83 protein-coding genes, 1 tRNA gene, 1 pseudogene and 1 riboswitch (2 of these 86 only partly in view) are annotated in these 115,343 nt (G+C 53.5%); of the genes and pseudogenes, 54 read left to right on the plus strand and 31 right to left on the minus strand.

All coding sequences use genetic code 11. The annotated features are described in order from the left end of the window. Positions 1–944, minus strand: partial view of a DUF294 nucleotidyltransferase-like domain-containing protein gene (locus FY034_RS05950; protein ID WP_265554441.1) — the 5' portion only. The gene continues 514 nt to the left of window position 1, outside the view; the window shows 944 of its 1,458 coding nt (coding positions 1–944); the start codon lies at positions 942–944; its stop codon lies beyond the left edge, outside the window. A 323-nt stretch (positions 945–1,267) separates the two neighbouring features. On the opposite strand from FY034_RS05950, the gene FY034_RS05955 reads away from it, so the two are divergent. From FY034_RS05955 to FY034_RS06020, 14 genes are all read left to right on the plus strand, one after another. Next, complete coding sequence (locus FY034_RS05955) at positions 1,268–2,044, plus strand: IclR family transcriptional regulator (RefSeq protein ID WP_265554442.1); 777 nt, start codon at positions 1,268–1,270, stop codon at positions 2,042–2,044. 102 nt (positions 2,045–2,146) lie between these two features. After that, positions 2,147–2,455, plus strand: coding sequence for a DUF485 domain-containing protein (locus FY034_RS05960; RefSeq protein ID WP_265554443.1), 309 nt, complete (start codon positions 2,147–2,149; stop codon positions 2,453–2,455). Positions 2,456–2,466: 11 nt separating this feature from the next. Next, positions 2,467–4,482, plus strand: coding sequence for a cation acetate symporter (locus tag FY034_RS05965; protein WP_265554444.1), 2,016 nt, complete (start codon positions 2,467–2,469; stop codon positions 4,480–4,482). Positions 4,483–4,967: 485 nt separating this feature from the next. Further along, positions 4,968–5,276 carry a DUF485 domain-containing protein gene (locus FY034_RS05970; protein ID WP_265554445.1) on the plus strand — a complete coding sequence of 103 codons (309 nt, stop codon included), beginning with the start codon at positions 4,968–4,970 and terminating at the stop codon, positions 5,274–5,276. An 11-nt stretch (positions 5,277–5,287) separates the two neighbouring features. After that, positions 5,288–7,285 carry a cation acetate symporter gene (locus tag FY034_RS05975; protein ID WP_265554447.1) on the plus strand — a complete coding sequence of 666 codons (1,998 nt, stop codon included), beginning with the start codon at positions 5,288–5,290 and terminating at the stop codon, positions 7,283–7,285. An 80-nt stretch (positions 7,286–7,365) separates the two neighbouring features. Beyond that, positions 7,366–8,580 carry a putative nucleotidyltransferase substrate binding domain-containing protein gene (locus FY034_RS05980; RefSeq protein WP_265554449.1) on the plus strand — a complete coding sequence of 405 codons (1,215 nt, stop codon included), beginning with the start codon at positions 7,366–7,368 and terminating at the stop codon, positions 8,578–8,580. Between the two features lie 46 nt (positions 8,581–8,626). Beyond that, positions 8,627–8,701: transfer RNA gene (locus FY034_RS05985), tRNA-Val, on the plus strand. Between the two features lie 157 nt (positions 8,702–8,858). Then, complete coding sequence (locus FY034_RS05990) at positions 8,859–9,383, plus strand: type II secretion system protein (protein WP_265554450.1); 525 nt, start codon at positions 8,859–8,861, stop codon at positions 9,381–9,383. 38 nt (positions 9,384–9,421) lie between these two features. Further along, positions 9,422–12,523 carry an InlB B-repeat-containing protein gene (locus tag FY034_RS05995; protein WP_265554451.1) on the plus strand — a complete coding sequence of 1,034 codons (3,102 nt, stop codon included), beginning with the start codon at positions 9,422–9,424 and terminating at the stop codon, positions 12,521–12,523. 2 nt (positions 12,524–12,525) lie between these two features. Further along, positions 12,526–13,743, plus strand: coding sequence for a type II secretion system F family protein (locus tag FY034_RS06000; protein ID WP_265554452.1), 1,218 nt, complete (start codon positions 12,526–12,528; stop codon positions 13,741–13,743). 172 nt (positions 13,744–13,915) lie between these two features. Further along, positions 13,916–14,983 carry a hypothetical protein gene (locus FY034_RS06005; protein ID WP_265554453.1) on the plus strand — a complete coding sequence of 356 codons (1,068 nt, stop codon included), beginning with the start codon at positions 13,916–13,918 and terminating at the stop codon, positions 14,981–14,983. Between the two features lie 16 nt (positions 14,984–14,999). Continuing rightward, positions 15,000–16,724, plus strand: a complete 1,725-nt coding sequence (locus FY034_RS06010) for a GspE/PulE family protein (protein ID WP_265554454.1) — start codon at positions 15,000–15,002, stop codon at positions 16,722–16,724. A gap of 132 nt (positions 16,725–16,856) precedes the next feature. Then, entirely contained in the window at positions 16,857–21,260 is a 4,404-nt protein-coding gene (locus FY034_RS06015; RefSeq protein ID WP_265554455.1) for an RHS repeat-associated core domain-containing protein, read from the plus strand. A gap of 20 nt (positions 21,261–21,280) precedes the next feature. Beyond that, on the plus strand, positions 21,281–22,276 hold the full coding sequence (locus FY034_RS06020) for an InlB B-repeat-containing protein (RefSeq protein ID WP_265554456.1): 996 nt from the start codon (positions 21,281–21,283) through the stop codon (positions 22,274–22,276). Positions 22,277–22,366: 90 nt separating this feature from the next. On the opposite strand, the gene FY034_RS06025 is transcribed toward FY034_RS06020, so the two are convergent. The 27 genes from FY034_RS06025 to FY034_RS06155 all read right to left on the minus strand — a co-directional run bounded on the left by FY034_RS06025 (position 22,367) and on the right by FY034_RS06155 (position 64,316). Continuing rightward, positions 22,367–25,570 (minus strand): IPT/TIG domain-containing protein, encoded by a 3,204-nt coding sequence (locus FY034_RS06025; protein ID WP_265554457.1) that lies wholly within the window; start codon positions 25,568–25,570, stop codon positions 22,367–22,369. A 170-nt stretch (positions 25,571–25,740) separates the two neighbouring features. Further along, complete coding sequence (locus FY034_RS06030) at positions 25,741–30,156, minus strand: carboxypeptidase-like regulatory domain-containing protein (protein ID WP_265554458.1); 4,416 nt, start codon at positions 30,154–30,156, stop codon at positions 25,741–25,743. Positions 30,157–30,261: 105 nt separating this feature from the next. Then, complete coding sequence (locus tag FY034_RS19030; protein WP_416222780.1) at positions 30,262–32,403, minus strand: IPT/TIG domain-containing protein; 2,142 nt, start codon at positions 32,401–32,403, stop codon at positions 30,262–30,264. Positions 32,404–33,880: 1,477 nt separating this feature from the next. Then, entirely contained in the window at positions 33,881–36,280 is a 2,400-nt protein-coding gene (locus FY034_RS06040) for an InlB B-repeat-containing protein (RefSeq protein WP_265554460.1), read from the minus strand. A gap of 51 nt (positions 36,281–36,331) precedes the next feature. After that, positions 36,332–39,169: an InlB B-repeat-containing protein gene (locus FY034_RS06045; RefSeq protein ID WP_265554461.1), complete on the minus strand. Its 2,838-nt coding sequence runs from the start codon at positions 39,167–39,169 to the stop codon at positions 36,332–36,334. Positions 39,170–39,427: 258 nt separating this feature from the next. Continuing rightward, positions 39,428–40,078, minus strand: coding sequence for an InlB B-repeat-containing protein (locus FY034_RS06050; RefSeq protein ID WP_265554462.1), 651 nt, complete (start codon positions 40,076–40,078; stop codon positions 39,428–39,430). A 39-nt stretch (positions 40,079–40,117) separates the two neighbouring features. Next, positions 40,118–42,496 (minus strand): M6 family metalloprotease domain-containing protein, encoded by a 2,379-nt coding sequence (locus tag FY034_RS06055; RefSeq protein WP_265554463.1) that lies wholly within the window; start codon positions 42,494–42,496, stop codon positions 40,118–40,120. A 49-nt stretch (positions 42,497–42,545) separates the two neighbouring features. After that, a complete protein-coding gene (locus FY034_RS06060) occupies positions 42,546–43,445 on the minus strand; it encodes an IPT/TIG domain-containing protein (RefSeq protein WP_265554464.1) in 900 nt (299 codons plus the stop codon). Between the two features lie 97 nt (positions 43,446–43,542). Beyond that, the gene (locus FY034_RS06065) at positions 43,543–43,995 is read right to left on the minus strand and encodes a type IV pilin protein (RefSeq protein WP_322573237.1); all 453 of its coding nucleotides are present in this window, start codon (positions 43,993–43,995) and stop codon (positions 43,543–43,545) included. Between the two features lie 61 nt (positions 43,996–44,056). Beyond that, positions 44,057–44,545: a type II secretion system protein gene (locus FY034_RS06070; protein ID WP_265554465.1), complete on the minus strand. Its 489-nt coding sequence runs from the start codon at positions 44,543–44,545 to the stop codon at positions 44,057–44,059. Then, on the minus strand, positions 44,542–46,794 hold the full coding sequence (locus FY034_RS06075) for a secretin N-terminal domain-containing protein (RefSeq protein WP_265554466.1): 2,253 nt from the start codon (positions 46,792–46,794) through the stop codon (positions 44,542–44,544). Before FY034_RS06075 ends, FY034_RS06070 begins: the two co-directional genes overlap by 4 nt. A 73-nt stretch (positions 46,795–46,867) precedes the next feature. Next, entirely contained in the window at positions 46,868–47,464 is a 597-nt protein-coding gene (locus tag FY034_RS06080; protein ID WP_265554467.1) for a hypothetical protein, read from the minus strand. Further along, positions 47,461–48,009, minus strand: a complete 549-nt coding sequence (locus tag FY034_RS06085; RefSeq protein WP_265554468.1) for a hypothetical protein — start codon at positions 48,007–48,009, stop codon at positions 47,461–47,463. Before FY034_RS06085 ends, FY034_RS06080 begins: the two co-directional genes overlap by 4 nt. Beyond that, entirely contained in the window at positions 48,006–48,554 is a 549-nt protein-coding gene (locus FY034_RS06090) for a PilN domain-containing protein (protein WP_265554469.1), read from the minus strand. Before FY034_RS06090 ends, FY034_RS06085 begins: the two co-directional genes overlap by 4 nt. Continuing rightward, positions 48,554–49,474, minus strand: a complete 921-nt coding sequence (gene pilM / locus FY034_RS06095; protein ID WP_265554470.1) for a type IV pilus biogenesis protein PilM — start codon at positions 49,472–49,474, stop codon at positions 48,554–48,556. Before pilM ends, FY034_RS06090 begins: the two co-directional genes overlap by 1 nt. Before the next feature lie 154 nt (positions 49,475–49,628). Further along, on the minus strand, positions 49,629–51,758 hold the full coding sequence (locus FY034_RS06100; RefSeq protein ID WP_265554471.1) for a chitobiase/beta-hexosaminidase C-terminal domain-containing protein: 2,130 nt from the start codon (positions 51,756–51,758) through the stop codon (positions 49,629–49,631). Between the two features lie 211 nt (positions 51,759–51,969). After that, positions 51,970–54,096, minus strand: a complete 2,127-nt coding sequence (locus FY034_RS06105) for a chitobiase/beta-hexosaminidase C-terminal domain-containing protein (RefSeq protein WP_265554472.1) — start codon at positions 54,094–54,096, stop codon at positions 51,970–51,972. 222 nt (positions 54,097–54,318) lie between these two features. Next, positions 54,319–54,395: riboswitch (cyclic di-GMP riboswitch) on the minus strand. Positions 54,396–54,508: 113 nt separating this feature from the next. After that, positions 54,509–56,881, minus strand: a complete 2,373-nt coding sequence (locus FY034_RS06110) for a secretin N-terminal domain-containing protein (protein WP_265554473.1) — start codon at positions 56,879–56,881, stop codon at positions 54,509–54,511. 60 nt (positions 56,882–56,941) lie between these two features. Then, a complete protein-coding gene (locus tag FY034_RS06115) occupies positions 56,942–57,940 on the minus strand; it encodes a hypothetical protein (RefSeq protein WP_265554474.1) in 999 nt (332 codons plus the stop codon). After that, positions 57,937–58,665: an ABC transporter ATP-binding protein gene (locus FY034_RS06120; RefSeq protein ID WP_265554475.1), complete on the minus strand. Its 729-nt coding sequence runs from the start codon at positions 58,663–58,665 to the stop codon at positions 57,937–57,939. The genes FY034_RS06115 and FY034_RS06120 overlap by 4 nt, the downstream gene beginning before the upstream one ends. Before the next feature lie 2 nt (positions 58,666–58,667). Beyond that, positions 58,668–59,804 (minus strand): ABC transporter permease, encoded by a 1,137-nt coding sequence (locus FY034_RS06125; RefSeq protein WP_265554476.1) that lies wholly within the window; start codon positions 59,802–59,804, stop codon positions 58,668–58,670. Beyond that, complete coding sequence (locus FY034_RS06130) at positions 59,788–60,096, minus strand: hypothetical protein (RefSeq protein WP_265554477.1); 309 nt, start codon at positions 60,094–60,096, stop codon at positions 59,788–59,790. The genes FY034_RS06125 and FY034_RS06130 overlap by 17 nt, the downstream gene beginning before the upstream one ends. A gap of 11 nt (positions 60,097–60,107) precedes the next feature. Next, positions 60,108–60,587 carry a nitrous oxide reductase accessory protein NosL gene (locus FY034_RS06135; RefSeq protein WP_265554478.1) on the minus strand — a complete coding sequence of 160 codons (480 nt, stop codon included), beginning with the start codon at positions 60,585–60,587 and terminating at the stop codon, positions 60,108–60,110. Further along, entirely contained in the window at positions 60,584–61,048 is a 465-nt protein-coding gene (locus FY034_RS06140; protein WP_265554479.1) for an endonuclease domain-containing protein, read from the minus strand. Before FY034_RS06140 ends, FY034_RS06135 begins: the two co-directional genes overlap by 4 nt. Positions 61,049–61,096: 48 nt before the next feature. Beyond that, entirely contained in the window at positions 61,097–61,609 is a 513-nt protein-coding gene (locus tag FY034_RS06145; protein ID WP_265554480.1) for a nitrous oxide reductase accessory protein NosL, read from the minus strand. Positions 61,610–61,671: 62 nt separating this feature from the next. Then, positions 61,672–63,678, minus strand: coding sequence for a TonB-dependent receptor domain-containing protein (locus FY034_RS06150; RefSeq protein WP_265554481.1), 2,007 nt, complete (start codon positions 63,676–63,678; stop codon positions 61,672–61,674). A 68-nt stretch (positions 63,679–63,746) separates the two neighbouring features. Further along, the gene (locus tag FY034_RS06155; RefSeq protein ID WP_265554482.1) at positions 63,747–64,316 is read right to left on the minus strand and encodes a hypothetical protein; all 570 of its coding nucleotides are present in this window, start codon (positions 64,314–64,316) and stop codon (positions 63,747–63,749) included. A gap of 182 nt (positions 64,317–64,498) precedes the next feature. Between FY034_RS06155 and FY034_RS06160 the strand changes: the two genes are divergently transcribed. From FY034_RS06160 to FY034_RS06320, 32 genes and pseudogenes are all read left to right on the plus strand, one after another. Next, the gene (locus FY034_RS06160; RefSeq protein WP_265554483.1) at positions 64,499–66,082 is read left to right on the plus strand and encodes a PAS domain-containing sensor histidine kinase; all 1,584 of its coding nucleotides are present in this window, start codon (positions 64,499–64,501) and stop codon (positions 66,080–66,082) included. Continuing rightward, complete coding sequence (locus FY034_RS06165) at positions 66,079–67,413, plus strand: sigma-54-dependent transcriptional regulator (protein WP_265554484.1); 1,335 nt, start codon at positions 66,079–66,081, stop codon at positions 67,411–67,413. The genes FY034_RS06160 and FY034_RS06165 overlap by 4 nt, the downstream gene beginning before the upstream one ends. 154 nt (positions 67,414–67,567) lie before the next feature. Next, positions 67,568–68,011, plus strand: coding sequence for a response regulator (locus FY034_RS06170; RefSeq protein WP_265554485.1), 444 nt, complete (start codon positions 67,568–67,570; stop codon positions 68,009–68,011). A gap of 46 nt (positions 68,012–68,057) precedes the next feature. Beyond that, the gene (locus FY034_RS06175; RefSeq protein ID WP_265554486.1) at positions 68,058–68,723 is read left to right on the plus strand and encodes an FKBP-type peptidyl-prolyl cis-trans isomerase; all 666 of its coding nucleotides are present in this window, start codon (positions 68,058–68,060) and stop codon (positions 68,721–68,723) included. A gap of 19 nt (positions 68,724–68,742) precedes the next feature. Continuing rightward, positions 68,743–69,318, plus strand: a complete 576-nt coding sequence (locus FY034_RS06180; RefSeq protein WP_265554487.1) for an SCO family protein — start codon at positions 68,743–68,745, stop codon at positions 69,316–69,318. After that, positions 69,315–71,018, plus strand: coding sequence for an ABC transporter substrate-binding protein (locus tag FY034_RS06185; protein WP_265554488.1), 1,704 nt, complete (start codon positions 69,315–69,317; stop codon positions 71,016–71,018). The genes FY034_RS06180 and FY034_RS06185 overlap by 4 nt, the downstream gene beginning before the upstream one ends. A gap of 350 nt (positions 71,019–71,368) precedes the next feature. Further along, positions 71,369–71,632, plus strand: coding sequence for a hypothetical protein (locus FY034_RS06190; protein WP_265554490.1), 264 nt, complete (start codon positions 71,369–71,371; stop codon positions 71,630–71,632). Positions 71,633–71,670: 38 nt separating this feature from the next. Next, positions 71,671–76,311, plus strand: coding sequence for an InlB B-repeat-containing protein (locus tag FY034_RS06195; RefSeq protein ID WP_265554493.1), 4,641 nt, complete (start codon positions 71,671–71,673; stop codon positions 76,309–76,311). 308 nt (positions 76,312–76,619) lie between these two features. Further along, positions 76,620–77,321, plus strand: a complete 702-nt coding sequence (locus FY034_RS06200; protein ID WP_265554496.1) for a hypothetical protein — start codon at positions 76,620–76,622, stop codon at positions 77,319–77,321. Positions 77,322–77,561: 240 nt separating this feature from the next. Further along, entirely contained in the window at positions 77,562–78,725 is a 1,164-nt protein-coding gene (gene wecB, locus FY034_RS06205; RefSeq protein WP_265554497.1) for a non-hydrolyzing UDP-N-acetylglucosamine 2-epimerase, read from the plus strand. 112 nt (positions 78,726–78,837) lie between these two features. Beyond that, on the plus strand, positions 78,838–80,064 hold the full coding sequence (wecC, locus tag FY034_RS06210; RefSeq protein ID WP_265554498.1) for a UDP-N-acetyl-D-mannosamine dehydrogenase: 1,227 nt from the start codon (positions 78,838–78,840) through the stop codon (positions 80,062–80,064). Positions 80,065–80,083: 19 nt separating this feature from the next. Beyond that, positions 80,084–81,385, plus strand: a complete 1,302-nt coding sequence (locus FY034_RS06215) for an oligosaccharide flippase family protein (RefSeq protein WP_265554499.1) — start codon at positions 80,084–80,086, stop codon at positions 81,383–81,385. Continuing rightward, the gene (locus FY034_RS06220; protein WP_265554501.1) at positions 81,373–82,356 is read left to right on the plus strand and encodes a nitroreductase family protein; all 984 of its coding nucleotides are present in this window, start codon (positions 81,373–81,375) and stop codon (positions 82,354–82,356) included. The genes FY034_RS06215 and FY034_RS06220 overlap by 13 nt, the downstream gene beginning before the upstream one ends. Then, entirely contained in the window at positions 82,353–83,462 is a 1,110-nt protein-coding gene (locus FY034_RS06225; protein WP_265554503.1) for a polysaccharide pyruvyl transferase family protein, read from the plus strand. The genes FY034_RS06220 and FY034_RS06225 overlap by 4 nt, the downstream gene beginning before the upstream one ends. 14 nt (positions 83,463–83,476) lie before the next feature. After that, entirely contained in the window at positions 83,477–84,769 is a 1,293-nt protein-coding gene (locus FY034_RS06230; protein WP_265554505.1) for a GH39 family glycosyl hydrolase, read from the plus strand. Continuing rightward, positions 84,766–86,085, plus strand: a complete 1,320-nt coding sequence (locus tag FY034_RS06235) for an O-antigen ligase family protein (RefSeq protein ID WP_265554506.1) — start codon at positions 84,766–84,768, stop codon at positions 86,083–86,085. Before FY034_RS06230 ends, FY034_RS06235 begins: the two co-directional genes overlap by 4 nt. Next, complete coding sequence (locus tag FY034_RS06240; protein ID WP_265554508.1) at positions 86,082–87,179, plus strand: glycosyltransferase family 4 protein; 1,098 nt, start codon at positions 86,082–86,084, stop codon at positions 87,177–87,179. Before FY034_RS06235 ends, FY034_RS06240 begins: the two co-directional genes overlap by 4 nt. A gap of 156 nt (positions 87,180–87,335) precedes the next feature. Continuing rightward, positions 87,336–88,229, plus strand: coding sequence for a class I SAM-dependent methyltransferase (locus FY034_RS06245; RefSeq protein ID WP_265554510.1), 894 nt, complete (start codon positions 87,336–87,338; stop codon positions 88,227–88,229). A gap of 22 nt (positions 88,230–88,251) precedes the next feature. After that, positions 88,252–89,418 carry a hypothetical protein gene (locus tag FY034_RS06250; protein ID WP_265554512.1) on the plus strand — a complete coding sequence of 389 codons (1,167 nt, stop codon included), beginning with the start codon at positions 88,252–88,254 and terminating at the stop codon, positions 89,416–89,418. A 343-nt stretch (positions 89,419–89,761) separates the two neighbouring features. Further along, positions 89,762–89,917, plus strand: a pseudogene (locus FY034_RS06260) (DapH/DapD/GlmU-related protein); the annotation flags it as partial. Between the two features lie 70 nt (positions 89,918–89,987). Beyond that, positions 89,988–91,835 carry an asparagine synthase (glutamine-hydrolyzing) gene (asnB, locus tag FY034_RS06265; RefSeq protein WP_265554514.1) on the plus strand — a complete coding sequence of 616 codons (1,848 nt, stop codon included), beginning with the start codon at positions 89,988–89,990 and terminating at the stop codon, positions 91,833–91,835. Further along, on the plus strand, positions 91,832–92,608 hold the full coding sequence (locus FY034_RS06270; RefSeq protein ID WP_322573238.1) for a WecB/TagA/CpsF family glycosyltransferase: 777 nt from the start codon (positions 91,832–91,834) through the stop codon (positions 92,606–92,608). Before asnB ends, FY034_RS06270 begins: the two co-directional genes overlap by 4 nt. Before the next feature lie 167 nt (positions 92,609–92,775). Continuing rightward, positions 92,776–94,188 carry a sugar transferase gene (locus FY034_RS06275; protein ID WP_265554516.1) on the plus strand — a complete coding sequence of 471 codons (1,413 nt, stop codon included), beginning with the start codon at positions 92,776–92,778 and terminating at the stop codon, positions 94,186–94,188. A gap of 265 nt (positions 94,189–94,453) precedes the next feature. Then, positions 94,454–94,945, plus strand: a complete 492-nt coding sequence (locus FY034_RS06280) for a helix-turn-helix domain-containing protein (RefSeq protein WP_265554517.1) — start codon at positions 94,454–94,456, stop codon at positions 94,943–94,945. Continuing rightward, positions 94,938–95,642, plus strand: coding sequence for a nucleotidyl transferase AbiEii/AbiGii toxin family protein (locus FY034_RS06285; protein ID WP_265554519.1), 705 nt, complete (start codon positions 94,938–94,940; stop codon positions 95,640–95,642). The genes FY034_RS06280 and FY034_RS06285 overlap by 8 nt, the downstream gene beginning before the upstream one ends. Before the next feature lie 267 nt (positions 95,643–95,909). Further along, entirely contained in the window at positions 95,910–96,278 is a 369-nt protein-coding gene (locus tag FY034_RS06290; RefSeq protein WP_265554521.1) for a four helix bundle protein, read from the plus strand. A 70-nt stretch (positions 96,279–96,348) separates the two neighbouring features. After that, positions 96,349–97,941 (plus strand): capsule assembly Wzi family protein, encoded by a 1,593-nt coding sequence (locus tag FY034_RS06295; protein WP_265554523.1) that lies wholly within the window; start codon positions 96,349–96,351, stop codon positions 97,939–97,941. 454 nt (positions 97,942–98,395) lie between these two features. Further along, entirely contained in the window at positions 98,396–100,591 is a 2,196-nt protein-coding gene (locus FY034_RS06300; protein WP_265554525.1) for an SLBB domain-containing protein, read from the plus strand. Between the two features lie 8 nt (positions 100,592–100,599). Next, a complete protein-coding gene (locus FY034_RS06305) occupies positions 100,600–101,850 on the plus strand; it encodes a GumC family protein (protein ID WP_265554528.1) in 1,251 nt (416 codons plus the stop codon). A 29-nt stretch (positions 101,851–101,879) separates the two neighbouring features. Then, on the plus strand, positions 101,880–102,245 hold the full coding sequence (locus FY034_RS06310; RefSeq protein WP_265554530.1) for a hypothetical protein: 366 nt from the start codon (positions 101,880–101,882) through the stop codon (positions 102,243–102,245). Positions 102,246–102,441: 196 nt separating this feature from the next. Next, positions 102,442–103,173, plus strand: a complete 732-nt coding sequence (locus FY034_RS06315; protein ID WP_265554532.1) for a phosphatase PAP2 family protein — start codon at positions 102,442–102,444, stop codon at positions 103,171–103,173. 1 nt (position 103,174) lies between these two features. After that, a complete protein-coding gene (locus FY034_RS06320; RefSeq protein WP_265554533.1) occupies positions 103,175–103,513 on the plus strand; it encodes a diacylglycerol kinase in 339 nt (112 codons plus the stop codon). 17 nt (positions 103,514–103,530) lie between these two features. Here FY034_RS06320 and glgC read toward each other — a convergent pair whose 3' ends face one another. The 3 genes from glgC to FY034_RS06335 form a co-directional block, all read right to left on the minus strand. After that, the gene (glgC, locus tag FY034_RS06325; RefSeq protein WP_265554535.1) at positions 103,531–104,772 is read right to left on the minus strand and encodes a glucose-1-phosphate adenylyltransferase; all 1,242 of its coding nucleotides are present in this window, start codon (positions 104,770–104,772) and stop codon (positions 103,531–103,533) included. A 147-nt stretch (positions 104,773–104,919) separates the two neighbouring features. Further along, positions 104,920–105,348, minus strand: a complete 429-nt coding sequence (locus FY034_RS06330) for a Spy/CpxP family protein refolding chaperone (RefSeq protein ID WP_265554537.1) — start codon at positions 105,346–105,348, stop codon at positions 104,920–104,922. A 125-nt stretch (positions 105,349–105,473) separates the two neighbouring features. Then, the gene (locus FY034_RS06335; RefSeq protein WP_265554538.1) at positions 105,474–106,361 is read right to left on the minus strand and encodes an EF-hand domain-containing protein; all 888 of its coding nucleotides are present in this window, start codon (positions 106,359–106,361) and stop codon (positions 105,474–105,476) included. A 279-nt stretch (positions 106,362–106,640) separates the two neighbouring features. On the opposite strand from FY034_RS06335, the gene FY034_RS06340 reads away from it, so the two are divergent. The 8 genes from FY034_RS06340 to FY034_RS06375 form a co-directional block, all read left to right on the plus strand. Then, a complete protein-coding gene (locus tag FY034_RS06340) occupies positions 106,641–107,747 on the plus strand; it encodes an HD domain-containing phosphohydrolase (protein ID WP_265554540.1) in 1,107 nt (368 codons plus the stop codon). A gap of 15 nt (positions 107,748–107,762) precedes the next feature. Then, entirely contained in the window at positions 107,763–108,560 is a 798-nt protein-coding gene (locus FY034_RS06345) for a substrate-binding domain-containing protein (protein ID WP_265554542.1), read from the plus strand. A 6-nt stretch (positions 108,561–108,566) separates the two neighbouring features. Next, positions 108,567–111,413 carry a hybrid sensor histidine kinase/response regulator gene (locus FY034_RS06350; RefSeq protein ID WP_265554544.1) on the plus strand — a complete coding sequence of 949 codons (2,847 nt, stop codon included), beginning with the start codon at positions 108,567–108,569 and terminating at the stop codon, positions 111,411–111,413. A 330-nt stretch (positions 111,414–111,743) separates the two neighbouring features. Then, positions 111,744–112,268 (plus strand): hypothetical protein, encoded by a 525-nt coding sequence (locus FY034_RS06355; RefSeq protein WP_265554546.1) that lies wholly within the window; start codon positions 111,744–111,746, stop codon positions 112,266–112,268. Continuing rightward, on the plus strand, positions 112,265–113,215 hold the full coding sequence (locus tag FY034_RS06360; RefSeq protein WP_265554548.1) for a methyl viologen-reducing hydrogenase: 951 nt from the start codon (positions 112,265–112,267) through the stop codon (positions 113,213–113,215). The genes FY034_RS06355 and FY034_RS06360 overlap by 4 nt, the downstream gene beginning before the upstream one ends. A gap of 11 nt (positions 113,216–113,226) precedes the next feature. Then, on the plus strand, positions 113,227–114,666 hold the full coding sequence (locus tag FY034_RS06365; RefSeq protein ID WP_265554549.1) for a Ni/Fe hydrogenase subunit alpha: 1,440 nt from the start codon (positions 113,227–113,229) through the stop codon (positions 114,664–114,666). Between the two features lie 2 nt (positions 114,667–114,668). Then, positions 114,669–114,935, plus strand: a complete 267-nt coding sequence (locus FY034_RS06370) for a 4Fe-4S dicluster domain-containing protein (RefSeq protein WP_265554551.1) — start codon at positions 114,669–114,671, stop codon at positions 114,933–114,935. Next, positions 114,932–115,343 carry the 5' portion of a hypothetical protein gene (locus FY034_RS06375; protein WP_265554552.1) on the plus strand. 50 nt of this gene lie beyond the right edge of the window, so only the first 412 of its 462 coding nucleotides appear in the window; it begins with the start codon at positions 114,932–114,934; its stop codon lies beyond the right edge, outside the window. The genes FY034_RS06370 and FY034_RS06375 overlap by 4 nt, the downstream gene beginning before the upstream one ends.

Here is a 115,343-nt window from a genome sequence, read left to right on the forward strand (position 1 = left end):
TTGCCGTGGATGACCCGCAGGTCCTGGAACATGCCGAATTTAACCATGTTCTTCAGGCTTGGCGTACTGATCCAGCGTGTAACTATCCGTTGCCAGGTGGAGAGGCTGTGGCACCATTGGCGATTGCTGGCCATGATCCCCCCCGGGCAACGGGGAACGCCGATAAATTCCAGACGGTCCACAATCCGGCTGGCAAACTGTTTGATCTGTTTCAGCTCTTCTGCTGTGGTTGCGTCGCTGTAGACAATGGCGTTATCCTGGTCAGTCCGCAGGGTCTGTTCTTCCCGTCCCTCACTTCCCATTACCAGAAAGGCTGCTGAACGGGGCAGTCTGACCGCCTCAAGCCGCTCCAGTAATGTGATTACCTGTAGTGTCATCAGATCGTTAAAATGCGATATCAGTGAAATCAGACTTTGGGTGTCGGCCCCGGACTTGACCACAAACTGTAGCAGTTCAATGAGCCGTGTGCTGATCGCCCGCAGTTGTTCGAAGTTTTCAGCCGCCTCGATTTCCTGCGAAAGATACAGGGGGCAACGGCTTTGGATCCTCAGCAGATCGCTGTTGGTGATGACACCCGCCAGGCTGCCATCGTCATTTACAACCACCAGACGGTGGATGTTGAAACGGGCCATCTTGAAGATTGCCTTGAAAAGGTAATCATGGCGTCTGATGGTGATCAGGTTGGTTTGCATCAGGTCCTGCACGGTGAGTGATGCCAGGGCATGGTGATTTGTTGCAACGCAATTTCGCAGGTCCCGCAGAGATACGATTCCCACCGGTTTGTCATCTTCAACCACTACCACCCCGGATATGTTGTGCTGTTGCATCAGGCCGGCCATCTCGATCAGTCCGGTCTGTGGCAGGCAGGTGATCGGCGTACGGTTGCAGAGCAGATCTACCTCAATGAAATAGAACGAATCCTGGCTGATCAGATTGTCAGACATATGATCTCCCGTTGCCTAAACACTGGTTTGTCGTTCGAGGAGCTTGTACGGCGTTGTCCTTGAAAACAAGAGTGTAACGTTTGTTTATCACAAAATTTAAACGGCATTATATTTTTTTTGTATCAAACGGCCAAATGGCGATACACGGGGACATTTTTGATGTCTGTTTGTTTTTTTAACATAACGTAATTATTTGATAAAATAAGATTAAGATATTTTGAAAAAAATACTATTGACAATTTTAGAACATAATATTAAATGGCTGTATATGCTGTTTGTAGAACGAATTAGAACAAAATTTGATTAATCCGTTTGGAGACAGTATGGATCGGGATAAGGGAGCATATTCAGCACAGGTGGTTGTCAAGGCAATAGACTTGCTGGAGGCCCTTGCATCCAATGAGCGGGCAACGACAGTACCCCAGCTGGCAAAGGTCTTGAAAATGCATCGCAAGAAGGTGCTGTCCCTGTTGGATACCCTGGAGGAAAAGGGGTTGGTGGACCGGGATGAGCAGTTGGGGACCTATAGTCTGGGGTTGCACTCATTCAGCATGGCCCAGCGTATCCTGAAAAATGCAAACATGATCAGGATCGTGCATCCGGTAATGGAATCGCTGGCCCGCAAGCATGAGGCTGCCGTCTGCTTTACCGTGCTTGATCGTGATGAGGTGTTTTTTCTGGATGTGGTTGATTCGTTTCAGCAGGTCAAGGCGACTGAGATGGTGGGGCGCCGCTTTCCTTTTTTTACCAATGCTGCCGGCAAGGTGATCAAGTCGCTCAGTTCTCTTGATCTGTTGGAGCGGATTAACGGGCGGCGCCGAAAAAACCCGGTGGTGCCCAACCCGGAGCTGTTGCAGCAGGAGCTGGATGAGATCCGCAAAAAAGGTGTTGCCATTGATGTGGGTGGTTTTGGTGAAGGGGTCTGCGCCGTGGCAGTAGCTATTCGTGATTATGGCGGCAAGGTGGTCGGCGCCTTGACCATGCTGGTGCCTGCCATCCGGATGGTACATGAACGACTTGAGCAGGAGGTGATCCCTTCAATGCTGGAGGGGGCTGAATTGCTTTCCATGAAATTCGGGTATGTCAAGATGCCCGCCTGATGTTGCACTACTATAACTGGATTCGAAAGGGGGAATGCGGAAACGGTCGTTTGGTAGGTTATCTGTATATCTAAGAAATATTTAGAGAAAGGAGTAACACTCATGGCGGAACAAACGTACAACTGGTCAGCGATAGCTAAAAATCCCAAGTTTATCGAACTGCACCACAAGAAAACAGCCTTCCTTTTCGGCTGGTGGATCTTCTCAACGATCTACTACTTCCTGCTTCCTATCGGAGCGGCCTATGCCCCGGGTCTGTTCAAGATCCAGATCCTGGGCAGGATCAACTTTGGTTATCTGTTCGCTTTGTCGCAGTTTTTTGTGTCCTGGGGCCTGGCAATGTACTATGCCCATGTTGCCAACAAGGACTTCGACCGTCTGACCAAAGAACTGGTCAGTGAACTTCAATAGGAGGTGATTCCATGAAGAGACTGTTAGTTGCTATCGGTTGCGTCCTCTCCCTGAGCTTCGCCGCCTATGCCGAGCCTGCCAAGGCACCGGCTGCCCCTGATGCCAAGCCTGCGGTTGCTGCTCCGGCTGCCGCACCTGTTGCTGCGCCGGCTGCAGTTGCCCCCGCTGGCCCTGCAGATGCTGCCAAGCCTGCGGCTGCTGCTCCCGCGCCGGCTCCTGCAAAGGATGCCAAGGCCGGTCTGAAGGCCAACCCCAAGGTTACCATTCCGATCTTCCTGATGATCATCGCTGCCACCATGGCGGTTGTGGTCTGGTCAGCCAAGCAGACCAAGTCGGCTGCCGACTTCTATACTGCCGGTGGTGGTATTACCGGTACCCAGAACGGTTGGGCGATTGCCGGTGACTACATGTCGGCTGCCTCATTCCTGGGTATTTCCGGTATGATCTCCCTCTACGGCTATGACGGCTTCATGTACTCGGTGGGCTGGCTGGTGGCCTACATCACCGTGCTGCTGATCGTTGCCGAGCCTTGCCGGAACGCCGGTAAGTACACCCTGGGGGATATCCTTTCCTTCCGTACCTCACCCAAGCCGGTCCGCGCTGTTGCTGCCATCTCCACGGTATCGGTTTCCACCTTCTACCTGACTGCTCAGATGGTTGGTGCCGGTAAGCTGATGCAGCTGTTGCTGGGGGTGCCGTACAAGACTGCCATCATCGGGGTTGGTATCCTGATGGTTGGTTATGTGGTGTTCGGTGGTATGACCGCCACCACCTGGGTTCAGATCATCAAGGCCGGCCTGCTGATGACCGGCGCTGCCATTCTGTCGGTCATGGTTTCAATCAAGTCCGGCTTTAACCCGTTCCAGTTTTTCAGTGATATCGCCACCAGCCAGAACATCATCGACCATGTCAAGCTGCTGCCGATCTACCTGAAAGAGGTGAAAGCCGGTACGGCCACGGTAGATGCCGGTCAACGCTTCCTTGAGCCGGGCCTGTTCCTGACCAACCCGCTGGATCAGATCTCCCTGGGTATGGCGCTGGTGCTGGGTACTGCCGGTATGCCGCACATCCTGATGCGTTTCTTCACCGTTCCCACCGCACAGGCTGCCCGTAAATCGGTTATCGTGGCCATGTTCATCATCGGTTCCTTCTACATCCTGACCACCCTGCTGGGCTTTGGCGCTGCCATCCATGTTACTCCGCAAGGTATCAAGTCTGTTGACGCAGGCGGCAACATGGCTGCCATGATGCTGGCAAAACAGCTGGGTTCAGAGTTCTCTCCATTCATTGGCGACCTGTTGCTGGCCTTCCTCTGTGCCGTTGCCTTTGCCACCATCCTGGCGGTGGTTTCCGGTCTGGTTCTGGCGGCCTCCGCTGCGATCGCTCACGACATCTATGTTAACGTGATCAAGGACGGCCATGCCGACCAGAAGGAGCAGGTCTTTGCTGCACGTGTTACTTCCTTTGTGGTTGGTGCGGTTGGTATCGTGATCGGTATTGCTGCAGAGAAGCAGAACGTTGCCCACCTGGTGGCCCTGGCCTTTGCCGTGGCCTCCTCCGGTAACCTGCCGGTTGTGGTGATGTCGCTGTTCTGGAAGAAGTTCAACACCGCCGGTGTTATTGCCGGTCTGGTGGTGGGTACCGTTGCTTCAATCGGTCTGGTGATGATCTCCCCCAACATGACCTATCCCGAGGTTGTTGCCAACAACGCTAAATTGGCCTACAGCAAGCTTGAGAAAGAGATTGCAGACGGCAAGGTCAAGCCTGAGGCAATGGAGAAGACCCTCAAGACCATCGAGACCAAGAAGGCTGAAGAGGCCAAAAACCGTGGTGGCAAGTCCATGCTGGGACTGGAGAAGCCGCTCTTTACCCTCAAGAACCCCGGCATCGTATCCATCCCGCTGGGCTTCATCGCCGCCATCCTGGCAACCCTGGCATTCCCGAGCAAGAAGGCCGAGGAGATGTGGGACGAGATCTATGTCCGCCAGAACACCGGCCTGGGTATGGCCAAGGCGATCGACCACTAATCGTTGTTCATCAGGTATCGTGATGTTATGCAATCAGGGAGGCTTCGGCCTCCCTTTTTTTTGTCTGGATTGCATGCGAATGGCGGATGGCTGGCGTGCTGACGGTGGAAGGGCGTAGAATGATTACAGCTTTTTAAAACATGGGTATACAAAATTGTTTTTGTGAAAATAAAAAAATAATTTAAAATGAAAATCGATGGGCAAAGTATTAAGATTACATGATAAATTTATATCTGTATTGTTTTGAATAAAATAATATTGACTATTTTAAAACGTCGTACTAATTATATGAAAACAAACGATGATTCTGCTGTTTCATTTTTGTTTTCACTGTCCTTGGATCGAATGTAATTTGTTGTTATTTTTATGTTATGTCGGATATTTCGATTTTATTACTACCACTTGCGACGTGAAAGGAGGCGGTCTGCAGTACCTTGGCAGTTTGTAGTTTCCAATTCCCACACTTTTGGAAAGGAGTAACACTCATGGCGGAACAAACGTACAACTGGTCAGCGATAGCTAAAAATCCCAAGTTTATCGAACTGCACCACAAGAAAACAGCCTTCCTTTTCGGCTGGTGGATCTTTTCAACGATCTACTACTTCCTGCTTCCTATCGGAGCGGCCTATGCACCGGGTCTGTTCAAGATCCAGATCCTGGGCAGGATCAACTTTGGTTATCTGTTTGCTTTGTCGCAGTTTTTTGTGTCCTGGGGCCTGGCAATGTACTATGCCCATGTTGCCAACAAGGACTTCGACCGTCTGACCAGAGAACTGGTCAACGAACTTCAATAGGAGGTGAACCCATGAAGAGATTATTAGTTGCTATCGGTTGCGTCCTCTCCCTGAGCTTCGCCGCCTATGCCGAGCCTGCCAAGGCACCGGCCGCCCCTGATGCCAAACCTGCGGTTGCTGCTCCGGCTACAGCCCCTGCTGCCACTGTTGCTCCGGCTACAGATGCTGCCAAGGTTGCTGCGCCTGCTCCGGCCAAGCCTGCTGAAGAGAAAAAGGCAACCCTGAAGGCCAACCCCAAGGTCACCATTCCGATCTTCCTGGCTATCATCGGCGCCACCATGGCGGTTGTGGTCTGGTCAGCCAAGCAGACCAAGTCGGCTGCCGACTTCTATACTGCCGGTGGTGGTATCACCGGTACCCAGAACGGTTGGGCGATTGCCGGTGACTACATGTCGGCTGCTTCATTCCTGGGTATTTCCGGTATGATCTCCCTCTACGGGTATGACGGTTTCATGTACTCGGTGGGCTGGCTGGTGGCCTACATCACCGTGCTGCTGATCGTTGCCGAGCCTTGCCGGAACGCCGGTAAGTACACCCTGGGGGATATCCTCTCCTTCCGTACCTCACCCAAGCCGGTCCGCGCTGTTGCTGCCATCTCCACCGTAGCGGTTTCCACCTTCTACCTGACCGCTCAGATGGTTGGTGCCGGTAAACTGATGCAACTGTTGCTGGGGGTGCCGTACAAGACTGCCATCATCGGGGTTGGTATCCTGATGGTTGGTTACGTGGTGTTCGGTGGCATGACCGCCACCACCTGGGTTCAGATCATCAAGGCCGGCCTGCTGATGACCGGAGCTTTTCTTCTGTCCGTGCTGGTTTCAATCAAGTCCGGTTTCAGCCCGCTGCAGTTCTTTACTGATATCGCTACCAACCAGAACATCATTGACCATGTCAAGCTGCTGCCGATCTACCTGAAGGAATCCGCTGCCGGTACGGCCACGGCCGATGCCGGTCAACGCTTCCTTGAGCCCGGTCTGTTCCTGACCAACCCGCTGGATCAGATCTCCCTGGGTATGGCGCTGGTGCTGGGTACTGCCGGTATGCCGCACATCCTGATGCGTTTCTTCACCGTCCCCACCGCGCAGGCTGCCCGTAAATCGGTTATCGTGGCCATGTTCATCATCGGTTCCTTCTACATCCTGACCACCCTGCTGGGTTTTGGTGCTGCTATTCACCTCTCCCCGCAAGGCATCAAGCAGGTTGACGCAGGCGGCAACATGGCTGCCATGATGCTGGCAAAGCAGATGGGTGGCGAGTTCTCTCCGTTCCTGGGTGACCTGCTGCTGGCCTTCCTCTGCGCCGTTGCCTTTGCCACCATCCTGGCGGTGGTTTCCGGTCTGGTTCTGGCTGCCTCCGCTGCGATTGCCCACGACATCTATGTTAACGTGATCAAGGATGGCCATGCCGACCAGAAGGAGCAGGTTTTTGCTGCTCGCGCCACTTCTTTCATCGTTGGCGCTTGCGGTATCCTCATCGGTATTGCTGCAGAGAAGCAGAACGTTGCCCACCTGGTGGCCCTGGCCTTTGCCGTGGCCTCCTCCGGTAACCTGCCGGTTGTGGTTATGTCCCTGTTCTGGAAGAAGTTCAACACCGCCGGTGTTATTGCCGGTCTGGTGGTGGGTACCATTGCATCGGTTGGTCTGGTTATGGTTTCCCCCAACATGACCTACCCGGACAAGGTTGCCGATAACGCCAAGATGGCTTATACCAAGCTTGAGAAGGAAATTGCAGAGGGCAAGGTCAAGCCTGAGGCAATGGAGAAGACCCTCAAGACTATCGAAGCCAAGAAGGCTGAAGAAGTCAAGAATCGTGGTGGCAAGTCCATGCTGGGTCTGTCCAAGCCGCTCTTTACCCTGAAAAACCCCGGTATCCTCTCGATCCCGCTGGGCTTCATCGCTGCCATCCTGGCAACCTTGATGTTCCCCTGCAAAAAGGCCGAGGAGATGTGGGACGAGATCTATGTCCGCCAGAACACCGGCCTGGGCATGGCCAAGGCGATCGACCACTAAGTCATCATCTTTGCATTCCTTTGAATTGTGGTATAGTTGGGGAGGCTTCGGCCTCCCCATTTTTTTAATCAGAGGGTTCCGTGGAAACTGTTCTGCATGATGACATGAGCAATCTGCTTGATCTGCTGCCGCCGCTTACGCAGTTAACCCGCTATTGTACGGTTGGTGAAATTGCTGAAGTGCTGCAGCAGCTCAAGGCGGATCTCGCTACTGTCAGGCGCAAGTTTGAGGTTTGGGATGCCCAGTCTGCCCTGCAACAGGGGTTGATAGGGACTACTGACGCAATGGCGCTGAAGCAGCTGCATGATGAGTTAAACCGGATCGAACTTGAACGCTTTATTGCCGCCGGGTCAGTCAGTAATCTGCATCGTTCCTGTACTCATTACCGTGATCTGCTTGCTGAACGGGCGCTGCAGATTGTCACTGAAGAGATGGCAGCTGCGGGGCACGGTGCGCCGCCTGTTTCCTACGCCCTGATCAGCATGGGGAGTGACGGCCGGGAAGAACAGACCCTGATTACGGATCAGGATTATCTGATCGTCTATGATGACGGGGGAGCAGAGGCGGCAGACAGCTGGTTCGTGGAGTTTGGCAACCGGCTGGTTGACTGCCTTGAAAATGCCGGGTTCAAGCGCTGTACCGGCGACATCATGACCAGCAACCCCACCTGGCGAGGATCGTATAAGCAGTGGCGCAAGCGTCTGTTTGCCATTGTGCGCTACGAAGTGGAAGATTTTGCCAAGAACATGATGGATCTGATTGTCCTTTCGGATGCCCGTTTTGTCGGCGGTGACCGTGTGCTGGGAGAAAAACTGATCGAGCTGATCCGTGATATGGAAAAAGAGCATTTTCAGGTGCTCTGGAGCATGGCCCGGGCAGCCACTGAAATGAAGCTTGCCCTGGGGTTCATGCGCCGGCTCTGGACCGAGCCCAGTGGTGAACACCGGGGAGAACTGAACATCAAGCTGCTGGCTTGGGCCCCCTTGGTCATGAACGTCCGTATTCTGGCCATCAGCCAGGGGATGTCAGCCACCAACACTGTCCAGCGGATCAACTTCCTTGAACAGGAAGGCAGCTTTTCTGAAGAAATGGCCCGTGGTCTGCGGGACTCCTACAACATCCTGACCCGCCACCGGATACTGCTGCAGATCAAGCAGATCAAGGGGATACAGAAAGATTCCTACTACCTTGATCCGCTGCTGCTGGACAGCGAGGAACGTGAACAGCTTCGTCATGCCGTGATCAGGGTTGAAGAGCTGCAGAAGATGATTCACACCAACTTCAACATTGTCTAAAACCTTGACAGGTGCAGGTCGCTTCGTCTATAAAACCACCTCTCATGCGCGCTTAGCTCAGCGGGAGAGCACTGCCTTCACACGGCAGGGGTCACTGGTTCAATCCCAGTAGCGCGCACCAAATACACCGCAGATGGGCCGACTGATCTTGTTTCAGTCGGCCTTTTTTGTGTCTCTGCCGGTTGAAAACTGGACGAAGAACGTTATAACAGGTATAAATTTAGAACTTATCTGGAATGTTGCCGGAAATCCAAACGGTTGAGTTGTGAGTGCATGCCATGTCTGCCAGAGCAGCATCCTTTCATAATCAGCAGGGATTTACCTACTTGATTGCGCTGCTCGCCGTGATGCTGATCGGCATCCTGCTGGGGGCTGTCGGTACCAGCTGGAAAAACGTCATGCAACGCGAACGGGAGGAAGAACTGTTGTTTCGCGGGATGCAAATTCAGGATGCCATCAGCCGCTGGCACCAGCCTAAGGGTACTATCCAGCAACATGTGGCCACGCCGTTGAACGATCTGAAAGACCTTTTAAGGGATCCTCGTACCCCTGCAACGGTCCGGTATCTGAGAAAACTGTATCGCGATCCCATGACCAACCAGGACTGGGTCCTGATTCGTGAGACCAGCCGTGGTATCATCGGTGTCAGCAGCAGCAGTACTGAACGGGTCATCAAGAAGGATAACTTTCCTGATCAGCTACAGGATCTGGTCAACAAAGAACGTTATGATCAGTGGCAGTTTGTCTATAAGTCGGGCCAGAAGACGGTGCCGACGGTACAGACGGTTCAGACGCCTAAGTAAGGTTTGCGGGGGGCGTTAAGGAAGGGAAGGGTAGAATTATGACTATTCAATCTATAACATCGCGGTTGACCATGGTTCTGACGTTATTGCTGTTTCTTTGCTTGACAGCAGCTCATGCCTCTGCAGCAACAACATTGGACGCCAGCTTTAAGCCGGTACTGTCAAGAGCTGGCCAGATTACCGGCATTGTCCCGCTGGCAAACAGTAAAGTGTTGGTGATCGGGAGTTTTACGTCCATCAGCGGTACTGCATGCAAGAATATTGCACGACTTAATGCCGACGGTTCCGTGGATACGTCGTTTCAGCTGGATGCAAGAATACCTGCTGACATGATTTTTGCCATAGCCGTTCAGGCAGACGGCAAGATTCTGATCGGTGGTCAAATATCGGTTATAGGTGCAACTGAATCGCATAACTATCTGTTCCGCGTGAGCGACACAGGTGTTTGGGACGAAACGTTTCAACCGGGGCGGTATGTCTACACGCCAGGCATTAGCTACGGTCTTGATGGTGCTGTCAGGGCTATTGCCGTGGATGGCAGCGGTGCAATTCTGGTGGGCGGGGATTTTACCGCACCAAAGAACCATATTGTTCGGCTTAACCCCCTGGATGGCTCGGAAGATACCACGTTTAATCCAGGGACTGGGGCAGATGGGACTGTTACCCATATTGCCCGGCAATCAAGCGGTCATATTATTATTGGTGGTTCATTTGCTACGGTAAACGGTACTGCCAAGGCGGGAATAGCGCGTCTTACCGCAGCCGGTGCTCTGGACAGCGCCTTTGGTAGCGGGCTTTACGGGGGGACTCTGCAGGCCCTGGCAGTGCAGGCGGATGACAAGGTGTTGTTGGGCGGTGATTTTTTTGGACTGAATGGCACCTACGATCTTCCCAAGCTGCTGCGGACCTCTGCCGAGGGCGTGCGGGATGAAACCTTTACGCAGTTAACTCCGAACTCGAGTGGCGGCTATAGTCCAGCCGCCGATTATTTCCAGGCAATTACCAGTCTTTTGGTTTTGCCGGATAAGATAGTGGTGGGTGGATGGTACAGCTCCATCATCATGAGCGGAAATCCGCTTTACCATGATGCCAGGATGTTTATCCTTGAAGCGGGCAATGGAGCCTATGCGAGTTCAGTGACTTTTAAAAGCGGGCCGAAAAATACCGATGGTTCTACCCGCTCGGATGTCTTTGCCCTGGGAAAACGCAGTGACGGCCAACCGTTGGCTGGTGGCAGCTTTACTCAGGAGGATTACACTGATACCTATTATTACGGCCTTTGTTTGATCTCCAGTACCACCTGGCAGCCTGTCACTACCTTTAAGCCCGTTGTTGGTGGCCAGGCTGATGTCAAATCACTGGCGCTTCAAACTGATGGCAAACTGCTGGCGGCTGGTGACTTTTATCTGGTCAACAACACCGCTGAAAATGGTGTGGCCCGTTTTGCTACCGCTGGCACCCTTGATACAACCTTCAGCTCTCCCGTTGTACAGGGGGGGAGCGTCAATGCCGTGATAGTTCGTTCAGATGACAAGCCCGTTATTGGCGGCTATTTTTATGAGGCCGTTGTCGGGGCCTCCTATCAAACCATGGATGTGATCCGCCTCAGCTCAAGCGGCACCGTTGAGGTCGGTACTTCAGCCGGTATGGTGAATGGGCTGGCGTTAGCATCGGAGAATAAAGTGCTGACCGCCCTGTACCATGCCCCAGGTGTCCGGCGCCTGAATAGCGACCTCACCCTGGAAAGTACAGCCACATTCAACCCCGGCAGCGGTATTTCCAATCAGCAGGTCCTGCCTTTTTATGATTTTGACCGGGTAAATGCCGTGGCGGTCCAACCGGATGGCAAGGTTCTGGTGGGTGGTTCCTTCTTTTCATTCAGTGGCATCTCGGTCCAGAATATTCTGCGCCTGAACAGTGATGGCAGCATTGATGATAGCTTTGTGTCGCCAAGTTTTACCGTTTTCAACGGTCGTAGTGAAGTCTTTGCCCTTGCAGTGCAGCCCGACGGCAAAATTTTGCTGGGTGGCCGTTTCTCAACTGTGGGGGGCATTACAAGCCCTTCGCTGGTACGCCTTAATGCCAATGGCAGTGTGGATGCAAGCTTTCTTGTCCCCTTTGGAGACCAGGGGTCAACAGCCTATGCACTGGCGTTGCAGTCTGACGGAAGAATAGTTGTTGGCGGCAACATGCAGATCATTGAGGGGGATTCTGTCTATAACAGTCTGGTTCGTCTGCATCCCAATGGCAGCCGCGACAGCACCTTCAGCAGCTCGGTAACCGGGACCGTAAAGTCTATCCTTGTTAGTGGCACGCAGTTGGTGGTTGGCGGTACGATTGAGGCGGTGGATGGGGCGGCCCGTCAGGCCCTGGCCCGGTTCCAGATGACCCCGGAGTACCTGTTGACCGTGACAAAATCAACGGCAGCAGGTGGAAGCGTCTCTTCCAATAGCGGTACCCTGGGATGGAGCGGTGCCGTCGGTATGGCGGCATATAACAGCGGTACCAGTGTTGTCCTGACTGCTGAGGCCGCTTCCGGTTATGTTTTCAGTGGCTGGTCCGGAGAAGGCTGCAGCGGTACCGGTACCTGTACGGTTGCCATGTCTGCAGCACGTACTGTTACCGCCACCTTTACTGCGGTACCGCAGGTCACCTTGACGGTTTCTTTTAGTGGTACAGGCGGCGGTTCTGTAATCAGCACCCCCAGCGGCATCGACTGTCCTGCTGCCAGCTGTTCCAGCCAGTTTGCTACAGGCAGTACGGTCACGCTCACCGCAGTCCCCAACGCCAGCTCAGCCCTTTCCGGCTGGATTGGTTGTCAAACAACGAATGGTACGGTCTGTGGCGCTATCATGAATGTTGCTAGAGAGGTAATAGCCGTTTTTGACTCGGCAAAAGCTCAAGTCGGGGGTGTTAACTATACCACCCTGGCAGAGGCGTTTGCTACCAACTTTGGTGCGACACCGATACTCCTGCTTGACGGTAACCTTGGTGAGTCGTTGGTTGTCAGCAAGTCTGTAACCCTGAAAGGTGGCTATAACGCTACGTTTACGGCATTAACCGGACTTTTCAGCAACCTGACAGCTCCCCTGACCATCACGAGCGGCAGCCTGACTGCCTCAATGCTGGTAATCAAGTAGCCATGCCGCTCTTTACCTGCAAACTGGGCAGTCCCGATGGTGCCATTCTGCAACGTGAGTTGGAGGCCGTCGACGAAGCCCAGCTGCGGGCAGGACTGGAGGCGCAGGGCTATCACGTCTTCACGCTGAAGCGGTCCGGCCTGAAACTGTCGTTCAACCTTTTAAAACCAGGTGGCGGACGGATTGATAACCGGGAGCTGCTGGCCTTTAACCAGGAACTGGTGGTGCTGCTTAAATCCGGTATGCCGATTGTGCCGGTACTGGATGCAATCCTTGAACATCGCCTGAAAACCGGTGGCACCTTTGCCCAGGTGCTGGGACAGGTGCGGGAGGATGTCAAAGGAGGGGCTGCGCTCTCCACTGCCCTGGAGCGGCACGGTAAGCTGTTCCCGCCGCTGTACCTTGCCTCTATCCGGGCCGGAGAGCGGACCGGAGAGGTGCCCCAGACCATCCGTCGCTATATCCTGTTCCTGAAAAGGTCTGAGGAGCTGCGTAAAAAGCTGATTTCGGCACTGATCTATCCAAGTATTCTCGTGGTGGTGGCGGTGCTGGCAATCATGTTGCTGCTGATCTATGTGGTTCCCACCTTCAGCCATGTCTACGCTGAGTCTGGATCGCAACTGCCCCTGCTGACCCGTCTGCTGATCAGCTTTACCAATACCTTGCAGTCTACCATTGTGGTCTGGCTGCCGGGACTGGTTGCAGCTGTTGTGGCCCTGCGCAGCTGGAGCCGCTCTGACGGGGGACGTCAGCGGATAGATCGCTGGAAACTGGCACTGCCGGTATTGGGTGAGCTGTTCTTCGGGTATTCCATTTCGGTCTTTTCCCGCACCCTGGCCACGCTGCTGGGCAGCGGCATACCGATTGTCGAATCATTACGGATGTCCCTGGGCACCTTGAATAACCGTCTGCTGGAGCAGGGCATGGTCACAGCCATTCATCAGGTAGAAGAGGGCGGACGGCTCTCGGTAGCCCTTGAACAACAGCATTTGATGCCGCCGCTGGCACTGCGGATGCTGGGGGTAGGGGAGGCCACCGGGGCGATGGAGGAGATGTTGTCCGATGTTGCCGAACACCTTGAGGCACAGGTTGAAGAGCGATTACAGCTCTTGGCCACTGCCATAGAACCGGCAGTCATGCTGGTTATGGGGCTGGTGATCGGTATCATCATCGTGGCCATGTATCTACCGATCTTTAAACTCGCCGGAACAGTGGGATAGTTAACCCTGCGGCGCTGATGCTCTTAAAAGTCTTGAAACAGCCTGTGACTGCGGTGATTACTCCTGGGGAAAACATTCGTAACTCCGCGAGAGTGACTGCCGTTTTAAGGATAATTTCGTGTATATCTGAAACATTCAGAATGGCCAGAATCACATTCCAATGAGGAGTAGTATGATGTTTACATGGTTAAAGATGTTCTTACTCTGCTTGTTTGTCGTCGCGATGTCCGCTGTCAGCTATGCCGTTGATGGTCCGTTTACGATCAAAAACGACCGGCTTGAATTTCCTGATGGCTCAAGCGTTGCAACCGCACCACGGGATGGTAAGAGCATTTTAAACGGTAGCGGTGCTCCCGGGATCTTAACCGCTCAACCGGGAGATTTCTATCTTGATACCCAGAATAGCAGGCTGTATGGTCCGTACAGCGGCTCGTGGGGGGCAGGTGTGTCTCTGGTTGGTCCACAAGGGCCGCAGGGATCACAGGGGGATATCGGCCCGCAGGGGCCGGCAGGTAGCTGTACGGGTGTTGTCTGTAGTGGAACTGTGCCGTCAATAATGAACAATATGACATACTCTGCTTCAAGCGTTATACCGACTGAGGTAACAACAGACCTGAATCGGATTTTGACATATTATCCCTATACCGAAGATGGTTCCGGGAATATAAAAGGCTTTGGCAACGATATCGGGATGCAGTTCGAGTCAAGTGGTCTTGCTATTTTCTATGTCCTTAAATACCTTTCTACAGGGTATATCGATACTACATTTAAACCGGTGAAAGTCGGTGCGGGCAGGTGGTCAATGACCACTATAAATGGAGCTTCTGCATTATTTGTAGATACCTCTGCAGTACGATATGCGTTGCCAGATATGTATTTTACTGCTCTTAATGGTAACTTGACTCGTGGTGAAATTGTTTCAGGACCTGTCAACAGTCTCGGGCAAACCGCATTGTTTACCAACGCAATGGTTTCTGGCAAGACGATCAAAGTACGGTTGCCACTGGGCCTTTATACGATGGTTTTTGCAGCAGATGGATCGGTAACAATAACTAAGCCCGGTAGTAGTACTAAAATATTTACCTGGTCAATAACAACTGATGGGAGGTTATCTGTCGCGAACACCATTACCTTTAAAATTGTAGGGGGGGCAGCAAATTTGTGGTCGGTGAGTTGGACAGATGCAAGCTATACCGCTCCTGCGACAGAGCTTGGTCCAACAACGCTTACGATTTATTGACACGGTCAGGAACAGAATGAACAGTACACAACACAAGAAGCTCAGCCAGATCATGACGGAACTGGATGCCCTGACCTCTGAGGAGATAGATTTGGTCCTGGCACATCAGGCTGCACAGGGGGGCCGTTTTGGAGAGGCTGCCCGGGAGCTTGGCCTGGTGGATGAGACAATGATTGCCAAGGCACTTGCCGCCCAGTTTAGCCTGCCATTTGTTGATCTTGGCAGTTTCAAGGTTGACCAGGCGCTATTCGATACCCTCCCGCCGGATCTGATCTACCGCTATCACTTTGTGCCTCTTGCCCTGGATGACGGTGTGTTGAACATCGCCATTGCCGATCCGACCGATGTCCTGATGCTGGATGAGCTTGAGCTGGTCCTTGACCGTCCGGTCAGTTTTTCTGTTGCCGCCACGCCGGCCATCAATAAACTGCTTAAAGGGGGAGAGGGGACCCGCCGGGTCTTGCGGGATGTCTCTGAGGATTTTTTACTGCAGCTAGTGAAAGAGACCGATAGCGGCGAAGAGGTCCTTTCTCTGGAGAGCCTGTCGTCAGATACCGCCTCCAGCCCGATCGTCAAGTTGATCAATACCACCCTGCTGGATGCCCTGGGCCGCCGTGCCAGCGATATTCATATAGAAACCGGTCATGACGGGGTCACCATCAAATACCGGATTGACGGGGTGCTCTATCAGGCCAATGACCCGATTGACCTCCACTTCCAAAGCCCGATCATCTCCCGTCTCAAGATCATGAGCGAGCTTGATATTTCTGAAAAGCGTATCCCCCAGGATGGCCGTTTCAAGATCCGTTTGGGGGATAAGTCGATTGACTTCCGGGTTTCGATCATGCCCAGCGCCCATGGCGAGGACGCGGTTATCAGGATTCTGGACAAAGAGAGCATTGCCGCAGAGATGAAAGGCCTCAGTCTTGAACATCTCGGCATCCATCCCCGCGAACTGACCCGCATCAGACGCAAGATTCGCGAACCGTACGGCATGGTGCTGGTGACCGGCCCCACCGGTTCAGGTAAGACCACCACCCTGTATGCAGCCTTAACCGAGATCCACACCGGCCTGGACAAGATCATTACCATTGAAGACCCGGTTGAATATCTGCTGAAAGGGGTGCTGCAGATCCCGGTCAATGAGAAAAAGGGACTGACCTTTGCCCGCGGTCTGCGCTCCATCCTGCGTCATGACCCTGACAAGATCATGGTGGGGGAGATCCGCGATCCTGAAACGGCCCAGATTGCGGTACAGTCTGCTCTGACCGGGCACCTGGTCTTTACCACGGTCCATGCCAACAACGTGCTGGATGTAATCGGCCGTTTTACCCACATGGGGCTCGATCCCTACAACTTTGTCTCTTCGCTGAACTGTGTCATTGCGCAACGGCTGGTCCGCAAGGTCTGTAAAGAGTGCCGCCGTCCCGTTGATCTGACGGATCAACAACTACGTGAGGCGGCCATTGATCCTGCCTGGCGTGCCACTGCCACCTTCTATGAGGCAGTCGGCTGTGATGCCTGCAACGGTACCGGCTACCGAGGGCGTTCAGCCATTATTGAGATGCTGGAGATGAACGATGAATTGCGGGATATGATCGTATCCAAGACACCGGCGGTGCGGCTGAAACAGGTTGCCCGCGAGCAGGGTACGGTCTTTCTGCGGGAGGCCGCAGTGGAAAAACTGTGTGCCGGAGATACCACCCTGCAGGAAATCAACCGCGTGACATTTGTGGAATAGGTGGTACACTTTTTTTACCGAATAAGCTTTTTATCTGCAGGATACATGTGACATCTGCCTGACTGCTGGCCGGTAACACCTTCCTCCACCCCTCCTGGCCAGCCTGGGCCGCTGTTAATCAGGAGGTGGTTTATGAACCTTCAGTCCGGCCTGATACCGTTTGCTTCCGGAGTACGTGCCTGCCTCTCAAACTTCCGTTTTTTGTTCCTGCCTCATGTTTTTGTTCTTACCCTGCTGTTTGCCGCTGTCTTGCCGGCATCATCACTTGCCGATGATACCTGCGGCTGGGCCACGGTCCAGAAGTGGAAGGTCAGGATGCATTTGACCCAGATCCTGGATCGCACCGGTCCCTTTGAACAAGGTTCAACGTGCAATTATGATTACACCCTGGGGTTGAACCACATCTCCGATGTTACGGGAGAGTTCATCAACACTGGATCAGGGGGAGCCTATCTGGGCTCCCTGGCAAGCCAGGAAACGGTAAATAACCATCTGGATTTACCGGCATATGGTGACCCGAACTGTCCAATTGGAAGTGTTTATTTTATTCAGACATGTAGTGGTGCCGGTTCTGAGCAGGATGTAAACTTTACCGTTGACCCGGGGATGGGAAAGTACACCATTGCCTTCCCCCATACAGGCATTGACTGCGTTACCCAGTATGTAACAAGTCAAGGCACCTATCCAATAGCTTTTCAGGCTGAAATCAATAGCGTTTTTCTCCCCGCCTGGCCAGGGATGCAGGGCAGGATCCTGGCCGAAATCCCGTCCGATCCGGTTACCACCCTTGAATTTCCGCTGGCCAGCAGTTCGCCGGCGACGATCATCGGTGAGACCAGCTTTCCCCACCAACAGTACCCTGAAATCCCGGTTACCTGGTCCTGGGAACTGACGCCCGACACTGGTGGGGCAGAAAAGGAACTGGGGGCACCCGACGGCATGGGGAAGGGGAGCGGTGGCGATATGGCTCCGGGTACGGGGTACGGTTCTCCAACCTGGACCGTCAATATGGCAAACCTCAATATCTTTGTCACCGACACCCCGCTTTGGTACAAAAGCCCGGTCGGCCCGGCGGTGGAGGTTTCTTTCAGTTATAACTCCAGGGCGGTGACAAACCGGTTTGAACCGGCCGGTCGTAACTGGCAGCTGAACTACGAGAGCTACCTCTCCGCTGATCCGGTGAGCGGCGATGTGACCATCTACATGCCGGACGGACGCCGCGATGTCTATACCTACGATGCAGCCACCGCGAAGTTCACCCCGCCCTACCGGGTGTTCAACGAGTTGAGCATCCTGGCAGGCGACTACCTGCTTACCTTTCCCGACGGCACGGTCTACCTCTACAAGATCCCGTCCGGCCAGTTTATCTGGGCCTTTCTGACCGAGATCCGCGATCCTCACTACCCGACCGACAGCAGAAACAAGCTTACGCTCTATTGGGATCCGCTTCCAAACTCGCCGTGGGGGGGGAAGCTTAACCGGATCACCGATGCCCTGGGACGCTCGACCACCTTCTTCCAGAATGCCGACAACCGGATCTACTCGATACTCGACCCGTTCGGCCGCACTGTTTCACTTACCTACGACAGCTCCGGCAATCTGACCCGCATAACCGACATGGGAGGGTATTCAACGACCTTTACCTACGACGGGTGCGGCACCATCCAGACCCTGACCACCGGGAATAACAAGGTCACGTTTACCTCCGGCTTTAACAGCTTGACCGTCAGTGACTACATGGGTATCGAGACCTTTACGCTCAATCCGGTGACCGGAGCCGCAACGTACCAGGGGGCCAACGCATCCGTCGGTTCCACCTATGGCTACACCAAGACCGCTACACCGGACGGTAACAGTGATATCACCGGCTTCCAGACACCGGAAGGGGTCGGGTTTAACTACAGCTACGACGCCAAGGGGAACCTGCTTACCCAGACCCTGCAGGGGGCCAGTGGTGCCGAGACCTCCACCTTTACCTATAATGCCAAGGGGAAGGTCCTGTCGGTTGTTCCTCCCATCGGTGCCCGTACTGATCTCACCTATGCCGCCAACGGTATTGATCTGTTGACCGTGACCCAGGCCGGGCTCGGTAGCATCACTGCCACCTACAACAGCACCCATGACATCCTGTCGCTCACCGACCGGATGGGGCTCGCGAAGACCTTCACCTTCAATACCTCCGGCCAGGTGACCAGCTCACTCGGAGCCGGTATCCTGACCAGCTTCAGCTACGATGGCAATAACCAGCTGAGTGGCGTTACACGGGCCGGGACAGCAGTTGGCAGCTACGGTTACGACACCATCGGTAGGCTCACCACATATACCGACCAGAACGGCTTTACCCTGCAGCGCAGCTACAACAACCTTGACGACCTGGTCAGCATCAGCTATCCCGACAGTTCATCAGCGGCCTTCATCCGCTCAACAACGGTACCGCACCTGCTCGACAGCATGACTGACCAGGCCGGGCGTACCACCTCCTATTTCTACAACCCCCACAGCCAGCTGCGGGAAATACTCGACCCGATTGGAGGGCGTACCCGCTTCACCTACGATGGGGCTGGCCATGCCAGCCAGCTGACCGACCCCAACGACAACGTTACCTATTTCAGCTACAACAAGGACAACCGGCTCACCCGCAAGCAGTACGCCGATGGCAGCAGCGTGCAGTTTGCCTATCCCTATGGCCGGATGACCTGGTCGAAAAATGCCCGTGGGGCTGAGGCCACCTATACCTACGACCGGAACGGAAACCTGTTGACGGTGTCGTACTCCGACGGTACACCGGGAGTCAGCACTGTCTATGACAGTTACAACCGGCCCGTCACGGTTACCGATGCCCTGGGAAGCCGCACCATCAGCTACGACGCCTCCTCTAGGGTGACCGCCATTGACGGCCCTTGGGCCAATGACACCCTGAGCTTCGGCTATGACAGCCTGGGGCGTAAGACCTCGATAGCACTCCAGCAAGGGCTGACCGCAAGCTACAGCTATGACTCCCTTGACCGGCTGACAGCGGTAACCGGTAACGGCACGACCTACACCTACAGCTATCAGGGGGGAGGAACGCTGCTGCAGCGGCTGGCCCGTTCCGATACCAGCAAGACCGACTACAGCTACGATCCGGTCATGAAACGGCTGCAACAGCTGATTAACTATCTCCCGGCCGGCACCATTCTGAACGGCTACAGCTACAGCTTTGACTCCCTCGGACAGCCAACCGGGGAGACCGTCACCAACGGACCGGCCCTGCAGTTTACGGCCGCAGGAACGGTGGATGCCAGCTATAACAATCTGAATCAGGTTGTGACCTGGGGCGGATCAGCGACAGCAATCAGCTATGATGCCGACGGAAACATGACCAAAGGGCTCACCCCCGATGGCCGGGCGTTCACCGCCACCTACGATGCCGAAAACAGGATGAGCTCGATCCAGTACACCGACGCCGGTGGTGTGGTCAGGCGGCAGGAGCTCACCTACGGCTCCGACGGCTACCTGGGGATTCAGAAGAGTTATGCCAATGGTGCACTGACCGCTGAGCGGCGTTTTGTCTGGGATGCCGGAAAGCTGCTGCAGGAACGTGACGGCAGCAACGCAGTGCTGCGCGACTATCTCTGGGGGATCAATCAGCCGGGTGGTGTGGGGGCACTGCTCTCACTCAAGCAGGGCGGGGCGGCGTATCAGGTGTTTTCCAACCCCCGGGGGGACATCACCACCATCCTGAACAGTTCCGGATCGGTTGTCGCCTCATATGCCTACGATCCGTTTGGTGGAACGCTTGCAACGAGCGGTACCCTCAGCCAGCCGATCCGCTATTCGACCAAGCTGTATGATGAAGGGACCGGGCTCTACTACTACGGTCACCGTTTCTACTCGCCGCAGATGGGGCGTTGGCTCTCTCGCGACCCGCTGGCTGAAATGGCCTCCATCAACCTGTACCGTTTTGCAGCCAACAACCCGCTCACCCACTTTGATCCCTTCGGCGCCGCCGACAACGGCGGTTTCTGGGATCGACCTGAGATTCAGGCTCAACTTCAGGCACAGCGCGAGGCGCAGCAGGCAAAACGTGCGTCTGAAGTTACCACCTTTGAGAAGGTCAAAAGCAGTATTGGATCAGCCTTCAAGTGGATTGGCGACAAGTTCAAAGAACAGCCTGAGATGGCCAGGTCGATCGAGGAGAAGGTGGCCAATACCGCCCTTGAAGCCAACAAATACACCAAGGCAGGCAAGGAGTGGAACGAGCGGATCAACACCGGAATTCAGATGGCTGAGGATTATGGCACCGTAAAGGCCGCCCTCAAGGATGACGATCCCGCCTCAGGCCTGACCCTGATCAAGGTGGGAACGAAATACACCGTTGGCCGTATACCGGGTGTTGGATCGGCATATTCGGAGGTCATAACCAAGGCGGTGGAGACGGTTGAGAACGCGCCGGGCGGGGTTGAGGCAGCCCGCAGGATGCGGGCGACCGGCGGCACCAACAACAGCAACGAAGCAGTCCAGTTGGGGCAGGTTGGTAACGGAGGCGGGCAATGAGTCCGGGAAAGGAGCGCCCTATGAAAAGACTACAACCCACGGCGTTCGTTCTGGTTCTTGCCGGACTGCTTGCGGTGCCGGCTGCCACTCATGCCGTTAACGCCAGCTACCGGTATGACCGCCTGAACCGCCTGACCAGCGTGACCTATGACAACGGCATGTCGATCGCCTACAGCTATGACAAGGCCGGTAACCTGACCAAAATTGCCCGGGGTGTAAGCGGCGCGGATGTCATACCTCCCACGATTACAGCCTTTAGCCTGCCTGCTGAAAACAGCAGCCTTGTCGTGCCGGTCAGCAACTTCAGCGCAACCGATAATGTGGCAGTAACCGGGTACTGCGTCATGGCGACTGATAGCGCTGCCGGATGTTCCTGGAGCTCCAGTCCGCCCGCCAGTTACACCTTTGCCCCTGGAACGGCAAACGGCAGTTATTCCCTCTATGCCTTTGCCAGGGATGCAGCAGGCAACAGCTCTACGTCAATTGCTGTAACAACGCAATTAACCGTGCTCCAACAGCAGTTGTCAGTGACCATTCTGGGGCTGTACGGTGGTGGAGGTTCAGTGACCAGTAGTCCCGCCGGTATCGCCTGCACCAGCGGTACCTGTACCGCAGAGTACGCCAACGGAACTGCCGTTACGCTGATACCTGCAGCGGATACGAGTTCTGCCTTTACTGCCTGGTCAGGTAACTGCACCGGCAGCAGCAACTGTACGGTCAGCATGACTGTGGACCGTAGTGCAACAGCCAGTTTCAGTCTGATTCCGCGGGCCAGGGTGGCAGGTATACCCTACGGCAGTCTTACCAGCGCCTATGCAGCTGTTCCTGCCAGCGGAGTGCTGGAGGCCCAAGCACTGATTTTTGTGGAAGACCTTAGCCTGAACCGTGGCATTCTGTTCTCTCTTACGGGTGGATTTTCCAGTGACTACAGCACGCGCAACGGCTATACCACCCTGCAGGGCAGGCTGACGATCAGTACAGGGACTGCCACTGTCGACCGGTTGATCATTAAGTAGCAGCCGGCACTACAGCCGCTGCTGATACACCAAGCCCCCTTCCGGACTAACCGGAAGGGGGCTTGGTGCTGCTGTGCAAGTAGTAACGTTTTACTTGATGATGATCTGATCCAGGACCAGGGTGCCGTTTTTGATGGTCAGTGGATAGGTGACTGAGGTGAAGTCTGTTGGTAAACGGGTGCTGAAGCCGCTGTCGGTGTAGCCGCCACGCAGTGTCACGGTGGTAGTGGTGCTATCAAAGGTAGCGTCGTTAGTCAGGTCGGGCAGCAGCATCATCCGGGCCAGGATAACGTCGCCGGAGACCGCACTTGTCAGTGCCGATTTAAGGGTGCCGTAGTAGGTATAGCTCGGGTCAGTCCCTTTCCTCAGGTTTTGCTGCAGGGTAAATGCTGCGCTAACGGAACTGTTTCCGGTAATAGTAAGCTTGCAGTAGGATGCGTCGGTCTGAGGAGTACATCCGGTCCAGCTTGCAAAGTTAGAACCGAGGTTTGGCTGTTCGTGCAAGGTAACTTCAGTGTTGTAGGCAACATCTACCGATGGGCAGCTCAATCCACTGTTGCAACTGAGGGTTGTCCCCGCAGTTGCATTGACGGCGCCACTGCCGGTGCCAGTCAGGCTGAGGGTCAGCGGATACAGGGGGGTGAATGGTGATGAGTAGCAAATAGGTCCTCCACCGGCAGCAGTGACACATACGTTACCGGTGGTGGCTCCTGGCGGGACGGTGACATACAGCGTCGTGCTGTTTCCGCCGGTAATGGTGGCAGGATTTCCGTTAAAGGTCACGGTGTTCGTGGCATAACTGTCGTTAAAGTAGGCGCCTGAGATCGTAACTGTGGAACCGATTGCCGCACTCAGCGGGGAAATGTTGGTTACTTGGGGTGCAGGTGGTGGTGTCCCGAAGAGGGCCATTTCCACTACGGAACTGCTGGGTACCTGAACACTTTGCGAGTAGAAGGTCCAGCCTGTTTTGGTGGGCTGGAGGGTAATCAGGGTGCTTTGCTCAACATTGGGAACGGCAATCAGGCCACTGGCGTCGGTGGCTGTGCCGGTAAAGGTCTGGAGTCCGGAGTCATAATACAGCACTGAACCGCCGGGCAGCGCGGTTGCGGTCGCTCCAGAGACCGGTGTAAGGTCGTTCATATTTCTGATGGTGGCCAGAATGATGCCATAGGTGGGTAGTAGCCCCGGCAAATCGGCAGTACTGAACAGGGTGTAAGGGAAGCCGCTCAGATCCATACTGGAACTTAGGCTGAGCGGTGCGTAGACCGGCAGATAGCCGGCCTTGGAGATCTTCAAGCGGAACGGGATGTTACTGCCGGGCAGGCCGGTCAGGGTGAAGCTGCCGTTGGCAGCGGTCGATACGGCAACCGCCGGGTTGCCTTCCAATTCCACTAAGGCACTGCTTACTGCTGTTCCTTGCGCATTAGTGACCATTCCGGTGACGGCAATGGCCTGGACAAGGTTAAATGACATGCTGCTGAGATCAGAGGTGCCGGCCGCGTTGCTTACAGTGATCGAGCCGTTCATGACCCCGGAAGAGGGGACGGTAATGGTCAGCGAGGTCGAACTGCTGGCCACGGCACTGGTCGAGACACCACCGCTAAAGGTGACCGTGTTGACACCGCTGGTGCTGAAGTTAACCCCTTTTAGTGTGATCTGCTGTCCGCCAAGGGCACTGGCGGGGGTAAAGCCGGTTATGGCTGGTTTGTTAGTGGGGATGAATGTAGCCTGGTACTGGGCTGAGTTGCCGTAACGATCCATGACGGAGAGACCCCAATAGTAGGTGGTGTTTGCAGTTAGCGATGTTGCTGACGCATTACCGTCCGCGTTGAACAGGACCGATGTCTGGGTGGACGGGAAGTCGTCAGGGTTCCAGTTTAGCCCATCAGTATTGCCGTTTAGCCAGAGGTTGTAGCTGTACGGGCTGGGGGGCGAACTTGGGGCGGTCCAGCTGAAGGTGGGGGCTGGCGTATAGGCAATATAGCCTTCCGGGGTTACCGGTGTGGGAAAGCTGTTCAGGATGGTGCTGATCGAGGCGGTCAGGCCGGTGTCGCTGCTGCCATCAGCGTAATAGATCGCAAAGGTGTAGGTATTCCCTATTGCTGGCAGGCTGGTCAGGGACCAAGGCCATAACTTAAATTCTCCCCATTGAGTCAGGCCGACATCAGTGTTGTCCGCTATGCCGGGGCCGGATACCTTGACGTTGACCGGACGCTTGAGTTGCCCCTCAACCTTGAACCCGACCCCCAGACTTTCGCCATAGCTGTTCTTGTTGTGACTGGTGTTGACCAATCGAAAGGCGTTCTGGCTGGTGATGGTGATGCCTGTGGGGCCGGACACGGTACCGCTGGCCGGTACGGTGACGGTTGGTGTGGAATACTCGTCGGGTTGATAACTGAGGTCGCCTGCCGAGAAGGTGCCGTCGTTGTTCATGTCGATAAACGTAAAGAAGTTGTAGGTACCGGCAGGGATGTTGCTGAAGGAGTAGCTGTTGGATGCCGTGGGGGAGGGCACCACGGCTACATAAAACTGAGGAATCGCTCCAGCGTAACTGACTAACACAACAGCCAAAGGGCCGGTTGGTGTCACTCCGGAGAGGGCTACGCTACCGCTGACGGTTGCGCCGCCTGTGCGTGGGGTGGGCTGAATCCAGACGGTACTGGGAGCAGGGGTCGTTCCCACATAGGCGGTTACCTTGTAGTAGGTGCTGGCTGTACCGCCGGCATGAAAGAACATGGCACGGTCGCCGGCCTTGACGGTGTGTAGGGTGGCGCCGCTATCGGAGGCGCTGGAGTTGGTCGAGATAACGTAGTAATCGGCAATCGTCAGGCTGGTTGCGTTGTCTTGAGCCCCGTTCCAGAGCAGCATGTTGCCGTTGCTGCCCGGGTAGGCAATGACTTCCATGTTACTGGGAGATACTGGTGGGACGTAGGTAGGGTTTGTGAGGGTAAAGTCTGCGGTCCCGGTGGTTTCGTAGGTTACAGTGGTGACGCTAGCACGCGGGTCGTTGGCATGGGGGTAGCCCATGTCCTGAGTATCCATGAAGGCATGCACGGTGTAGCTCGAGTAGGCTGCCACGCCGTTAATGGTGTAGGTAAGGGTCTGTGCAGGATCAATACTGACCCCGTAGCCGTTATCACTACCGCCATTGTTGGAAAACGCAGTGATAAAGATGCGTTTTGTTTTGCCAGTGGAGTTGGTAATGGTGCCGGTGATGGTTGCTGCCTGGCAGACCACAGTGATACTCAGCAGTACCGTTAGCACGGTTGTTAACAACAGGCTGAACTTTTTCATGACAGGCTCCCTTTTGTCTACTGTATACAATGATACAATAAATACTGAATCGCAGTCAGCCTGTCAACTGCGGGAGCGTGTGATTGTCCTGCATTAGGCTTCTTTTGATAAATAACACCTCTCTCTCTCCCGGAATGCCCCGGAAGAGGGAGAGGCTACAGCTGGGGAGACTACTTTACGATGATCTGATCCAGGATCAGGGTGCCGGCTTGAATAGTCAGTGGCGACGTTATATCAGTGTAGGTCGTGCTTGGTAAGTTGCGTGACGTAAACGCATTATCGTACCCTCCGGCAATTTTAACGGTAACATTGGCCCGATTGTAAGAAAGGCTGGGGGCCTGCAGGCTGTCGTGAGCGCGAACCTCGTTGCCGCTGTTGGCGTCAGTCAATGCCTCAAGAAGGGTGTCGTAATAGCGCGTTAAGGAGTAGTTTAAAAGCGGCTTCAGCGTGAAGGTAGCTATGGCGGTGAGGTTGTCCGTCATGCTGAAGGTGCAGGGTACACTAGTGCAGGCACCGCTCCAGCCGCCGAATGATGACGTTGCACTGGGGGTTGCCAGGAGTGTCACAGAAGCACCATAAGCCACATCTGCAGTGCAGGAAACGCCGGGGCAGTTGAGCGCAGGGCTGATGCCTGCGGTTGACGTTACGGTGCCGCTGCCAACCCCTGAAAGGCTGACGGTCAGGGTTCTGGTTGGCGGCACCACGGTGAAGGTTGGTTGGTTGGTCGCGGTGCCTGCCGCAGTCGTAACCGTGACCGGTCCGGTGCTGGCACCGCCAGGCACGGTCACGCGGATTTCAGCGCTGCTGACAAAGGTGATGCTGGTACTGATGGTGCCGTTAAAGGAGACCGTGGTGGCACCGTTGACAAAGTAGGCGCCAGTGATCGTTACCTCGCTGCCAACTGAACCGCTGGATGTGCTGAGTGAGCTGACAGTCGGTGCATTCGATGGTAGGCTTGCAGGCGTAATAAACCGGCCATAGGTGCCCTCCACCGAGGTAATGCCGCCATTTACCATCGAGACACCATTGTTGATCAGGGCCAGGAATTTTCCGTTGGCAAAGCCTACTCCGCCTACTTGGTTCGTAGAGGCCGTGCTGATGGCAAACTTGCTGCCAGAAAGCGCGCCGCTGGTGGTAATGTACTGACCAAACAGGTTCCAATCTATCGGGTTGGACATATCCACCCAGGTAGCTAGGTAGTTAACGCCGTCAAAGGCCACACTTGTCGGCATCTGCGGGTTAGCCTCGTTAGTGATGGTGATCACCCCGCCAACCTTGTTACCTGATTTGTCTATGCGTTGGCCGAATACGTCCCAGGTATATGTCCCAGCACCACTTACCTCATCATTCCAGACCACCAGGTAGTTGGTGCCATCAAAGGCCACCGTTTTGGGGTTGTCGCTAGGGGCTGTGCTGGCATTTACCGATATCTCTGTCCCCGGTACCCCGCTGGTGCTGACGAATTTCCCTCGAATTTCGGTATCAGCTGAATCTTCGGTCCAAACCACAAAGAAATTGGTACCATCAAAGGCCACGTCACTGGCGTCGCCGTTGCCGGTGCTGATCCTGAATTCTGATCCTACAGTACCGTCCGGGGCGACCAGCCGTCCGGCGATATAGCGATTGTTTGGGTCTCCGCCCACCAGCCGGGTGTAGGTAACCAGGTAGTTGCCGCCACCGAAGGCCATGGTCTTCATGCCGTCAAACCAGACACTCGAACCGCTGATGTCAAAGGGAACGCCGACCTTCGTCCCGGCCTTGCTGATAAACTGGCCGTAGATGCTGAAACGCGCGTCAGAGCTTCCGCCGGGGTCGTCTTCCCAGATCAGCAGGTGGTTGGTGCCATCAAAGGCGCTGTTGGTGGCGATGCCGTTACGACCGGTGGTTATCAAACCGCCTACCTTCTCGCCAGTGGGTGAGATCAGCTGTGCTGCAATGCTGGTGGGTGTGGTGGCATGGTTTTCGACACCCACTAGGTAGTTGCTGCCGTCGTAGGAAAAGAGCATAGCAGCACCGGCCACGGCAATCGGGAACTGATCCGTCATGCGCACAGAGGTTTGCCCCATCTCGTTAGCAAAACCGGCATACATCCGAGATTTTGTGAGGCTGTAGGCCGCCTTGCTGGCGGTGATCATGACATGATCACCTGGCTCGACGTCTTTGACGCAGAACATGCCGGTATCATCAGTGGTCGAACCCGTTGAACAGGTGAGACCGTAGCTGACGGTCAGCGGTGTCTTGTAGAGATAGCTATAGGCGCTGACCACGGCACCGGTTACGTAAGCGCCGGTGGACTCGTTGATCACCCGTGAGCGGATCAGGCCTTTACCAGAAGTGTTCCCATAGAGGCTCTGGATCTGCCCCGTGGTTGGCAACGAGAAGCGATTGAGGTTGCTGGCAGCAATCGAGTCGGCGTAGTTCAGATAAAAGGCCGAGTCCACGGTATCATAACCGCTTGCGGTAATGCGCAGGGCATAGGGAATACCGGTAGGGATGCCGGCCAGATCAAAGTAGCCGCTGGCATTAGTCGTGGTCGCTGGAATCTCAGGTCTGCCGATCACGGATACGCTGGCCCCTGACAGGTAGACCGGTGTAGTGCTCATGTCGCTTACATAAAATTTGTAATCAACTGTAGGAACGAATTCAGTCGTAGAGGCTGCCGAATTGCCACCTGCCACCACCTTAAGTGGACCTGGGTTAGGCATGTTCGTTGAGCATTCCGGTAAATCTACAATTAATTGATCGCTGTTTTGATACGTTGCTGCAACTGCTGATCCATTATTAAAGTAAATCATGTTACTTGATTCGCCATCAATGAACCCGGAGCCATTGATAGTTATGGTACGGCTTACAGCACTACACGCAATGCTGCTGGGACTGACGCTACTGATACTCAGACTACCGGCACTATTGGGGGTGAACTGGCTCCAGCGTGAGGCACGGTTGCCAAAGGCATCAACCATGTAGAGCCCCCACAGATAGGTGGTCCCGTTGGAAAGTGCGCTACCGGTGTAGGCTACCGAGAGGCGGTCAGCCGATTGGCCGGTTTCCCAGAGAGGATCGCCATAGGGACTGCTGGCCAGCTTCAGCTGGAGGTAATAACCGTAGGGTCCGGCCGGCATGCTGCTCAGGTCCGGATTCCAGGCAAAACGGGGGCTGGTGCTGTTGGCCCCGGAGGTGGCACCCACCGGGTAGTTTTGGCTGGGTGGGGTTGGCACTACGCCGCTGACCGCAAGACTGATCGGATCGCTGGTGGTGTTGTCAGTGTAGGTGACCGTGGCCATGTAGCTGTTGCCTACCTGTGGCTGGGTGGCGACAGACTGTGTCAGGTTGAAGTTGCCCCAGGTGGTGAGTCCCATGTCGATGGTTTCAGCAATGCCGGGGCCCGGCTCGATCACGATATGGGCCGGACGCTTGATCTGCTGGTCGGCCCTGAACTGCAGAAAGTAGTTGGTGTTTGGCTCAATCCGCTGGACCTCGGTGGTTACATCGCCCCGCAGGTCGCTACTGGGCTTGATCAGCACCGTCGGAGCTGTCACGTTGGCGCCGTTTACCGTCACCATGGTGGTATGGAAGTCACCGTCATCGGCGTTGACGTCCCCCAGGCTGAAGCGCTTGTCGTTGTTGAGGTCAAGCAAGGCAAACAAGCGGTAGGTGCCGTTTTGCACGTGATTGATCTGCAGTTCTATGCTTCGTTGGGTGGTGTCGGTAATGGCGTACAGGTAGCCATAACCGCCGGTGTCGCTCATCAGGCCCACCAGCATCCCTGCTGCAGGCGGGTTAGAAGGGAAGACAACCCTGGCGGTGACGGTGTAGCCACCGGCCGGAGCGGCAATGGTGGTAAGGGCGCTTACCTGGTTGGCGGTGGTCGCCCCGAGCGTGGCAATCACGTTAAAGTAATAGCTGGTGCCTTGCACCAGACCAGACACTACCTGATGGCCGTCATCCACCGAAGGAATGAGAGGGGTACAGGCGCCGCCGGTATGGGTGGTTGGTGTCGGTACGCTGTTGGTGCCCCAGCAGAGCGTATAACTCTCGGCAATCTCGGTATAGGTGGAGGGATCGCCGCCGACCACATTGAACTTGGGGAGATCCCAGAACACCATGGCAGCCTGATAGATCGTTGGGCTACCAGCGGTAATCGGCACCGCGTTGACGTTTTTGCCGGTCCACCAATCGCCGGCAGCAGGGACCGTGGTTGGTGTAGCAACAGAGAAGAGTGGGACGGTGTAGTTTGAGGTGGTGATTACAAAGGAGTTGCTGCTGCCGAACGGGCTAGCGCCGTAGGGGTGGCCAGCAGCAGCCGTATTGTCACGGGGATCAAGGAAAGCCCGTACCTTGTAGGTCCCGGGAGTTACCCCTCTGATGGAGTAGGGGATGTTGGCCTGGCTGGCGGTAATCCCAGCTATGCTGGTACCAAAGCCGGTCGAGTTGCCGTCGCTGTTTACCAGCATCACGTAGAGGCGGCCGGTTTGGCTGGTGCCGTTGGTGATGGTGCCGGATACCGTGTAGGCTTGGGCAATGCTGGTTAGGCCGAAAAGTAATAGGACCACAAAAGGTAAGACAATTCGTGTCAAGCTGTTCATGGTAATCCCCCCCTTGCAGCTATTGTGCATATAGGTATTAGCCTAGCACTAACAGGGGGCGTGTCAAGCTTCTCACCCTGCGTGCCAGGTGTAGAATCCCTCCTCCTACTTAATCACAATCCGGTCCAGCACCAGGCTGCCAGAAACGATGGTGAACGGCCCCGTAAGGTAGGTGTAGCCGTTTGGGGTTGCCTCTCTGAAGTCAGTATAGCCTCCCAGTAGTTTTACCGACTGGCCGGTATTAAAGGCAATCCCGTTATCCGGCAGCGGGATCGTCCCCAGGGTGACGGCTCGTAGCGTGGGCTGGCTGTTGGTGGCGAAGAAGAGCGCCCGCCAGACCGGGTTGGCTTCGTCATTCAGGTACACGGCTTCGCTTTCCATGTTCTTGAGCAGTCCCAGCAGCCCCAGGTTGGCATCTACTGTTTTAGCGCCGTCCATCAGCACGGCAAAGCCGGTTGGGTTGGTGCTGGTGGTAGCGCCCAGCGTCCATTGCACAAAGCTGGAGTAGGCGTCCGGCGTGGCAGATAGGGTGACGGTGCTGTTGTAGGGGGCGGTAGCATCGCACTTTGCGTCAAAGGAGGCGGCGCAGCTGAAGCTGGCACCACCGCTGCCGGTGATGGTGCCGCGCCCCTGTCCCGGCAGATTGATTGACAAGCCTAGCAGCAGGATGAAGTTGGTTGGACTAGTGGCTGTGCCACCGGCAGTGGTGACCGTAATCGGTCCGCTGGTGACGCCTGTGGGCACCAAGGTGGTTATGCTGGTGTTGTTAACCACCCGTGTGTTTTGGAGAATCCCGTTAAAGTAAACCTTGGTGGTGTTATCCGGGTTGAAGTTGGTGCCATAGATGCTAACAACCGCTCCCACCTCCGCGCTGGCGGGTGTAAATGAGGTAATGGTGGGAGGCAAAACCCAGCCGTAGATCTCGCCATAGCTCAAAGATTCGGCTGCACCTACGGCTATCATGGTTGTATATGCCCAGCTTGGCTTGGTGGCGGTGATGGTCAGCCGGTCGCCGTGGTTGACATTGGGAATCAGGACCATCCCATTGCCATCGGTGGTGGTCCCGCTGGTGCCGGTGTAGTTGTTGGGTGCAACGGCATAGCGAGGTGTGTAGACTGTGCCGCTACTGCTGGTGACATTGATAATGGCGTCAGCTAGTGGAATTTCACTCGCATTTTTTACTTTTAGTAGCACCGCCGCCTTGCCGGGGAGCATACCACTGGCCAGGCTGTTGAGCTGGGTGTAGGTCAGCAGCGGATAGGGTGATGGGGCGGTAAAGTTATCGGTCAGAGTGAGCTGCGCGGTATAGGTGGGTTGGTAGCCGGTCTTGCTGATTCTCAGGCTGAATGGTGTGTTGTTTGGCAGTAGACTTATTGTGAAGGAACCAAGATCCTTTGATGCGTCTCTTGTGGCGCTGTTTATTGGCGGATTGCCTACCATGGCAACCAGTGCTTCAGCAAGTTTGGTGCCTGCTGCATCCTGTACATAACCTTCGACTTTTACGGCAGCTCCATTACCCAGTGGGGCACCATAGTAAAGGCCCCAGTTAAATGAGCCGTTGTCTGTAGTGACGACGGGGTAGAGGTAGCTATTAGTTTCGTTAAACGGGGTTGGCACCGTGGCGGTAATCTGGGTGGCACTGGAAACAGTCACTGTCAGATCAGTGCTGCCAATTCTGACGTTGGTGGGACTGGCCAGGTTGAAGCCGTTGATATTCAGGGTTGTGCCAGCCACCACCGAGGCCGGCCATATCCCGGTGATCACCGGTGCGCTGGGGTGGGCAGCAAAGATGGCCTGGTAGCTGATGGTATCGCCGGAGCTGTTCTGGGCCTCGGCGTTCCAGAGGTAATAGGTGCTGGCACTGGTGAGTGACCAGCCGTCAGTATGCAGCGGGTCACTGTAAAAGCTTACGCTTAAGCCCTGCACCTCCAACAATGGGCTATGGGTGAAGTAGGGGTAAGCCTGCAGATTGTATGACCAGCTGGCTCCGCTCGGGGACTTGGGGACTGCCCAGGTGAAGGTGGGTTCTCCAGAGGCTGGATAGGTTACACCAAACAGCGGTGCAGAGGGGGAGGGCGGACTCTGCAGCGGGGAGCTGGTGCCCGTAAGCGTAATGTCGTCATAACCGGAGGCATAGTAGACTCGCACAGTATAGCTGTCACTGGTAGCCAGCGTCAGTAGATTGCCGATGTCCAGCTGGTAGGCACCGTTTTCGTACCACAGCCCCATATCGGCCGGTACGTCCATACGGGAACCGGCAAGAACCTGGGCGTTAATCGGCGCCAGCAGGTTGGGGGAGATACTCAGGAGGTAGCCGTAGTTTTCACCGGAACCGGTTGAGCCGGGTTCTCCATACAGGCCATGGGTGGTCGCCACACTGAAGGCGGCGTTGCCGGTGCGCAAGGGCTGGGTGCCGGCGTCAGGCGAGTTGTTGTTGACGGTTACGGTCACTACACTTTCGTTGGCCATTCGCAGGTCGCCGGCATCATCTATACCATTGGGGGCGCTGACATAGTTATCACCGGACAGGATCTTGTTGATATCCATGAAGGCATAGATGCGGTAGCTGGAGTAGTCGGCCACATCACGGATAGTAAAAGCCTGTGAGTTGGCGGCCGGGTTGGTGATAGCCACAAAGTGGGGAGATAGATTGGGGTCGACCGGCATGGCCATCACGTAGAGTGTGCCAAGCGGTTCCTGGCTGGTGTCATCGCCATAGCCGCTATAGCTGATGGTACCGGTTATGCTGCGTGTGTTGCTTAGGCTTTGAGCCTGCACCCAGTCAGAGGGTGGTGCCGTGCTGCCGCTTAGTTGGGCGGTGATGCGGTACCAGAACGTGCTGGTAGTGGCGTGCAGCCAGCGGCCGGCATCGCTGGCCGGGATGGTCGTGCTGCCCGCGATAGCTCCATTATTGTCCGCGCTCCACTCAATCAGGTAGCTGGTGGGTACGATCAGACCAGCCAGCGATGTCTGGATGTTCCACCTAAGCAGGGTGACATTGTTGTCGGTGGCGCCACGCAGTGCCGGATTAAGCGTTATAAAGCTGGGGGGCGCAAGACCGGCCAGGACCGGGTCGCTAATGGTGAGGGTCGTGCCGCCGGGGTAGCTGGCCGTGCCGTCAGAGGAGATATCTACCCGTAGCCCGCCGGTGCTGCTGGTGTAGTTGGCCGAGACCGGGTCGTTGGCATGGCGGATGCCGGTGCTGCTAACATCGCGGAAGGCCCGCAGGTAGTAGGCGCCAGGCTGCAGTCCCCGCAGCGTGAAGCTGCCCGGCGCAGCGATACTGACCCCCAGGTTTTGCAGGTTGGGTCGGTTGCTACTACTACCGCCCTGGGCCTGGATGTAGATGCGGCCAGTCTGACTGCCGCTGTAGCTGATGGTGCCGGTAGCGGCATAGGGGGTTGGTGGAGTGATCGATGCCTGTGCATAGGTACCAGTCAGTAGCAGGCCGAATGAGACTAGCATCACCGTGATAATCGTCACGTTTGTGAAATAGCGAGACATGGCCGCCTCCTCTTGCCAAGAAGTGGCACCGGTAGGCTAAGGTGTTGATGCTGTATTAATGTTTTTTAATTTTATCGTTAGTATAACGCTGGTAAGTGGTTTGTCAAGCGGCACCGGCTAGTTTTTGGCTGACATCTAACATGTTGGAAGAAGAAAGGTTTTGAGGCGTTGGTGACATTTGGGCACCAACGCCTCAGGTTGTCCAGGCAGGAACGGTGGATTATTTTATGATCAGATTTTCCACGGTCAGGCTACCGGTTGTTCCGCCAATGGTGAGGATACCGCTTAGCGTGCTGTAAATACCGGAATTACTGCTGAACCCGGCATTGTAGCCACCCTTTAAGGTCACCGGTTTGGTTACGGTCAGGTCTTCTACAAACGGTTCAACAGCCAGGGTGGTTGCATTATGGAGTTCACGGGCCAGAATGATGGCATTGTCACCAGCGTTGGCGTGGGCAAGGGTTAAGGTGTCATAACCGCTGCCACCGCTGATTTTGGCCTTATAGGCACCGGCAAAGCTGCCGGTTACCGTGGTGTCGGCGGTGATGCTGAAGCTGCAACCGCCAGCTGTGGTACAACCGGCTGGTCCACTGAATGTGGTGAAGGTTGAGTTTGCATCAGCCGCTGCAGCCAGGGTCACCGTGCTGCCTGAGCTGAATGAAGCGGAGCAGGTTCCGGTCTTGGTGCCGCCATTGACGGAGCTGCAGGAGATGCCGGAGCCGCTGATGCTGCCGCCTCCATTGACAACGCCGGCTGCGGTGGAGACAAGGTTAATCGTGAGGGTTGGCTGGATAGCAGGTACTCCTAAAACACTGATATCGTCAATATGAATATTGTTACCATAGCCGCTGATACCTTTGAAAATAAGATAATTGGTTGTGCCGGCAAAAGTGCCGGGAATGGCAAAAGAGTAATTATACCAGCCGGCAGTGGCAACAGTGGGTGACAGTGTTGTTAAACGATTAACGGTTCCCAGTAATGTTGCACCGGTCAGATTGTTAGCTGTGTTGATGTAGACTTCTACGCGATCATCATTTGTTACTCCTGCATCTGAATATTCCGTAGGATCCCGATACATCCAGAAAGAAGCGGTATTGTTGGATGTTCCTGATAGAGAAAAGACAGGTGATGATAGAGCCGCAGAATACCCTGAATATACATCAAATGAATTGAAGAATACCAGATTGGCGCCGCTGTGGGCAGCTATACCGGTGGGATGAACGGTCCCTGCATTGGTTGCCCATGTTCCGTCTAGTGTTACGATGCTGGAGGTCCATCCAGCTGGCAAGGTTGGCGCTGAAACAGCATCGAAAGTCTGGTTGAAAAGAGTCGTAGCTGTGGCAAAGCTTGCCGTCACGGTCGTGTCGTTGGCCAGGCTGACTACGCAGGTTCCCGTTCCGCTGCAGCCGCCGCCAGACCATCCGCTAAAGACCGAGCCGGTGTCGCCAACAGCAGTCAGGGTCACGGAGGTACCCTGGGTAAAGCTGTTACTGCAGGTGCTGCCACAGGAAATCCCGGCTGGCGCTGAGGTGACGCTACCACTGCCGGTGCCGTTTTTGGTAACAGCCAGGGTGTACGTGGGAGTTGCAACGGTTGTCCAGCCAAGATCCTCCAACAGGCCAATCGTAACAACACCAGGATCATGAATAGCCCGGCCGTAGGACACGGCATAGACCATCATGGCGTTGGAGGTGTTGACGAACGTCGTATAGTCCAGGTGGGAATAACTGCTGCCGGAAGCCCAGGTGGTCGGTGCATACAGTTTGACATCGGTATTGTTGTTGGCAATGTTGGCTTTGGTGCCGCTGAACCAGACATTGTTGCTGGTAAGCACTGTTCCGAGCGCTGTTGAAGGGTTCGGGAAGATGGTGGTGTTCAGGAGTGCCTGGCTGCTGCCATTGTAGGCAAAACGGTCATAGGCGTATATTGTCGAATAGCTGCCCGTACCGCTTGATACCGTCATCCCGCCGGCAAACCCCAGCCCGTGTGCAACCTCATGAGCAACAACCGTGATAAAATCAATTTTGTCGGCAGGAGTGTTGCCATCCGCACTATAGTACCAGTTAAACGTACTGCTGTAGGCGATATACATATCACTCTGACCAACATTAAGTTTTGATCCTGCCAGTGCATTTGCCAGCGCAACCTTATAAAAGGTGTTGGGAAGCGGGGCGTTGGTAAAGTTTTGATATGCAGACAGTGAGGCTGCGTGCCCCAAGACACCGGTTGCAAGGTTGGTTGCCCAGCAGGCGTCAATGGTAATCGGTACAGAGGAAATGACTCGTGTTGACCAGACGCTTACCGCTGTTTCAAAGGAGGTCTTTGCCTCATCGGGCCATGTCGTGCAGGTGTCGCCTACACCGTAGGGGTCAGAGCCTGCAGGCAGGTAATTGATGACAAAAGTACTGGCCATCACGGCGGCCTTACTCAGCTCTGAAACCGGTTTTGCTGGGAGCACGTGGTTGTAGTTTGGAACCGGGTCAACCACCAAGGGCACGACGAGCCTGTTGGTACTGACAGAATCTTTGTCAAGGGCCAGCACCGGAGACAGAAGGAACAAGCACAGCAGCAATGAGCTGGTCACCGTTACCAATAAGCGAGTAATTCTTTTAGGCTGCATGTCTGTCTCCTTGCTGTTCATCTGTATACCTTAAAAGATGATGGTCTCAGGTCACTTAATGACAAGATTTTCTACGGTCAGGCTGCCGCTGCCAATTGTGAGCTGTCCCTGCAACGAGGTATACGCGCCGACAAGCGGTGAGAAGTTTGCATCCATGCCGCCCTTCAGGGTGACGGCAATGCTGCGGTTAAGGTTGAGGTTTTCAGCAAAGGTGATATCCCGCGCCTTAATGACCGGGTCGCTGGTCACTCCGGCATAGGCCAGCGTGAGGGTTTCAAAGCCAAGGATGCCGACTTTAGTTTTCGGGGCGGCGCTGAAGCTGGCAGTAACTGATTTGTCGGAGGTTCCCATGGAAACGCTGCACCCTGCTGTGCCGCTGCATACACCGCCCCAGCCGGCAAAGGATGAGTCACTGGCGGGGGCGGCTGCCAGCGTGACGGTTGTATTCTGATCGAACTGGGCAGCGCAGGTGCCGGGGCAGCTGATACCGCTTGGCGAACTGGTGACACTGCCGCTGCCACTGCCGGACAGGGCAACGGTCAGGGTTGGTTGAATCGCCGTAAAGGTTGCCGTTACCGATGCATTGGAGTTGGCCTGTACCGTGCAACTGCCGGTGCCGCTGCAGGTACCGGACCAGCCGGTGAACAGGGAACCATCCACAGGAGTGGCCTGCAGGGTGATCCAGGCGGCTGCAGGGTAACTGCCGCTGCAACTGCCTGAGCTGCAGGTCATGCCGGTGGGGGTGGAGGCGATACTGCCGCTGCCGGTACCGGCCAGGGTGACAGAGACGGTGACGGAGGGCAGGTAGTGCAGCAGTACCTGATTCTCTCCGGCGGCAACGACCGTCACGGTCTCGGCATTGGCACTGTCAGCGGCATTGGGATACCAGACCGGCGTGCTTTCGCCAAACGGTGGCGTATATTTTAGCTTGTAAGAGGCGGGTGAGATTCCCCCCAGGGTGATCAGGTTACTGTCAAGGGTCGGGTCGCCTTGTCCGTATTTACTAAAAAGCTTGGTACCGGAGCTGTCGCAGAAATCCAGATCAATCCAGGGCTCACTGCCAAAACCGCCGGGATCGAGGGATCTGGCCGCTACCTTGACCAGGCCGTAGCTTGGATCGTTAACTACAATAAGTGGTAATTCTTGGAATGCTAAAGTAGAAAAACCCAGATCAAAACTACCGACTAACAGGTCCGCATTGACTCCAATTGTGCCAGGGGTGGGCGGCTGTCCATCAAGTTCATTCTTAACCTGGAACGTGCCAGTAAAATTATAGACTCCATCTGCTGAGGCACATGTAGAATTAAGTCCTAGTTCAAACTCAAACATGCCCAAAACACCGTACCCACATCCATAAGACATATTTTCAGGGGGGGCAGATGCAGGCGGAATAAGTGTTGCTGTTACAGTAACTGTTTTAGGTAAGTTTTTGTTGGTGATACTGGAGGGGGAAAGAACCATATTTGTGACCTTGGGACTGCCTGCCAGTAAAATAGGAACGGTCAGGGTTGCGCTGGTGCCATCCATGGTGCTGGCAACAATATTTGCACTGCCGTTGTCCAGTGCAAATACGCTGGGGCCATAAAAGTAGATCTGGTATACCCCCAGAATGGCGGAGTTGGATGAGCTGTAGCTGATTTGGGTATCCAGTACCTGTCCGGTACTGTCCTGGGCTTCAGCTCTGAACCCGCTGACGGCCCCCTGTGTGGTGACGGTAGGCAGGCTGGTAATTTCCTCTGCAGCGTTATTGTAGAACTTGATAGCAGCAACGCCGATGGTGGTCAGGCTAAAGGGGGCAGCGACCGTGCCTGAGGGGGTGGTCGTGCGTACCTCGGCACTGTAGGTCTGCCCTTTGGTCAGTCCGGAGGTGTTGATGCGGATTGAAAAGCCGCCGCTGTTTTTTAGTGAGGCCGGGGTAAGCTGGACCGTGCCGTTAGGGAAGGGTGAGGCGCTGCCGTCGGGGCCGGTCACGCTGAAGGCTAATCCGGTTGAGGTAAAGCCGTTCAGAAAGTCGCCGCGTACCACGAACTCGGCAATCTCGCCGCTGACTACCGTCTGCTGCGGTTTCATCACCATCAGGGCCAGGTGGGGTGAGGTCACCAGGAAAGGGAAGATTCCGTCGCTTTCGACATAGCCGCTGGTTGCCCGGATCAGTCCGCTGCGGCCGCTGGATTGTACGGTGGCGTTGATGGTGGTGCTGTTCCAGCTGGTAGCCGCCAGTCCTGAGCTTGAGCCGGCCAGGGTCAGGCTTCCGGAACTGCCCAGATCCGTGCCGCTGATGGTCAGGGCTGTTCCGAACGGTCCTGTGGAGGCGGACAGTCCGGTGATAACCGGCACTGCCCCGACAATAACATCAACGGGGGCTGTTACAGCAATAGTGGCAATCTGGAAGTCACCGCTGCCTTCCTTGTGTATCGACAGTCGGACAACCTTCTGGGCACCGGCCGGTACGACCACACTTCCCGTTACGGTGGTGCTGTCTGAGATCGTGCTGTTATCAGGATTGGCCAGCTTCAGTTGCTGGCGGTTGTTGGATGCATCAATGTATTCAAGGTACACGGCAACGGTTTTGCCGTCAGGGGCGGATAGCTTGGTTAGTGCACAGGAGAATACAAAGGTTTTATTGGCCACATTGGTGACGTTCAGGTTCTGATACAAGACCTGTCCCAGGTAGCCGTAGCTGGGGTGCAGGTCAACCTTGCCGCTGCTGAGCGGATTCCAGCCGTAGGGGATGGCTGGGTCCAGGTTCCAGGAGGTTAAGCCGGAGCTGAAATTGCCGTTGCGGGTGACCGTTACTGCTGAAACAGCATAGCTTGCTGAAGCACAGGTCAGAGAAATGGCTGTAAACACAAGCAGGATATTGAAAAATCTTGAGAGGGTTCTGAGCATGGCAGCCTCCTTGAAGAACCTTTAACATTTCTTAACACAGTACCATACTTTAGGCCGCGGTCAAGCCATGCCGTCGGTTTCCGGACAGAGATGGTGACATTTTGACCAGACGTGTTCGCCAGCTTTTTGATGCAGAAAACGGCTGTAAAAGCTGTGCGACACTGAAACTCACGCAGCTTTTGCAACCGTTTCCCAGGAGCAGCAGGTCAGGAGTTCAATCCTGACCGCTGCTTTCCAGTCCGGTGCCTATGCTGGGTCTTACTGTATGATCAGATTTTCCACTGTCAGTGACCCGCTGGTGCCCCCTATGGTGAGGATGCCGCTTAGTGTGCTGTAGATCCCTGTATTACTGCTGAACCCGGCATTGTAGCCACCTTTAAGGGTGATTGCCTTGGTTATGGTCAGGTCTTCTACAAACGGCTCAACAGCCAGGGTGGTTGCATTATGGAGCTCGCGGGCCAGGATGGTCGCACCGGAACCCGCGTTGGCATGGGCAAGGGTTAAGGTGTCATAACCGCTACTACCGCTGATTTTGGCCTTGTAGGCACCGGCAAAGGTGCCGGTTACCGTGGTGTCGGCGGTGATGCTGAAGCTGCAACCACCGGTGCTGCAGCCGCCGCCGGACCAACCGCTAAAGGTAGAGTTTGCATCAGCAGCTGCAGCAAGGGTCACCGTGCTGCCTGAGCTGAATGAAGCGGAGCAGGTTCCGGTCTTGGTGGCGCCATTGACGGAGCTGCAGGAGATGCCCGAGCCGCTGATGCTGCCGCCGCCTTTGATAACCCCGGCAGCGGTGTAGGCGTGGTTGACGGTAAGGGTGGGCTGGGAAACAGGAATAATCCCTGTCACCACCACATCATCAATATCCCAATCATTATCGTAATTGGCATTATAGTATCTGAAACGCACCATGACATTCGATCTGCCTGCTGCAAGCGATGAAATATCGATCTATTCTGACCCGATATAATCAGCAAGGCTCTTGCTCCAGACAGTGGTCCAGGGGCCTGCAGCCCCATTACTGCTGATGTCAACATTCGCAATTTCTGACGAATAACGATCGAAAAACGTTTTGAACTTCAAGAATACGATGCTATATGCGGCCAGATTCAAGACTGGTGTCCGTAGCTCCGTATCCATATTGACGGTACCGGCATAGTCGCTGTCAGCAATGGCAAAATTACCGGTGCCGCCGGTGTCGTTAGGATAGCCCTGCGGGTTGTCGAAACGCCAGACCGCTCCCGTACCGGCATTGTCTGTAATGCTCCAGCCTGTTGGTGTGGTGCTGGCATCAAAGCTCTCTGACAGTACGGTGGTTGTGGTGGCCGGGACAAAGGATGCGCTTACCGTGGTGTCTGTGGCCAGGTTGACCACGCAGGTGCCAGTGCCGGAGCAGCCGCCGCCGGACCAGCCGCTGAACATGGCATTGCTGTCAGCGGTTGCCGTCAGGATTACTGAAGAGTTCTGGACAAAACTGCCACTGCAACTGCTGCCGCACGAAATACCGGCCGGTGATGAGCTGATGGTGCCGCTGCCGCTGCCGGTTTTGGCAACGGTCAGGGTTTTGGTGACGGCCGGTGCAACGCTGAATGTCATGGTTGCTGACGATGTGCTGAAGCTGTTGAAGGTCAGTGCAGATCCGGTCCCATCCCACCAAGTGGCACTGGGGAGGCTTGAGGCATGGAAGGCGTTGGAGTAAGCCGTTGCCGTGTTAGCCGGATAGTAGAGGTCATTGACATCGCCGCTGTTCTGGTTGTTTTCAAAATGCCACAGGTTGTCCGCCTGGACAAGGGTCAGCTCATAGTTGGCATGGCTTGTATTGGGAGCCAGACTCTGGTTGTCCCGGTCACCCAGTTCATCAACATGCCAGATGGCGATGCCTGCAGCAGGCAGGCCGCTGTCTCTGCCGGTTTTTTGCCGGTTTTCAAAGAGATAATATTCTGTGGAAACGCCGGGTTTCTGGTAGCGGTAGAAGGTGTTGTAGCCGCTGGTTGGCGCTGCGGTCAGGGTGGCGGTGCTGTTTGATATGCTGGTCAGATCGATGGTGGTGGCCCAGCCCGCCGCCCGCTTGAGGTAGGCATCAACCTGGCTCGGGTTTGTTCCGCCGCCGCCATAGCCCATCAGGCTGAATACTCCGGCACCGCCTTTTGAATCATAATCATAATCGTACAGGTCCGGGAAGTCACAGAGCATATGGCCGTTTTCATGGCAGAAGGTTCCCAGCTCCAGCGCTGTCCCGACATTGGTGATTTGGTAATAGTACAGGTATTTCCCATTGCCTAATGCCACCGGGCTTGCCAGAACCCAGGAGTGGGGCCAGAGGCCGTTTGACCAGACGCCGCTGTTATCACCGGCAAAATAGACGTTAAAAGCGGCAACATTGTTGCTGGCATCGGTCGTGAGCGTGCTTAGGGTTGGCAGGATGGTGCTGGTGTAATCAGGTCTGGCCTTCAGGATCGTTAGGGCATCGTTGATCAGCAGTCGCCCCTGGGTGCCGCAGTTGTCAGCGACGGATGTGTCGTTGTAGTAACTTTTGGGCTGCGCCATCCGTACATAGGCAATGACCACGTTGGTGTAGGTCAGCTGGCCATTGGAGACATCGCTGAAATACTTTTTGACCGAACCGTTGTTGCTGTAGCCGGAATAGGAGTCGCTATTAAGAAATGAATCGATCTCGCTGCTGGCAATGGTGGCCGGGGCATCTGAAAAGTCGATCAGCAGAGTCAGGCCCTGCTTCACACCAAGCGTTGTTGAGGATGGTGGGGCAAATACAATAGAACTTCCATTGCCGGTTGCGGATGCTTCCGGAGCAGCTGCAAGCGTGGGGCTGGCTGATTTCCTGAGGTCCCCCAGTTTTTTGGCCTTCAACTGTTTCCAGCGTTCTGACAGTCCGACCTCTTGATCCCACTTCACCCTTTTGGCACGGGCAGCAGCTGCAGCAGCTGCGGCATCAATGCGGATATGCTGATTCAGCCCCCGGGGGGGCTTGTCGTGCGCAAGCACACCGGTGGAAACGAGACTCTTTCCGTCAGCCGCACGTGTGGCGTAATAGTACGCCTTTGTTTTTGGATCAAAGAGCACTGTATATCCGGCTTTGGTTTCAAAAACAGCACGGAATTCGTCACCATGCCCCTGCAGAGTGACCCTGGAGTTGTCCGGTTGGGTAAACTGAAAATCCTTTGCAAACGGCGCTGCCCACACCAGTGCGGATGAAGCCAGTACCAGCAGTAATGCAGACAGGATGTAGACAGAAAGGATCTTGGAGAAAGAGGAGGGGACCACCGCTGCTGCTGTTTTGTCTCGCCTGATCATACCTGAAATGCTGAACACGGTTGTTTCCTCCAGTCTGTCCGGGAGTCTGCCCTATTTATCCAAGGGGTTAGGGTGCGGTTACCAGCACGGTCCGGCTGGTGGCGCCACCCGGGTTTACCACTTGTATGCGCAATTCTTTGGGGGATGACGAGTAGGGGTGCCGCTCGTAGATCATCCTGGTGCAGTCCTGGTAGATCAGGCGGTCCCGTTGCTGATTGTTGTTGCCTTCCACCCTGACTCCGTCAACCAGAACGGAGCTGGTCTGTAGGAAATTGTCACCCTCAATGATCAGTTCATAACTGTTGACGTGGTCGTTGCCGGTGGTGATCGAGGTTATATCTGGGGCGGTGACAATGGAAAGCCCGAGTGGCGTGCTGCTGATATCGCCGTTTTTGACCGCGACCTGATGCAGGCCATCGCGAACATTGGGGGCTGTGAATTTAATGGTGTCGGGTGCGCTGACCCGGCTGCGGATAATGGCGCCGTCAAACAGTAGTTGTGACGAGGCGTTGAAGTTGCGCCCCTGTATGGTTACGTCGCGGGCTGAACCGCTGGTGCAGGAGGTGACACGGTCAGGATCTATGCTGATTGCCACCGGTTTGAGCGGTAGCACCGTAAAGGCGTAGGAGCGGGAAGCACCATCCGGGGCGGTCACGGTCAGTGAATACTGTCCCGGTGCGGCATCACGGGGGATATCAAAGGCGATCCGGCGGTCATTCAGCACCCGCCAGGCAAGCTCATCGCCTCCCAGTGCCAGCCTTAAGCCGTCACTGAGGCCGCTTATGGCCAGCAGCACCTGAGTGCCCGGTTCCGCTTGTGCCGGCACGATGCTGAATACCACCAGCGATCCTGATTGTTTTGCGGAACGGGGGACGGTAGCCTGTCCGGGAGGAGGCGCTGCGTGCGCTGTCGCAAGCAGCAGGACAGTAGTCAGTATCAGCAAGAAGTGTAAGGTGTAGCGCCGCATACAGTCACCTCGGGTTTACCTGTCAATGTTGCATGGTACATTCTGAATGTTGGATGATGCCCATTCAGCATCCAACATTCAAAATTGCCTTTCCAACTTACCATTCTTTGTACGGAACGCCGTTTCTCCCCACTAGTTCCGAGCCGCTCTGCACATCATAGACATTACCCTTGGGCAGCGGGATAGTCCCCACCGGCTGGGGATTGCTGCCGCTGTCTTCCGGCGGTTTTTCTGCAGGTGGAGGGATCGTGATCCAGGTGTCATTCTTTCTGGTAAAGGGATCGGTGGGAATGCCGTGCAGGTATTTACGCTCGGTAAGGTCTTCAAGCTTGTCCGGATACTTGCCCTGGTCAGCATAGTACTGGTCAATGGCCGAGCGGATACCGTAGAGGTTCTCCTGCAGGACCGCCTCGCGGGCCCGGATCAGGGCCCACTGGTAATTAGGCACGGCAATGGCTGTCAGAATGCCGATGATGGTCATGACGATCATCAGCTCAATCAGGGTGAAGCCGTTTCTGCCCTTAATGGAGTTATTCCGATTCCAGTTCAAGGATGATGGCAAGGAGCCAATGACGAGCCAACGAAGCTTGCGCCTTGAAATGGAATCGGAATTACCAGTCTTTATAGTTGCTGCCGTCAATGGCAACTCCTTCACTGAGTGAATAGACGTCAAACACATCTTCCTTGCCCCAATTGGTTGCATCCGGTTGATCCGTGTAGGAGCGCATGCCCCACTGCGGCGGCTGGCCCGGTTTGGGCGGGTTCATCGGATCAGGCGGAATGCGGCGCAGAAACTTGCGCTTTGCCCCGTACAGCCCGCCGAAATCTTCTCCTTCAACCAGCAGTTCCAAGGTTTTGGGGTAGCCTGAGGCCTGCAGGGTTGCCACTATCTTTTTCTGCTCAACTGCCTTGTCATAGGCCTTTTTGTAGTCATCAATCGCCGTGCGGATGGTGCGCAGGTTGCGGTGCAGCTCAATCTCGCGGGTCCGTTTGGCGGTCATGCGGCTAAACGGCAGTATCGCCGATGCCAGCAGTGCCAGCAGGGTAACCGCGATAATCAGCTCAACCAGGGTAACCCCTTTGGTGCTGCGATTCATCATTGATCAGTCGCCCCGGTAGCGGGCTCCGGAGGTTGTGTTATTCCTTGGCCCGGGTCCGGCTCTGCTGTGACCGGTGCCGGCGCGGATTCTACTGCAACCGGAGGTTGAGGTGCAGGTTGTGTCACCACCGGTGTTGTAACCGGAGCCATCTTAAAGACGCTGTTCGGTTTTCTGACAGGCGGTAGCATAGCCGGCTGATTCTGTGCCGAGGGCTTAGCCGCTGGTAGTGCGGTTGGCACCGCTGGTGCAGATTGCTGCTGTGCTGCTGTTGCCGGCTTGGCCGGAACTGCAGGTGGCTGCAGCGGCTTGATTGGTGCTTGCGCAGGTGTAGCCAGTGCCGGTTTCGGCTGTATTGCCGGAACTGTCGGATGAGCTGCCGCTGCCGGCAGCGCTGCGGCGTATTCCGGCTCCTGCTCAAATGAGGCATAGGGAGGGGTCACCGACGGGTCATCCTCTTTGCCGGAGATGAAAGAGGTTACCTTGCGGGGCTGCACGGTCACGCCCCTGACCAGCCGTGGTGTGATGGCCAGGATCAGCTCGGTCTTGTCATTGTCGGTCTTGCTGTTTGACAAGAGCGGTCCGATAAGCGGGATGTCACCCAGCAGGAAGATCTTCTGCTTGCTGTCGCTGTTGCTGTGGGAGATCAGACCGCCGATCACGCTGGTCTCTCCGTCTTTGAGGCTTAGAACCGTATCCAGATTGCGGGTGCCGATGGTGACCACCGTGGTGGCACTGTCCTTGCCGCCCACGGTCTCGCGGGAGATGATGGAGCTGACCTCAAGCCCCAGCTTGATGGAGACCTCGTTGTTGAGCTGGATGGTGGGCTCGGCATTGACCTTGACCCCCACATCCACGTACTGCACGTTGACCTGCGAGGTGGTGCCGGTGGTGGCCATGGTTGTGGTGGTGATCGGTACCCTGGTGCCGACGTTGAACTTGGCCTTTTCCTTGTTCTTGACCCTGATCTTGGGATTGGAGAGCACCTCGCCGTTGGTCAGGGTCTTGCCGAAGTTGTACTGGGCATTGGGCACGGTGACATAGCCGCCGAAGCTGTTGATGCTGAAGGCCTTGACCAGGTTCTTGATGGTGGCGTCGGTGGTGACCGTGGTCGATGTCGTGGAGGTGGTATCCTTGAGCGTTGTTGCCAGCAGTTCGTTGCTGGGTGAAAACGCCCCCAGCTGCACATCGTAGTTGCTTAACAGCAGGCCGACGTTGTGGGCGTTCTTGTCGCTGATCTCGATTACCTCGACATCCAGCACCACCTCTGCCTCCGGCAGGTCATGGGCCTCCAGGATCTTTTCAATCACATCGGTAACATCACTGGTATCCCGCACCACCAGGGCGTTGGCATCTTCGTTGATATACAACCGCCTGACCTGCAGCATGGTCCTGATCAGGTTGGCCGCCTTCTTGGCATCCAGGTGGTTCAGGTTGAAGGTGCGCAGCTGCATGTCCTGATACTGCTTGGTCTTCTCTGCGCTGTGCGGGTAAATCAATACCGTGGTCTCGTTCAGTACCTTGTGTCCCAGTTTGTACATGCCGGTCAGGAGATCGGTTGACTGGCGGAAGGTGGCGTTTTCCAGGGTAATGGTGACGCTCTGGTCTTTGACGTCCGGGTCAAAGATGAAGTTGATGCCTGACAGTTGCGAGATGACCGAGAATATGTCCTTCAGGCGTGTCTCACGGAAACGCAGGGTGATCGGCTGTTTTGACTTCAGCTGCAGCTCAAAGCCGTCAAGCTTGGATTTGCGCAGCGTGGCAATGCGCTGGGCTGCGCTGCGGTACTCCGGGGTCTCCGCTGCCAGGTCCAGGGCCCGTCCAAAGGCGGTGGCCGCGTCCCGAAGTTTATTGCCCTTTTCCAGGGCCAGGCCTTCCTGGTAGGCGGCGGCAGCATCCCGCAATCGGATGGCATCGGCTGCCTTTTGTACAAGCCGGGGCTGACTGCCGTCAAGACCTGCAGCGGTTTGGTAGGCGGTCACGGCGCCGGCATAATTGCCTGTCTTTACCAGGGTATCACCCTCCTGCTCACGCCCCCTGGCCGCAGCCATGCGTGTGTTCAGGAATTTTACCCGGTATTCCGACTCCTCCGGGGCATTCTTGACCGCCTCGGCGTAGCGGTACATCGCCTCTTCCAGCTTGCCCTGTTCTTCCAGGTCCTGGCCTTCGTTGTAGTTTTTGCGGGCGGCAGAACAGCCGGAAAGCGCCACAAGGGTGGCAACTATAACAACTATGTACAGTGGTCTGGTCATATCATCTCCACAGATCAAGACTTCATAGTACTACCGTATCCCGATATTCAACATTCAAAATTCAACATTGTCTTTACCGCATTCCCAGCGACATCTCGTCACCGTCATCCGCATGCAGCACCAGCCTGTCGTCAGTGATGGCGGTCACCTTGTAACCGTTGATCAGGCTGTCCCCCACGCGGACCAGTTTGATCTGCCCTCCCTTGGCCAGGAATGCCACCTGTTTGCCCTGCTTTTTTAACAGTCCCAACGACTTGTACTGTGCCAGTTCTTTGCGGGCCAGCTCCTGAGGTGTTGGCGGTGGCGGCGGTGGGGGGGGCGGGGGTGGTTTAATCGCTGCCGCTTTTTTGGCGGCGATCTTGGCCTCGACAACCTGTAGCGGGATAAAGAGATCCCGTTTGATCCGTATCCCGGCCTGTTCCTGCTCCGGTAACGCCAGTGGCTGGTACGCCGTTGCTGCAGGGGCAGCTGCACCTGGCGGTGCCTGAGCAGGAGCGGCAGTCTGGGCAGGACCTGGAGCAGGACCTGGAGCAGGACGTCGGGCCGGCAGGTTGCTGCCGGCCGGCCGGGGGGCGGCAACCTGTTGCCGGGGGGTCCGCAGCCAGGCATAGGCGAGAGAGAGCATGAAGATGACCAGGAGTGCGATCAGCAGCTGTTTCTGGCGGTTCATGGCTGCTTCTCCCGCAGGTAAATGGTGAGTTGTAGGTCAAGCGCGACCTTTTCAAGACCGGGGTCCGGACTGGAGAATGAGACGCTGTCAAGGGTTGAGATACCGTCAAGACGTTCCAGGTCGCCGATCAGGCGCTTCAGTCCGGGGTAACTGCCGCTGGCAGAACAGCTCATGCTGTAGGCCAACAGGCCGTCAAGGTCGGTCTTGCGAATTTTGTAACTCATCGCACCGGGGGTGACATTGTGCAGTGCCATGAAGTCGAGGATCTCGCTGATCACACGGGGAAATTCATGGCGATAGGGGATGGTTGCGTAGAGCTCACGGATCTGCTCCCTGTCGCGCTGGTAGCTGTCGGCACGTTGGGCTTCAGCCCGGGGAGCTGTCAGACGCCGCTTGTTGTTCCAGTCCGACTGTTGCTGAGCCAACCGGGCTGTCTGGTGAAAACCGGCGTACCAGAGCGATCCACACAGCAGCAGTGCCAGCAGCAGTGCCGTTAACAGCAACCGGTTTTCATGCAGGATCTGTAGCAGCAGGGCCTTTCTCATGGACCATCCCATCTCAGGCTGATCACAAACCTGATGCCGGCTGGGGCCCCCGGCATGCCACGCTGCGCACTGTCTTCGGTTGAGACCAGGGTGGGGGTCTTGATGCCGCCGGTGTCGCCAAGCCGCTCCAGCAGATCGGAAAGCAGCGCCAGGCTGCGGACCCGTCCTTCAAGCTTGACGGTTTTGTCTTTCTGATCAGGGAGTATGGCCGTGTAGGCAACGCCGTTGGGGGTGGCCTGTTCAAGTGCATCCAGCAGCACCCGCCGGGAATTGCGCCGTTGGGCCAGAATATTGTTGAGGGAGGCCACCTGGCGGCTGTGCAGGTTGAACTCTTTTTCAGCCACCCCGGAAGGCGGTGCGGCCAGCCGTTTGTCAAGCACGCTGATCGCCGTTGCCAGCTTTTGCGATTCAGCACGGTATCCGATCAGTTGTCTGGCGCCAAGGATGCTGAGCAGCAGCAGCAGGGCCAGCAGACAGAACAGCCATCCCCTGAGCCGGGAACGGTTGTAATAGCGGCGGGTGGCAAGGTTGATGGTTATTTGCATCAGGCAGCCCCCAGGGCGGCACCGATAGCGGCGCTGGTCTGAAACAGCTGTTGTGCTGTAAGGCTGAGCTCTGCTCCCTGTTCGACCAGTGCGGCAAGGGTAATCATGCCGGGCGGAGTACCACGTGTTTCTGCCAGCAGCGTTGCAAGCGAAGAATCGTGTGGAGCTGTCAGGGCATGGCAGGTGCCGGGTAAGGTGCCGCCGTAACTGTGCCGGGCAGCAGACAGAGATGTTGCCAGTTCCCGACGCAGCAGGGTGGCCTGCCCAGGTCCGGACGGCAGAGGCTTGACCCGGTAGAAAATCGGCTTGGCATCAGACAACGCAATGGCGCCAAGGACATTGTCATACAGGGTGATGATCTGCCCGGTCTCTATCGCCAGATGGTCAAGCAGCCGCACCAGGTGCAGCGTATGGAAACTGATCCGTGCCGGCTGCAGTCCTGCTTCCTGAGCCAGCTCTTCGTACTGCTGGATCACCGTGCGATGCGCCAGGGCCACCAGCAGATCAGTGCTGCCGTCCGGCTTGCGTTCCAGCAGCTGAAAATCAAGCTGCAGGAGTTCCGGGTCCATGCCCAGCCGCTTGGCTAGCTTCCAGCGGAGCATGACGGCTGCCTCGTCACGGGTTTTCCAAGGGTCATCAAGGCTTGTCAACAGCAGGAGTCCGGCATTGTCCGGCAATGAAAGTGCTATCCGGCGCGTGGGCAGGTTGAGGCTGCCCCATGCTTCACGCAGTGAGCTGACAAAGGCCGCCGGTTGTAGCACCTGGGCCTCTTTCAAGCTGTGTTTGAGGGTGTGGGGGGGGAGTGTGGTACGGGTTGCGCGTTGCAGTACGGTTTTGCCGGCCGAGCAGGAGAGCATGACAGCTGCAATACCGCCGTAACTGACTTCAATACCAACCGCTTTTCGCTGCAACAGTCCCATAGTGCTCCAGATAGCCTGTTTGACCGTATAGTGTAAGCACTATCAGTACCATTCAAGCCAGCCGGTGTCAATCCGGCGGCCATGAAAAATGAGTGGAAATAGAAAGCCCGCCGGGGAATCGGCGGGCTGGTAAATAGATAGTGCGCTTCAGTTATTATTTGGTGGTTTTTAAACCCCGCTCGGCTGCACGGCTGAAGTTGTGGCAGAAGGAGCAGTCGATCTTCTCGCTGGTGACGTGCTTGCTGTGCAGCGAGGTGAAGCTCGGCAGGCTCTCATTGCCGTGGCACTGGGTACAGACCACGGACTGGGCAGCCTTCAGGGCATAGCCCATCGACTTCAGGTTCATCTGGGTTGCCGGTACGCTGGTGGTGCCGTGGCAGGCAGCGCACTGCAGGGCGTTGGCCTTGGGTGCCACGGTGTGGTTCAGCATCTGGTACTCGTCAGCCTTGACCATGCTGTAGGCATCACCAGGGTTCAGACCCATGTTGGTCATGCCGGACTGGATGGCACCGGCCACATCGGCGGTCTTGAAGTAGACCGAGGTGTTCAGGGCGATCAGCTTGCCGCTGGCAGTATGCATCGGCTGGGTCGAGGTCTTGTACTTGAACGGATACAGCTTGGTGTTGGCGGTGTTGATGCCGCCGTTGGGACGGCTGATCTTGTAGTTGCCGGTGGCCGGATCGATGACCGCCACGTCATGCAGGTCATAAACCCAGGAGGTGCCGTCAAAGAAGGCGTAGACCGGCTTCAGGTTGTTGGCACGGACAACGGTCGGCTCCCAGCGGTTGTTGGCCACTGACCATTCGGGGGTTACCCAGGTGCGGTCGGTTTCAGTGGACTGGTCGCCAAAGCCGGTTACGGTATCCAGTACGGCATCGGCAGCCTTTCTGCCGTAGGAGGGGATATGGCAGGTCTGGCAGGCCACACGCTTCAGGTGGGTGTTGATGGCGGTCGTGGCATGACCGCCATTCAGGGCAGCCTTGTTGCTGTGGCAGCTGCTGGTTGCACAGCTGACGGTTACGGTACTGTCGGTGGGACGCAGGTCTGAGCCGCGACCGGCCACATGGTGGTTGGTGTAGGTGTGGCACTGCTGACAGGTCAGGTTGGCGCCGGTTGAGGCCATATGGACATCGTAGTTGCGGTCGGTGGTGGTGCCGTTGATCAGGGCCAGGTCGCCACGCTTGAGGGCATCGCCGCCGCCGCCTTTGGCATGGCACTGCAGACAGTTTGATTTAACCGGCTTGTGCAGGGTCTGTACGGCCTGATCCATGGAGATGGTCATCTTGACGGTGTCCGGTTCAAACAGGCCGGTGGTGGCATTACGCACCCGCTTGTAGGCAACCTGGTGACAGACCAGACAGTCGATGTTCTGGGTGGCGTCGGCCACGGTGCCCGGCTTGGCACCGGCACCGATATGGCAGCCGCCGCAGCCGTTAAAGTTGCCCAGGGTGTTGATGCAGTAGGCGTTGACGGCGGTGTTCAGCTTGCCGCCGGTTACCCCCGGCTTGTTGCTGATGGCAGCATAGGGGGTCTCCCACTTGTAGTGGGCCGAGGTGGCCAGGTCGGTGGCCTGCTTGGTGTGGCACTGCAGGCACATGGTGGTGCCGGTATAGGTCAGGCTGGTGTGGTTGGCCGTGGGATCTCCCGATGGGTTAATGGTAAAGATGGCGGTCTTGGCGGTTTCACTGTTCCCGGCGCTGTCTTTGGCAAAATAGGTGAGCGTTGTACTGCTGCTGACAGGAATCATGCCGGTATAGACGGCAGAGGCGGTGGTGGGGGTACTGCCGTCGGTGGTGTAGTAGATGGTGGCTGCCTCATTGGCTGTCAGCTGGACATTGATCGCTGCTGTAAAACTGCCGCCGGATGGGTTTGCCGTGGTCACCGGTGGGGTTATGTCGCCAGGAGGCGGCGTTGTCGTTGATCCACCAATGGTAAGGTTATCAATAATCAGGGTGCCCTGGCGGATGGTCAGGTCGCTGCCTAATACGGTTGTGCCGACCTGGGCATTGAAGGCGTCATTAAAGCCGCCCTGTATGGTCAGGGTGACACCGGGGCGGTTAAAGACAACCGATGCCGTGTCCGGCAAAGGGGTGGCGGCCAACATGATGTTGGTCAACGAATCTGTCAGTGCGGTTGTCAGAAACTGGTTGTAATAATAGGTTGTATTATAAAAGGCGTTTGGCGCGGAAACAACTGCTGAGGAAGCAGTGGTAAGGAACGTTGAACACAGTGCAGCACCAGCCAAAAATGATAGTAGCCAACGATGCATGGATTTTGTACGCATTGCCTCTGCTCCTTGTGGTTAGGGCGAATGTGATAAATGCTAACTGGGGTTTGGTCTGATTAAACACACTGATATTGTTTTAAAATACCATAAAGCATACTTGTTGAGTCAAATAAAAAATAATCAATAGTGTATTTATTTGATAGTGAATGCGATGGTGCAAAAGCCCCCCGCATTTCTACGGGAGGCTTTTGTCTTGCCTGCTGCCTGGTTAGTGTTTGATACCGATGGTCAGGCCGCGCTCGGCTGCCCGGCTGAAGGTATGACACATGGAGCAGTCGATCTTCTCGCTGGTGACGTGCTTGCTGTGCAGCGAGGTGAAGCTCGGCAGGCTCTCATTGCCGTGGCACTGGGTACAGACCACGGACTGGGCAGCCTTCAGGGCATAGCCCATCGACTTCAGGTTCATCTGGGTTGCCGGTACGCTGGTGGTGCCGTGGCAGGCAGCGCACTGCAGGGCGTTGGCCTTGGGTGCCACGGTGTGGTTCAGCATCTGGTACTCGTCTGCCTTGACCATGCTGTAGGCATCACCAGGGTTGAGACCCATGTTGGTCATGCCGGACTGGATGGCACCGGCCACATCGGCGGTCTTGAAGTAGACCGAGGTGTTCAGGGCGATCAGTTTGCCGCTGGCAGTATGCATCGGCTGGGTCGAAGTCTTGTACTTGAACGGATACAGCTTGGTGTTGGCGGTGTTGATGCCGCCGTTGGGACGGCTGATCTTGTAGTTGCCGGTGGCCGGATCTTTGACTGCCACATCATGCAGGTCATAAACCCAGGAGGTGCCGTCAAAGAAGGCGTAGACCGGCTTCAGGTTGTTGGCACGGACAACGGTCGGCTCCCAGCGGTTGTTGGCCACTGACCATTCGGGGGTTACCCAGGTGCGGTCGGTTTCAGTGGATTGATCGCCAAAGCCGGTTACGGTATCCAGTACGGCATCGGCAGCCTTTCTGCCGTAGGAGGGGATATGGCAGGTCTGGCAGGCCACACGCTTCAGGTGGGTGTTGATGGCGGTCGTGGCATGACCGGCATTCAGGGCAGCCTTGTTGCTGTGGCAGCTGCTGGTTGCACAGCTGACGGTTACGGTGCTGTCGGTGGGACGCAGGTCTGAGCCGCGGCCGGCCACATGGTGGTTGGTGTAGGTGTGGCATTGCTGACAGGTCAGGTTGGCGCCGGTGGAGGCCATATGGACATCGTAGTTGCGGTCGGTGGTGGTGCCGTTGATCAGGGCCAGGTCGCCACGCTTGAGGGCATCGCCGCCGCCGCCTTTGGCATGGCACTGCAGGCAGTTTGATTTAACCGGCTTGTGCAGGGTCTGTACGGCCTGATCCATGGAGATGGTCATCTTGACGGTGTCGGGCTCAAACAGGCCGGTGGTGGCATTGCGCACCCGCTTGTAGGCAACCTGGTGACAGACCAGACAGTCGATGTTCTGGGTGGCGTCGGCCACGGTACCCGGCTTGGCACCGGCACCGATATGGCAGCCGCCGCAGCCGTTAAAGTTGCCCAGGGTGTTGATGCAGTAGGCGTTGACGGCGGTGTTCAGCTTGCCGCCGGTTACCCCCGGTTTGTTGCTGATGGCAGCATAGGGGGTCTCCCACTTGTAGTGGGCCGAGGTGGCCAGGTCGGTGGCCTGCTTGGTGTGGCACTGCAGGCACATGGTGGTGCCGGTGTAGGTCAGACCGGCATGGGGGCCACTGCCACCGGCAGTACTGATGGTATAGGTTGCTGTCTTCACGGCCTCGACGTTACCGGCTGTGTCGCGGGCGAAATACTTCAGGGTGGTGGTGGCGCTGATGGTCAGCGGTGCACTGTAGACGGCAGAGACGGTGGTGGGGGTGCTGCCGTTGGTGGTGTAGTAGATGGTGGCTGCCTCATTGGCCGTCAGCTTGACCGATTGTGCTGTGGTGTAGGTGCCGCCTGCCGGAGAGACCGAGGTGACCGGAGCCGTTGTGTCGGCGGTGCTGGTTGCGATCTGCGGGTAGCTGTAGCTCTTAACTTCATTACTGCCAGAGATAAAGTCGCCGCGTACTTCATACTTACCGGTTTTGGCAGAGCTGGAAAGTTTGTAGGCATAGGTGTATTTTCCGCTGCCTGCATTGCTCATGCTGGTCTGCACGAGGGTGGAACCGGATGAATCCTTGATTCTGACTTCACGTTTGCTGGGGGAGGTGATGCCGGTACTGTCTTTTTTGAAGATCGCAGTGATGTTCATGGTCTGACCAGGGCTATAGCTGGTCTTGTCGGTGCTGATGCTCAGGGTGTAGCTGGCTGCTGAGGCCATTGATGTGACGGCAAGGGTCACGACAAAACAGACCAGGCCGGACAGATTCTTCATACATGTGCTCCTTTGCGGTGCTTCCGCGTAGATCGAATACCTTGTTGTTCAGGTTCGCTTTCGGCGGTGTTTGACTGCACAGTGCAGGAGGATCGTTGTCAAAACCAGGCCAGATGTGGTGCTTATGTGTGCTGCAGAAAACTCCCTTTTCACCCCTTTCGTTTTGTGATGGCGGTGACCAGGCACAAAAAAACCAGATCACCTGTATCAATTGCTTGATATTTCGGCGACCTGGCTGTCTCTGAGAGACCCTGTAGGCTTTCCGTCCTATCCTCGCGGATAGTTTAGTAGTATCGATATCTGCTGATTATTAAATTTTTTGCCGATTTATTGCGTCAAGATTATGTTTACATTAGATGATCTGTACTTCGGCTGTCAAGAAAAAATATGTGCTGCTGGCGATGTGATTAACTTACTGTATTTCAAGGGTTTTGCTCGTGCTCTTGAAAGGTATCGGCTGGTTGTAGACGGTGGACAGGCTGGTCTGTCTGATCTCAAGAGTGGCTTTGCCCTTGTTTCTGGCCCGAAAGAGAAGCGTTGCCAGATTGCCGCCGCCTGCAGCACCGGAGCTGGAGTTCGTTTGTGACAGTGTGATGGTTATAATGCCATGAGAACTGTCAGGGGTTGTGGTGAAGCTGGTTGGGTCGCCGTTTTGCCTTAACATCGTCCCTTCGCTGGCAGAAAGCAGATGCAGCAGATCCGGGCTGTAGGAGATCGTGATGGAGCCGCCCTTCAGGTGTTCAAGTTTATCAGCCATAACCTGTACGGGAAACTGCTGGCCAACTGCCACCAGTGAGGGGGCGGTAAACGACAGTGCTCCCGGTTTGACAGGTGGCACTCCTGTCGTTGGTGGTGCTGGCTGTGCCGCAGGTGCTGATGGCACCCCTTGGTTGCCGGCAGGTGGTGCGGCTGCCGGAACAGACTGCTGTACTAAAGCTGCCGGCTGCAATGCGGGGCGGTCTTCCTTGCCGCTTGAGAAGGAGGTCAGGTCGCCTTGCGGTACGGTTACCCCCCTGACCAGCCGTGGTGTGATGGCCAGGATCAGCTCGGTCTTGTCATTGTCGGTCTTGCTGTTTGACAGGAGCGGTCCGATCAGCGGGATGTCACCCAACAGGAAGATCTTCTGCTTGCTGTCGCTGTTGCTGTGGGAGATCAGACCGCCGATCACGCTGGTCTCACCGTCTTTGAGGCTTAGGACCGTATCCAGGTTGCGGGTGCCGATGGTAACCACCGTGGTGGCACTGTCCTTGCCACCCACGGTCTCGCGGGAGATGATGGAGCTGACCTCAAGCCCCAGCTTGATGGAGACCTCGTTGTTGAGCTGGATGGTGGGCTCGGCATTGACCTTGACCCCCACATCCACGTACTGCACGTTGACCTGTGAGGTGGTGCCGGTGGTGGCCATGGTGGTGGTGGTGATCGGTACCCTGGTGCCGACGTTGAACTTGGCCTTTTCCTTGTTCTTGACCCTGATCTTGGGATTGGAGAGAACCTCGCCGTTGGTCAGGGTCTTGCCGAAGTTGTACTGGGCATTGGGTACGGTGACATAGCCGCCGAAGCTGTTGATGCTGAAGGCCTTGACCAGGTTGTTGATGGTGGCGTCGGTGGTGACCGTGGTCGATGTCGTGGAGGTGGTATCTTTGAGTGTTGTTGCCAGCAGCTGGTTGCTGGGTGAAAACGCCCCCAGTTCTACGGCGTAGTTGCTTAACAGCAGACCGACGTTGTGGGCGTTCTTGTCGCTGATCTCGATTACCTCGACATCCAGCACCACCTCTGCCTCCGGCAGGTCATGGGCCTCCAGGATCTTTTCAATCACATCGGTGACATCACTGGTATCCCGCACCACCAGGGCGTTGGCATCCTCGTTGATGTACAACCGCCTGACCTGTAGCATGGTCCTGATCAGGTTGGCCGCCTTCTTGGCATCCAGGTGGTTCAGGTTGAAGGTGCGCAGCTGCATGTCCTGATACTGCTTGGTCTTCTCTGCACTGTACGGGTAAATCAATACCGTGGTCTCGTTGATAACGGCATAGTCAATCCTGTGCAGGGAGGCCAGCAGGTCGAGTGCCTGGTGGAAACCGGCGTTTTCCAGGGTCAGGGTTGCGGGTTGGTCCTTGAAGTCCGGGTCAAAGACGAAGTTGATGCCGGAATGCCGGGTGATGGTGGCAAACAGCTCTTTCAGTCTGGTGCCGCTGGCCTTGAGCGTCAACGGTCTCACCGATTTAAGTTGCAGGTCCCGTCCGGCCAGACTGGTCGAGGGGCTGCCTGCTACCCGCTTTAATGCCTCCTGATACCGTTGAAGCCCCGGCTGGAGCTCCAGAGCCCGCTGGAAGGCGGTGCGGGCATACTGCGGCTTGTTGGCCTTTTCAAAATCAAGCCCCTCAAGATAGCTCTTGTCTGCCTGGTCGAGACGTGCGGCCTGGTCAGCCCACTGCCGAAACCGCGCCTGGGTCGGATCAAGGCTTGCTGCTGCCTGGAACTGCTCCTCAGCAGCGGCATACAGCGCTTTGGACATCAGCTCGGTACCGGCCTTGAAGCGTTGTTTGGCTGCGGCCTCACGGGCCCTGAAAAAACTGAGGCGATAGCTGCTTTCAGCGCTGTTTTTGCTGAAGGCCTCGGCGTAGCGATACATGGCAGCCTCAAAGTTGCCTTCCTGTTCCAGCTCCTCCCCCTTGCTAAACGCCTTCTGGGCTGCAGAACAGCCCGACAGGCAGAGCGCAGCCGCAAGCAGTATCCCGCTCAGGAGCCGGAGAGTGTGCTGTGTTGTAGGCATCATTCTGGGCATGGGGCTATCTATAGCGTTTCCTGTTGCCAAGTAACAAGCGAAAGATTTTTCAAAGCCCTGTTAACCGCCCAGCCTGAAATTGGCGGTCAGCATGCGGTAAGAGACCAGGGCGGTGAACAGCAGGTAGCAGGTCAGCGACAGCAGAATCAGCCGTTGTTGCAGGCGCGGCAGGTAGGGGGCCAGGCTGGGGCTTGCCCTGAACGGCATCAGCAGGCCGATGCTGCTGCCGGCGATCATGCCGCCCAACAGCGTGGCGTAGAGCAGGTAGCCGATATAGCCGTACTCTTGCTGCAGGATGCAGAAAGGGCAGTGATGGGTGGGCAGTTCATAGTAGTAGAGCCCGATGAATGAGATCAGTGCGGCCAGGGAGACCACAAAGGCAAACGAGGAAAGCGCAGCATAGAGGTAGCCGCCGCTCCCTTTCAGGTAGAGCCGGATGCCGCAGCAGGCGAGTACCGCCATGGTGCAGAAAAAGAGCGGACGCATGATCCGGTACGGCAGGCCGGCCAGCTCTCCGGCGATGCTTGGCTTGTCGCTGCCAAACAGGCTGCCGCAGCAGGAGGTGATCATGTCCCCTTTCAGGTGCATGAAATAGTTGAACTGCAGCACGGTTTCAGCCAGTACCAGCAGCACCAGGCCCAGCAACAGAACGTATTTGGGCTTGATCAGCGGGTAGTCATAGCCTCTGGTGTCGGCGTGGTTGACAATCAACCAGCTGCCTGCCAGCAGACAGTTGATCAGCTTCATGATCAGGGTCGGATAGCCGTAGCTGTTGACCTGCAGGGTGCCGGCCGCGCACATGGCGCCGGTAAACAGGATATGCAGGCCGTCGGCGGTGTAGAGGTAGAGGAAGAGGGAGATTGTCTGAAACAGCAGGGCGTAGCTCACGATCGTGGCGATCAGGTAGGTTCGCCGTTCCAGGTTCAGCTGCAGTTCACTGCCGCTGGTAAGGTCCCAGTTCTTCAGGATCCGGATGCCAAACCAGCCGGCGTAGAGCAGCAGCCCGCTGACAATCAGAGAGGCGGTCATCAGCGCCAGTATGGCCGGGTGCTGGATCATGCCGACGGCTCCAGCCCGACAATCCGGCCATCACGCATCTCCACCACCTGGTCCGCCAGTGACGAATTGTAGGCAATCGGATCATGACTGGCGATCAGGACTGTTTTGCCGCTTTTTTTGAGCTGGCCGATGCTCTCCATAAAGGCCCGGGAAAGCTGGCTGTCCAGGTGAGCGGTCGGCTCATCGGCAATAATGGCGATCGGGTCGTTGATCAGGGCACGGGCAATGGCAACCCGCTGCAGTTCGCCGCCGGAGAGCCATTCCACCGGCGAGTTGCGATGACGCAGCAGGTCAAACTGTTCCATCAGCTCCAGTGCCCGCTGCTTGACAACGGGCTGCTGCTCGCCGCCGGGGTAGGCCGGCAGCATGATGTTCTGCAGGGCACTGATCCCCTTGATCAGGTTGAACTGTTGGAAAATGAAGCCGAAGGTGGAACGGCGGATCTCGGTCAGAAAACGCTCCGGCAGGCTGGAGGTGTCAAACCCCTCAGCTGCCTCGCTTGTCTGAAAGAAGCTGGTCCCGACTCCCTGCAGCATGATCCGTCCCGAACTTGGTCTGGTCATGCAGCCGATCAAGGCGAGCAGGGTGGTCTTGCCTGACCCGCTGGGGCCTTTCAGGATCGTCATGGTGCCGCGTTCAATGGTCAGGCTCACGTTATCCACCGCGGTAAAGCTGGTGGTTGGGCCGATGGAAAAGTTTTTGGTGACCTGGTTCAGTGCAATCATGGTTATGACCTCATGGCTGCATCAGGGGCAATGGTGGCTGCCAGCCAGGCAGGGATAATGGTGGCCGCGGTGTAGGGCAGCACCGCAAGCACAAACAGCACCGAAAGCTGATAACCGTCAACAGCCGGCACCAGTTTGAACTGCGGGTACAGGATGGCCCAGCCTTTCAGGGCATGGGAGAACAGGGCGGCTGATGAAAAGAAGACATGCAGGTAGGCCAACAGGACACCGGCAAGAAAGGCGGTCAGCGAAATCACGGCCCCTTCCCAGAACTTCAGCAGCAGGACATCACCGGTCTCCCAGCCGATCGACTTGAGGATGCCGATCTCCTTGCGCTCTTCTGCCGAGAGGCCGCTGGCCTTGTCCCAGGCAAAGATCACAAAGGAGAGCACTGCCACTGCCAGCATCACCACCATCATCCCGCCACGCCAGTCAAACAGCGAGTCGTAGGTCCGCAACAGTTCACTCTTCAGAATCGGACGGGTGTCGGGAAACTGCTCGACGATCTTGTTGGCTACGGTCACCAGCTCGCGGGGGTTGGCGACGGTTATTGCCAGGTCGGTGGCAACATCCTTGGGCATCCTGAACATGGCCTGAAAATCCTCAGCTGCCATCAGTACCAGATCGGCTGCCACCAGCTCCGAATGCTGCGGCAGGATAGCAGTAACGGTCAAGAGCAGCGGCATGCCGCTGTAGGAGCGGAAGGTCACCAGGTCATCGGTCTTGATCCGCAGGTTTCTGGCCACACCGCTGCCGATCATGATCGAACCGGGTGGTGGCGGTTCCGTATCCGGCACCAGCAGGGTGTAGTTTGCCTGAAAGACCGGGTCGTAATAGTAGCCCCACAGGCGCGGCACCACCGCCGATACCCCGCGGATGGCGCCGATTTTCTCTGCATAGCGCGTAGGTATCAGGTCGTGACGGCCGGCAATCATCCGTTGCACCACCATGTCCGGCGCCTCGGTAAGCAGCAGGGCGGCTTCCCGTTTCAGGGCCTGGACAAAAAAGATCAGCGACGCAATCACAAAGATGATCAGGGTGTAGACCAAAAACAGGGAGATGTTTTTGGCCTTCCGTCTCATGAGTGAGGAGAGGGCAAAATCGAGGATGTTGCGATGGCGGTTAAGGGCGCGGTGCATAAGACCTCTGCAGGGTTACGGGTGGTGTCACCAGTGAGCCGGATGGAAAATGCTCCAGGGCGGTCGGGTGATCCTGAAATGGCGCGTGCAGATCAGCCATGGCGGGATGGCGGGTATAGCGGGCCTCGGTAAACAGACAGAGGTCGGTCAGCCGTAACCGGTGCACCAGTCGGGCCCGTTCCTGCAGCTCGGCTTTACGGGCGGTCCGGCTGCTGCGGGCGTGGCCCCCCATCAGCAGCAAGAGTGCCGTGCCGGTTGTGATCAGCAGTATGAAGCCGGTGGAAGGGCGCATGGCAGCTCCGGTTACTCCAGTGTCTTCAACAGGGCAGGGGTGATCTCATGATATCTGACAATCCGGCGGCCTGCGTGGTCTTTCAAAAACTCCTGCGCCTCGTCCTGCCTTGCCAGGGGGATCAGTTCATGTCCCATCGGTCCGTACACGTTACTGCCGATCACATAGAAGGCGGTCCTGGCGTCAATCAGCTTCAGGGAGTAGTAGTCCCTGACCTGGATTGCGGCTACCATGGCCGCTGTTTTGCCCGGCGCAAATCTGGGCAGGTTGTTCAGATAGTTGAACAGGTCCTTGGTTCCATCAAACCAGGCCCGGCTGCCATCGTTAAAACTGATTACGGTGGTCCAGGCAGGGTACTTGTGGACAAACATGCCGCAGACCGGGCACTTGTCCTTGGGCCCCGGTACGGGGGTGACCGGCGCTGCCAGGGCCGTCAAGCCCTGCAGCCAGAAACCGGCAATAACGGCAAACAGTATGAAATAGCGGGTCATGGTAGCTCCCTCTCTATTCCCATGGGATAGTTTGTGACCTTATCCCTTCTCCCCGGGGGAGAAGGTGGCCGAAGGCCGGATGAGGGTGAGCCTTTGGTACTCAGAGGTGTGTCTGCAGGAATATATGAATATAGTTTATTCAGTACATCTTCCATGGAGTTAAGTACCTCATTGTTCCAGAATCTGATCACGCGTATGCCTGCACAATTAAGGATTTTTGTCCGTTCATGATCGTACATGCGTTGCTCGTCAGAGGTGTGGCCACCACCGTCAAGCTCAATAGCCAGACTCGCATCATGACAGTAAAAATCAAGGATATAGCCCTCAAAAGGACACTGGCGTCGAAACTTAAGACCACAGAACCGGCGGCCTCTCAAGAAATGCCATAACCGCTTTTCCGCGTCTGTCTGATCCTTGCGAAGCTGTCGTGCATAGTTAAGTAACGTTGATGGTAATGACAAAACTCCCCCTCACCCTGGCCCTCTCCCTCAGGGAGAGGGGAATGTTCGTTATTTGTGCCCGCTGTGCTTCATCTTCATCATTTGGCGGCGTTCACGGATCATTTTGGTGTCTTTGTACATATCTTCATAGGCTGCCTTGATGGCGTCGTCGAAGCTGCCCAGGTTGCCCTTGTGCAGCTTTATGAACGCCTCGGCATCGGCCTTGTTGGCAAAGGCCCACTTGGCCCGGGAGGTCATGACCCCCATCTTGTCGCCACCGATCACCCAGTAGGCGGTCTCTGCGTCAATCAGCTTTTGGGTGGTGAAGTCCCCCACCTTGATGGAGGTCGGCATTTTGTCAATGTTGTTGGCCAGCTCAACGGCTGCACAATGCAGACTGCAGGTGCCTGCCGAGCTGCCGTCCTGATAGGTTACCAGCATCCGGCTGTGGCTGAATCTGGTGCGGTCCATGCCGCAGTACTTGCAGCTGTCCGGGTCTTCAACCTTGTCAGTGGCAGTCACCAGAGCAGCCGTAGTCAGCAAAAGGGTCAGGGTAACCAGGAATTTCAGTAGGTTTTTCATTGTTTGTTCTCCTGTCTGGATTATTTGTAGCGCGGTTTTCGAGTGCTGTCCATTGCAGCCCACTAGAATTTATAGGCCATGGTCAGGTAGACGTTCCGTCCGTTTTCCGGGACCCGGTAGCCGACACCACTGACAAAGGGGTCGCGGAGATAGGACAGGTGGCTGTAGTACTGGGTATCCAATAGGTTGTTGATGCCGCCGGTCACGGAGAACCCTTTGTACTGATAGCCTGCCTTCAGGTCGGTGGTTGCCCACCCGGCAGTCTTTTGCTCGTTCAGGCTGCTGTCAATACGGTCCTGCTCACGGCTCAGGGTCTCAAGCAGTTCGGCAAAGAAACTGCCGTTGTCATAGCGGATGGAAATGGTGCCTTTCAGGGGCGGCATCTCGGAGAGCGGGCGGTTGCCGCTGATGTTGCGGCCTTCCGTGTACGACAGACTGCCCCTCAGAAACAGGTCGGCCGGCAATGAAACCTGACTGCCCAGTTCGGCACCCCAGATGCTGGCATGGATATTCTGATAGCTCTTCAGGGTGGTTGAGGCCTGGTAGAAATTCACGTAGTCCTGCAGGTCGCTGTAAAAGACCGAGGCGTTGACATAAAAACGCTCTGTTGCGTACTTGGCCCCCAGGTCAGCCTGATGGTTGACGGTTGCCTTGAGGCCCTGATTACCGCGCCAGGCCGGGTTGCCAGGTACATCAAGAAACAGTTCCTGCTGGTCGGGGGTGCGGCTGCCACGCCCCAGCCCGGTGAAGATAACCAGCTCTTTGATCGGTGTGTAGTTCAACTGCAGGTTTGCACTGATCGTGCTGAATTCCTTCGAGGTCCCTGCAGTCACCATGGTGTTGGCCCGGTCGGCCTTGGCCCGGGTCAGATCACCGCGTACCCCGCCGGTCAGACTCAGGTTGCTGGCAAGCGGCAGGGTGTATTCACTGAACAGACCGAAGTTTTCAATCGTCACATCCGGGATCATGGCAAGGTCACGGTAGTTGAAATACATGGCCCGGCGGTTGGTGGCGTCCCAGTTGCGGTTGTAGTAGTCCAGCCCGCTCTTCAAGGTCCCCGGGCCGATCTGCAGCTCAGCCTGCAGCTTTGCGCCGTAGGTCTGGGTGGAGGCATCGGTCTGCATGGAATAGAACCGGGGAGAGGTGCTGGAACTGAAGCGATTGCGGTCATCCATCAGGTGTTCAATCTGATCCCAGTAGACCTGCAGCTTCAGATCCTGTAGCAGTGCCGAGATGTTCTGAATCCGGTAGCTCCAGTTCATACGGTGGGTCTTGTCGTAGTCGGCATCCATCTTCAGGTAGGGGTAAAGGACATGATCCGCATCCTGATAGGTATAGCTGAGTTCTGTGCGCGAATTGGTCGTCGGGTTAAGCCCCAGCTTGCCCCAGCCGGTGTTGATCTCGTAGGCCTTTGAGTCAACGGCAGCGTTCTTGTAGCGGTTCGGGCTGGTGGACGGATAAATCTGGGTCAGCAGCTTGCCGTCGCCAGACTGGGGGATGTCGGAATATTTGTAGGCGTAGCCCAGCAGGCCATCATAGCGTTCCGTGCCATAGGAGGCGGTGGCTGAGGCGTTGGTGCCGTGCCAGTCGCCGTACCCCAGGCTGAGTTCGCCGCCAAACCCCTTGCCCGGCCTTTTGGTCTGGGCGTCAATCACCCCGCCCAGACCGCCGGGGTTGGAGAGGTCATAGGGGCCCTTGATGATCCTGACCTGTTCGATCTCGGCAAAATCATAGTGGAATGACGGCGGGTCCATCCGGGAGGGGCAGGCGCCATGCAGGCGGACGCCATCCACCAGGACGTTGATGTTGTCCTTCTGAAAACCGCGCAGTACCACGTCATTGGCAATAGCCCCTTTGTGGACCGTGCTGATTCCTTCCACCTGTTTCAGGGCCTCGCCCACATCCCTGGCGGGGCTTTCACGGACTTCCCGGACGGAAAGACTCTCCTCCTTCGGTGACTCCTTGTCGGCACGAACAATGATTTCATCAAGCAGCAGGTGTTCGGCATGGGCTGTCTGGGCTGTCAGTGCCAGCAGCAGCGCCAGCAGCGAAAGCTGTTGTACGGTCATGGCAATAGTCCTCCATAGCGTTGTCAGTCGTAAGGGTCAAGTGTCGATTACGGCGCTGATTGTCTGAATCAGACAGGCTTTGGAGGGGGGAGCAACGGTTTTGTCGACAGCGTATGCAGCGTGCTGCCAGGGGAGCGTGGGTAGGGTGATTCTTCAGGCGGTACAATGACCACCCGGTAGATAAACGGCATGCCTTCATTGCTCAGGCTGTTAAGCAGTGCGGACTGGCTGCTGTCATCGCAGGGGCAACCACAGCGAAGAACGGTCTCTGCTGTCTGCGGTTCGGGCAGCTCGGCCTGGCGGGTGGCGATGGTCTCTTCCAGTACGGTGCGGACCGCCTCGGCAGGCAGCGTTGTGTGGCAACAGTCCGCCCTGTTCGAGGCAGGTTCCGGAGGGTAGCTCACCTGTTGTTTTTTCTTCCAGCAACAGCAGGTGTGGTTCAACTGGCTCTGCAAGGAGCACCCATCACGTTTACAGTCACCGCTGCAGGCGGCCTGGCCGCCGTGGGCATGCTGATGGGACGGCAGTGCCAATGAGGGCAACGGTCCAACTGCAATCAGCAGGTAGACGACTGCCAGCAGGGTGGCAATGCCTCGCCGTAGCGGTCTCAGAGAGGTATGTGCGGGTGTCAGTGGCATGAGGGCTCCTGATTGCTTGCCTCCCTATATCAAGAACCGTGCCGCTCATACTAACTGCTCGATATTAAACGCTTGTTTAAATGTTGTTGAGCTGATTGGTTTTTTGTTGTCTTATTTTGAGACAGGCGTTATGGTTCCTTCATACGTAGCATATCCTTACCTTTCATGACTGGTCAGTAACGATGGCTCCTCACCGGAAAAAGCTTTGCGCCCTGCTGGATGACTCGGGGAAAACTGTTGGCAGGGCAGAGATTATTCAGCAGTTCCCGGCCCTGATCTGGCACTCGGGCTTTGACGCCCGTTGTGATTACTTTAACCATACCTGGCTGGAGTTTACCGGCCGGACCCTTGCACAGGAACTGGGGGACGGCTGGGCCGAGGGGGTCCACCCCGATGATCAGGCGGATTGTCTCAAGACCTACCGGGAGGCTTTTGCAGCCCGGCAGCCGTTTACCATGGAGTACCGCCTGCGGTACCATGACGGTTCCTATCGCTGGCTCATTGACCACGGTGCCCCCCACTACGCCATTGACGGCTGTTTCTGCGGTTATATCGGCAGTTGTTATGACATTACCCTCCAAAAAGAGTCCGAACTATCGCTGCAGAGTTCCCGGGTGGAGCTTGAACAGCGGGTTGAACAGTGCACCAGCGATCTGCAGAAAAGCCACGATCTGCTGAACAGCCTCTCCCAGCAGGTCCCCGGCGGTATTTACCAGTTCCAGATGTTTCCCGATGGCCGCTACTATGTCCCCTATGCCAGTCAGTCCATGCTTGAGCTTTTCGAGATCTCCCCTGAAGATATCCAGTACGATGCGAGCTGTCTCTTTGACCGGGTGCTGCCGGATGAGCTGCCCGGTGTGCTCGACTCGATTCAACGCTCCGCCGATACCCAGACACCCTGGCACCGTGAGTTCCGAGCGGGCATTCCGTCAAAGGGACTGCGCTGGTTCCAGGCAGACTCACGCCCCCAGCGGCAGCCGGATAACAGTGTGATCTGGTGCGGTTTTGTCACCGACATTACCGAACGCAAAGAACTTGAACATCAGCTGGTTGAGGCGCAGCGTCTGGAGTACATCGGCCAGCTGGCAGCCGGGGTGGCACATGAGGTCAGGAATCCTCTGAATGCCATTCTGACCGTCACCGAGGCGCTTTTCAGGGAAGAAGGGGTTGAGGGCAACCAGACCTTGACCCCCTATATTGAACATATCCGTTCCCAGGTCGTCCGGCTTGCCCGGTTGATGAACGACCTGCTCAGCCTGGGGCGCCGTCAGCAGGAAGATCAGATTGTAGTGTTGGCGCTGGCTGAGTTCTGCCGTCAGACCGTGCAGCTCTGGCAGGAGAGCAGCCCGGCTGGCCATCGCCGACTGGTGCTGGAGATCCCCCCTGAGGCAGAAACGGTGCTGGTTCGCGCAGACAGAGACCGTTTGCAGCAGGTGCTTTTCAATCTTCTGGATAACGCCGGACAGCACAGCCCTCCGGAAAGTTGCATCAGCCTGGTGCTTGACCTGCCGCAATCCTCTGCCCGGGAGAGACAACTGCGGTTGCGGGTGGTCGATCAGGGTAGCGGGGTGGCGCCGGGCCTGTATGAGCGGGTTTTTGAACCGTTTTTTACCACCCGCAAAGGGGGCACCGGGTTGGGGCTTGCCTTGGTGAAGCAGTTCATTGAACAGATGGGAGGGATGGTGCAGATCTGTAATAATTATCCTGAACCGGGCTGTACGGTCGCGCTGCAGTTACAGCTGGCGACGGAGGAACGCCTGTCATGAAACCGCAGATTTTGCTGATTGAAGACTGTGCTGTGACCCGCTTCGGGGTGGTGCGTTATTTTTCAAAGGACGGCTATCAGATCAGTGAAGCCGGATCGCTGGCCGAGGCCACCAGGCTAATGGCAGACCGGCGTTTTGACTTGATAATCATTGATATCAACCTGCCTGACGGTAACGGACTTGACCTGATCAGTGCTGAACGGGAGGCCCAGAATCTGGTGCCGATTATCGTGGTCACCGGCGCCGGAGATATCCCCCTGGCGGTTGAGGCGATGCAACGCGGCGCCGATAACTTTCTGACCAAACCGCTTGATATGCCGACCCTTGCGATCTCATTGGCCAAATCACTTGAACTGGGAACGCTCAAACGCCAGTCGGTGGCCCGTAAGCGTATGGAAAAACAGCCGGGGATCTTCTTTGGCAGTTCACCGGCCATGCTGGAGGTACAACAGATTGCCCGGATGGCGGTTGACAACGGCCATCCGGTGCTGATCACCGGCGAAACCGGTACCGGCAAGGGGATGCTGGCCAGGTGGATTCACCAGCAGGGCAGCCGTGCCCAGTATGAGTTTGTTGAGCTGAACTGCTCAAGCTTGCGGGGGGAGATGCTCTCCCGCGAACTGTTCGGTGCCCAGCGGGGGGCCTATACCTCGGCTGACCAGGACCGTCGCGGGCTGGTTGATATTGCGGACCGCGGCAGCCTGTTTCTGGACGAGATCGGCGATATGAGCAGTGAAGTGCAGGCCCAGTTTCTCAAACTGCTTGAAGACAAGACCTACCGTCGGCTGGGGGATGTCAAACTGCTGAAAAGCGACTTCCGGCTGATCTGCGCCACCCACCGCGACCTGAACAGCCTCTGTGCTGATGGCCAGTTCCGCCAGGACCTGTTCTACCGGATCAATCTGATTCATATCCATCTCCCCCCGCTCAGGGAACGCCGGGAGGACGTGCCGGCCATCACCTCCTACCTGCTTAACCTGCTGGGGGCAACTGATCAGGTGCTGACCGACGAGGTGCGGGGCATGCTGTTCTCCTACGACTGGCCCGGCAATGTCCGTGAAATGCGTAATGTTCTGGAACGGGCCCTGCTGCTTACCCCGCCGGGCGGTACTTTGCGACAGTCTCTGTTTTCCTGCATAAACGGCGGACAACGCCCCTGTCCAATCCATCTGCCTGCAGAACCGCAGACCGTACAACAGGTTGAGACGGCCCATATTCAGGCCGTACTGGCCCAGCATGGCGGCAATGTCGACAAGGCCGCCAAGGCATTAAACCTTTCCCGTGCCACCCTCTATCGCCGCCTCAAACGCCTGAACGAACAATCCCCCTGATTTCCCCGGCTTCCTGTCTCACGTTGAGACAGGAAGTCTCACTCTGCTTACCCCGCAGGTCGCTCAAAGAAGGCGTCTTTCCATCTATCTTGCCTGTATTGTTTATTATTTTCTGGGGTGTGTCTGCGGCACGCTTCTTGATTAGTCTTTCTGCATGTCACTCTCTGCTTCACATAGCTGCTGCCAGCATGGCTGCAAATGCAACCGGGTACTGATCGTCGACGACGAGCCGGGTATCCTGTTTGCCTATCGCAAATTGCTGGAACAGAAGGGGTTGGTGGTTGATAGCTGTGACTGCCTTTGCGAGGCGCTCGACTATTTGGAAAAGCACCATTACCTGGCCGTGGTCGCTGACATGCGCCTGCAGGGCACCGACACCGTGGATGGTTTGGACCTGGTCCGTGAGGTGCGCCGACGCCAGCCGGCCGCAGGGATCATTGTCGCATCCGGCACCAGTGACCAGAAAACGCGCCAATCCGCATCCGAGCTGGGGGTTGATCACTACCTTGAAAAGCCGATCCATCCCTCTCTGATCCTTGATCTGTTGATTCAGCTACGGAACTCCTTGAGTGGTCCGCTTCCCGCAGTGAACAGCTAGCGGGAGGGACATGAACCTTATCACGTTACTGAAAGGATGGTCTGGTATGAAACTGTTGTTTGCCATGTGTCTGTTGCTTGTTGCCACCCCTGTCTTTGCCGTTGATCCGCCGGCAACCGAAGAACAGAAGACCCTGTATGCCATCGGACAAACCGTATCCCGCCAACTGGCAGTCTTCGGCCTCAGCCCGGATGAATTCCAGTATGTCCTGTTGGGGCTGACCGATGCCCAGTCCGGGAAAAAGGCAGCCATCGATGCATCCGCCTATGCGCTCAAGGTGCAGGAACTGGCCCGGGATCGTCGTAAGGCATTGGGAATCCGGCTGGCTCCACTGGGCGACCAAGCCCTGGCAAAAGCGGCAAAAGAGCCCGGAGCCGTCAAGACAGCCTCCGGTATGGTGTACCAGCCGCTGAAGGAAGGCACAGGAGCCAGTCCGCTTGAATCCGACACGGTCAGAGTGCACTACCGTGGCACCCTCGTGGACGGTAAGGAGTTTGACAGCTCCTACAAAAGAGGCAAACCGTTGGATCTGAAACTATCCGGTGTCATCAAGTGCTGGACTGAAGGGGTGCAGAAGATGAAGGTGGGCGGTAAGGCTAGGCTGCTCTGCCCTCCAGCCCTGGCCTATGCTGAGTCAGGGGCCGGCGAGGCGATACCGCCCCAATCAACGCTTCTGTTCGAGATTGAACTGCTTGAAATAGTCAAAAAGTAATCCACAAGGAGCCACCACCATGAACCGACTGCTTCAATGGATCCTGCCCGCCCTGTTGCTGACCGTCTGCTGCGGTCTGCCGAACCAGGCCTCAGCCGCTGCCAAGACCTACCAGCGTAGCCAGCAACAGTATCAGCTGCCTGATGTGACGTTGGTTAACCAGGACGGCAAGCGGGTCCGCCTGAAAAACATCATCGATACCAATAAGCCGGTGGTTGTTGATTTCATCTTTGGTACCTGCACCACCATCTGCCCGGTACTTTCGGCCGGTTTCATCAACCTGCAGAACCGCCTGGGAGCTGATGCCGCCAAGGTGCATCTGGTGTCGATTACCATTGACCCGGAAAATGATAATCCCAAGGTGCTGAAAGAGTATCTGAAGCGCTATCGTGCCAAGCCCGGCTGGGATTTTTTTACCGGCTCCCGCAAGGATATTGATCTGGTGATGAACTCCTTCGGCGCCTACATCCCCAACAAGATGTCCCACTATGCCGTCACCTTTATTCATGCTCCCAAAAGCACCCACTGGATCAAGCTGTACGGCATCATGAGCAGCACTGAATTTATGGAAGAAGTGCGGAAGGTGGGATTATGAGACAGATACGTGCTATTGCCTGTTTAATGGTCCTTCTCCTTGTAGGGGCTTTTACCGCTGCGCTGGCGGCTGAGCAGCCAGCGAACAGTACGACGGCTGATCTGACTCCGGCCGAACTGCACCGCCTCGGAGAGCGGATCTACCGTGAGGGGATTCTGTCAGATGGGACCCCGCTGCGTGGTTTCATCAGGGGCGATGTGCCGGTGGACAGTACCGTCTTTTCCTGTGCCAACTGCCATACCCGTAGCGGTCTCGGCTCCCTTGAGGGGCAGGTGGCTTCACCGCCGGTTAACGGTCCCAACCTGTTTAAACCACGCTACCTGTACGCGGATTTTGTCAAGAATACCATCTCTGCCAGCAGGGGTAAGAGCCGTCCGGCTACCGCTATCCGTCCGGCCTACACCGACGAAACCCTGGCAGCTGCCCTGCTGGCCGGTGTAAGCGCAACCGGTCGCGATTTTGCACCCATTATGCCCCGTTATGACCTGGGGAATCGGGATATGCAGATCCTGATCAGCTACCTGAAAAACCTCTCGTCCCAGGTCTCTCCCGGTATCACCGATACCACCATGCATCTGGCCACCATTGTTACCGATGATGTCAGCGCCACTGACCGTGCAGCCCTGCTGGCTCCGTTGCAAACCCTGGTCAGCATCAACGAACAGCGCAAGACCCAGCGCAAGGACCAGCGTTTTGCCAAGATGTTCCGGATGCTTGATAACGCCTATTATCGCGATCTTTCAATCAGCACCTGGGAGCTGAAAGGCGAACCGGAAACCTGGCCGGCCCAGCTTGAGGCCTATTACCGGAAAGAGCCGGTTTTTGCGATCCTGAGCGGTATCTCACACCGTTCCTGGCAGCCGATCCACGAGTTCTGTGAACGTCACCAACTGCCGGACCTCTTTCCGGTCACCGATCTGCCGGTGATTAGTGATACTGACTGGTACACCATGTATGCCTCACGGGGGTACTACGGTGAGGGTGAGACTGCCGCCCGCTATGTTGCCTCCCAGGATGAACCGGTCAAAAAACGGCGTCTGCTGCAGATTGTGCTGCAAAGCGAGCAGGGTAAGGCCTTGGCCGCAGGCTTTGATGCCGCCTGGAAGGAATCCGGCAGCCCCGGCAGTGTCAAGACGATCATGTTTGCCGCTTCAACCCCACCGGATGCCAAGCAGCTGAAGGCGCTCTTTGCCGCCCATAAGCCGACAACGGTCTTGATCTGGGGTGGGGAACAGCTGCTGACGTCGCTCCGCCAGTTGTCCGGAATGAAAAAACTACCCCGCATCTACCTCTCAGGCCGTGCCCTTGAAAAGAATCTCAGTGAGATCCCGGAGAACCTGCGTGAAAAAGTTCTGCTGACCTATCCCTTCCGGTTACCTGAGGATGAAAAAGCCTATCGCGGCTTTGCCGATGTCCTGCTGATGAGCAGGCAGAAGATAAAAGATGACCAGCGGATTACCTCACGGACCTTCTCGGCGGTACATATGTTTTTGCAAGGCTTGAAGGAGCTGAAACTCGATTTTTACCGGGACACGCTGCTGGACCAGATCAGTATGCGCCCGGATCAGTATCTGCCTGATTTTGAACGCTACAGTTTTGGTCCGGGCCAGCGTTATGCCTCCAAGGGCTGTTATCTGGTCCAGTTGGGCTCAGGTCCTAAACCACGCCTGATCAAACGTAGTGACTGGGTGGTGTTTTAACCCCGGACCTTTCCTTGGGACACGAGGTGTTGCTGAGTCGATTTCCGGGCAGATTGACAACCGGATAACGAATCAATAGCCGGGATCCACTTGCGTGGAATGCTGAGACAAAGGTCTGTCTCAGCATTCTGCAAGCTGAAACAATCCGTCTCAATCTGATACCAAGAGGCTGAGCGGTGGTGAGACAGAACAGATTAAATTGCAGTGGTTTAGCGATGTTAATAAAAAAGATGCTTTTGGTATCAACTGTGCACATTAGAGGTTGTGTAGTGATGTAGTCAATAAAAGGCACATGTTTAGCCGTGGTACTCAGGCTAACTAACATCTGCGTATCAAAAAGGAGAGAGCATATGGGATACCGTGGCGTTTCAACCAGCATTCTTCTGTTTCTGATGGTTCTGTTGACCCTGCCGGTGGCAGCGTTGGCCCGTCAGGAGGGGCCTAATCCCCACAAGGCCGCCCCCAAAAAACGTATCACTGATGAAATGAGACAGGAAGCTGCCGATGCCCGCAAGGGGATCTCTCCCGAGGCTCGCAAGGCCGCCAAGGCTGCCAAGGCGAAAAAAGTTAAACATCCGGTTGCCGGTCAATCCGCCGGATCGCCGGTTCAATAACGTGCGTCGGACATGAACACCTATCAAGGAGGTCTGGTATGAAACGAAGATACGGCAGTTTGTATGCAATGGTAGCGCTGGCCATTGCGCTGCTGGTGGGGATGGCAGGCATGGGATACGCCACGCCGGCCTATGTGCCCCCGGGCAAGAATCCAGCGAATTATCCGGGGGCAGCTGCGACGCCTTTCTTTGATAACGGCTATCTGGTTCCGGATCTCTTTGGCAGTACGCCAAACTGGAACCTGAGCCCATCGCTGACCAAGTTTGTCAATGAGCTGGCCCCGCTGGGCTGCTCGACAACCAATAACATCGGTCAGTGCCTGCCGGTTGCGGTGCCGGATATTGTGACCTATCCCGGTTCAGACTATTATGAGATCGAGCTGAACCAGTACACGGAAAAGCTGCATACTGAGCTTGGGGCAACGACCCTGCGCGGGTATCGCCAGACCAACAACGGTACCGCCAGCGGTTGTACCGATCCGTCGCTCAATCAGCCCAACCCCTGTACGGTGTCAAACAACACGGTTGTTCCAACCGCGGCCTTCCATTTTCTGGGGCCGGTCATTGTTGCCCAAAAGGACCGCCCGGTACGGATCAAGCTGACCAATAACCTGCCCACCGGCGATGCCGGTAAATTGTTTATACCAACGGATACAACCCTGATGGGATCGGGACGCGGCCCGCTTAAATCAGACGGTACGGCCTGCTCCTTTGTTGATGTCCCCGGTGTCACCACCCCCTTTAAGGAAAACGGGCCTGATTGTGCCAGTTATCCCCAGAACCGTGCTGAAATCCACCTGCACGGCGGTTTGAACCCCTGGATCAGTGATGGAACACCGCACCAGTGGATCACTCCCGCTGCTGAGGTCACCCCTTACAAACGTGGTGCCAGTACCCAGAACGTGCCGGATATGCCTGATCCTGGCGCCGGCGCCGTTACCTACTACTATACCAACCAGCAGAGCGCACGTTTGCTGTTTTACCATGACCATGCCGTTGGCCTTACCCGCTTGAACGTCTATGCTGGTGAGGTGGCTGGTTACCTGATCCGCGATGCCGCTGAAAAGGATCTGATTGATCGTGGTCTCATTCCGGGCACCAAAACGGATGGCACGACTGTGGCCGGTGGTGAGATCCCGCTGATCATCATGGATAAAAACTTTGTTGATCCTGCCACCATTGCCCAGCTGGATCCGACCTGGGCCTGGGGAACCGGTGCAGACAACGGTAACGGTACCAGGGCGCCGGTCAGTGGTGACCTCTGGTGGCCCCATGTCTACATGCCGGCAGAAAACCCGGCTGATATCACCGGTGTCAACCCGATGGGGCGCTGGGTTTACGGCCTCTGGTTCTGGCCCCCCACAACCGGCATACCATATCAGCTGACTCCCAACCCGTACTATGATCCGGCCTGCGAGGCCGGCCCCACGGCCCCCGGCTGTGTGACTGAACATGCCTTTGAACCGCCTACTATGCCCAAGACTCCCAACCCGTCCTGGGTAGCAGAGGCATTTATGGACACCATGCTGGTCAACGGCACCGCCTATCCCACCTTGACCGTTGATCCCAAGGCCTACCGCTTCAGAATCCTGAACGGCGCCCATGACCGTTTTCTTAACCTGCAGTTGTATGAGGCAACCACGACGGTCAAGCAGTGCAGTATTACGGCTGCCGGCAGCGGGTTTGCCGTGGGTGATCTGATCACCTTCCAGGGGGGCCACCGTGCGATTGACAGTACCCACAAGTATCCCCAGGATGCCGAGGCCTCGGTTATGGCAGTCGATGCCGGCGGCGGCATCACGGAAATCAGGATGGATAACTATGGTTCACACTATCAGACAGCACCGGCAAGCATACTGACCGACGGTACCGGCGTAGGCGCAACCTTTGCCTGCACCCTGCAGTCTGACACTGAAGTCGCCATGGTGCCGGCAGTTAATTACCGGGAGTATGGCCGGCTTAACAAACAGTATCTTCCCAATGACAGCCGTGACGGCGGGGTGCCTGACCCAACCACCGTCGGTCCTGACTGGATCCAGATCGGTAGCGAAAGCGGCTTCCTGGCCAAGCCGGTGGTGTTGCCCAACTTCCCGGTTACCTTCCTGCTGGACCCGACCATGTTCAACGTCGGTAACGTGGTTGATGGCACCCTGCGGATGGGGCCGGCTGAACGTGCTGACGTCATCATTGATTTCTGCCAGTACGCCGGTAAGACCCTGATCATGTATAACGATGCACCGGCAGCCTATCCGGCTGCAGTGGCAAATAACGATTATTACACCGGTTCCCCTGACTTACGGGACGCCGGCGGACATGCCGGTGTTGTGCCGGGCATGAGCCCCAACACACGTACCGTGATGCAGATCAAGGTTAACGCAGGTTCCTGCAGCAATTATAACCTGGTTGCCCTGCAGGATGAATTCAAGTCAACGGCCCCGGGTGGCAGTGTCTTCGCCAGATCCCAAGAGCCGATCATCGTTGGCCAAACCTACTACGATGACGTCTATGGCGTTACCTTCCCCTGGAAGGCCCCCAACTGGGGCGTTTCAGAGATCGGTGACAACTATCTGAACTATTATGATCCTACCACTATCCTGGCCAATCCGGCGGTCAGCGCCACCACGACCCATATGGAGCCCAAAGCAATCCATGACGAGATGGGGGCTGTCTATGATGAATATGGCCGGATGAGTGCCCGCTTGGGGGTAGAGGTTCCTCTGTCCAACAACCTGAACCAGACCTTTGTCATGCAGGGGTATATTGATCCACCCACCGAAATCGTGGATGATGGCCAAGTTCAGCTTTGGAAAATCACCCACAACGGTGTAGATACGCACCCGATGCACTTCCACCTCTTTGATGTGCAGGTCATCAACCGGGTTGGTTGGGATGGCTTCAAGCGTCTGCCTGACGACAACGAGCGGGGCTGGAAAGAGACCTTGAGGGTCAGCCCGCTGGAAGACACCATTGTTGCCTTTAGGCCCCGTGCCCCTAAAACTCCCTTTGGTCAGCCCAACAGCATCCGCAAACTGGCCCCTGGTCTGCCCGACGGTACCACCCAGGGCTTTACCAACCTGCAGACAACCGGCCCACAGACCGGTCAGGCCAAGAACCCGCTGGACACCAACGTGGCCTATAACTTTGGTGACGAGTACGTCTGGCACTGCCATATCCTTTCCCACGAAGAGCAGGATATGATGCGGCCGATGCGTTTCAATACCACCAAGACGGTGCCGGATCCGCCGACCGGTGTTGCGGTCAATCCGAGCTTTGAAAATACGTCGAATAATATCACCGTAACCTGGATTGACCCGACCCCGCTGTCTGCCTACAGTGTGGCAGTGCCCGGCAATCCCAAAAATGAGATCGGGTTTGTGATTGAACGTTGTGCCGGCCTCAACTGCTTTGACTTTGCCCCGGTCGGTACGGCCCTGGCCAATGCCACCAGCTACACTGAAACCGCCCTTTCCAGTGACCGTTTCAGTTACCGGGTCCGGGCCTACAATGCAGCCGGTGAGTCAGACGCCCCGTTTGTTGTTAGTACGCATTCGTCGAGTGTTATTGATGGCATCTGCGGTAGCGCCAACAACACCAATGTCTCTGCAATACCTGTCGGGGCAGCACTCTGCTCAGCCGGTAGTGCCACCACGGTAACGGTTAACGGGATCAACCTTAGCTGGGGCTGCAACGGTATCAATTCAACCGTCAATGTGACCTGTTCTGCTGCCATACCGGTCTACACCGTGACCTTTGCTGCAACCCCCGGTGGTGGCGTAGTACAGGGGGCAAACCCGCAGAGCGTTACCTACAACCTCAGCTCAAGTGCGGTGACGGCCGTGCCTAATACCGGCTACCACTTTGTTAACTGGACCGAAGGAGCAACGGTAGTCAGTGCCGTACCGATCCTGACCCTGTTTAATGTGGTCGCTCCCCATACCATAACCGCCAACTTTGCAATTGACACCTTTGTCCTTAACTATGTGGCAGGTGCCGGGGGGATCATTACCGGTACCACTCCGCAGACGATAGACTACTTTGCCAATGCCACAACGGTAACGGCAACGGCTAATGCCGGGTACCTGTTTGTCAACTGGACCGATGAAAACGGCGTCGTGGTGAGTATGCTTCCTGATCTGACGGTGAACAACGTAACCGCAGCTCACACCTATACCGCCAATTTTGTCGGTACCTACACCGTTGCACTAGATCGTTGCGTGACCGGCCCGACCATCGTGGCTGCAGGCTCGGTACCAACCTACAGCTTTGGTGCAGCAGGCTTTGATGTTGCCAGTGTACTGATGAACGGTGTACCGGTCACCGTGACAAATGGTAGCTACACCTTCACAAGCGGTATAGCAGCCAACCAGATCATCACGGCCAGCTATACTCTGAACCCGGCTGCTACCCCCAACTACCTGAAGCTGAGTACGCAGCCGGCTAACGCAACCGGTTATACCACACTACAGGCAGCCTATGCTGCCGCTGCAAACGGCAATGCCATCCAGATGAAGGCAGTTGATATCGCATCCGGTGCATTAACGGCAGACCGTAATATTACGGTTACCCTGCAAGGCGGTTACAATAACGCCTATACCGCCAGCTGCGGCGTAACCAGTGCACAAGGTGGGCTGACCATCGGATCCGGTACGGTCATTGCCGACTATCTGGTCATCAAGTAGAAGTCGCCCCGGCAGGGCTGCTGCATAGGGCCCTGCCGGGGTGATCAAAATGTCGGTAACAGGCAAAGATGTAAGGTGTATGTAAGGTGTACTGATCTACTGTGTGATGCAGCATGTAAAGGGACTCAACATTCAGCATTTAAAATTCAGCATTCATAAATTGCCTTCCCAAGGAGGTGTCTGACCACAAATTTAAGCAAGCAGCTTGACAACATGACATCCTGCGGTATACGTTTATAAGAAATTAATTGCACTTAATCCTAAGGTGCTGAAAAAACAGTTTATTACTCAAACGGGAGGAATAAAAAATGAGAAGCTCAAAATCAATCATGACAGGCGTAGCAGTTTTGGCAGCCTTGGCGTTGCCGATGGTAGCAGGTGCAGCGAATAAACTGGTGGTTAGAAATGCTGGCGATACTTCTGATGCGATGGTGGTGACAGATACAGGTGTGATTGGGATAGGTACATCAACACCAAATGGTGGGGCAATTCATGTGAAAGCTTCTACTTTGCCAGGAAACGTCATAAAAGTGGAAGGGAACGAAGTTACAAATGGTGCTGGTTTTTTAGCGTATCACATTAAGTCCGATGCAACTTTGCCGGGATATTTAAATCGGCTTGGTTTTATGTATTTTGGATCACAAGTGGGCTTTACAACTGTAAACGCGGGCGGGCTGTCTACAGTCGCTGATACACAATGGACTACAACATCAGCACCAGCTTCATTTTTAATTGAGACTACTGGACCTACAGGATTTAGTCGTGAACCAAGAATGCGGATTTCTTCAAACGGAAATGTTGGTATTGGCAATTTTACTTCAGCCATGCCAACTCAGAAATTAGAAGTTCAAGGCGGGCTCAGGCTTGCTACAACCAGTGCCAAGCCAAATTGTTCAATTGCGACTCGAGGTACAATGTGGTTTAGTCAAGGAGGGACTGGTGTTGCTGATACTTTAGGTGTTTGTGCGAAAGATTCATCTGGAAACTACGCTTGGAGAGTTCTTTATTAGGCATTTTCTATATAAGCCTCTTTTCCACAAAGGGCAAGTTAGGCTGACTAGGGTTTGAAAATTGCATCCAAATAAAAATATACCCTATCAATGAGCTAACCATTTTATTAATGTGTTGACTTGGAATTACAAAGCCCTAGATTCTGCTAGGGCTTTGTAATTTGTGGGGAATGTTCTATCGCTTAAATCTGACTAACTCCATGCTTGCTCACTTACATAGACAAGGAACTATTTTGATTCATGACTATTTCTCATATTAAAGTACTAAACGTTTTTGGCACTCGACCTGAAGCAATTAAAATGGCTCCGTTAGTTAAAGCTATGGTAGCGGACCCAATCTTTGAAGTAAAAGTTTGTGTTACTGCTCAACATCGGCAAATGCTTGATCAGGTGCTGAATCTGTTCGGGATTGTTCCTGATTTTGACCTTAATTTGATGCAGCCTGATCAGGATTTAACTGACATTACAGTGGGGGTGTTGCTGGGAGTGGGGGATGTATTAAAGGTATGGCGGCCTGATATAATTTTAGTGCATGGCGATACAACCACCACCATGGCAGCTAGTCTGGCTGCCTTTTACCAAAAAGTAGCTGTCGGGCATGTTGAGGCTGGCTTGCGGACTGGTAATATTTATTCCCCATGGCCGGAGGAAATGAACCGTAAAATCGCCGGCGCAATAGCCACTGTCCATTTTGCCCCAACCAAATCAGCGCACGAGAGTCTAATAAAGGAAGGTGTGTCAGAGCAGTCCATCCATATCACCGGAAACACGGTGGTAGACGCCTTGTTTCATGTGGTTGAACAAATTCACCAAAAAACGACACTCCAGCAAACTCTGGCTAACCAATTTCCTTTCCTTGATCCTAGAAAAAAGCTATTGCTTGTTACCGGTCATCGTAGAGAGAATTTTGGCAACGGTTTTGATAATATCTGTCTGGCTCTCAAAGAACTTGCCCAGCGTAGTGATCTGCAGATTGTCTATCCGGTGCATTTAAATCCTAACGTACAGGAACCTGTACATCGAATATTGGTTGGTTGCTCTGGCGTACATCTGATTGAACCACTTGATTACCTCCCCTTTGTGTACCTGATGTCGCAGGCCTATCTGATTATAACCGACTCAGGGGGGGTGCAGGAGGAAGCTCCCTCACTTGGTAAGCCGGTATTGGTCATGCGAGGCACCACTGAGCGGCCAGAGGCAGTTGTGGCCGGCACGGTCAAGCTGGTAGGGACGGATTCAGCGAGGATTGTAGCAGAAGCGAAGGAGCTGCTGGATAATCATGAGGCGTATAGTCGTATGGCAGAGGCCCATAATCCGTATGGTGATGGCCAGGCTGCTCAAAGAATCATTCAATGGCTTAAAAAGTTGTACCCGAAAACGAACACTGATGAATATAGCGCATGATTGAATACATATAAGGGTGGGTAGCTTGTCCCAAGATGCTGCCCTAGATAAATGGATTTCGTCTAAAATATTTGCTCTTTCGATGAGAAACCAAACGTAAGGAACTCGCGATATGTCCAGTGAAACAATTTCCGTAATTGGCCTTGGCTACATCGGTCTGCCCACTGCTGCTGTCTTTGCCTCACGTAAAAAAAAAGTCATAGGTGTTGATATCAACCCAAAAACTGTTGATACCATCAACCAAGGTAAAATACACATCATTGAACCTGATTTGGACATGGTCGTTCAAGCAGCGGTTGCCCAAGGTTACCTCCGCGCCACTTCAATGCCTGAACCAGCTGACGCCTTTCTCATCGCTGTCCCAACACCTTTTAGAGACGATCACCAGCCGGATCTTAAATATATTGAGTCTGCCAGCAAGGCCATTGCGCCAGTGCTTAAAAAGGGAGATCTGGTCATTCTTGAATCGACCTCACCGGTGTGTGCTACCGAACAGATGGCGGCATGGCTTGCCGAAGTTCGTCCTGATCTTACCTTTCCACAACAATGTGGCGAAGATTCAGACATTCGCGTAGCACACTGCCCGGAAAGAGTACTGCCCGGTAATGTATTACGAGAGTTGGTGCAGAATGACCGCGTCATCGGCGGTATGACAACTAAATGTTCTCAGGCTGCGGTGGACCTCTACAAAATTTTTGTGCAAGGTGAATGTATCATCACCAACGCCCGTACCGCTGAAATGTGCAAACTGACTGAAAATAGCTTTCGTGATGTCAACATCGCCTTTGCCAATGAACTCTCCATGATCTGCGATGATGCGTGTATCAATGTATGGGAGCTGATCTCCCTGGCCAACCGCCATCCCCGTGTCAATATTCTGCAGCCCGGTCCTGGTGTTGGTGGCCACTGCATTGCGGTTGATCCTTGGTTTATTGTCAGCCAAAATCTGGAAGTGGCACGTTTAATAAGGACTGCTCGCGAGGTGAATGATGCCAAGCCACATTGGGTAATAGAAAAGATAAAAGTCAAGGCAGAGCGATTTAAAAAACCGGTTATTGGCTGTTTAGGCATAACCTTCAAAGCAAATATTGATGATATTCGCGAATCACCGGCATTGGAGATTGTGCGCGAGTTGATGACGGCCAGTGTTGGTGAGATTATGGTTTGTGATCCCTATTGTGCTGATGTTGAGATGGAATTTAAACTGTATGGTTTGCAGGAGCTTTTGGCAAAAGCAGATATTCTGGTAGTGCTTGTAGATCATGATGAATTTAAGAGGATTGATGTAGGGATGTTGAAGGAAAAGGTGGTTATAGATACGAGGGGTGTGTGGCAGTAGATTAAGTCACCAATGACTAATGGATAATACAACGAAAGCAATTAAATCAGTGTCATTGCTCTGGCTAGGGTCATTATTGGGGAGCGGTAGTACTTTTGTTATATATATGGTCCTAGCCAGAAAGCTTGGTCCTGAACATTTTGGTCTTTTCTCTTCAAGTCTTGCCTTGGCAACAGTCTTTACTCTTCTAGCTGGCTTTGGTATTTCACAATTTTGGCTTAAAGTATTTGGAAAAGATGGTTGGAATGGTTTGTGCTGGGTTTCTGCATCTTTAAAATTTGTATATATAACTGTTATTATAGTTTTTTTATTGATGTTAATTTGGAGTTATTTCGGGCCACATGATAAGCTGAACCGCTATATAATTATAATTTTATTTTTTTACATACTTGGTCAATTGAGTGTAGATCTTGTCAGTTCTAAGCTGCAACTAGAGGAAAACTATATTGCTTTGGCCTTGTGGCAACTACTGCCAAACTTAACTCGCCTATTGATTGTGGCGTATGTAGCTTATTTAACAGCCTACACATTGAATCCAATTGATGTAGCAATTATATATTCTTTTGTCGGTGTAGTTTTTTTAGTAGTTGGACTATTTCATATATCAAATTTTAAAAAAGGTGCTTTTAAGCTCAAAGGTCATGGTGCGATAAGCTGGAATCGTGACTGCACATACAGGGTTAAAAATGTCTTTCAAGAGTGTTGGCCATTTGGAATGGCGTCATTTTTAGCATTTATTTACGTTCAAAGTACTATTATTATGGTTAAGTATCTATGTAATGATACAGAGGCCGGATATTACAATATAGCATTTGTGATATTGACTTCAGTTATGATTTTGCCAACTGTTCTCTATCAAAAATATTTTTTGCCAAAATATCATCGTTGGGCAATTCATGATAGAGATAAATTTTATATCGCATATAGAAAAGGCAACTTTGCAATGTTGCTGTCAGGCTCTATTCTTACAGTCGTTTTACTGATAATTGCAGATTGGTTGATAGTATTTTTGTTTGGTGGTGGTTATGGACCATCATTGGCACCTACAAAAATATTGGCCTTTGCTGTTCCTATTTATTTCCTGTCGTACAGTATTGGTGCGACTTTAGTCACACAAGAGCATATGCGAGTGAAGGTTAAATTGATGTGTGTTGTTGCTATGGTTAATATAATTTTAAATTTAAGCCTGATACCATTGTATTTGTCTATAGGTGCGGCTATTTCTACGCTTTTTAGTAATATATTATTGTTAATTTTGTACTATATGACAGCGCAAAACAAAGTTTTTGTCAGAAGGGAATGTTCAAAATGTGGAATTTAATAAGGCCCTATATAAGAAGAGGTTATAGGGTTTATGATGGCCTTTTCGGATTCATCTATGATTCGTTGCGTTTTGTAAGGTTTGGTGGTTGGCCTGAAGATATGACTGACCCTGACCAAAGAATGTACAACATAATAATGATTTATCACGGTTTAGAAAAAAGCTTAAGCTATAAGCAGCGCAACATCACCTCTGGTTGGCGGCAAGCGAGTTTGCTTATGCAATTGTTAAAAATATCGAACGATGCCGGACAAGTCACCTGCCATGATAAAGCCGCAAAGCAAGTTCTTGAAAAGTTTATTAGTCTTCCAGAGAATGTGGATATCGAGAAATCGTTAAAAATTAAACTGCAATTAAAAGAATTAAATTTCTTTGACGAGGCGAATCATGGTGTTAAGGAGTTGACGGTTGCAGATTTTAGAAAAGGGGTGTTGGAATCACCTGAAGATTTTTTTTGTTCCAGATATTCATTAAGGGAGTTTAAGGAGGAAGTCGTTTCTGAATCACTTATAATGAGGGCGGTTAAACTAGCACTTAAAACCCCTTCAGTTTGTAATCGCCAAGCCTGGTGTATTTATCATACTTCAGATAGTGAAGTAAAAAACATGGTTCTCAAATATCAAACAGGTAACAGGCCTTTTGGTGAAAGGGCGCCAAATCTATTGCTCATCACTACCGACCTTAAAGCTTTTTTTGCAGGTAGTGAGCACTACCAACATTGGATAGATGGTGGTTTGTTGGCGATGTCTCTTATGTATGCCTTACATTCACTCGGTTTGGCTAGTTGTGCATTGAATTGGAGTCAGAAGCCGGTTGTGGATATGAAATTCAGAAAGCATTTAAGCATCAAACCAAATCATACAGTAATTTTGGTTTTGCTTGTGGGGTTTCCGGATGAAAATAATAAAGTTTGTGTGTCTTTAAGGCGCTCTATTGAAGAAGTTTTTACTACTTTAGAGATAAAGTCATGAAAATCGCACTCATTACCATACACCGCACCGCTAACTACGGTGCAGTCCTACAGGCCTATGCTACTAAACTAGTGCTATCCAGATATGGCGAAGTTAGTACTATCGATTACGACAATAGACATTTGGCTCATCACCTCGACCTGATACGCTTTGACGTATCTTTGCGGGGAATAATGATGCTGGCTCACGATATTTTACGATTTCCCTACCGTATTAATGCCGTTTCAAAGTTCCGTAAATTTATACGCGAAAACATGAACTTAACACTTAAACTAACAAGCAAAGAGTTACTTGAGGGCAAAGCGGGAGACTTTGATGCTTACGTATGTGGCAGCGACCAGATATGGAACCCAGAAATTGTCAGTAGTGATACAAAAATAGATCCTATTTATTTCCTATCCTTTGCTCCAAAATGTCGAAAAAAAATATCCTATGCATCTAGTATTGGCCACCATCACTACAGCGATGATGAAAAACAGGAGGTTCGAAAGCTACTTGATGACTTCGAAATGATCTCAACTCGTGAAAACGACGGAGTGAAAAAACTCGCTGAAGTTTTTCCTGGGAGAGAGATACACCACGTGCTTGATCCAACCCTTATTCTCTCAAAAGAGGAATGGCTCGAGGCCTTTAATTTTAAGTCCCAAAAACAAAAAGAGAAATATATTTTAGTCTACTCAGTACCACGAACTGAATTAATTATAAAGGCAGTAGATTTTTTTGCAAAAAAATTAGGGTTTAAAGTTGTCGCTATCGACCCCATGCTTTTTCCACTTACAAACGTTGACAAACATATAAGAACCGCCGGTCCAAAAGAATTTATAGAGCTCTATGCCAATGCCGAGTTTGTAATCACTGACTCATTCCATGGCACCTGCTTTGCGGTAAATTTAGGAAAGCCGTTTGTTGCGGTTTCTCCAGGGAGTAGAGCAAATAGAATAATTAGTCTGCTCACCCTGTTGGGTATCAACGAGAGACTTGTTACAACTGAAAGCGAGTTTGAATCTATCAGTCTGATTTTAGATATCGAAAGTGTTTCGACAAAGCTAGGCCATGCTCGAAATAAATCAAAAAACATCTTGGCGGGTTACATAAGTAAGTCGTAGAAAGGAAGAGATTTATGCTGAAGTATTTATTAAAAATCATAGTGAAGATTCATATCGCGCTAGCATTGTTTTTGTTCTTTCCATATATTACCTCAGTGCAAGCTGCTGATCTAGCTTGGCATCGTTTTCAAGTTGGTTTTAATCTGGGTTATCCTGACCGCGTGCATTATTTTGATCCGGCTTTGAAGGAAATTGAACGCCTTGGTGTTAGAAATGTACGTATATATGAAGTGTTCGATGGTCAGCGCGGCAACGAGTATCAGGTGCGGTTAAAAAAAGCATTAGACATTGTCTTAAAATATAATATGCACCCATTGATCAATATTTCTAATTTTCATGCCCGTCTGCAACCACATGGTGCAGATAGAGAGCAACTGACTGAAAAGATACCACTGGGGGTTCGAAAACAACTTGAAAAAAATCTGACTTATACTAACCGATTCCCCCCCAGTGACTTAGATGGATATCGATCTAGTATTAACGAATTTATTAGCTTTTTGTTTAACACATATGGCAAAGAAAAGGTTCAGACGTGGTTGTTTGAGATTGGCAACGAGCCAGATGCAGCTTTGTATTTCTGGGGGAGTAGTGACCAATTTGCCAAACTTTACAGTGTTGCAGTAGAGGTGCTTAAGGGCAGAGGTATTCACAATGTTGGGGGCGCTGGGACAACTCAACACCCAGTATTTATGGATGACAATCGGGAAGCCACTGCATCGTACAATATTTTTATGAAAAAACTATCGCAAAGTACTGCATCAAATGGCTTTCTGTCTTTCCACTGCTATGAACGATTAAACGTAACACAAACACCGCTTGAAGGGCTTCCACGTTGGCTTTCTAACAGTGCTACTCAAGTATTTATTACAGAATGGAATGTTTCCTCTCGGAGTGAGGTCGCAGCGAAAACGTTTGCTAAACCAGGTGCTTGGGGAGCTTCGTTCATTTATTTACTTGCCGACTGTGCAAACTATGGAGTTGATAGGTTGTATTTATTTGATTTAATGGACTATGCACCACAAACTTCCAAACAAGCAGGATTGGGCATTTTTGATCGAGATGGTAAAGCTAAATCTTGGTATCGAGATTTTACAGCGATATTTGATGTTGTTCGGGATGGGTATCGGTTAGTTAAAAAGGAAGGAATTATCATTTTGGAGGGAAGGAATGGACAACGTATCTTCTTGCCATATGATCATGAGTTGGTGATTGCTTCACCAGTTGTATATGCCCCCGATGGACAATCCTTTGCAACAAAAAAAATCCAGCAAGGCGGATGGATAATTGTGTCAGATAAACTAAAATGAGTGCGCTAGCAGTATCAACTTCGGTATTTAAATGGCAAAAGAAGTGGCTGTGGCTCGCTACTTTACTACCTCTACTTTTTATTTCCGATATCTTGTATGGCGGTTTGGAATATTATGGCATTCAATTCCAGGTTACGCCTGGAGTTGTGTTGCGTGGTATGGTCGTGTTAATAGCGATTTATATGACTATGCATTATTGGCATCTTGTAGATAAGCCTCTTCTTATATGGATAACGTTTATGAGCTTGTCCGTACTGCCAAGCATTTTAGTGGGAATATTCCGTGGGGGAAATTTCTTTTATGATGTTTCAGCACTTTCTAAAGTGCTTTACTTACCACTTGTTACAGGTCTTTTTGTTGCTCTCGTTAAAGTATATGATCTCCGTATGGACGATATTCTAAGATTCATAGAGTACGGGGCTTATGTTCTGGGTGTTAGCTTACTAATTTCGCAGAAACTAGGCATTCAGAAACAAACCTATGGTGATTATGCGTTCGGTAGTACCGGTATTTTCTATGCCCAAAATGACATGACGCTGGCATTGGGCTTGGGACTATTGTCGGGTGGCTATCTTTTCGTTATGATGAGATTTTCCTGGCTGCGTTTATGGCTGTTAGCAATGAGTTCCTTTGCGTGTGTGCAGATAGGAACTCGCGCCTCGTTAGCAGCTGTAGTTGGTACTGCGCTCACTGCTATTCTCTGTGTGATTTGGGGAAAAACGGAAGGAAGAGGAATCGGAGCTGCGGATCGCATAAAGAAGTGGCTGGCTGGTTTTTTCATGCTCGTTATAATGTCAGGCATTTTGGTGTATGGACTAACTAAACAACAAGAGTTTAGTTATCAACAGCAAAAGCTGGAAGAGGTCGCATCAGGAGATTTTCCTCGTTTACTATTGGTTTTAGCGGGTGCTGAGCAAATCTCCAATCGTGCAGCTATTTTTGATTTTGTGGGAGAAGGAGCAGATGCGTTTCAGCGTGGTGTAGCACGATATTTTCCAAAAGCTGAAAAAAAGCGCATGGTCGAGGTTGATTGGATGGATATCTTTGGCGGATACGGCATTGGTTTTACAATATTGATTCATTTGTTCGTCGTGTTGGTATTGTTAAAATCCTCTCTCCGTTTTGTTATTAAGCGTGGTTCTTGTTATGGTCTTATTGCTGCAGCTACTTTGTTTTACTTAGGTCATTCGGCTATAGCTGGCCATGCATTGACAAGCCCAATTCCATCCACGCTTATGGCAGGGTATTTATCTATCTTTTTTACGAATAAAGTGTTTTCAAGTTCACATGATTTTAATGTAAATACATCTGAATGATTGACAAACTGCATGTGATAGTAGTTGGGACTTGTGTGACATCGAAAAGTGGTGGGATTGCAAATGCTTTGCCAGGGTATTTCCATGCACTTCATCAGGGAGGCATTTCGTTTGAGTTTTTGCCGACACATCACCCAACGGCTTGGGGTGGTAAGTGGCGTTTCTTGCTCGCTTCTATTCTGAAAATTTTGCAACACATTCGATGTGCACGTTATACTGGCAAAAAAATAATTATTTATGCGCACGTTGGAGGTGGTATGCCATCATTTGTGCGCAAAGCCATACTATCATTAATTGTCAAATTTTTGGGCGTTCCGGTTGTTATGCAATTGCATGGAGTCACGATAATAAGATATTTAGCTTCCCCATTTGGGCGTTTTTTTTTCCAGACAGCCGTAAGTTTGTCTTCCGTACTTTGCGTGTTAACGCCATGGTGGGAAAATTTACTTCTTTCTGCCGGTATTGACAGACCCTTGTTTGTCGTGCCTAATCCACTGGAAGAGGGGTTGGAACAAATTGCATATTCACCAATTTCCAGTGAGTCCAATAAAAACGTATCGATACTTTCAATGACTCGACTTGAAGCGGGCAAAGGAGTGGATGTAGTTATAGAATCTTTGTCTTTCCTGCCCGATTCTGTGCGACTTATTATTGCCGGAACTGGTAGTTTGTTGCCCACTCTAAAAAAGAGTGTGGTTGAGCTTGGACTCGAAGAACGTGTGACTTTTGTTGGGTGGGTGGGGGGCGCTGACAAGTTGCGCCTGTTGCGTGAGGCAGATATTTTTTGTTTACCAAGCAGTTATGATTCTTTCGGTATGGTCTTTGTTGAGGCGATGGCTCATGGACTACCTGTTATTGCACTTGATTGGGGGCCGATCAATGATATTGTGTCAGATGGTGTGTGTGGTATTTTAATCAAGCAGGCCGAACCGGAATATTTTGCAAGAGCCGCTATCAAACTGGTCTGTGATAATAAATTACGTACTCGAATGGGGATTAACGGACAAATTTGGGTGCGCGAGCAATTAGGGGCAAAGGTGATTGGCGAAAAGTTACGTAAAATAATGTTTTTTGTGTTTGATAAAACTTATTAATTGGGGCTGTCCACTGCTGTCCCGTCGCCATAGTGCGAATGGCTGCATCAGTCCTGAAGCATTTGAGATGCAACAAGCCGCTTAACTACATGTCCGCTTTTCGCGGGCAGGATCACCTTAAAAACTGCAATCACTTCAATACGAGGAGGTCTACCTATGAGTTATGAACCAAATTTAAAAGATGTAGAAAAGTTCTGGTCTGCAAACCCTTGTGGTTCTGATAACAGTATATTAGCCGAACGCAAGGCATATTTTAATGAAATAGAGCGGAAACGCTATGATTTTATTCGCCATATTCCCATTATCGCGAGATTTAACGAGTTCACAAATAAAAAAGTTCTTGAGGTTGGTTGTGGAGTTGGCACAGATGGGCGACAGTTTGCTAAAAATGGTGCGATTTATACAGGTATCAATCTGGATGAAGGTTCAGTATCGCTTGCAAAAGAGGCGTTTTTAGTATTTGGTCTTTCCGGGGAAATAAGGAAGATGAATGCAGAACAAATGGAGTTTGAAAATGCAATCTTTGATCATATTTATTCTTGTGGAGTAATTCATCATAGCCCGAATACAGAAAAAATCGTATCTGAAATGTTTCGTGTGCTCAAACCCGGGGGCACCATTCATGTCATGATATATAACCGTACGTCAATAAACTACTATTTTGAGATTATGTTTTTAAGGAAAATTTTCAGATATTTGCTTCTGCCTCCCACTGCACCTAAAATAATATCGACAATCACTGGCTTCAGCGAATACAAGTTACGCCGACATCAAGAAATACTCACAGGAGAGCATATGAACAAACAGAAGTGGTTGTCAATTAACACTGATGGACCAGACTGTCCGCTCGCCAAAGTATATTCAAAACAGGAGGCTCAAAAACTTTTTGAAAATAGCGGATTTAAAGATATTGTCAACTATGTGAGGTTTTTTGATAAATCACATTATAGTCATCTCGGTAAATTGATACCTGATTCTTTTGCGGAACAAATTGGAAAACTGTTTGGTTGGTGTCGCTGGATAGAAGCCCGCAAACCACCAGCCTGTTGAATTTGAGTCAGCGGATACGACAATGAACCTCCATCTGATTAAAAATATTTGCATTCAAAAAGATCTAACTACCTACGACCCGTATGACATCTGGAAATCTCATCTCGGACTCGAAGTTAAGGCACTATTTAATCGTAGTCGTATGATCGGCATTCTTCCGGCAGCATTTTTGATGATGTTTGATCATTTTATCAACAATTCTTTGCGAATTGGGTATAGGAAGCAGGAATACCCAATGGTTCGCGCATTGGCCGCACTTGCTCTTCTCGCGAGCTACAAAAAAGAGAATAACCGGATTCTCTTGGATGCAGCAAAGTACCATATTGATAGCCTTGTATCCATTTCTTCGCACGGCTATAGCGGTTTTTGCTGTGGCATGAATGCTCCCTGGTCGTCAAAAAATGGACGATATCCTGAAGCGATGCCGTATTCCACTAACACCCCCTATGCCTTAGAAGCGCTCATCCGATACAGTGAGCTGGCTAAGTCCAACGAATATGATACACTAATTTCCAGTGTGTTTTGTTTTTTGGAGAAAGACCTGCTTGTAATGCATGAGGACGCTATATCTCTGGCCTTAAGTTATGCGCCGGTTTACGAACCACGAATTGTTATAAATGCTAACAGTTATTCCATGTTCATGTATGCACTGCTTTTGGTCTATCTGCCACAGCACCGAGACTACATTGTTGATAAAATTAAAAAACTTTACTGCTATATCATTGATAGGCAGGCTGATGACGGTAGTTGGGAATATTATGCCGACTCACTACCGGGTAATTTTACTGATTGCTTTCACAGCTGTTTCATACTAAAAAATATAATTAAGACTAGCAGGATTGTACCGCTGAATGCTGCCAATGACATAGTCAAGAGAGGGTATACTTTTCTTACTAATAAACTATATGACCCTGCAACCCGTCTATACAAGCGTTTCGCTAAGACTGATAAACTTGGTCTGGTAAAATATGATCTGTACGATAATGCGGAGATGCTGGCTCTGGCGGTTATGCTGGGTGACATGAAAACCGCTGCTGATCTAATCGATCAGATTGAGCGTAACTTCATCAAGGATAATAAAATTTATTCTGTGATTGATCGATTCGGTTTCAGGCGTAACAGTAATATGCTGCGTTGGGCAGTTATGCCTTATGTAAATGCGCTTTCGGAGTATTGCGCTCATGAATAGATTAAAACTTGTTTTGTATTATTTGATAATTTCCAGACTACCACATTCACGATTATTGCCGGTGTGCAACAAAATCAGAGTTTGGTATGTTTCGAAAATACTCGGCATCGTATCGTCCGGAAAGATTGATTATTTTGAACCCTGTATTTATATCGGTAATGGCTCTAACGTGACAATCGGTAAAGACTGTCAAGTAAATGAAAATGTGTTTATTCAAGGCGCCATAATCGGAGACTATGTCATGATTGCACCAAATGTTGCGATCTTGACTGCAACTCACAATTACACTGATATTGCCAAGCCAATGGTATATCAAGGTGAAGAAAAAGGCGTTACACCTGTTATTGAAAATGATGTCTGGATTGGCAGGAATGTGATAATTATGCCTGGTGTGCGATTAGGTATGGGAAGTATTATTGGTTCTGGTGCCGTAGTTACAAAGGACGTAGAACCATATTCAATAATGGGCGGAGTTCCAGCTCGGTTGATAAGGAAGAGAACATAAACGTGAAAAAATCAAATATAATTCAATGCAAATGCTTTGTTTTCTGCTTTGATGGTTATCCGTCATGTGTGGCATAGCCGGCTATGCTGGACTCTTCTATCAGCTAGGCAATACCTCCGATGTTTTAGAAAAATTACAACACCGTGGTCCGGATGATCGTGGGTCGGTTGAGTTATCAATTGCAGGAAAAAAGGTGTGGCTTGGACAAACACGCCTTTCCATTCTTGACTTAAGCCCAGCAGGGCATCAACCAATGACCAGTAAAGACGGACGCTGGTGGGTGACATATAACGGTGAAATTTACAATCACCTCGATATCAGGAAAACTCTCGATGGCCCATTTAGCGGACACTCCGACACTGAAACCTTGGTGGAGGGACTCAGCCAATGGGGGATTGATCGGCTTTTATCAAAGTTGAATGGCATGTTTGCCTTTTGTGCGGTTGATATACAGGCAGAAAAAATGTATCTCGTCAGAGATCCATTCGGTATCAAGCCCCTGTACTATATCGATACCGGTACAGCATTTTTCTTCGCCTCTGAAGTCAGAGCGCTTCGTAGTATGCCTAACGCACCTATAGCAATTGATAATGAATCGCTCCAGACGTTTCTTACTCTTCGATATGTTCCTTCTCCACGCACACTTTGGGAAAACATTCAACGCCTTCCGGCGGGTCACTGTCTTGTTCATGACCTAGCAACCGCTTCAACAAGACTGAACTGCTACATACAGCCAACCTGCGACAAATTTCAAGGTACTATTGATGAGGCTGTTATAGCATACCACGAGCAGCTGAGTTTTGCTGTGCAGAGACAACTTCTTTCCGATGTCCCTGTTGGAATACTGCTTTCAGGTGGAATAGATTCTGCCCTTGTTGCGGCTTTGGCCAAGGAGCGAGGCCTTATGCTCCCCTGCTTTTCAGTCGGATTTGGCAGTACGCATAAAGAATGTGAACTTAATGATGCTGCAGAAACTGCATCTGTGTTGGGTTTTTCTCACATACCGGTTACTGTCTCGGCGGATGAACTGTGGGATGCTGTCCCAAGGATTGTTGCATCAGTAGAAGAACCTTTAGGTACGACATCCATATTACCTATGTGGTATCTGGTTCGTAAAGCCCGTGAAAATGTTACGGTGGTGCTGACCGGACAAGGAAGTGATGAGCCGTGGGGAGGTTACACACGATATCAATCTGAAATAGTCAGAAATCTGTTGCCATTTCAAGGTATTTGGGCTGGAGTAACCTCTTTTGCTGCAAAATTTCCGAACTTGCCAGAATTTGCCGAACGAGCTTTTCGTAGTATGCCTTTGTCTGATATTGCAACTCGTTTTGAAGAGGCATACGCTTTATTTTCATCGGTTGAACGACAAATGCTTATCGGTGATTCAGGCGATGGCAATGCCAACAAAGATATCGGCAGGTGGCTGAAATGGCTGGAACCGACTAAGTGTCAACCGGTTGAGCAAATGATGCGAATTGACAGCAGAATGAATCTTTCAGATGACCTACTTATTTATGGTGATAAAATTTCAATGGCCACTGCGCTTGAAACGCGTGTGCCAATGCTTGATATTGAGCTTGTGAGGTTTATTGAATCGTTACCGATTGAATATCGTGTCGGTTTGGGAACCAGAAAAATTGTTCACAAAAAGATGGCTCAATCATTTCTACCACATTCGATTGTGCATCGAAAAAAGAAAGGATTTCAGGTCCCTTTTGGCACTTGGATTCGTGGGGAGTGGCAAGATCGAGTAAGTGCTGTTCTTTTCGAAGCCAATTCTCCCTACTCTACGATAATAAATATCAATGCAGTCAAAAAACTTTGGGATGGTCATCTGCGTGGCGCTTACGATAACAGTAGAAAGTTGTATGCGCTGTTTATATTAGCAATCTGGTGGAAGCAACAGTGAAAGATATAGTTTCTGATAAAAAAGAAGTTGTTTTTTTTGGCGTGGGAATTAATCCATGGACAATGAATAAGACGGTGGATTTTATTGAACATGGGATTGATAATAATAAATTTATTCAACATGTCGTTGTAAATGTTGCGAAAATTGTCAACGCGCAGTGTGATCCTGAACTAAAATCTTCGATTGAAGCTTGCAATATAGTGAACGTTGACGGCATGGGAGTGGTCTGGGGGGCACGTTTTATTGGCTTAAAAGTGCCTGAACGAGTTGCTGGTGTGGACCTTTTCTGTCGCCTGATTGAACTGTCTCAGTATAAAGCCTATCCAGTATTCCTGCTTGGAGCAACTCAGGAGGTTATTGAAAAAACGGTTGTCAATCTGAAAATGCAATTTCCTGGCTTAAATATTGCCGGTTGCCATCACGGCTATTTTTGGGGCTACGAAGAAAATGTGGTTGGTATTATTAAGAATTCAGGAGCTAAGCTGCTTTTTGTAGCTATAACGTCCCCCAAAAAAGAAAATTTCATCAATCGATGGCGAGACCACCTCGGTGTTAACTTTGTTATGGGAGTTGGCGGTACGTTTGATGTGGTGGCAGGGAAGATCAAACGTGCCCCACTTTGGATGCAGAAAGCTGGCTTGGAATGGTTTTATCGGGTAATTCAGGAGCCAAATCGTATGTGGAAACGCTATCTATTAACAAACACCAAATTTCTTTTTATGCTGTTACATGAAAAATTTGTAAAATGGCCGAAGATGCACCCTAGAAAATGACCCACTGTCAGGTGAATACTATCTCAGAACAGTCAGCAGATGAGGAGTTATTCCGCCCTCATAGCCCTATGCTTGTTCTCCGCCGGTTTGCCAACGTACATACTCTGTGGTATGTTAAGTTTCATTAAGCCCCCTGTGTACTGATTTTACAGATAGGAACCTATTCTATGCTTCGTCAGCAAGCCCGGCTGATTACTGCCCTTTCAATTGCGCTGGATCAGTTTAGTCTGTTGGTGGCATTTACCTGTGCCTATATTACCCGAAAAGGGTGGACAGGCTTTGAAGTCTATAATGACCGGTTATGGTTACTGTTGGTGATATTGCCCTGCTGGTACCTATTGTATCAGCAGGCGGGTATTTATAACTCGCTACGTACCGTATCGTTTTGGGGGTTGGTCGGTAAACTTGTTAAGGCTCATCTGTGGGGTGGGCTCTTTGTTGCCAGCGTATTGTACCTGACAAAAACTTCTGAGTTCAGCCGCGCAGTACTATTGCTCTTCCTGTTGTATTCAACGCTATTCTCACTGCTTACTAAGTTGTCTGTTTCGTGGATACTCCGTTTTTTCCGACGTAAAGGCCAAAACGTGCGTTACCTGTTGGTAATTGGTACAGGCGACGTTGCCAGACAATTTGTTGATTTGCTGGCTGCACATGAAGACTGGGGGCTTTGTATAGTGGGACTGATTAAGGTTGCCGGTGAGGATGATCAGTCAGCAGCCATGCAGGGATATACTATCATCGGAGGCTTGGATCAGGTGCCGGCAATCTGCAAGCAACAACCGGTGGATGAGGTAATCTTTTGTGTTCCCCGCCGGGTAGTGGTAGATGTTGATGGATTTTTGCTTGGCCTTGGTGAATTGGGGATTACCGTCAGGATGGTTATTTCTGCCGGGTTTGGCTTTAATGCTCAGCGTGAAATTGGTTTGTTTCACAATGCCTTGCCAATTTTGACATTTCATGCCTATGCCTTTGATGTGGCGCAGTTGTTTGCCAAGCGTTGCCTGGATATTATCGGGGCTGTTGTCGGTTTGGGGATAACAGCCTGTTTTTTTCCTTTTGTGGCCTTGGCAATTCGACTTGAATCATCGGGGCCGCTTTTTTTTGGCCAGGAACGGGTTGGACGTCATGGACGGATTTTCCGTTGCTGGAAATTTCGCAGCATGTTTATTGATGCTGAGGAGCGTAAGCAGGATCTGATGGCACAAAATGAAATGAACGGCGCCATGTTCAAGATTAAGGATGATCCTCGTGTTACCAAAGTAGGTAAATTTATCCGCAAGACAAGCATTGACGAGTTGCCCCAATTCTGGAATGTGTTGTGCGGCGAGATGAGTCTGGTCGGTACACGTCCGCCAACCCCTGCTGAGGTTGCAACCTACGAAAATTGGCATCGTAAAAGAATTTGTATCAAACCCGGTATTACTGGATTATGGCAGGTGTCGGGACGGAACCAGATTACAGACTTTGATGAGGTGGTACGCCTGGATATCCAGTATATTGACAACTGGAATATCTGGGTTGATGTCAGGATTCTTCTTAGGACGATCTGGGTGGTGCTGGCGGGGAGCGGAGCGAGGTAGATTAAAGGCAATTTTGAATTCTGAATGCTGGATTTTGAATGCTGGATTAAAAACATGATTGAATTTAAGGTGTTATATTTAAAATCTCTAATTCGAAATTTAACATTGCCATAAAGCAATTTTGAATGGTGGATTTTGGTTTTTGAATGAAACATGGTTAAATTATTGGTTTTACATTTAAAATCTATAATTCAAAATCCAATATCGCCTTTTAGTGTTTCTTGTTGTTGACAATCGTCATGTTTTGTTTAAAATGAGAAGCGTTATGCCGGCAAAGTCTCCCGATAGTACCGTCGAAGTTGCTGACAAGCTTTGCACTCTGGGCAAGCAGATCCGTGCACAACGCAAGGCTCTGCGTATCAGTGCGACTGTAACAGCTGAAGCTGCAGGTATGTCGCGGGTGACCTTGCACCGGATCGAGAACGGTGAACCCTCGGTTACCATTGGCGCATATCTCAATGCCATGGCGGCCTTGGACTTGGATTTCGGTATCTTCAAGCCTTCCGAAGCAACAATTGAAAAACCTGAAGTTGACCGGGAGGGGTGGATTCCTGCCCGTATTCAGCTGGCGGATTATCCACAACTCAGGCAGCTTGCCTGGCAACTACAGGGTATTGATGCATTGACACCTGCAGAGGCGCTGAGTATCTACGAACGTAACTGGCGTCACATGGATCTGCAGGCGCTGGATAATCGTGAGCGACAGTTGGTTAACGCACTGCGTTTGGGGTTTAGTGAGCGTCATAGCGATGTTTGAACGACTGCACCACCAGATGATTGCACAGGTTCTTGATGCCCTTAATGGCCCTCTGTTACGGCAGAACAACTGCCTGTTCGGGGGAGGCACAGCCATCACGCTTCGATATGGCGAATATCGCGAGTCGGTTGATATTGATTTTCTGATATCGGACCTGTCGAGCTACTGTCACCTGCGCCAGTTGCTCACTGGTCCACGTGGCATAGCTGGTATAGTCCGAATAGATGCACAACCCTTGGCACTCGCCCGTGAAATACGGGCGGATCAGTATGGTATCCGGACGATGCTGCGGATGGCAGATCAGCTGATCAAATTTGAGATTGTATTGGAGGGTCGCATTGAGCTGGCAGCGCCGACAGTTCATGATGTAGTGTGCGGTATTGCGACTCTCACTCAGCTGGACTTGGCTACCAGTAAGCTATTGGCTAATTCTGATCGCTGGAGTGATGACGGTGTATTCAACCGTGATCTGATTGATCTTGCTATGATGGCTCCCTCCCTGACGCTACTGAGACAGGCAGTGGCAAAAGCAGAAGTCGCCTATGGCCAATCTATTGGGCTGGATCTTGATAAAGCTCTTGAACGGCTGCAAAAACGCCATGGCTGGCTTGAGCGATGTATGCAGGCAATGGCTATGAATGTGCCGAAAGCCGTTGTCTGGCAACGACTTCGCGTGCTACGCAAGGTGCTGCAATAAGGTAATTGAAAAGCAATTTGAAAAGCAATTTTAAATTCTAGATTTTGGATTTTGGATTAAATACATGGTTAAATTATTGGTTTTACATTTAAAATATATAATTCAAAATTCAACATTGCCATAAAGCAATTTTGAATGGCCTGAGAAAGCAATTTTGAATGACGAATTTTGAATTCTGGATTAGAAACTTGATTGAATTTAGGGTGTTACATTTAAAATTCATAATTCAAAATTCAACATTGCCTTTTCTTGAGTGGTGAGTATGCAATGAAGGAAAATGTGATCAGGGACAAGAGTTATTCTTTTGCTCTGCAAGTTGTTGCCCTTTATAGGCAGCTTTGCAAAAATGGCGAGTATGTGCTGTCAAAGCAACTACTACGCTCGGCTACCAGCATCGGAGCCAATGTTGAAGAGGCGCAGGCTGCACAAAGCAAGGCTGACTTTGTTGCCAAGATGTCAATTGCCTCTAAAGAAGCGAGGGAGACAAACTATTGGTTACGATTACTCCGAGACAGCGAGATTTGCACGATTGATGTTGAGAAGCTGCTTAGTGATTCGGAATCAATTATTAATATTCTAACAGCCATTATCAAATCATCGTCATTAAAATACTCAAAATCCAGAATCCAACATTGAGAATACAACATTCAGAATTCAGAATCTAAAATTCAACATTCAAAATTCAGCAATGTCCCGTGAGGATCTGATGTATATACGTCGTATAGTACTAACTTTATGCATACTGTTACTTGCTATTCTGCCGGGGCATGCGGAACCACTCTCATCCTCCAACATTCCATTGGACAGTCCGCTCTACCTGTATCTTGAAAAATTGACCGGTATGGGGTTAATAACCTCTGATATCAAAGGGCTTAAACCGTTTGCCAGGGCTGAGGCTGCCCGGCTGACCCTGGAGGCTGAACAACACTTACGGGAACAGGGGGAGGCGGCTTCACCGGTAGGGCGTGCCTTTGTCAAACAGTTGAAGAAACAGCTCGCACGGGAGATTGCACTACGAAACCCCGAACATAAGGCAAAGTTGTTTGATGCAACGCCGGTGGTTTCTACCCGTTTGAGGTATGTTTATCTGGATGGTGTGGCACGCAACTATAACCGTACTGCCATTGATCCGGGGCATCAGTCAGCCTTTGGATTCATCGGTGGAGATCTGCGTCCCTTCGGGCCGCAGCAGGTGCATGTCACCGGCACGGAAGGGACCCCGCTGCTGGAAAATAATAACGGCACCATCCACTCCAGAGGGCATAGTGGTGAGCTGCGTGTGGCATCAGAAGGATATCTCTCCCGTTATGTCACCCTGTTTGTTGAACCCAAACTGCTGGCCAGCAAGGATAAACAGCATGGATTTATAGAGAAGGGCTACCTGACCATTGGCCGCGGCGGTCTGGCCCTTGAAGCCGGCCGGGATGAAAACTGGTTCGGCCCCGGTTATCGCGGCACAACCACGCTCACTAATAATGCCCAGAACTTCGATCAGATCAAGCTCTGGAGTCCTGAGCCGATTGATGTCGGCTGGCTGAAGCACTATCTGGGGGACGTCAAGTATGCATTGCTTGTTTCCCGTTTCGACAAGACCGGCAGCGGTACAACAGCACGCCAGCCCTATCTGGTGGGTGCCAAGTTGGCAATCAAGCCGGCGGCATGGTGGGAGATCGGGGCTAATTTTGTACGCCAGGTGGATGGTATCGGCGATTCAATCTGGGGAGGCGGCAACAATGATCATTCCAACACCATAGCTGGTCTTGATCTTCGTTTCCGTATCCCCTGGCTCCGCAATACTGAACTGTACGGTGAATTTTCCGGTGAAGATAATGCCGGTGGTGTCTGGCCGATTGTGGAGAGCTATGTCGGCGGTATCTTTATCCCCTGCCTGACCGGTTCATGTCAGGATGATCTCAGATTTGAGTATTTCTTTGGCAGCGTGATGCTGTATGGTGACTGGCAGTTTCCTGCCGGGTATGTCTACCACAACATGACGCCGGGGCACTCGCAAGGCGGGGCAGGGGTGCAGGAGTTCTATGGGCGTTACAGCCATTGGTTCGGTGTGCATACTAACCTGGCCTTTGAATATTTCTACACGGAACGTGGCCGTTCCTACCGGATGCCGGGGCAGGAAATGGAATCAAAACACAGTGGACGCATCTCCTGGACCGTGCCGCTTGTTGATGACCTTGATGCGCAACTGATGTATGGTGTTGAAGGAATCAGAAATGTCAATTTGAGTGCGGGACAGCACCGCACCAATCAGATTATGAAACTTGAACTACGCTATCGTTATTGAATCAAAGGGGCTACAGATGAAGCAGCTGTTTCGTGGGGTTGTATCGGCAGTTTTGATTGCTGTTGTTTGTTCTCAACAGGTTTTTGCAGCCCAGTTTATGGATCTGCCCTCTTCGCAGGGAGTAAATCAGAACAGTACAGCTGTGTCTGGCACCTCATCTTTACCAGCTGGAGTTGCATCGGACCAACAGGGGGTAACTATTCAGGCTCCACTGCAGGGTTCAGGTGTTTCGGCACCAATGACGCCTCAGCAGTTTCAACAGTTACCCGTCGGCATTCGTGAAAAAATGTTAGCGGATACTCTTGGTAAAAAAAATAGTATTCCGCAGGCGAACCCACCGCTGCAGTTTGATAAGAGTGATGCTAAAGTGCCACCTGCTCCCAGTACACCCAACACAATAGATAATGCACCGACATCCCGAATAGAATCAGCATTTTCAAAGAAAACAACAACCTTGCTTGACAAGATGGATACCGTACCGCTTGGACGTGAGTTGAAGCAGTTCGGCTATGATTTTTTTGCCAATACAGCTCAAATTTCTGCGGTAGATACCCTGCCAGATATAAGCGATTACCAAGTTGGCCCCGGCGATGTACTGAACCTGAATGTCTGGGGCAGTGCCGATATCAGGCTGGACCTGACGATTGACCGCAACGGTGAAGTGATGATTCCCAAGGTCGGCACGGTACGTCTGTGGGGGATGTCCTTTGATCAGGCCCGCTCTGCCATCAATGCTGCGCTGTCAAATTACTACCGTGATTTTGGCATGAACCTGACCCTGGGGCGTCTGCGCTCGATTCAGGTCTATGTGGTGGGTGAAGTGGTTAACCCGGGCCGTTATGCAGTCAGTTCCCTGGGGACTGTCATCAATGCCCTGGCAGCTGCCGGCGGACCTTCTCGCAATGGATCATTGCGTATGATCAAGGTCAGTCGTGGCAGTAAGGCCGTTGGTCAGATTGATCTGTATGAAATGCTCTTGAACGGGGATCGCAGCAAGGATGTGCGGCTGCAGAACGGTGACACCATTTTTGTACCGGTCATTGGTCCGGTGGTGGCGGTGGCTGGTGAGGTCCGGCGTCCGGCCATTTACGAGCTGCAGGGACAGACCAGTCTGAAAGAGGTGTTGCGGATGGCTGGCGGGGTTGCTGCCAGCGGCTATACCGGCCGTATCCAGGTTGAACGGATTGTTGCCAACCAGAGCCGGATTGCCCTTGACTATGAGCCCAAAGGAAGTGATGCGGAGAGCGTGCTGTCGTCAGTAACGCTGCAGGACCGTGATATGGTGAAGGTCTTTCCTGTGGAAGAGGCGATCCGCCAGGTGGTTACCCTGAAAGGGAATGTTGTCCGGCCAGGTGAGTACCAGCTCCGTAAAGGGATGCGGCTGACCGATCTATTGCCTTCAACCAAGGCGTTGCAGCCGGAATCCTATCTTGATTCCGTTGAAATCACGCGGCTTTCTCCCCCTGATTGGCGGCGTGAGCTGGTAACCGTCAGTCTGCGCAGGGCCTTGGAGGGGAGTGAGGCAGATAATATCCTGCTGCAGGAACAGGATGCCGTGCGGGTATTCTCCCGCTGGGAGATGGAAGAAAAACCCAGGGTTGCCATTAACGGTGCAGTGATGAATCCCGGTACCTACCCCTTCTATCCCGGTATGACCGTCCGCGATCTGGTAACTGCTGCCGGAAGTCCCCGCCGTTTTGCCTACTTAGATCAGGCAGAACTGAGCAGGATCATTATCGGCAGGGACAAGGCCTCCTGGACGCGTCTTCCCCTTAACCTTGCCCAGGCCCTGGCTGGTGATGTCACCCAGAATCTGGCACTGCAGTCCGATGATGTCCTGATCGTCAGGAGTATCTCTGAGTGGCAGGATGCTACAGATCGCCTGGTGACCCTGAAGGGGGAGGTGCGCTATCCCGGGGTCTATACCATTTCACGGGGCGAAAAACTGGCGTCAGTGCTGGCCAGGGCTGGGGGCTATACTGACAAGGCCTATCTGCGCGGCGCCAAGTTTACCCGGCAGTCGGTGCGCGAACAGCAGCAAAAACATATGGATGAGATGATTGCCAGAACTGAGCAGCAGGTTGCCCGCAAACAGTCTGAGCTGGCTAGCGTTGCCACCTCTAAAGATGAGCTGGCAGCAACCCAGGCCTCGCTGGAAGCACTGAGTAAAAGTCTGGCAAAGCTGAAGACACTCAAGGCTGAAGGCCGTGTGGTGATAGAGCTGGCCCAACCAAAGGAGTTTCTGGCCAGTTCCAGCAATATTGAACTGGAGGCCGGTGACATGCTTGAAGTTCCTGAACGCCCAGGTACGGTCTCTGTAATGGGCCAGGTCTACAACCAGACCGCCTTTATCTATCACCCGGAAGAGGGTGAAGTGGGTACCTATCTTGAAAAGGCCGGTGGTCCGACCTCGGATGCTGAAAGCTCGGAGATGTATGTGGTCAAGGCCGATGGTACCGTGTTCAGCCGCCAGCAGTCCTCGATCTGGAGCTTTGGCGGGTTTGGTTCAAGCCCGCTCCTGCCGGGTGATACTTTGGTGGTGCCCCAGAAGCTCGAACGGATTGCCTGGATGCGTGAGATCAAGGATATCACCCAGATTCTGGCCAATATAGCAGTGGCTGCCGGTACTATCTGGATCGGTTTGAAATAGGAGCAATGATGAGCGAATCTCAAGAGACCGTAGCAACGTCATCTCACCAGCACCCTGATGACGAGATCAACCTGCTGGATTACCTTGAAATATTGGCCCGCAATTGGCGCATGATTGTAAAGACCATAATTATTGCAGCTTTTGTATCAGTGATCTACAGCTTGCTGCTCAGAAATATTTACAGTGCAACCACCCGCATCCTGCCACCCCAGCAGGAGTCATCCGGCCTGATGGGGATGCTGATGGGGGCCAGTGGCGGTATGGGTAGTCTGGCATCAGACCTGTTGGGAAAAGGATCAGCAGCTGAGATGTATATCAGCATTCTCAATAGCGAGGAGATCAGTGACCGGATCATTGATCGTTTCAATCTGATGGAAGTCTATAAGACCAAATACCGTTTGGATGCATACAAAAAGCTTGATAAGAAAGTTGCTATTTCTTCCGGTAAAAAAGATGGCATCATTGTCATTACAGTGAACGACAAGGACCCCAAACGGGCTGCTGCGATTGCCAATGCCTATGTTGATGAGTTGAGTAAGCTGTTAATAAAGCTAAATATTGTTGGTGCTGGTAAGAATCGAGGCTATCTTGAAACCCGTCTGATAAAGGCCCGGACTGATCTGGCAGCTGCCGAGGATGCGCTGAAGGCATTTCAGGCAAAGAGTAAGATCTTTTCGGTCTCAGACCAGGCCCAGGCCAGTATCGGTGGCATTGCCCAGTTACAAGGTCAGTTGGCAGTGCAGGAGGTGCAGCTCGCTACTCTGCAACGACAGTTCACTGAAAATAGCCAAGAGGTAAAAACAGCCAAGGCTTCGATTGCCAACCTGCGGGGCCAAATCGCCCGCCTGGAGGGCCAGGGCGGCGGCGGGGTAGTGCCGGGGGTGGGGACCATGCCGGAGCTTGGCCAACAGTACCTGCGCCTGATGCGGGAATTCAAGATCCAGGAAACCATTGTCGAGCTGCTGACCAAACAGTATGAAATGGCCAAGCTCAGTGAGGCCAAGGATGTGGTGAACGTCCAGGTTATCCAGACAGCCAGGGTGCCGGACAAAAAGAGCAAACCCAAGCGTAGCATAATTGTACTGTCAGCAACCTTTGCCGCAGGCTTTATAGCTATCCTGTACGCCTTTATCCGTGAGGCAGCCATTCGGATGCCGCCGGAAGACCGTGCGCGTTGGCAAAAGATTCGCAGCCTGCTGCCTGATCTTTCCGGCCTGAACAGTCGCCTGCGGCGTCTTAGGCCGGGCAAGTCCGCCTGAGATCTCAGGAACGCACATCGACCGTATCAATGCTATCCATTCAACTGGTGTGGCGTCTGGCACTTGCCGTTGTTACGTTGGTGATTCTGTACCTAGCTCTGATCCCCGCCCCACCGTCAGAAGGGCTGGGGTGGGATAAGCTGAATCACGCCATAGCTATGGCTGTTGTCACCGTTATTGCTTTTCGTACGCTCCGGCCCGTTTCACTGCGGGCCGTTTTATTGGCTGGGCTGTATGCCCTGTTGCTGGGAGCGCTGATCGAGCTGTTGCAAGGTACGCTGACCACAGCCCGCTCGGCTGAATGGGGTGACCTGCTGGCTGATGCTGTTGGTGTGGCGCTTGCCATGCCGGGTCTGTACCTGTGGAAGCGAAAGACAATTACAAGGGAATGTTGAATTTTGAATGCTGAATTTTGAATGGAACATGAAAGGCAATTTGAAAGGCAATTTGAAAGGCAATGGTGAATTTTAAATGATGAATTTTAAATGGAGGGTTCTACATTCAAAATCTAAAATTCAAAATTCAACATTGCTTTTGCTTTTGCTTTTGCTTGCGACGTTATGCCAGCCTGTCCTGGCAGAGGAGCTGACTGTGCGTGGCGAGCTGAAAGGTTTCAGCAGTCGCCTGCTGGATGAGTCTAGCGATTTTGTCAGTACCCCCTTTACGCTGCAGGATGGGCATCTGTTCTGGACGCTGGGGGTTGTCGGTGCGATCGGCCTGACCTATGCCTACGATGCTGATATCCGTGACAAACTCAGCGGAACCCATAGCAGGTCACTTGGCAAGTTAACCGACGCAGGGGAGTTGATCGGTAATCCGTACCTGCATCTGGGTGTGGCTGCGTTGGTGTACGGTGGTGGCCTTGCGGCCGGTTCTCCAAAGTGGAGGGAGACAGGCGAGATGCTGGGTGAGGCGTTGATCCTGGCTGATGCCGCCACTCTGTTGATCAAAGAGGGGACTGGTCGTGGGCGTCCGGTGGCAACGGCACGTAAGGATGACTTCAGACCGTTCCAGTTCAGGAATGACTACGATTCCTTTCCTTCCATGCATACAGCCAGCTCATTCGCCCTGGCTTCGGTGCTGGCCCACAGCTCGGAGAGTGTCCCGGTTGCGCTTGTATCCTACTCGACCGCTGCCTTTGTGGGCTTCTCCCGTATGTATCAGAACAAGCACTGGGCCAGTGATGTCCTGCTCGGGGCGGCGATTGGTGAACTGGCTGGTCGTGTGGTAACGTCCTTCCATGCGGACAGGGGGAACAAGCTGGTGCTGCTGCCGGCAGTCAGTGGAGACGCAGTGAGTATGAACCTGCTGTACCGCTTCTGATATGAAGCGTTTTCTGGTCTCACTCGGCTATGCGCTGGAGGGCATCAGGTTTGGCATCACAACCCAGCGGCATCTCAGATTTCATCTGGTTGCCGCCTGCCTGGCCCTGGCCGCTGGTGCCTGGAAAGGGCTGCAGCCTGTTGCATGGGGCCTGCTTGTACTGTTGATTGCTGCGGTGGTTGCCGCCGAGTTGATGAATACCGCCCTGGAGGCGGTGGTTGATCTGGTTTCCCCCGGGCAGCATCCCCTGGCCAAGGCGGCCAAGGATGCTGCTGCCGGGGCAGTGCTGGTGCTGGCAGGTGCTGCCCTGGTGATTGCTGTTTTGTTATTCTGCTACTGATACTCTCCTGATATCTGCTACCGGTCTTTTCTCGGTACCACCACAATGCCTGATTCGGTGATGGTATAGCCGTTCTTGAGGTCATCTTCATGATTGCAGCCAATCTCGGCTCCATCAGGAATGACTACCCCCTTGTCGATAATCGCCTTTTTGATCTTGACGTGCCGGCCTACGGTAACCCCCTCAAACAGGATGGAGTCTTCCACCAGGCTATAGCTGTTGATCTTGCACATCGGCCCCAGGATTGAGCGGCGAACGGTGCTGCCGCTGGTGATGCAGCCGCCGGTGACGTAGGAGTCGATATTGACGCCGCGACGGCCTTCTTCGTCAAAGACGGTTTTGGCCGGCGGCAGGTTGCCCTGGTTGGTCAGGATCGGCCACTTGTAGTTGTAAAGGTTCAGCTGGGGTGAAACATGGATCAGGTCCATGTTGGCCTCGTAGTAGGAGTCCAGCGTACCGACATCCTTCCAGTAGCCCCGCTCTTCCGATTTCATCCCCGGTACCAGGTTGTCGTTAAAATTGTAGGCGAAGACCCGATCACCCTTTTCCAGCATCATCGGAATGACGTGCTTGCCGAAGTCAAGGTCTTCATGGAGTTTTTTACCTTCCAGCAGGACTTCGATCAGCTTGCGGGTGGGAAAGATGTAGTTGCCCATGGAGGCAAAGCAGGTTTCACGACCCGGTATGGTTTCAGGATCTTTCGGTTTTTCTGTAAAGGCGGTGACGCGGTTGTCGTCATCAACTGAGAAGACCCCGAAGCGGCTGGCCTCTTCTTTCGGCACCTCCAGGGAGGCGATGGTGAGGTCGGCACGGTTCATGCGGTGGAACTGGATCATCTGGGTCACATCCATCTTGTAGATATGATCACCTCCAAAGACCGCCACGTAGTCCGCATCGGCGGTTTCCACAAAGCGCAGGTATTGCAGAATGGCATCTGCAGTGCCCTTGAACCACTGTTCGCTGTCGCTGCTGGTCTCCGGTGAGATGGCCACGCAGAACTCTCCCAGACCGGTCCATTTACCCCATGATTCACGAATATGCTTGTTGAGTGAGTAGGCCCGGTACTGGGTCAGGATGTACATTCGCCTGATACCGGAGTTGAACAGGTTACTCAAGACAAAGTCAATGATCTTGTACTTGCCGCCAAAGGTGACGCTGGGCTTGGCGCGGCGCAGGGTCAAAGGCATCAGCCGTTCTCCTTTGCCGCCTGCCAGAACCATGGCAATGGTATTCCTGCCAAGATTTGATCCGTCGAACATGGGAAGCTCCTTCTTGCAGTCTCTGATTGCTCTTAGCTTATCCTTTAGCCGTAAGCTGTCAAGCATGCAAGCCTGATTTTTCCGGAAGGAGCGCTGCGGGAAGGGCAAGGGCAGGAGAATCCTGCCCTTGCATCATGGGAAGTGCTGCTACTGATTACGTGGTGCTGGGAAGAGAGACCTGATGCGTACCTGGGTACGGATATGCGAGACCAGCAGTTCTGTCTGCAGTTCTGACTGAAGCTTTGCCAGTGCCGTAATTGCGGCCTCATCAAACGGCTCCCGGTCTGCTGCCTGCTGCAAGGTATGCCGGTTTTCTTCCATTTTCTGCATAATCCCCGCAGTGTGGTCCCGTTCTTTTTTAAGTAACTGGTCCAGTTGCGCCTGCTGCTCGCTGGTCAATTGCGGCAACCCCCTCATCCTGTGATGCCCGGGGCCCGGCAAGGGAGGATGAGGCCGGCAATCAGGTGGCGGTGGAGGTGGTGGCAACAGTGCCTCGGGGCATTCCTCTGCCTGTACGGTTGAACCTCCCAGTAGTAATCCTGCTAACAGTAGTGCTGACAACAGCCGCATTACCATGGTGCTGCTCCTTTCCTCTCAGAGTAGGTGATGTTAGACAATGTTATTAAAAGTCTAACAAAATTGGACCTGTCCTGGTGGTAAAGAGATGTGCACGAATGGTAAAGAACAGCGTGGCTACCAGGTCAGGACAGTACGTTCACCGATTGTGAACTGCTGCTTGAGCTGGCACTGCTCTTCAGCATTTTCAGCAGGGTGGCAAGGCTGTTCTGGTCGGCATTCTGGAGGAACGAGGCCAGGGCATCCTGCTGGGAACTGCTGTCCTGGTCAGAGCTGCTGTCTGACTGGGCCATCTGTGGCGGCGGTGGTGGCGGTCCCATGCTTTTCATCATGCTGTCCATCTCAGCGCTGTTGAGAGAACCGTCACTGTCGCTGTCATACTGGGTAATGAGAGCAGAAGCATCCTGTGACTGACCGGTCATTTCCGCCATTTTGTCCAGCATGGTCTGCAGTTCATCAGAGGAAACGGCGCCGCTACTGTCGCTATCCACCTTCTTGAACATCTCTTCCGGACTTGGTGGCGGCGGAGGTGGCCCCTGTTTGCTGCCTATGGCCGAACTGCTGCCGCTTGAGCTGTCTTCGTCAGCGGATGATGAGCTTTGCATCTGTTGCAGCATGCTGATCAGGCTTGCAACCAGATCCTGGCCGGAGTTTGACAGATACGAGGCCAGCGAACTGGTGTCAAGGCCGCTGGTCTGACTGCTGGACTCTTCGTCACTGCTTAGCATGGCGTCACGCTCATGCTTCGGCTTGATGCTTTCCATCAGGCTGTCCATCTCATCGCTGTTGAGAGAACCATCACTGTTGCTGTCATACTGGGAAAGCAGTGATGAGGCATCCAGTGTTTTGCCGCTGTCCTGAGCGATCTTGTCTGTCAGAGCCGTTAACTCGGTCTGAGAAATGCCGCCGTTGCCGTCACTGTCAACTTTGGTAAAAAGATCCTGCTTTCTCTTTTGCTGCTCAATACTGAACATGCTGCTCACGCTGCTGCTGATACTGCTGATGCTGCTCATGGCGGGCCTCCTTTGATCCGGCGTGGATAGTGAACCTGTTACTTGAACGTATCGGGTGGAGGAACCCTGCTCTTCGTTAAGTGAACAGCTGGTTGGGTAAAGATTTGTAACGTCTTCCGGCCCCGCCAAGCCGTCTCTAGGGTAATCACCCCATTGTCGCCTGTTGTGGCGAGTGGTAATAAGGTGCGGATCGTGTAAAATAGGTGGCGGTTTGCAGGATACCGGCAGTGATTGAAACGTGGCAGCGGCTATCCGGCTTGACAGAGGCAGGAGGAGACGATGTTTGACGATATAAAGATTCTGGCTGTTGATGATGACAACTTTAACCTGCAGATGATTCAGACCATGCTGGAAGGGGTTTCAGCCACCATCTATACTGCCTTGAACGGCCAGGAAGCCCTCGATCTGCTGGAGGCGACACCGGGTATCGATATTGTGCTGCTTGACCTGCAGATGCCGGTCATGGACGGTTTTGAGGCCCTGCAGCGAATCAAGCTCAACTTCAGATTGATGAAAATACCGGTCATTGTGGTTACCGCCGATCCGCAGGAAGTGACCAGGGTCCTGGGATTGGGGGCCAACGATTTTCTTGCAAAGCCGTACAACCCCGAGGAAATGCGACTGCGGGTGATGAACCATGTCCGCAACAAACGCTACCAGGATCTGATCAGCAACATGAATGTGGTGCTTGAGCAGAAGGTAGCTGAAAAAACTGCTGCCTTGCAAGAGGCCCTGTCGCTGTCCCAGGAAGCTGAATACGAGATCTGCCTGCGTCTGGGACGTGCTGCTGAATTTCGGGATATGGAAACCGGCATGCATACCCGTCGTATCAGCGAGATGTCAAAAAATCTGGCGCTCTTGGCCGGGCTTCCGGATGAACAGGCAGAACTGCTCCGCTTCGCTTCGCCGCTGCACGATGTGGGCAAGATCGGCATACCGGACCGGATACTGCTCAAACCGGGTAAGCTGGATGATACCGAGATGCAGATCATGAAGCTGCATACCACCATCGGCGGGAGGATCCTGTCGGAAGGTGAACGTTATCATTCTCTGGAAGCAGGCCGGATTGTGGCGCTGCAGCATCATGAAAAATGGGATGGCAGCGGTTATCCGTGTGGCTTGCAGGGTGAGGCAATCCATATCTTTGCGCGGATTGTGATGATCAGCGACATCTTTGATGCGCTTGCCTCTGACCGCCCTTACAAGAAGGCCTTCCCGATTGAGAAAATCCTGGTCATCATGGAAGAGGGCAGGGGTACATTCTTTGAACCCCGACTGCTGAAGCTCTTTCTGGATAACCTGCCACAGTTTGTGGAGATCCGTGACCGGCTGAAGGATCAGCAGGATGAGACTGATCCGTTCCTTGAATTGCTTACCATTACCTAGATCCCGGAGGTCTGTATGCCGATCCGAACCTGCCGTCTCCGTTCCGTGTCATTGCTGCTGTTTACGCTGCTGCTTACGCCTGCGATGGTCTTTGCCGCCCCGTCAGGGAACAGCCTGTTGATCTATTGCGGCATCACCATGGTGCGTCCGATTACCGACATTGCACGCCTGTTTGAGAAACAGGAAAAGGTCAGCATTACCATTGCCCAGGGAGGATCGGAAGATCTATACCAAAGTGCAAAAAAGAGTCAGCAGGGAGACCTGTATCTTCCGGGTGAACCGGTTTTCCGGACCAGGCATCTGCCGGAGGGGCTGCTTGGTGAGTATCGCGGACTGGGTTTTAATCAGATGGCATTAATGGTTCAGAAAGGCAATCCCAAGAAGGTCAAGCCGGATCTGAAAGAGTTGCTGCGCAAGGATCTGAGCGTGGTGCTGGGCAGCAGTGAAAGCGGCAGCGTCGGTGTTGAGGCGCGACGTATTTTGACACAGACGGGGCTCTATCCCAAAGTTGCAGCCAAGGTGGTGCAGATGTTGCCGGACTCCCGTTCGATCATGGCAGCCATGCGCCGGGGGGGTGCTGACATAACCATGAGCTGGCGTGCCACCGGATACTTTCCGGATAATGCCGCTTCCGTTGATGTGCTGGATCTGCCGCCAACAGTTGCCCCACCTCAAGAGTTACAGTTGACCCTGTTGACCTTCTCAAAGAATCCGGTTATGGCACGCAAATTCATGGCATTTGCCGCAGGTCCGCAGGGACAGGCGGTCTTCCGCCGCTATGGTTTTATTACCACTGCCAAATCAGGGCAATAAGACGTTATGAAATCAATCACAACGCAATTCAGGCAGCTGATGCAGGCAACGTCAGGGGCTGCACGGGCCTCCCGCCTGCTGTTTTTGCTGTTGGGGCTGTTTGTGATCGGCTTTGTAGCGCTGGCTACAGTTAACTTTGTCATCGGCAGTCTGATGGAAGAGCTGGAACAGCGTGGACGGAATGAGCGGACCCGGTTGTTCATCGGCGCCGTGCTGGTTGATGACATCAAGGGGATGGAGCTTGATTTCAACCGGATGATGGCCTCAGTCAGCATGGTGGAACAGGGCCGCCTGCGGTCCGGTATCAGGGAAAAAAGCCTGAAACTTGAACATGACCTGCTGGTGCTCAAGGACGGAGGCCGGGTTGAGCGAACCATTGACCTGAATATTGAGGGGGTAGATGTCCTGAACGAACAGGTTACCTATACCCCTCACTCCGGTGATCCCCACAACCTGCTGGAGCTGATCGAAATAGGGCCGCAGCTGGACAAGGTCAGGCTCAAGGCTGATGAATTGGCCTTGCTGCTTGCCAGGCGCGAACAGGCGCGTGAAGCCCGCAATGCCGCACGTCTGTTGAGCCTTGAAGATGAACTGAATATGTTCTACAAGCATCTCCCCTCACTCTTTGTCCGTCTGAACGAAAATGCAAACCGGCTCTACTATGAAAGCAATAACCGGATCACCAGTCTGAACAAAGAGCTGTCGGCCCGTCGGGAACTTTATAAAAACCTGCAGATGGGGCTTGGCGGTGTCATTGTGCTGTTGGTTATGGGGAGCGGTATCCTGCTGGCGCGACAGCTGGCGGCTGTCAACGTGCAACTGACGCAGTCCGGTGAAGAGATGCGGATTGCCAAGGAACAGGCTGAGGCCAGCAGTCAGGCCAAGAGCGAGTTTCTGGCAAATATGAGCCATGAGATCAGGACGCCGATGAACGGCATTCTGGGGATGACTGAGCTCTTGATGGACACGGAGCTGAACCCGCAGCAGTTTGACTATCTACGCTCGGTCAAGATCTCGGCAGAAAATCTGATGAATATCATCAACGACATCCTTGATTTCTCAAAGATCGAGGTCGGCAGGCTTGAGACCGAGGCAATCCCGTTCATGTTGCGCAGCATGCTGGGCCAGAGCCTGCGGACACTGTCGGCGCGGGCCGGTCAGAAGGGGCTGGAGCTGGTTTTCATGGTGGATCAGGACCTGCCTGATACCCTGATCGGTGACCCGGGGCGGCTACGGCAGATAGTGCTTAATCTTGTCGGCAATGCGGTCAAGTTTGCCGATCAGGGCGAGGTTGAACTGCTGGTGTCAAAACAACAGGAACTGTCCGACAAGGAGCTGCTGCTACGCTTTGAAGTACGGGACAAGGGGATCGGTATCAGTCCTGAACAGCAACAGCGGATTTTTGCCCCCTTTGAGCAGGCTGATCTCTCAACAACCAAAAAGTATGGCGGCACCGGTTTGGGACTGGCCATCAGCAGCCGTCTGGTGCAGTTGCTGGGGGGCGAGATCGGGGTGGAAAGTGTAACAGGGCAGGGCAGCACCTTCTGGTTTACCCTGCGCTGCAGGGTGCAGGAACAGCCGCAGCATGAGGCACAGCAGTCCGGCACCTTGTCCGGTTATCTGGCGCTGGTGGTGGATGATATTGCCCTCAATTGCCAGTTACTGGAGCAGTTTCTGACCCGCTGGGGGATGGATGTACTCACCGCGGCTAGTGCTGCAGAGGCGTTGTCGCTGCTGGAGTACGCCCAGCCTGGACGACCTGTCCAATTGTTGTTGACCGATCTCCAGATGCCCGGCTGTGACGGTTGGGGGCTGATGGAGCAGATCAGGAGTGACCGGCGCTACGATGAACTGAAACTGGTGCTGTTGCCCAGCGCCGGAAAACGGGGCGATGCCCGGCGTTGCCGTGAGCTGAAGGTAAACGGTTATCTGACCAAGCCGGTTATTCACAGTGAGCTGTATGAGGCGATCAAGGCGATCATGCATGGCAAGGAACAGCCCGGTAACAGCCCGGTAACCAGTCATCAGGTCAGGGAGGCGCAGGGCAGCTGTTCAATTCTGTTGGTTGATGATGTTGAAATCAACCGTGAGCTGGCCCGGATCATCCTTGAAAAACTGGGGCATCGGGTCGTCCTGGCAGCGAACGGGCTGGAGGCGGTTGAGGCTGCCCGCAAAGAGCACTTTGATCTGGTCTTTATGGATATTCAGATGCCGGTTATGGACGGCTTTGAAGCCACAAACGAGATTCGTTCCTTTGAACTGTCCCAGGGACTGCAGCCGGTGCCGGTTATCGCCATGACCGCTTATGCCCTGCAGGGGGACCGGGATCGTTGTCTGGCAGCAGGTCTGGATGGCTACATCGCCAAGCCGATCAAAGAGGATGATCTCTGCAGGGTGATTGCGCAGATGGTGTTTGGCCGCTTAGAACAGGAGACGCTGCAGGTTGTTGAACCACCTGAAACCATGCCGGAACAGGAACAGGAACGCCCCCCCGTCTTCGACCGTCAGGCCCTGTTGACCAGGCTGGGCGGAAATGAGGTGCTGATACAGAAGTTTGTGGTCATGTTTTTTGAGAGCGCCGATGAACATATGGCCCAGTTGCGGCAGGCGGCCAAAGCAGATGATGCCGAACAGGTACGGGCCAAGGCGCATGCCCTCAAAGGCTCGGCCGGCAATGTGGGGGCTGCTGCCCTGTCCCTGGCGGCAGCCGAGCTAGAAACGGCTGCCCGGGAGCTGCAGCTGACGGAACAGCCCGAGTTGCTGACCCAGCTGGAGGAACAGTTTGTCCTGTTTAAGCAGGCGACTGGTAAAAGGATGATAACTCCGGGTACAGAAGCGGTGCTTGAAGGTTGATTGCCTGTTCGGGTCAACCGCCACCATGCCGGCAGTGCAGCGATTGGAATTGCTGCCGAGTTTGACGCTCATCTGACCAAATCTCCCACTCTGTAAAAGTTAGTGATGAAGTTGAAACTGATCTCGAACCTTAAGGTAGCGGAGTTTTAGGGAGGATCTGCTTATTTTTTCAGGATCTCTTCAGGCACAGGAAAAATAGTGACGGGCTAGGTGAATCTCCCTATTGCAATTGGACAAAAATCTGTTACAAGCGGTGCATCATTCTGTATACGAAGCATTTTGCTGATTTCAGACCAAATCCATTCACCGAAGATGGGAGGCCGCCTGAACATGTCAGAGACCACGCCCGCAACAGCTCTTTCCGATCCCCGTTTTGCCCTGCAGGAGACCATGGTCTTTCTGGGGGCCATTGCCAGCGGTATGGAGGAGGCAATTGGCGAGTCTGCCAACAGTATTTCCTACCTGGCAGGAAAAAATCTGGGTAAAAACCTCTCCAGCAGCATCCCCAAAACCAAAGACCTTGAACAGGCTCTGCAGGCAACCCGTGACGTGCTGGTCAAAAACGGCTTCCTCTGGCTGTTCGAGACCTTCAAAATGCATGATCAGCCCACCCTGGTACAGCAGACAGACGAGGGGCAGGAAGTCAGTCTTGTCTTCCGTGACTGCATGATCCGCCAGTCCCTGTTCCGGTTCGGTCACTGCCAGAAGGGGTCGCTTTGCACCATGATGAACGGTTTCTTTGCCGGTGCCCTGCAGACCATCATGGGGGCTGATTCTGCGCTGGAAATCATTCATGCCGGTGAGAATGCCTGCATGAAGAAGTTGACCATCCGCAGGGCAGGGGGTGCCGCATGAGTGCCGAACTGGTAACCATCAACACCGAGTGGCTGTCCGACTGTTCCGGCTGTCATATCGCCATTGTTGACCTGCACGAAAAAATCCTGTCGGTGCTGGAGTCAGTCAAGATTCAGCGCTGCCCGGTGCTGACAGATGTCAAGGACTACCCGCCCGCCAAGATCGGTCTGGTGTCCGGCGCCATCCGCAATGAGCATGACCGCCATGCCGCCATTGAGATGCGCAAAAGCTGCGATCTGATCATCGCCTGGGGCTCATGCGCCGTATTTGGCGGCCCGGCCGGGGCTGGCAACGTGCATACCCGTGAAGAGATTGCTGATGCGGTCTACCTGCAGAACAAGACCACCAGCACCAGCAGTCTGCCCAGCCGTGAGATCTCGCCGCTGGAGGTGTCGGTAACCCCGATTGACAAGGTGATCGAGGTTGATCTGTACCTGGCCGGCTGTCCCCCCCATCCCACCTATATCTTTGATGCCCTGGTCTCGCTGCTGGAAGGGCGGCAGCCCAAGGCCACCAAGGAATCGGTCTGCGCCAAGTGCAAGCGCCAGATGAAAAAGAGTGATCTGGACACCATCAAACAGCATACCGATGGTATCCCTGACCCGGAACTCTGCTTTCTTTCACAGGGCTACATCTGTATGGGGTCGGCCACCATAGACCGCTGCCTTTCCCCCTGTCCAACCAACGGCATCCCCTGTACCGGTTGTGCCGGTGCCACCATGCAGATCCTGAGCGAGCCCAACCGTGATATCCGCACCGAGATTGCAGAGCGGATGGCGCGGCTGACCAAGATCCCCAGAGAGGATATCATCAAGGAGATCGAGAAGAGCTCAAAGTCCCACTATTCCTACACCATGGCCAGTTCCATGATCAGTGAGAAGCCAACCTTCCTGATCAATAAGTGGATTCACGAGGCCAATGAAGATTATGAAGCCGCACACGGCTAGGAGGCACGGTCATGTCTGCCCAAACTGAAACACCCAATTCCAGAACCATCCGGATTGATCCGGTGACCCGTATCGAAGGGCATGCCAAGGTCTTTGTCAATCTGGCTGAGGATGGGTCTCTTGATAATGCCGGACTGGTGGTGAACGAGCTGCGCGGTTTTGAGAAGATCCTGGTGGGGATGGAGGCCAACCGGATGCCCCACATCACGGCCCGGATCTGCGGAGTCTGCCCTACGGCCCACCATATTGCCGCCTCCAACGCCCTTGACCATGCCTGTGGCGTGGTGGCCCCGCCGGCTGCCATGCTGCTGCGGGAACTGATGTACATGGGGCATATCATCCACTCCCATGCCCTGTCCCTGTTTGTGTTGCAGGGGCCTGACCTGGTGCTGGGGCTGGATGCCGATCCGGCCATCCGGAATGTGGTGGGGATTGTGCAGGCCAACCCTGAGGTGGCAAAAAAGGCGCTGCGGATCAGGACCGTCGGGCAACGCCTGAATGAGATTGTCGGGGGACGCGGCACCCATCCGGTCACCTCGGTGGCCGGCGGTATTACCTTTGTGCTGGACAGTGAGAAGCGTGCAATGCTGCAGAGCCTGGTTGATGAAGGCAAGCAGCTTGCCAGAGAACTGGCGCCGGTGGTCAAGCAGCTGGTGGTAAGCATGCTGGAAAAACATCCGGCCATGCTGACTGACTGGGTTGCCCCGTCCTGGAGTGTGGGCACGGTGCTGGACAACCGGGTCTCGCTGATTCAGGGCAATCTCCGTGCGGTTGATGAAAACGGCAGTACCCAGGTTGAGTTCCCGGTGCAGGATTACGACAAGTACATGGTTGAGTCGGTGGTTGACTTCTCCTACATGAAGCGGGTCAGCTTCAAGAAGGATGGCCTGCTGCATGACTACCGGGTTGGTCCCCTGGCAAGAATCAACGCCATGCAGCAGTTTAACACTGAGTGGGCCAACCGGGAAATGGAGGAGATGCTCAGTCTGGGCGGTTATCCCTGCCACATTACCCTGTTCCAGGCCTATGCCAAGCTGGTCGAGATGATCTGGGCCATTGAACGGGCAGACGATATCCTGCGTGACCCGGCGGTGAACGGCGAGACGCGGGTGCCGGTCAAGTTCAAGGGAGGACGCGGAGTCGGCCATTCCGAGGCACCCCGCGGCACCCTGATCCATGACTATGAGATTGATGAAGACGGCATTGTCAGGGCAGCCAACCTGATTGTTGCCACCCAGCAGAACTACGCCATCATCAATCGCTCAATTGAGCACGCAGCAACGTCCCACGTTATCGGCAAGCCGGATGACCAGGCCCTGTTAAATGCTGTTGAGTTCAGCATCCGCTGTTATGACCCCTGTCTCTCCTGCGCCACCCATGCCGTGGGGGCCATGCCGATGGAGATCAGCATCAACCGTGGCGGCCGGACCGTCAAGACCATCAGGAGGTAGCCATGTCGACAGGCTCTACGGTTGAAATCACGGTACATGAGCAGGCCTGCCGGGGGTGCGAGATGTGCGTTGATATCTGCCCCACCAAGGTGTTCACTTTTGATGAAGAGAAACGGCTTTGTACGGTGGGGCATGCAGAGGACTGCATCGCCTGTCTCTCCTGTGCCTTTATCTGCCCATCCGGTGCCATCACCCATGCCAACTATCACCAGGTAAAGAACTTCTACCGCGACCTTGAGTTCAGCAAGCGGATGGGGAAATTCCTATGACCAACGATAACGCCCTGCAGATGACCCCTGAAGACCACCAGAAGGCCTTTACCGAGGTGGCCTTTCTGATTGAGAGCTTTGCCAACACCATTGACAACATCATGGGTGGCGCCACGGCACCGGTGGGCAGGATTGCCGGTCGCTCCATTGCCCGCAAGCTGCCGCTTAATCTGCACCAGCCAACACTTGCGTCGGTGCTTGATCTGCTTGCCAAACGGATGCAGGCCGGTTTTCAGATGACCGCCAGCGCCACCAGCGAGACCTCGTCAGAGATCACCTTTGAACATTGCGCCCTGCGTGATGTCTGCGCCTTACGTTCCATCGAGACTGGCAGCGCCGTCTGCAAGCTGTTTCATGCCTACTTTGACGGTATGGTCAACGAGCTGCTGCACCGGCCGGTCAAGTCAG

It is taken from the genome of Trichlorobacter lovleyi (genome assembly GCF_015239775.1).
Lineage (GTDB): Bacteria > Desulfobacterota > Desulfuromonadia > Geobacterales > Pseudopelobacteraceae > Trichlorobacter > Trichlorobacter lovleyi_B.

Excerpts from the sequence above, each read along its gene's own strand:
- FY034_RS06115 (WP_265554474.1), bottom strand. The coding sequence starts at position 57,940 with ATGATCCAGCACCCGGCCATACTGGCGCTGATGACCGCCTCTCTGATT.
- FY034_RS06040 (WP_265554460.1), bottom strand. The coding sequence starts at position 36,280 with ATGCAGCCTAAAAGAATTACTCGCTTATTGGTAACGGTGACCAGCTCA.
- FY034_RS06100 (WP_265554471.1), bottom strand. The coding sequence starts at position 51,758 with ATGCGTACAAAATCCATGCATCGTTGGCTACTATCATTTTTGGCTGGT.
- FY034_RS05990 (WP_265554450.1), top strand. The coding sequence starts at position 8,859 with ATGTCTGCCAGAGCAGCATCCTTTCATAATCAGCAGGGATTTACCTAC.
- wecC (WP_265554498.1), top strand. The coding sequence starts at position 78,838 with ATGTCCAGTGAAACAATTTCCGTAATTGGCCTTGGCTACATCGGTCTG.
- FY034_RS06345 (WP_265554542.1), top strand. The coding sequence starts at position 107,763 with ATGCCGATCCGAACCTGCCGTCTCCGTTCCGTGTCATTGCTGCTGTTT.
- FY034_RS06350 (WP_265554544.1), top strand. The coding sequence starts at position 108,567 with ATGAAATCAATCACAACGCAATTCAGGCAGCTGATGCAGGCAACGTCA.
- FY034_RS06250 (WP_265554512.1), top strand. The coding sequence starts at position 88,252 with ATGAACCTCCATCTGATTAAAAATATTTGCATTCAAAAAGATCTAACT.
- FY034_RS06110 (WP_265554473.1), bottom strand. The coding sequence starts at position 56,881 with ATGCCCAGAATGATGCCTACAACACAGCACACTCTCCGGCTCCTGAGC.
- FY034_RS06335 (WP_265554538.1), bottom strand. The coding sequence starts at position 106,361 with ATGAGCAGCATCAGCAGTATCAGCAGCAGCGTGAGCAGCATGTTCAGT.
- FY034_RS06050 (WP_265554462.1), bottom strand. The coding sequence starts at position 40,078 with ATGGTGCGTTTCAGATACTATAATGCCAATTACGATAATGATTGGGAT.
- FY034_RS06355 (WP_265554546.1), top strand. The coding sequence starts at position 111,744 with ATGTCAGAGACCACGCCCGCAACAGCTCTTTCCGATCCCCGTTTTGCC.
- FY034_RS06120 (WP_265554475.1), bottom strand. The coding sequence starts at position 58,665 with ATGATTGCACTGAACCAGGTCACCAAAAACTTTTCCATCGGCCCAACC.
- FY034_RS19030 (WP_416222780.1), bottom strand. The coding sequence starts at position 32,403 with ATGGACGTACCGGCCGATATGGGGCTGTGGTACGAAAACGGTGCCTAC.
- pilM (WP_265554470.1), bottom strand. The coding sequence starts at position 49,474 with ATGGGACTGTTGCAGCGAAAAGCGGTTGGTATTGAAGTCAGTTACGGC.
- FY034_RS06225 (WP_265554503.1), top strand. The coding sequence starts at position 82,353 with ATGAAAATCGCACTCATTACCATACACCGCACCGCTAACTACGGTGCA.
- wecB (WP_265554497.1), top strand. The coding sequence starts at position 77,562 with ATGACTATTTCTCATATTAAAGTACTAAACGTTTTTGGCACTCGACCT.
- FY034_RS06220 (WP_265554501.1), top strand. The coding sequence starts at position 81,373 with ATGTGGAATTTAATAAGGCCCTATATAAGAAGAGGTTATAGGGTTTAT.
- FY034_RS06195 (WP_265554493.1), top strand. The coding sequence starts at position 71,671 with ATGAAACGAAGATACGGCAGTTTGTATGCAATGGTAGCGCTGGCCATT.
- FY034_RS06240 (WP_265554508.1), top strand. The coding sequence starts at position 86,082 with ATGATTGACAAACTGCATGTGATAGTAGTTGGGACTTGTGTGACATCG.
- FY034_RS06330 (WP_265554537.1), bottom strand. The coding sequence starts at position 105,348 with ATGGTAATGCGGCTGTTGTCAGCACTACTGTTAGCAGGATTACTACTG.
- FY034_RS06080 (WP_265554467.1), bottom strand. The coding sequence starts at position 47,464 with ATGAACCGCCAGAAACAGCTGCTGATCGCACTCCTGGTCATCTTCATG.
- FY034_RS05960 (WP_265554443.1), top strand. The coding sequence starts at position 2,147 with ATGGCGGAACAAACGTACAACTGGTCAGCGATAGCTAAAAATCCCAAG.
- FY034_RS06285 (WP_265554519.1), top strand. The coding sequence starts at position 94,938 with ATGTTTGAACGACTGCACCACCAGATGATTGCACAGGTTCTTGATGCC.
- FY034_RS06245 (WP_265554510.1), top strand. The coding sequence starts at position 87,336 with ATGAGTTATGAACCAAATTTAAAAGATGTAGAAAAGTTCTGGTCTGCA.
- FY034_RS05965 (WP_265554444.1), top strand. The coding sequence starts at position 2,467 with ATGAAGAGACTGTTAGTTGCTATCGGTTGCGTCCTCTCCCTGAGCTTC.
- FY034_RS06280 (WP_265554517.1), top strand. The coding sequence starts at position 94,454 with ATGCCGGCAAAGTCTCCCGATAGTACCGTCGAAGTTGCTGACAAGCTT.
- FY034_RS06175 (WP_265554486.1), top strand. The coding sequence starts at position 68,058 with ATGAAACTGTTGTTTGCCATGTGTCTGTTGCTTGTTGCCACCCCTGTC.
- FY034_RS06360 (WP_265554548.1), top strand. The coding sequence starts at position 112,265 with ATGAGTGCCGAACTGGTAACCATCAACACCGAGTGGCTGTCCGACTGT.
- FY034_RS06310 (WP_265554530.1), top strand. The coding sequence starts at position 101,880 with ATGCTATCCATTCAACTGGTGTGGCGTCTGGCACTTGCCGTTGTTACG.
- FY034_RS06160 (WP_265554483.1), top strand. The coding sequence starts at position 64,499 with ATGGCTCCTCACCGGAAAAAGCTTTGCGCCCTGCTGGATGACTCGGGG.
- FY034_RS06060 (WP_265554464.1), bottom strand. The coding sequence starts at position 43,445 with ATGCGGCGCTACACCTTACACTTCTTGCTGATACTGACTACTGTCCTG.
- FY034_RS06290 (WP_265554521.1), top strand. The coding sequence starts at position 95,910 with ATGAAGGAAAATGTGATCAGGGACAAGAGTTATTCTTTTGCTCTGCAA.
- FY034_RS05955 (WP_265554442.1), top strand. The coding sequence starts at position 1,268 with ATGGATCGGGATAAGGGAGCATATTCAGCACAGGTGGTTGTCAAGGCA.
- asnB (WP_265554514.1), top strand. The coding sequence starts at position 89,988 with ATGTGTGGCATAGCCGGCTATGCTGGACTCTTCTATCAGCTAGGCAAT.
- FY034_RS06000 (WP_265554452.1), top strand. The coding sequence starts at position 12,526 with ATGCCGCTCTTTACCTGCAAACTGGGCAGTCCCGATGGTGCCATTCTG.
- FY034_RS06025 (WP_265554457.1), bottom strand. The coding sequence starts at position 25,570 with ATGAAAAAGTTCAGCCTGTTGTTAACAACCGTGCTAACGGTACTGCTG.
- FY034_RS06185 (WP_265554488.1), top strand. The coding sequence starts at position 69,315 with ATGAGACAGATACGTGCTATTGCCTGTTTAATGGTCCTTCTCCTTGTA.
- FY034_RS06075 (WP_265554466.1), bottom strand. The coding sequence starts at position 46,794 with ATGACCAGACCACTGTACATAGTTGTTATAGTTGCCACCCTTGTGGCG.
- FY034_RS06030 (WP_265554458.1), bottom strand. The coding sequence starts at position 30,156 with ATGAACAGCTTGACACGAATTGTCTTACCTTTTGTGGTCCTATTACTT.
- FY034_RS06150 (WP_265554481.1), bottom strand. The coding sequence starts at position 63,678 with ATGACCGTACAACAGCTTTCGCTGCTGGCGCTGCTGCTGGCACTGACA.
- FY034_RS06005 (WP_265554453.1), top strand. The coding sequence starts at position 13,916 with ATGATGTTTACATGGTTAAAGATGTTCTTACTCTGCTTGTTTGTCGTC.
- FY034_RS05975 (WP_265554447.1), top strand. The coding sequence starts at position 5,288 with ATGAAGAGATTATTAGTTGCTATCGGTTGCGTCCTCTCCCTGAGCTTC.
- FY034_RS06275 (WP_265554516.1), top strand. The coding sequence starts at position 92,776 with ATGCTTCGTCAGCAAGCCCGGCTGATTACTGCCCTTTCAATTGCGCTG.
- FY034_RS06145 (WP_265554480.1), bottom strand. The coding sequence starts at position 61,609 with ATGAAAAACCTACTGAAATTCCTGGTTACCCTGACCCTTTTGCTGACT.
- FY034_RS06130 (WP_265554477.1), bottom strand. The coding sequence starts at position 60,096 with ATGCGCCCTTCCACCGGCTTCATACTGCTGATCACAACCGGCACGGCA.
- FY034_RS06105 (WP_265554472.1), bottom strand. The coding sequence starts at position 54,096 with ATGAAGAATCTGTCCGGCCTGGTCTGTTTTGTCGTGACCCTTGCCGTC.
- FY034_RS06085 (WP_265554468.1), bottom strand. The coding sequence starts at position 48,009 with ATGAGAAAGGCCCTGCTGCTACAGATCCTGCATGAAAACCGGTTGCTG.
- FY034_RS06295 (WP_265554523.1), top strand. The coding sequence starts at position 96,349 with ATGTATATACGTCGTATAGTACTAACTTTATGCATACTGTTACTTGCT.
- FY034_RS05970 (WP_265554445.1), top strand. The coding sequence starts at position 4,968 with ATGGCGGAACAAACGTACAACTGGTCAGCGATAGCTAAAAATCCCAAG.
- FY034_RS06155 (WP_265554482.1), bottom strand. The coding sequence starts at position 64,316 with ATGCCACTGACACCCGCACATACCTCTCTGAGACCGCTACGGCGAGGC.
- FY034_RS06090 (WP_265554469.1), bottom strand. The coding sequence starts at position 48,554 with ATGCAAATAACCATCAACCTTGCCACCCGCCGCTATTACAACCGTTCC.
- FY034_RS06365 (WP_265554549.1), top strand. The coding sequence starts at position 113,227 with ATGTCTGCCCAAACTGAAACACCCAATTCCAGAACCATCCGGATTGAT.
- FY034_RS06320 (WP_265554533.1), top strand. The coding sequence starts at position 103,175 with ATGAAGCGTTTTCTGGTCTCACTCGGCTATGCGCTGGAGGGCATCAGG.
- FY034_RS06010 (WP_265554454.1), top strand. The coding sequence starts at position 15,000 with ATGAACAGTACACAACACAAGAAGCTCAGCCAGATCATGACGGAACTG.
- FY034_RS06190 (WP_265554490.1), top strand. The coding sequence starts at position 71,369 with ATGGGATACCGTGGCGTTTCAACCAGCATTCTTCTGTTTCTGATGGTT.
- FY034_RS06305 (WP_265554528.1), top strand. The coding sequence starts at position 100,600 with ATGAGCGAATCTCAAGAGACCGTAGCAACGTCATCTCACCAGCACCCT.
- FY034_RS06170 (WP_265554485.1), top strand. The coding sequence starts at position 67,568 with ATGTCACTCTCTGCTTCACATAGCTGCTGCCAGCATGGCTGCAAATGC.
- FY034_RS06135 (WP_265554478.1), bottom strand. The coding sequence starts at position 60,587 with ATGACCCGCTATTTCATACTGTTTGCCGTTATTGCCGGTTTCTGGCTG.
- FY034_RS06045 (WP_265554461.1), bottom strand. The coding sequence starts at position 39,169 with ATGCTCAGAACCCTCTCAAGATTTTTCAATATCCTGCTTGTGTTTACA.
- FY034_RS06370 (WP_265554551.1), top strand. The coding sequence starts at position 114,669 with ATGTCGACAGGCTCTACGGTTGAAATCACGGTACATGAGCAGGCCTGC.
- FY034_RS06020 (WP_265554456.1), top strand. The coding sequence starts at position 21,281 with ATGAAAAGACTACAACCCACGGCGTTCGTTCTGGTTCTTGCCGGACTG.
- FY034_RS06180 (WP_265554487.1), top strand. The coding sequence starts at position 68,743 with ATGAACCGACTGCTTCAATGGATCCTGCCCGCCCTGTTGCTGACCGTC.
- FY034_RS06070 (WP_265554465.1), bottom strand. The coding sequence starts at position 44,545 with ATGATGAATCGCAGCACCAAAGGGGTTACCCTGGTTGAGCTGATTATC.
- FY034_RS06230 (WP_265554505.1), top strand. The coding sequence starts at position 83,477 with ATGCTGAAGTATTTATTAAAAATCATAGTGAAGATTCATATCGCGCTA.
- FY034_RS05995 (WP_265554451.1), top strand. The coding sequence starts at position 9,422 with ATGACTATTCAATCTATAACATCGCGGTTGACCATGGTTCTGACGTTA.
- glgC (WP_265554535.1), bottom strand. The coding sequence starts at position 104,772 with ATGTTCGACGGATCAAATCTTGGCAGGAATACCATTGCCATGGTTCTG.
- FY034_RS06165 (WP_265554484.1), top strand. The coding sequence starts at position 66,079 with ATGAAACCGCAGATTTTGCTGATTGAAGACTGTGCTGTGACCCGCTTC.
- FY034_RS06215 (WP_265554499.1), top strand. The coding sequence starts at position 80,084 with ATGGATAATACAACGAAAGCAATTAAATCAGTGTCATTGCTCTGGCTA.
- FY034_RS06125 (WP_265554476.1), bottom strand. The coding sequence starts at position 59,804 with ATGCACCGCGCCCTTAACCGCCATCGCAACATCCTCGATTTTGCCCTC.
- FY034_RS06235 (WP_265554506.1), top strand. The coding sequence starts at position 84,766 with ATGAGTGCGCTAGCAGTATCAACTTCGGTATTTAAATGGCAAAAGAAG.
- FY034_RS06340 (WP_265554540.1), top strand. The coding sequence starts at position 106,641 with ATGTTTGACGATATAAAGATTCTGGCTGTTGATGATGACAACTTTAAC.
- FY034_RS06015 (WP_265554455.1), top strand. The coding sequence starts at position 16,857 with ATGAACCTTCAGTCCGGCCTGATACCGTTTGCTTCCGGAGTACGTGCC.
- FY034_RS06200 (WP_265554496.1), top strand. The coding sequence starts at position 76,620 with ATGAGAAGCTCAAAATCAATCATGACAGGCGTAGCAGTTTTGGCAGCC.